A 115,343-nucleotide genomic window follows, 5' to 3' on the forward strand; every position below is an offset into this window, starting at 1 on the left:
CAACGGCAGACTCGAGCATCTACGCGGGTCCGCGCTGGGATTCCGCAACCTCACGCATTACATCGCGAGGTGTCTGCTCGAGTCCGGTGGCTTCAGACCGGTTCTACACTCTCAATTACGATGAGCCGTCAAAGTGCTCGAAGACCGCTCCGACGACGGGTCCTACTACGGGCAGATCGCGATTGCGATCCTCGTCCTCCCGGACCTCGCTGCGGTCGCCTTCATCACGATCGCAGGCGAAGAGCCGCCGAGTCCCTGGGCGTTCGCGCTCGTCCTGATCGTTCCCGTGGTCTGGGTGCTGCGACGGCTCCTCGACCGCGTCGGACGCGGTGAGCTGCTCGTGCTCTTCGGCGTCGTCATGTCCTTGGGGCCCGGCTATGTCGCCTTCGAATCAGTCGGCATCCACGGCGACCTCGGAGCCCTGGTGCTCGGACTTCTCTTCTCCACCCACCCGCGAGCCGTGGAGATGTCGAAGTCGCTGTTCAGCGTCAAAGAGCTCTTCCTCGTCGGGTTCTTCGTCGTCATCGGGCTCCAAGCGGTCCCCACCTGGTCGGATCTCCTCATGGCGCTGGCCCTGTGCGTCGTGCTGCTGCCGTTCAACTTCGCGAGCTTCTACCTCATGGGTCGCCTCTTCGGCCTGCGCAACCGCACCAGCGTGCGCACCAGCCTGGCCCTGAGCAACTTCTCCGAATTCGCACTCATCGTCGTCGCCGTCGGAGTCGACAACGGACTCTTCGAGGACAACTGGCTGACCATCACCGCCCTCGCCGTGGCGTTGGGGATGATCGGCTCCTCCCTGGCGAACGCCTACAGCCTCCAGATCGTCGCGAAGCTCGACGCGATTCTGCCGGACGAGAACGAGAGCCGGCTGCGGGCGAACGATCGGCCGCTCGACACCGGAGATGCGGAGGTCGTCGTCCTCGGCATGGGCCGCATCGGTCGCGGAGCCTACGAGCGCTTCGTCGAACGCGGCGACCGGAGCGTCATCGGCATCGACAACGACCACACAGTCATCGAAGCCCTGCACGCCGACGAGTTCACAGTGCTCGAAGGCGACGCCACAGACCACGAATTCTGGCACCGCCTCGTCGTCGGCGGCAGCGCCCACACCGTCGTCCTCGCCATGGCGCTGCACGACTCGAACACCTTCGCTCTCGAACAGCTGCGCATCGCCGGCTTCCCCGGGACCATCGCCGCGGTCGTCCAACGTCCCGATCAGGCCGAGCACTTCGCCCGTGCCGGGGTCCACGCGGTGATCAACATCTACAGCGGGTCCGGAGCGGCCGTCGCCGATGCCGCGATCGACAGCCACGAAGACGACTGTCGGAAGTGACAGCGGGCTGCCGGCAGTGACAGCGATACTTGCGGATCGGTCGGCCGGCAGGGGCGGACGGTTCGCCTCAGTCGGCAAGATCACAGCGGCGAGGCCGCCGATCGGCTTTGCGACGGGCGGTGTGCACCCGCTAAGATAGACAGCTGTTGTGCCTGCACCCTAAAGGCGGTCGGTGCGAGCGGATCTCGACGCTCAATCCCTCTTTCCCATCCGGGGAAACAACGGTTGCGACTCGGGCGGGAACCGATGGCCGGTCGTGACGAATCATTTTGATGAAAGGTAACCAAGTGCCAGCACCAGCACGTAATCGCCGGATGACGCGCGTCTCGCGCGCCCTCGGCCTTGCTCTGACACCTAAGGCAGAGAAGTATTTCGAGCGTCGCCCCTATCCTCCGGGCGAGCATGGCCGTGCTCGCCGTCGCAACGACAGCGACTACTCGGTCCGTCTCAAGGAGAAGCAGCGTCTGCGCGCGCAGTACGGCATCCGTGAGGCGCAGATGCTCAAGACCTACAAGGAAGCCGCACGTCTGCCGGGTCTGACCGGTGAGACCATGGTCGAGCTCCTCGAAATGCGTCTCGACGCCCTCGTTCTGCGCTCCGGCTTCGCCCGCACCATGGCGCAGGCCCGTCAGTTCGTCGTCCACCGCCACATCACGGTCGACGGACAGCGCGTGGACCGTCCCTCCTTCCGCGTCAAGGAAGGCCAGACCATCCAGGTGCATGAGCGTTCGGCCTCGATGGATCCGTTCCAGGTCGCCGCTGCCGGCGGACACAAGGATGTCCTGCCCGCGGTTCCCGGTTACCTCAACGTCAATCTCGAAGGCCTGCAGGCCACTCTGCTGCGCACTCCGAAGCGCGAAGAGGTGCCCGTGACCTGTGACGTTCAGCTCGTCGTCGAGTTCTACTCGCGCTGATCGGCTGAGCCAGGCCACGAGCCGCCGCGACTGCCCGGGACCGCTGGTTCCGGGCAGTCGTGCATTCACCCGCTGGTGACCACGACCAGTCGAGGCGACGCCCCCGGCGGGGGCGGCTTATCATCTGCGAAGAGTGCAGAGATCCGCTCCCGGTTCCCCGGCACGCCGCTCGACCTCGCATATTGTGGTCGAGCCATTAAACTAGTCCCTGTTAAGTGCGGGTACGCACGAGTAAGTGCGGGTACGCACGAGTAAGTGCGGTCACGCTCGAGCAATACGTGAAAGGCCTTGGATTGAAGACGGCAGAGATCAAGCAACGCTGGTTGGACTACTTCGAAGCGAACGGGCACACCGTGGTCCCCTCGGCGTCGGTGATCAGCTCCGATCCGTCCATCCTGTTCAACATCGCAGGCATGGTCCAATTCATCCCCTACCTCACCGGCCGGGAACCCGCACCGTTCAACCGCGCCACCAGTGTGCAGAAGTGTGTGCGCACCGCCGATATCGAAGAAGTCGGCAAAACGACGCGCCACGGAACGTTCTTCCAGATGAACGGCAACTTCTCCTTCGGCGACTACTTCAAACGCGATGCCATCAAGTTCGCCTGGTCACTGCTGACGAACCCCGTGGCTGAGGGCGGCCTGGGCTTCGAGCCCGAACTGCTGTGGGCGACCGTCCACGAGGACGACACGGAGACCATCGACATGTGGCTGGAGGAGACGTCCATTCCGCGTGCGCGCATCCAGCTGCGCGACAACGAAGACAACTTCTGGCACACCGGCCAGCCCGGCCCCGGCGGCTACTGCTCGGAGATCTACTTCGACCGCGGCCCGGGCTACGGCGTCGAAGGCGGCCCCGTGGCCGATGAGGACCGCTACATCGAGATCTGGAACCTCGTGTTCATGGAGTTCGAACTCTCCGAGGTGCGCTCGAAGGTCGACTTCGACATCGCCGGGGATCTGCCCGCGAAGAACATCGACACCGGTCTGGGACTCGAACGCGTGGCCTTCCTGCTCCAGGGCGTGGAAAACATGTATGAGATCGACGAAGTGTTCCCCGTCATCGAAGTCGCCAGCCGCCTCTCCGGCCGCGAGTACGGAGCCGACGAACACGCCGATGTGCAGATGCGCGTCGTCGCCGACCACGTCCGTTCGGCCCTGATCATCATCGGCGACGGAGTCCGCCCCGGAAACGAAGGCCGCGGCTACATCCTGCGTCGCCTGCTCCGGCGCGCTGTGCGCGCGATGCGGCTGCTCGGCGTCAAGGACGAGGTCCTGCCCGAGCTGCTGCCCGTGTCCATGCAGGCGATGAAGCTGTCCTACCCCGAACTCGAAACCGACTTCGACCGGATCTCCCGGGTCGCCTACGCCGAGGAGAAGGCGTTCCTGCGCACACTGGAATCCGGCACCCAACTGTTCGCGAACGCCGCCGATTCGCTCACCGGATCCGAGAAGACCATCAGCGGCGACATCGCCTTCGCCCTCCACGACACACACGGCTTCCCCATCGACCTCACCATGGAGATGGCCGCCGAGGCGGGACTCAACGTCGACGAGACCGGGTTCCGTGAGCTCATGAGCGAGCAGCGCACCCGGGCGAAGGCCGATGCGAAGGCGAAGAAGGGCGGCGGGCACACCGACCTGTCCGCCTACTCCGCTCTGCTCGACGAAGGCAGCAGCGAATTCGTCGGCTACGACAGGCTCGAAGCCGATTCGCGGGTCCGCGGCATCGTCGCAGACGGGGTCGCCGCCGAGGTGCTCACCGCCGGCCAGAGCGCCGACGTCGTCCTCGACCTCACCCCGTTCTACGCCGAATCCGGCGGCCAGCGCGCCGACGTCGGGCTCATCTCCGGGCACCGTTTCACCGCCCGCGTCACCGATGTGCAGAACCCGGTCAAGGGACTGCCCGCCCACCGTGTCGAGGTCATCGACGGTGAACTCCACGTCGGAGACGAGGTGCTCGCCGCCGTCGACCACGACCACCGGTTCCAGGGCGCCCAGGCGCATACCGCCACCCACCTCGTCCACGCTGCGCTGCGCGAGATCCTCGGCAACCACGCCGTGCAGGCGGGTTCGCTCAACCAGCCCGGCTACATGCGCTTCGACTACTCCTTCCCCGAAGCCCCGAGCACGCAGATGCGGGCCGAGATCGAAGAGGTCGCCAACCTCGCCGTGCGTTCGAACTACGAAGTCGGAACCGAATACATGCCCTTCGACGCGGCGAGGAAGTCCGGCGCCATGGCCCTGTTCGGTGAGAAGTACCCGAACGTGGTGCGCGTCGTCGACATCGGCGGGCCCTTCTCCCGCGAACTCTGCGGCGGCACCCACGTCGGAGCATCGGCCGAGGTCGGACCGATCTCCGTGCTCTCCGAAGCCTCCGTGGGATCGGGAGTCCGCCGCATCGAAGCCGCCGTCGGCATGGATGCCTTCCGCTCGCTGGCCGCCGAACGCACGATCGTGTCCTCACTGTCCGAAATGCTCAAGGTCCCCGGCACCGACGTCACCTCGCGGGTCTCGGACCTCATGAGCCGACTCAAGGACGCGGAGAAGGAGATCGCCCGCCTCAACGCACAGCAGCTGCTCGCCTCGGCCGGGAAGTTCCTCAACGAGGCGCAGACCGTCGGTGACACCCTCTTCGTCGTCGCCGAGCTCGGCGATGTCTCCAACGCCGGTGACATCCGCACCGTCGTCACCGAGCTGCGCGGCCGCGTCAACGATCGGCAGGCCGTGGTCCTCGGGCTGGGTGTGAGCAACGGCAAACCCGTCGTCGTCATCGCCACCACCGAAGAGGCCCGCACCGCCGGTCTGCAGGCGGGCAGGCTCGTCTCCCTGGCCTGCAGCGAACTCGGCGGCGGAGGCGGTGGCCGGCCCGATCTCGCCCAGGGCGGCGGCAGCGACTCCACAGCGATCCCGGCCGCCATTGCGGCCGTCAAGGCGGCCATCCAGTGAGTTTCCGCCGAGGTCGCCGCCTGGGCCTCGATATCGGTTCGGTGCGGATCGGGGTCGCCTCCTGCGACCCCGACGGCATCCTCGCGACTCCGCTCTGCGTCGTCCGTCGCAAGGACGAACCGGCGGCATTGAAGGAGCTGCGCGAACTCGTCGAGGAATACGAACCCATCGAACTCCTCGCCGGTGACCCGAAGTCCCTCGACGGGGCTGCCCGCGCGGCGGCGGCCTCGGCGCTGGAATTCGCCCGCAAGGTCGCCGCCGCCACCGACACACCCGTCCGCCTCATCGACGAACGGTTCACGACCGTCGAAGCCCACCACGCCCTGGCTGCGGCCGGGAAATCCGCGCGTCAGCGGCGCGAGATCGTCGACGCCCAAGCCGCCGTCATCATCCTGCAGAACGCCCTCGAGTTCGAACACAACACCGGTGTCCCCGCCGGACGCGAGATGCCCGACGAGGAGAGTGAGCAATGAACCCGTTCCCTGGCGAGTTCTCAGCAGATGAAGGACTGACCCGTTCGGAGATCAAGGCGAAGGCGCGGCGGCGGATGATGCGCCGGCGGCGGACGACGACGATCATCGTCATCTGCGTCCTCGTCTTCGGCATCGGCGGATTCTTCGGGGTCAAGGCTGCCGGAGGAGTCTTCGACGACCTCTTCGGCCCCAAAGGCGATTACGAAGGACAGGGCACCAACGAGGTGTCCATTGAGATCGCCCCCGGTTCCTCTGCGCGCACCGTGGCCAACCAACTCGTCGAAGAGGGCGTGATCATGAACTCGGGTCCCTTCCTCGACGAAGTCGAACGCCGGGATGCGACCATCCAGGCCGGCACGTGGACGATGCGGGAGAAGATGAGCTCGAAGGCCGCGGTCGAAGCGCTCATCAATCCCATCGCCCCACCGAAGATCACGGTCGCCGAAGGCAAGCAGGTCGAGGAGATCAAGGCGATCATGATCGAATCGGGGATGAATGCCGACGAGGTCGACAAAGCCCTCGACGACAAGACCCCGAAGGACTACGGCCTCGACATCGACGCCGAGGGTCTCGAAGGCTACCTCTATCCGGCGACCTACGAAATGAATAAGACGAAGACCGCCGAGGATGTCGTCCAGGAGATGGTCGACAAGACCGAAGCTGAACTCGACGACCTCGGCATCGAGGCCAAGGACGCCAATCGCATCCTCACCCTGGCCAGCCTCGTGGAGAAGGAATCCCCGGGCGATGAAGAGGTGCGCAGGAAAGTCGCCCGTGTGTTCCTCAACCGGATCTCGGACAAGTCGAAGACCGGCGGGCTGCTGCAGTCCGATGCCACCGTCGCCTACATCCACGGCGCCCGGTCGGACCTGACGACGACGAAGGAAGAGCGTCAGTCGGATTCGCCGTACAACACGTACAAGAAGAAGGGGCTGCCGCCCGGACCGATCAACGCCCCGAGCGAGGGCGCGGTGGAGGCCGCACTCAACCCGGCAGACGGTGATTGGCAGTTCTTCGTGGCCACGAACCCGGACACGGGGGAGACGAAGTTCGCGAACACCTACGACGAACACCAGAAGAACGTCGAGATCTACCGGAAATGGCTCAAAGAGCACAACTCCGACGGCGGCAAGGAATGAGGATTCGCGCCGCGGTGCTGGGATCGCCGATCGCGCATTCGAAGTCACCGCTGCTGCACCGCAGCGCCTTCGCCGCCCTCGGCCTGGGCACGAGCGAGTACTCCCGACACGAACTCGTCGCCGATGAGCTCGAGGCGTTCCTCGACGCTCATCCCGAGCACACGGGATTCTCGCTGACGATGCCGCTCAAGGACCGCCTCGTGACCTTAGCCGCCGAACGAGGCTGGTCGATCGATGACACGGCCGCTCTCACCGGAGCCGGCAACACCCTCGTGCGCACCGGAGACGAGACGGCGGTGGCGAACACGGATGTGCGCGGCATCGTCAGGGCCATCGCCCCGCACCTGAGTGCGGGACGGAACCACGATGTCACCCGGGAGAGCAGCGCGGGAACCGGACGAGCGACGATCCTCGGTGCCGGGGCCACGGCCGCCTCGGCGCTGGTGGCCTGCCGCGATCTCGGCATCGCCCATGTCGACTTCCGCGTCCGCAGACCCGACCGAGCCGGCCGGGTCCTCGACCTCGCCGCTCGGCTCGGTCTGACCGCCTCGGTGGGAGGCCTGGACCGGATCGATCCGTCAGCGGTCGTCATCTCCACTCTGCCCGCCGAGGCGGCCCCCGAACCGGTCTGGGGCGGACCCCGCGCGGATTGGGGTGGGGTGGCTCTCGACGTCGCCTACGCCGCGGATTCGGCGTTCCTCGCCGCAGCCGCAGCCCACGGACTGCACCCGGTCATCGGCACGGCGATGCTCGTCGAACAGGCTGTGGCCCAGTTCGAGATGTTCTTCGACGCCGCCGCGGCGACGGGCACCGACGAAGCCGGCGTGCAGCTGCCGGCGGGACCGGAACTGCTGGAGCGGATCGCGGACGCGATGTACGCTGCCCTGGCGGAGTCTCCCGCCCGGTCCCGGAACTGAGCGGAGGAGACGGTGGAGGCCGGGGTGCTGCACGGAATGGTCACTGGACTCACGGTCCTCACCGCTTTGGCCGTCGGCCTCCTGCTCGCCCGGACCCCGCGATTCTGGCTCCACGATGACAGCCATCTGGCCCGGTGGCGAGCCTTCCGGATCCCGCACGGACCCTGGCCGGTGCTGGTCGGAATCCTCATCGCCGTCGGTGCCGCCGGAGTCTTCCAGCTCACCGTGCTCGCACCGGTCACCGGATGGGCCGCCTCGGCGCCGCTCAGCGCGACAACGCTGACCGCTGTGCATCCGAACTCGGCCGACCTCATCGTCTCGGGCCTGTTCCTCGGACTCGCCGCAGGCGTCACACCATTCCTCATCCTCGCTGATGTCATCGTGCGCCGGCTGCCCGACCGGATCGTCTACCCGACGATGCTGGCCGGTGCGGCCCTGCTCATCGTCGGCTCCGTGAGCGGGCAGATGCGGTTCTGGTTCACCGCATTCTTCGCCGGTCTCCTCGCCCTCGTGCTCTTCGGTCTCCTCCATCTGCTCGGGCGGGTGCTGCGAACCCAGACGATGGGCCTCGGGGACGTCAAACTCGCGTTCCTCGTCTTCGCCGTCGCCGGACTCTATGACCCGTGGGCGCCGCCGCTGGTCCTTGTCGTGATGATGCTCATCGCCGGCGTGTGGGCGCTCATCGGAGCGATTCGAGCCCGGCGTCTGCGCGGGGTGACGATCGCTTTCGGACCGGCGATGCTATCCGGGATGTGGCTGGGGTCGGTGCTCGCTCCAATCCTTTTGTAGAATCGGTGGAATGTTGAGATGGCTGACTGCAGGCGAATCCCACGGCGAGGCGCTGACCGGGATCATTGAGGGGCTTCCGGCCCATGTACCGATCACCAGAGACGATATCCGCGCGAGCCTGGCTCGCCGCCGACTCGGCTACGGCCGCGGCGCTCGGATGAAGTTCGAAGCCGACGAGGTGAGGCTCCTCGGCGGCGTCCGCCACGGCGAGACCCTCGGCTCACCCGTGGCCATCGAGGTCGGGAATACGGAATGGCCGAAATGGGAGTCCGTGATGAGCGCCGGCCCCGTCGACGCAGCCGAACTCGAAGGACTGGCCCGCAACGCACCGCTGACCCGTCCCCGTCCCGGCCACGCCGACATCGTCGGCATGCAGAAGTACGGCTTCGACGAAGCCCGTCCGGTGCTCGAACGCGCGTCCGCCCGCGAAACCGCGATGCGCGTGGCCCTGGGCACCGTGGCCGCGAACTTCCTCGGTGAACTCGGCATCACCCTCGTCTCCCACACCGTGGCCATCGGCGGAGCCGAACACGACTCCGAGGCCGTGCCCGATCTGCCCACCGCCGCCGACGTCGACGACCTCGACGCCGATCCGGTGCGCTGCTTCGATCCCGCACTGTCGGCGGCGATGGTTGCTGAGATCGACACGGCGAAGAAGGCCGGGGACACGCTCGGGGGAGTCGTCGAGGTCCTCGCCTACGACCTGCCGCCGGGGCTCGGCTCCCATGTTCACTGGGACCGCCGGCTCGACTCCCGCCTGGCTGGAGCCCTCATGGGCATCCAGGCGATCAAGGGAGTCGAAGTCGGTGACGGCTTCCTCACCACGAAGCGTCCCGGTTCGCAGGCCCATGACGAACTCGAAGTCGGCCCCGATGGCTTCCGCCGCGGCAGCAACCGTGCCGGAGGCACCGAAGGCGGAATGTCGACCGGCGGGCCGTTGCGGGTGCGTGCCGGAATGAAGCCGATCGCCACGGTGCCGCGTGCCCTGTCGACCGTCGACGTCGAGACCGGCGAGGCGGCGAAGGCGAACCACCAGCGCTCCGATGTCTGCGCGGTCCCCGCCGCCGGAGTCGTCGCCGAAGCGATGGTCGCGCTCGTCCTCGCCGAGGCCGTGGTCGAGAAGTTCGGAGGCGACTCCGTCGCCGAGACGAAGCGGAATCTGGACGCCTACGCAGCGGCGATTCCGGAGAACCTTCGCATCGGGCGATGAACCAGGCCCCGCTCCCGAAACCGGTTCCGCCGTTGGAACCGGTTCCCGCCGCGCTCTCGCGCATCGTGCTCTCCGGACCGCCGGCAGCCGGAAAGTCGACGATCGGTCGGCTGCTGGCCGACCGGCTCGGACTGCCGCTGACGGACACCGATGCGAATATCGTCGAGAAGTACGGGGTCATCTCCGAGATCTTCGTCGAGCGCGGAGAAGACCACTTCCGTCGGATCGAGCGCGAGGTCGTGCGCCGGGCCCTGCGGCGACTGCTCGACCGGCCGGGCATCGTGTCCCTCGGCGGAGGAGCGATCCTCAACTCAGGCACCCGTGCCCAGCTGCTCCACCCGGCGATCAAGGTCGTGCACATCGATATCGATGTCGACACGGTGTCTCAGCGCCTGACCGCCCCGCATCGTCCGCTGCTGCGCGGGGCCGGCACGGCGGTGGAGAACTGGCTGGCCCTAGTCGAGGAACGCGAACCGTATTACGAACAAGTCGCGACCTTTCGCGTCCAGGCCTCGAACTCTCCGCCGTCGACGGTGGTCAACCGTGTCGTCGATGTGCTCACCGGTCTGCAGCGGGCCGAAGAATACGCGAAGTACGCTCACCTCGATGACGACGGCAGCAGCGGGGCGCACGGGGAGTAGGCCGCCGGCGTCGTCGCACCCGCTGAGCGCCCGCGGGATGAGACGTTGCCCACCACGAGCGCGGGACTCCTCGCCCGCACCCGCCCCGCAGGGCTAGGCTGAGACGGGGCCGGTGCCGCATCGGACACCGGACGAAGAAGACGCTGAGAACGATCAGAAAGACGGACGAATGAGCCTCACACGCATCAATGTGGACGCCGGTGGAACCTACCCGGTCCTCGTCGGCCAGGGACTGCTCGGCGAACTGCCCGGGCTGCTGGGCAATCGAGTCGAGAAGGTCCTCGTCATCCACCCGCGTGCCCTGCGCACCACCGGTGAGAGCGTCCGCGACGACCTCGCCGCCGCCGGTCTCGAGGCTGTGGCCGCGGAGATCCCGGATGCCGAAGAAGCCAAGCACGTTCAGGTCGCGGCCTTCTGCTGGCAGGTGCTCGGTCAGTCCGACTTCACTCGCACCGATGCCATCGTCACCGTCGGCGGGGGAGCCGTGAGCGATCTCGGCGGCTTCGTCGCCGCCACCTGGCTGCGCGGCATCCGCGTCGTCCACATCCCCACCACCGTGCTCGGCATGGTCGACGCCGCAGTCGGCGGCAAGACCGGCATCAACACGGCCGAAGGCAAGAACCTCGTCGGGTCATTCCACGCCCCGGCCGGAGTGCTCGTCGACCTCGACACCCTGGGCACCCTGCCGGAGAACGAGCTCTTCACCGGACTCGCCGAGGTGGTCAAGACCGGCTTCATCGCCGACAAGTCCATCCTCGATCTCATCTCCTCCCACTCGAAAGAGGAGATCGGTGATGTGCAGGGTCCGGTGCTGCGTGAACTCATCGAACGCTCCATCCGCGTCAAGGCCGAAGTCGTCTCCGGCGACTTCAAGGAATCCGGCCATCGGGAGATCCTCAACTACGGACACACCCTCGGACACGCGATCGAACACAAAGAGCGCTACCAGTGGCGGCACGGGGCCGCGGTGTCCGTGGGCATGGTCTTCGCCGCCGAGGTCGCCTCGATGGTCAAGAGCCTCCCGTATGAAATCGTCGACCTCCACCGGGAGCTTCTGAGCAAGCTCGGCCTGCCCACCGGCTACCGCTCGGATGTGTGGCCGCAGCTGCTGGACACGATGAAGCGAGACAAGAAGGCCCGCGGAGCAATGCTGCGCATGGTGCTGCTGAGCGGAATCGGAGATCCGAGCACCGTCGAGATCCCCGACGCTTCGATCCTCTTCACCGCCTACCAGGAGGTCGGTGAGAGCGCACCGACGGTCTCGCTGCGCACCGACCTCGGCTGACAGCACAGCCCGGCCCCGGACCGAGCACGGCCTGGGCACTCAACCGAAAGCCTGCGCAACACCCGCTCCGGCCCTCGGATGGAAGCCGCTCTGCGAGCTTGCTAGAATTGCCCAGTGGCGCATTCGTCGACCCTCAGCAGAGGGTCGCGCACGGCGCCGGCCAACTGCGATCACCGCTCGGTGATCTGGACTGAAGCGAAGAAGGACGAATTAGTGGCGACAACGAACGACCTGAAGAACGGCCTCGTGCTCAACCTCGACAACCAGCTGTGGCAGGTGCTGGAGTTCCAGCACGTCAAGCCCGGCAAGGGTCCGGCGTTCGTTCGCACCAAGCTCAAGAGCGTGACCTCCGGCAAGATCATCGACAAGACCTTCAACGCCGGCACCAAGGTCGAGACCGCCAATGTCGACCGCCGCGACATGCAGTACCTCTACCATGACGGCACCGACTACGTCTTCATGGACGCCGAGGACTACGATCAGGTTCCGATCTCGCCCGAGCTCGTCGGCGATGCGGCGAACTACATGCTCGAGAACCAGCAGCTGCAGGTCTCGTTCCACGAAGGCACCCCTCTGTCCGTTGAGCTGCCGCCGTCGGTGGAACTGAGCATCACCCACACCGAACCCGGTCTGCAGGGCGACCGTTCGACCGGTGGTTCGAAGCCCGCGACGCTCGAGACGGGCTACGAGATCCAGGTTCCGCTGTTCCTCGAAGAGGGCACCAAGGTCAAGGTCGACACCCGCACCGGCGATTACCTCGGACGCGTCAAGTAAGTGGCGTCCGCACGAACCCGAGCCCGTCGCAGGGCTCTCGAGCTGCTCTTCGAAGCCGGGCAGCGTCGACTGGCCATGGACGAACTCGTCACGATGCGGTCGAACGACCCCGACTATCCGATGAAGGAATACGCGGTCGAGATCGTTCGAGGCATCACCGAGAAGCAGGCGGAGATCGACGAGATCATCTCCACCCATTCTCAGGGCTGGACGCTGGACCGTATGCCCGCAGTCGACCGATCCCTGCTCGAGATCGGCACCTGGGAGCTGCTGTTCAACGATGACGTCCCCGACAAGGTGGCCATCGACGAAGCCGTGTCCCTGGCACGGCAGTTCTCCACGGATGACTCACCGAACTTCGTCTCGGGTCTGCTCTCACGCATCCTCGACGTCAAACCGACGCTCATCTGAGTCGGCGGGTCCGGACTCCGGACCCGCCCACCAGCGTGAGAAGCGCTGGGTCTACAATCGAATCGAACCACTCCTTTAACCACCGTCCGGAGAGGCGGAGAAGGGGAAGCATGACACAGCGAACAGTGCTGGACGCAGCCGATATATCGCGGGCGATCACGCGGATTGCCCATGAGATCATCGAATCCAACAAGGGCAGCGACGACTTGGTCCTCCTCGGCATCCCACGCCGCGGAGTCCCGCTGGCCCTCCGGCTCGCCGAGGCGATCGCCTCGATCTCGGGACGCCCGGAAGCCGCGACCGAACTCGCCGGCAGCCTCGACATCACGATGTACCGCGATGACCTGCGCGGCGGCTCCTACCGGGCACCCGAACCGACCTCGATCCCGGCATCAGGAATCGATGCGAAGACCGTCGTCCTCGTCGACGATGTGCTCTTCTCCGGCCGCACCATCCGTGCCGGACTCGACGCCCTGGCCGATGTCGGCCGTCCCGCGAAGGTCCGCCTCGCCGTCCTCGTCGACCGCGGCCACCGGGACCTGCCGATCCGCGCCGACCATGTGGGCAAGAACCTGCCGACCTCGAGCAGCGAACGCGTCAACGTCAGCCTGGACGAAATCGACGGATCGGACTCCGTGACCATCTCGGGAGGCCGGGAATGAAGCATCTGCTCGACACCGCCTCCCTGAGCCGTGAGGACGCCATCGGCATCCTCGACATCGCCGAAGAGATGACGCTCGTGTCGGAACGCGAAGTCAAGAAGCTGCCCGTGCTGCGCGGACGCACGGTCGTCAACCTCTTCTTCGAAGACTCCACTCGCACCCGACTGTCCTTCGAGGCCGCCGCCAAACGACTCTCGGCCGATGTGCTCAACTTCTCCGCCAAGGGCTCCTCGGTGTCGAAGGGCGAGAGCCTCCAGGACACCATCCAGACGATCTCCGCGATGGGTGCCGATGCCATCGTCGTCCGCCATGGCGGCGCGGGAACGGCACACCGGCTCGCCCACACCGGATGGATCGACGTGCCCGTCATCAACGCCGGTGACGGCACCCACGAACACCCCACCCAGGCGCTGCTCGACGCATTCACCCTGCGCCGGGCGCTGGCCGGGGTCCCCGCCTCGGGGCCGGTGGCCGGGGGACCGCGGGGGAGAGGCCTCGACGGGGCGAAGGTCGCCATCGTCGGAGACATCCTCCACTCCCGGGTAGCCCGCTCGAACGTCCACCTGTTGGCCCGCCTCGGCGCTGATGTCCACCTCATCGCCCCGCCTACTCTCCTCCCGTGGGGTGTCGAGCACTGGCCGGTGACCGTCCACTTCGACTTCGACGAAGCACTGCGCAGCGAGGACTTCGCGGCCGTGATGATGCTCCGTGTCCAACACGAGCGGATGCACGAATCCTTCTTCCCCAACGAACGCGAATACGCGCGCCTGTGGGGACTGAGCGCCGCGAGGTTCGAGAAGCTGCCCGCCCACACCTTCATCATGCATCCGGGACCGATGAATCGCGGTTTCGAGATCTCCGCTGCCGCAGCGGATTCACCCCGCGCCCTCGTCCTCGACCAAGTCGAGAACGGAGTGAGCGTGCGCATGGCGGTCCTCTACCGTCTGCTGACCGGTCAGGAGGAGACCAATGACTGATTACCTCATCCGCGGAGCCGATGTGCTCGGACGCGGAGTCGCCGACATCGCCGTGTGCGAGGGACGCATCGTCGACCCCGAACTCGTCGCCGGAAGCGATCCCGAGATCGTCGACGCCGCCGGCCTCGTGGCCCTGCCGGGACTCGTCGACATGCACACCCACCTGCGCGAACCCGGCAAAGAAGACGCAGAGACCGTGCTCAGCGGCTCCCGTTCGGCCGCGGCCGGCGGATACACCTGCGTGCACGCCATGGCGAACACCGCACCGGTGGCCGACACGGCCGGCGTCGTCGAACAGGTGCACCGCCTCGGGCGAGCCGCCGGCTTCACCGAAGTCGTGCCCGTCGGCGCCGTCACCACCGGGCTCGAAGGCAAGCAGCTCGCGGAACTCGGCGCGATGGCCCGCTCAGAAGCGCGCGTGCGGATGTTCTCCGACGACGGGATCTGCGTCTCGGACCCGTTGCTCATGCGCCGCGCGCTCGAATACGTCAAGACCTTCGACGGGATCATCGCCCAGCACGCTCAGGAGCCGCGCCTGACCGAAGGTGCGCAGATGAATGAGGGCACCGTCTCCGCCGAGCTCGGACTGCCCGGCTGGCCGGCCGTGGCCGAGGAGTCGATCATCGCCCGCGATGTGCTCCTGGCCGAACACGTCGGCTCGCGCCTGCACATCTGCCATGCCTCGACCGCCGGCAGCGTCGACCTCATCCGCTGGGCCAAGTCGAGGGGAGTGGCGGTCACCGCCGAGGTGACTCCGCACCACCTCATGCTCACCGACGAACTCGTGCGGAGCTTCGACCCCGTCTTCAAGGTCAACCCTCCGCTGCGCACGGATGCCGATGTCCAGGCGCTGCGCGAAGCACTGGCCGACGGCACCATCGACGTCGTCGGCACCGACCACGCCCCGCACACCGCCGAACACAAATGCAGCGAATGGACCGCAGCGGCCATGGGCATGGTCGGCATGGAGACCGCCTTGTCGATCGTCGTCGAAGCCATGCGCGAGCACGACTTCGACTTCGGCGATGTCGCCCGCGTGATGTCGGCGACACCGGCACGCATCACCGGTGCCTCCGGACACGGCAGCCTCGCGATCGGCGCGAGTGCCAACATCGTCCTCGTCGACCCCGACGCTCCGCACCGGATCGAACCGTCCGCTCACGCGACGAAGGGACGCAACAACCCCTTCGACGGTCTCGAAGTCAGGGCACGGATCACCGACACCTTCTTCTACGGCCACCGGGTTCTGGCCGCAGGGGCACTCACCACACCCCACCCGGCAGGAGCAACATGGACCGATCAGTAGGCACCCTCATCGTCGCCGTCGTCATCGTCGTCGTGATCATCGCGATCGCGTGGGGATGGAGCCGACGCAAGCAGTCCCAGTCAGAGGTCGTGACCCCGCCGAAGCCGCACATGGGCATCACCCCCGTGGCCGATCCCGTCGAAGGCTCCTATGTCTCGACGACGAAGGCGGGACATCCCCTCGAACGCGTCGCCGTCCACGGCCTGGGCATCCGCACCACCGGCGAACTCGTCATCACCGACGGGGGAGTGATCATGGACCTGGCCGGCCGCGAGGACTTCCTCATCCCGCGCCGCGACATCGTCTCCGTGGACACCACGTCCGGGATGATCGGGAAGTTCGTCGAACGCGGAGGCATCGTCCGCATCACCTGGCGCCTCGGCGACACCCTCGTCGACACGGGTTTCCGTGCCCGTTACGCCGCATCCACCACTTCCACCGTCGACCGCATCCGCGAAATGATCGAAGAGGCACAATGAGCTTTTCCACCACACCCGCCATCCTCATCCTCGAAGACGGCCGGACCTTCCACGGATCCGCGTACGGAGCCATCGGCGAGACGACCGGCGAAGCCGTGTTCGTCACCGCCATGTCCGGTTACCAGGAGACTCTGACAGACCCGTCCTACCACCGGCAGATCATCATCCAGGCCGCCCCGCACATCGGCAACACCGGCATCAACCGCACCGACGACGAATCCGCTCAGATCTGGGCAGCCGGCTACGTCGTCCGCGACGCCTCACGGATCTCGTCGAGCTGGCGCTCCGAAGGCGACCTCGTCGACTGGCTGACCGAGTCCGGAGTCGTCGGCATCAGCGACGTCGACACCCGTGCCCTGACTCGTCACCTGCGCGACAAGGGCGCCATGCGAGTCGGCATCTTCTCCGGACCCGCCGCCGAGGCGCCCGAGACCGAACTGCTCGCCCGGGTCCAGGCCTCCCCGCAGATGGCCGGGGCCAACCTCGTCGACGAAGTCTCGATCACCGAGCCCACGCTCATCCCCGCCCGCGGACAGAAGAAGTTCAGCGTCGCCGCCGTCGACCTCGGAATCAAGTCGATGACACCGGAGCGCCTGACCGAACGCGGCATCGACGTCCACCTCGTGCCGTCGTCGATCAGCTTCGAGGAGATCCAGGCGATCGGCGTCGACGGAGTCTTCTTCTCCAACGGTCCCGGAGACCCCGCTGCCGCCGATGACCAGGTCGAACTGCTGCGAGCCGTGCTCGATGCCGGCCTGCCGTTCTTCGGCATCTGCTTCGGCAACCAGCTGCTCGGCCGTGCCCTGGGCTTCGGCACCTATAAGCTGCCCTTCGGCCACCGCGGCATCAACGTGCCCGTGATGGACCGTACGACGAACAAGGTCGAGATCACCTCGCAGAACCACGGCTTCGCCGTCGACGCACCGCTTGAAGGCGAGACGATCGCTCCGCACAAGGCCGACTACGGTCGTGTCACCGTCTCCCACGTGTGTCTCAACGACGATGTCGTCGAGGGTCTGGCATGCCTCGACATCCCGGCCTTCTCCGTCCAGTTCCATCCCGAGGCCGCGGCCGGCCCGCACGATTCGAGCTACCTGTTCGATCGCTTCGTCGACCTCATGTCCGCTTCCCCGGCCCACCAGGCTGCACAGGCCTAAGGAGAACCCCATGCCACTGAGACAAGACCTCAAATCCGTCCTCGTCATCGGATCCGGCCCGATCGTCATCGGCCAGGCCTGCGAATTCGACTATTCCGGCACCCAGGCCTGCCGTGTCCTGCGGTCCGAGGGACTGCGCGTCATCCTCATCAACTCCAATCCGGCGACGATCATGACCGACCCGGACATCGCCGATGCCACCTACGTCGAACCGATCGACCCCGAGGTGATCGAGACGATCATCGACAAGGAACGCCCCGATGCGCTCCTGCCGACGCTCGGCGGACAGACCGCCCTCAACGCTGCGATCGCCCTCTACGAATCGGGTGTGCTCGAGAAGTACGGCGTCGAACTGATCGGCGCCGACGTCGACGCCATCCAACGGGGCGAGGATCGGCAGAAGTTCAAGGACATCGCCGTCGACTGCGGCGCCGAGGTGGCCCGTTCGGCCATCTGCCACACCCTCGACGAGGCTCTGGCCGCCGCCGAGGAGCTCAACTACCCCGTCGTCGTCCGTCCCTCCTTCACCATGGGCGGACTCGGTTCGGGCATGGCATACGACGAAACAGACCTGCGCCGCATCGCCGGCGCCGGACTCGCCGACTCCATCACCCACGAGGTGCTGCTCGAGGAGTCGATCCTCGGGTGGAAGGAATACGAGCTCGAGCTCATGCGCGACAACAAGGACAACGTCGTCGTCGTGTGCTCGATCGAGAACGTCGACCCGGTCGGGGTGCACACCGGTGACTCGATCACCGTGGCCCCGGCGCTGACGCTGACCGACCGCGAATACCAGGAGATGCGCGATATCGGCATCGCCATCATCCGTGCCGTGGGTGTCGACACCGGTGGCTGCAACATCCAGTTCGCCGTCGACCCGAAGACCGGGCGGATCATCACCATCGAGATGAACCCACGCGTCTCCCGCTCCTCGGCGCTGGCGTCGAAGGCCACGGGCTTCCCGATCGCGAAGATGGCGGCGAAGCTCGCCGTCGGGTACTCGCTCGATGAGATCCCCAACGACATCACGAAGGTGACCCCGGCCAGCTTCGAACCGACCCTGGACTATGTGGTCGTGAAGATCCCGCGCTTCACCTTCGAGAAGTTCCCGGCCGCGGATCCGACCCTGACGACGACGATGAAATCCGTCGGAGAGGTCATGGCCCTGGGACGCAACTTCACCACCGCTCTGCAGAAGGCGATGCGGTCGCTGGAGCAGAAGGACTCCTCCTTCGGCTGGACCGATCTGCCCGACGTCACCGACGAGGATGTCCGCGAATCCGTGCTCGAAGCGATTTCGCACGCCACCGCCGATCGCATCCACTCCGTCCAGCGGGGCCTGGCCGCCGGACTCACCGCTGCCGAGGTCTTCGACGCCTGCGAGATCGATCCCTGGTACCTCGATCAGATCCAACTCATCAACGAGGTCGCCGCCCATGTCCGCGACGCCGAGGAACTCGACGAGCAGGTGCTGCGGATCGCGAAGAACCACGGCTTCTCCGATGAGCAGATCGCGCAGCTGCGCAGCCTCAGCACCGATGTCGTCACCGGCATCCGTCATGCGCTGCGCGTACGCCCGGTGTTCAAGACCGTCGACACCTGCGCCGGCGAATTCGAAGCGAAGACTCCGTACCACTACTCGTCCTACGACGCCGAGACCGAGGTCATGCCGCGCGACCGACCGGCCGTGATCATCCTCGGTTCGGGCCCGAACCGGATCGGCCAGGGCATCGAATTCGACTACTCGTGCGTGCATGCGACGATGGCGATCTCCTCGGCGGGGTACGAGACGATCATGGTCAACTGCAACCCGGAGACCGTGTCGACCGACTACGACACCGCCGACCGCCTCTACTTCGAACCGCTGACCTTCGAAGACGTCATGGAGATCTACCATGCCGAGCTTGCCGCCGGTGAGGTCCTCGGCGTCGTCTGCACTCTCGGCGGCCAGACTCCGCTCGGGCTGGCCGACCGTCTCAAGGCCGCCGGCGTGCCCGTCCTCGGCACCCAGCCCGAAGCGATCGACCTGGCCGAGGACCGCGGCGAATTCGGTGCGGTGCTCAGCCGTGCCGGACTGACCGCACCGAAGCACGGCACGGCCGTGACCGCTGCAGAGGCCGCGACGATCGCAGAGAACATCGGCTACCCCGTGCTCGTGCGTCCCTCCTACGTCCTCGGCGGGCGGGGGATGCAGATCGTCTACGACCGCACCCAGCTGCTCGACTACATGGCCACGGCCACGGAGATCTCCAGCGACCGTCCCGTGCTCGTCGACCGGTTCCTCGAAGATGCCATCGAAATCGACGTCGATGCGCTCTTCGACGGAGAGCAGGTCTACATCGGCGGCATCATGGAGCACATCGAGGAAGCGGGAATCCACTCCGGTGACTCCGCATGCGTGCTTCCGTCGCTGACTCTGGGCGAGGACGTCCTCGAACGCGTCCGTCAGGGCACGAAGGCCATCGCCGAAGGCGTGGGGGTGCGCGGACTGCTCAACATCCAGTTCGCCATCGCCGCCGACGTCCTCCACGTCATCGAAGCCAACCCCCGCGCCTCACGCACCGTGCCGTTCGTGTCGAAGGCGACCTCGACGCAGCTGGCCAAGGCCGCCGCACTCATCGCGGTGGGACGGACCATCGCGGATCTGCGCGGTGACCTGCTGGCTGCAGAGGGCGATGGGTCCACACTGCCGCTGGACCACCCGATCGCCGTCAAGGAGGCGGTCCTTCCCTTCCGTCGCTTCCGCACCGTCGAAGGCAAGATCGTCGATTCGATCCTCGGCCCGGAGATGCGGTCGACCGGTGAGGTCATGGGCATCGACCACAACTTCCCGACCGCGTTCGCCAAGGGTCTCCTCGGGGCCGGAGTGAAGCTGCCGACCTCGGGAACCGTATTCGTCTCCGTCGCCGACCGCGACAAGCGCGCCATGGTGCTGCCGGTCAAGGAACTCGTCGACATGGGCTTCGACGTCGTCGCGACCACCGGAACCGCGGCCGTGCTCTCGCGCTACGGGATCAAGACCACACAGGTGCACAAGCACTTCGAAGCCGACGCCGAGGACCGCACGGTCATCGACTATCTCACTGCGGGCACCATCGACATGGTCATCAACGTGCCTTCGGGCCGGCAGGAACGCGCCGACGGCTACGAGATCCGTGCCGCCGCGACCGCGAACTCCGTGCCGTTGATCACCACGCTGGCCGAATTCGCCGCCGCGGTGACCTCCCTCGAAGTGGTTCGGGACGAGAAGTTCGACGTCCGCAGCCTGCAGGACTGGAGCGCCTGATGTTCGGCACCCGACTGGCCGCAGCCATGGCGAAGCACGGACCGCTGTGCGTGGGCATCGACCCGCACGAGCATCTGCTTCAGTCCTGGGGGCTGCCGCGCAGCGCGGCCGGTGTGCGGGAGTTCGCTCTGCGCACGATCGAGGAATTGCAGGGAACGGTCGCCGCGGTCAAACCGCAGTCGGCGTTCTTCGAACAGTACGGCTCGGCCGGTGTGGCCGCTCTCGAAGAGACCCTCGCCGCGGCGCGGGAAGCCGGGATACTCACCGTCCTCGACATCAAGCGCGGCGACATCGGGTCGACGATGGGAGCCTATGCGAAGGCGTACCTCGATCCCGCCTCGGCGCTGGCGGCCGATTCGATCACCGTCTCGCCTTACCTCGGATTCGGAGCTCTGGAGCCGGCATTCGAACTCGCCTCCGCCCATGGCAGGGGAGTGTTCGTCCTCGCTCTGACCTCGAACCCGGAAGGCAGAGAGATCCAGCACGCACAGGGACGCGGCGGATCCGTGGCCGGGACGATCGTGACCCAGGTCGCCGAACGCAATGCGCAGGCCCTGGCGGCAGCGGCGGAGCCCGCGGGGCCGGTCGGACCCTTCGGGCTCGTCGTCGGAGCCACCATCGGAGAGGCCGCGCGGAAGCTGGGATTCGACCCGGTCGACTGCGGGGGTCCGATCCTGGCACCCGGCGTCGGCGCGCAGGGAGCGGGCATCGGTGAGCTGCGGGCCGTCTTCGGCGACGAAGCCCTGGCTTCGGGACAGGTGCTCGCCACGGCTTCCCGGGCAGTGCTCGGGGCCGGACCGGAAGGGCTGGCCGATGCTGCACGGGAGCTCAACCGCACGCTCTCAATGCTGAACTGACGCCGCCTGTGTCCGGGCCGCTGCGGCGGCCGCGGACACGGCGGCGGCGGTTCCCGGATGGACGAAAACGAGGCCACGGAGAGTTTAATTCCGTTGGTTGCGCATCTCCGCGGGGATTTTGTCTTAGACTGAGACAACTTCCCTACCTGCCCGTTCATGGTGACAGAGGAGATAATGTGGCACTCGAACCGTTGACCCCGCAACAGCGAACCGCTGCTCTGGACAAGGCGTTCAAGGCACGTCAGGCACGAGCCGAAGTGAAGTCGGCACTGAAGAACGGTGATACCGATCTCGCCGCCGTGCTCAAAAAGGCCGCTGACGACGAGGCTCTCGCGAAGATGCGGGTGCTCGATCTGCTGCGCGCCCTGCCCGGTGTCGGCGACCGCCGCGCCGAAGCAGCGATGGAAGAGGTCGGCATCGCCACCTCACGGAGGATCAAGGGCCTGGGCGTGCACCAGAAGTCCGCCCTGTTGGAGAAATATTCCTGAGTGTGACAACCTCAGATCTGTGAATAATCGACTCACCGTCCTCGCGGGTCCGACCGCCGTCGGAAAAGGCACCATCAGCACGTACATCCGGCAGAATCACCCCGCGGTCTGGTTCTCCGTCTCCGCCACCACACGGCCCAGACGCCCCGGCGAAGTCGACGGTGTCCATTATCACTTCCTCTCCGACGATGACTTCGACGCGCTCATCGCCGCCGGCCAGCTGCTCGAGTACGCGGTCGTGCACGGGCGGCACCGCTACGGGACTCCGTCCGCTCCGGTGCAGGAGAAGCTCGACGCGGGAGTCCCGGCGCTGCTCGAGATCGACCTGCAGGGAGCCCGGCAGGTCAAGGAGAAGATGCCCGACGCCCGGTTCGTCTTCCTCGCCCCGCCCAGCTGGGACGAACTCGTATCCCGGCTCACCGGGCGCGGCACCGAATCCGCGGAGGAGCAGGAGCGCCGATTGGCCACAGCGAAGCGCGAACTCGCCGCCGAATCCGAGTTCGACGTGACCATCATCAACGACCACGTTCGCACTGCGGCCGAAGAACTCCTATCATTGATGGGTATATCCACCTCCGATTAGATGGGAATCTCCTTGCCCGCACAGCCCGAAGGCATCACCAATCCTCCGATCGACGATCTGCTCAGCGTCACCGGATCGAAGTACGAACTCGTCTCGATCGCGGCCAAGCGCGCTCGGCAGATCAACTCCTACTACGCCCAGCTGCAGGAGGGACTGCTCGAAAACGTCGGTCCCCTCGTCACCCCGGGCACCAACGAGAAGCCGCTGTCGATCGCTCTGCGTGAGGTCAACGAGTCGAAGATCGTCGCCCGCGAAGTCTCCGAAGAGGACTTCCTCCAGGCCGTACCGGAGACCGAGACGCCCGCACCCGTGAGCAACGACGGCGCGATCGACTTCAGCGACCAGTGAGAACCGTACTCGGCGTCGCCGGTGGGATCGCCGCCTACAAAGCGGCACACATCATCCGGCGACTCCGGGAACTCGACCACAGCGTCAAGGTCGTGCCCACGGCCAATGCGCTCAACTTCGTCGGTGCCCCCACCTTCGAGGCCCTGTCCGGCCAGACCGTGACCACCGACGTCTTCGATGAGATCGACACCGTCAACCATGTCCGCATCGGGCAGGACGCCGAACTCGTCATCATCGCTCCCGCGACCGCGAACCTCGTCGCGAAGATCGCCGCGGGAATCGCCGACGATCTGCTGACAGCGACCGTCCTGACCACCACCGCCGAGGTCGTCGTGGCACCGGCCATGCACACGGAGATGTGGCAGAACCCCGCCACCGTCGCCAACATCGCGACCCTGCGCTCCAGGGGAGTCCACGTCCTCGAACCGGCCGTCGGCCGACTCACCGGACCCGATTCGGGCCCCGGACGGCTGCCCGAACCCGAGGACATCGTCGCCTACGCCCTGTCCGTCGCCGATGCCGCAGGCTCGGCCGACGCGGCCCCGGGCACCGGACACGCTAGGCAGAGCCTGGACGGCCGCCGCATCGTCATCAGCGCCGGCGGCACCCGTGAGGCCCTCGACCCGGTCCGCTTCCTCGGCAATCGGTCCTCGGGCAAACAGGGCATCGCCTTGGCCCGAGCCGCCCGAGCCGCCGGCGCCGAAGTCGAACTCGTGGCGGCGAACATCGACTCCGGGCTGCTCACCGACCTGCCCGCAGGGATGACCGTCACCCCGGTCGAATCCACCCTGGAGCTGCAGACGGCGATGCGCGCCTCCCAGCCGGACGCCGATGCCCTCATCATGGCCGCGGCTGTCGCCGACTACCGACCGGAGGAGACGACCGAGTCGAAGATGAAGAAGACCGGCGACGATGGTCTGACGCTGCGTCTCGTGCAGAACCCGGACATCCTGCGCGGCCTCGTCGATGACCGAATCGGCACCCAGCTCATCATCGGCTTCGCCGCCGAAACCGGAGACGCACAGACGACAGCACTCGACTACGCCCGCGCGAAATTCGAGCGCAAGGGCGTCGACCTGCTCGTGTTCAACGACGTCTCCGACGACCGTGCCTTCGGCCACGACCACACCGCGGTTCAGATCATCGGCTCCGCCGCCGGTGAGATCACCGTCGGTGAGGAATTCCAGGGTTCGAAAGACGATGTTTCACAAAAGGTCATTGCTACCCTGGCCGAACAGCTCACCCACTTAGAATCGACACCGTGACTCAATCAAATCTTCGCTTCTTCTCATCCGAGTCCGTCACCGAGGGACATCCCGACAAGATCTGCGACCAGATCAGTGATGCGGTGCTCGACGACCTGCTGGCGCAGGACCCCAACGCCAAGGTGGCCGTGGAGACCATGGTAACCACCGGACTCGTCCACGTCGCCGGTGAGGTCAACACCGCCGCCTACGCCGATGTGGCCGGAATCGTTCGCAGCCTCATCACCGGAATCGGCTACGACTCCTCCGACACCGGCTTCGACGGCCGTTCCTGCGGAGTCTCCGTGTCCATCGGCAGCCAGTCCACGGACATCCACTCCGGAGTCACGAACCCGCTGGACTTCCGCGAAGCCGTCGCCTCCGACGACCACGGAACGAGCCTCGGTGCCGGCGACCAGGGGCTGATGTTCGGCTACGCCGACAACTCCACCGATGTGCTCATGCCGCTGCCGATCCACCTGGCCTCCCGGATGGCCGAGCAGCTCTCTGCGGTGCGCAAATCGGGACGCCTCGACTACCTGCGCCCCGACGGGAAGACTCAGCTGACCCTCGGCTACGACGGCGACGAAGCCGTGACGATCGAGAACGTCGTCGTGTCCACCCAGCATTCGGCCGAGACGAACCAGGCTCAGCTGCACTCCGAGATCAGGGAACTGGTCATCGACCCGGTTCTCGCTGGTTCGGGCCTCGACACGAGTGAGGCGAACATCCACATCAACCCGGCGGGGCCCTTCGTCACCGGCGGACCGATGGGCGATGCCGGACTGACAGGGCGGAAGATCATCGTCGACACCTACGGCGGTTTCTCCCGCCACGGCGGCGGCGCCTTCTCCGGCAAAGACCCGTCGAAAGTCGACCGTTCGGCCGCGTATGCGATGCGATGGGTGGCGAAGAACGTCGTCGCCGCCGGACTCGCCGACCGTGCCGAGGTCCAGGTGTCCTACGCCATCGGCCGCGTCGACCCGATGGGCCTCTACGTGGAGACCTTCGGCACCGAGAAGGTCGATCCCCAGAAGATCTCCGCCGCCATCCGTGAGGTCTTCGACCTCCGCCCGGCGATGATCATCGCCGAACTCGACCTGCTCCGCCCGATCTACTCGCAGACCTCGACCTACGGCCACTTCGGTCGTGAGCTGCCGGACTTCACCTGGGAGGTCACGGACCGCGCCGACGACCTGCTGCGCGCCGTGTCCGCCCACTGAGCCTGGCGTTCCAGAGTGGACGAACCCCTTCCGATCGACACCGGCACCTCGGCCGAAGGCCAGGTGCCGCTGGCGTCTGAGAACCCGGTCGCGCGCGTGCTCGTCGACCATCCCGTCCCGCACCTGGCACGGACCTTCGACTATGCCGTGCCCGAAAAGCTCGCCGAGGCGGCCCTGCCCGGAGTACGAGTGCGGGTGAAGTTCGCCGGTCGGCTCCGCGACGGCTACCTCGTCGAACGGGTCGACTCCTCCGACCACCTGGGACCGCTCGCGACGATCCAACGCCTCAGCGGCCCCGTGCAGGTCCTCGGCCCCGACCTGCTCGCCCTGTGCGAAGCCACGGCGCGCCGTTACGGCGGCACCCTGGCCGATGTCCTCCGCTTGGCGATCCCGCCCCGCCACGCGCGAGGCGAGAAGACCGTCCTTCGAGCCGAGACGTCCCAGAACCCGAAACCGGCAGACGCCCCTGACCGGTCGCGGGACGCTTCCCGGGCGGAACCGGAGACCGGTGACGGCACACCGGCCGACGACGAAGCCGGCGGGGGCACGAATCTGCTGGGCCGCCTCGGCGACTGGGTCCTCAACGCCGAGATCGATCCGCCGCCTGCCGATCAGACTCCGCGGCGACGTGTCCTGGCCGCAACCCCCGGTGCGACGCCCGGGATGAGCTGGATCCGGGCGGGACTGGCCGCAGCACGCCAGACTCTGGCGGCCGGGAAGTCCGTGCTGTGGCTCGTGCCCGATCACCGTGAACTCCTGGTCCTGCAGGCGAGCCTGACCGCCGCCGAGATCACCGAGGTGTCCGTGCTCAGCGCCGACCAGTCACCCGAACAGCGGTGGCAGGCCTGGCTGCGCGGCCTCCTCGGCCACACCCGCCTGACCATCGGCACCCGCGCCGCGGCCTTCGCGCCGCTGCGCGATCTCGGCCTCATCATCTGCACCGACGATGCCAACCGCAACTACCTCGACCAGCATGCCCCCTACCCGCACGCCCGCGAGGTCAGCCTGCTGCGTTCGACGATCGAGGACACCGAGCTGTTCTTCGTCTCCACCGACCGCAGCGCCGAGGTGCAGCGCCTCGTCGAGATCGGATGGCTGGCCGACATCACCCCGACCGGGCCGGCACGCCGACACTCCGCCCCCCTCGTCTTCGTCCCCGACGAAGACCGCGACCCCTTCGCCTGGCAGCGCATCCCCAGCCGGGCATGGCAGATCATGCGCACCGCCCTGCGACCGCGACCGCGCGACGGCGGAGTCCCCGGGCCCGTGCTCGTCCAGGTGCCCCGCTCCGGGTACTACCCCGTGTTCGCCTGCGCCCGCTGTCAGGAAGTCGCTCGCTGCCCGCGCTGTCAGGAGACGCTGACCACCCAATCCGAGGTCGGACCCTTCGCCTGCCGTGCCTGCGGATACCATTCGGAGACCTTCAGCTGCGCGCGCTGCCGGTCGAACCAGGTGCGCTCCATCGTGCGCGGGCGGGCCCGCACCGTCGAAGAGCTGCGCCGGGCGCTGCCCGACACCGAGATCATCGAATCCGGGGGAGACGAGATCTCCGCAGTCCTCGACGAGACGCCGCGGCTCGTCGTCGCCACGACCGGCGCCGAACCCTATGTGCTCGGCGGCTATGCGGCGGCGATCCTGCTGGACTCCCTGTGGCCGGGACCGTGGATGCGCTCGATCGACGAGAGCGTGGCCAGGCGGCTGCGCGCCGCCGCGCTCGTGCGCTCGCGCGAACAGGGCGGAACCGTCTATCTCGGTGACGAAGACGAACTCATCCGCTCGACCCTGACCGCCTTCGATCCGGTCACTTTCATGTCCCGTCAACTGGCCGACAGGAAGGTGCTGGGGTTCCCGCCCTACCGGCGCATCCTCGAACTCACCGGAGCCGGCACCGACATCGATGCCGTCCTCACCGAGATCGGTGAGGTGGGCGAGATCGACGAGCTGCTGCGCGATGAAGCCGAGGACGGTCAGCGCAGCGTCTGCGCCTACCCGATTGCGGCGGGAGATCGCATCGGAACCCGAATGGCCGAGATCACCGCATCCCGCTCGGCGAAGAAGCAGCCGCAGGTTCGGGCACGCATCGACGATCCCCGGTCACTGTGACGACTCGGCCACGCAGTAGAATCCGAGGCGTGGATATCGTCTTCGCCGGAACCCCGGATGTCGCAGTTCCCGCCCTCGAGGCCCTCGCCGAATCCGAGCACCGCATCCGTGCGGTGCTCACCCGACCCGATGCCCCGGTCGGGCGCAAGCGGGTGCTCACCCCGTCACCGGTGAAGACCCGGGCGCTCGAACTCGGACTCACCGTCATCGAGGCCGACAGGCTGCGCGGAGAGGTCATCTCCGATTTGCGCGCCCTCGAGGTCGACGCCGTCGCCGTGGTGGCCTTCGGCGCCATCGCCGGACCTGCTGCTCTGAGCACGGCCCGGCTCGGCTGGTACAACCTCCACTTCTCCCTGCTGCCTGCCTACCGCGGGGCGGCCCCGGTGCAGCGGGCCCTCATCGACGGTGCGGCTCGCAGCGGAGTCAGCGTCTTCCGGATCGACGAAGGCATGGACACCGGGCCCGTGCTCCGCCGCCTCGAACTCGACCTCGACCACCCGGATGTCGCAGCGGCCCTCGACGACTACGCCCGCCGCGGAGCGGTCGAACTCGTCACCGCCTTCGACAGCCTGGCCGCCGGCACCGCAGTGGAGACTGCGCAGACCGGTGCGGCCAGCTGTGCAGAGAAGATCACCGTCGCCGACGCCCACCTCGACCTGCGGGCTCCCGCCGACCGTGTCGTCGATCGGGCTCGCGGCACCAGCCCGGCACCGGGCCCCTGGGTGGAACTGAACGGCAAACGCACCAAGCTCTTCGGCCTCGCCCTCGCCCCGGAAGCCACCGAGGAGGCCATGGCAGCCGCACCGGTCGGAACCCTGACGAGTTGGAACAGGACCCCGATTCTGCGCTGCGGGGACGGCTGGGTCACGGTCGCCGGGATCCAACCCTTCGGCAAGCCCCGCATGGACGCCGGTGACTTCCTGCGCGGTCACGGCGACATCACCTTCGATCCGCACACCGAGCAGGAAGCATAAGAGCCATGGCCGAGACTTCAGGCAACAGCGGCGTCCCGGGCGGACGTCGAGGCAACGACCGGGGCCGCGGAAATGACCGCCGAGGCGGCAACCGCCGCAGCGACGACCGGGGCCGCGGGCACGAGCGCCGCAGCGACAATCGCAGAGGCGACCGGGGCCGCCCGGGCCGCGGAGCGCCGCAGGACGAACGCATCGGCAAGAACCTGCCGCGGCGGATTGCCTGGGAGGTCCTGCTCGACGTCGCGACGAAGGACGCCTATGCGAACCTGCTCCTGCCCGCGAAACTCGCCCGCACCCATCTCAACGCCCAGGACGCCGCCTTCACCACCGAACTGACCTACGGGGCGCTGCGGCGGCAGAAGTTCTACGACGCGGTCATCACGATCGCCGCCTCCCGCGCCATCGACGAGATCGACCCCGAACCCCTGGCCGCGATGCGTCTGGGCGCCCACCAGCTGCTGTCGATGCGAGTCCCCGACCATGCGGCCCTGTCCGAGACCGTCGCCGTCGTCAAGCGCTCGGCGGCCAAGACCGCGGGATTCGTCAATGCGGTGCTGCGCCGCATCTCCGAAGCCGATCACGACGAATGGCTCGCGCGGGTCACCGCGAACGTCTCCGAGACCACACGACTGGCGATCGAACACTCCCACCCCGAATGGATCGTGCGGGCACTGACCCAAGCGCTCAAAGGCCACGAATGCGATGCCGACGAGCTCGAAGCTCTGCTCATCGCCGACAACGCTCCCGCCAGGGTCGGACTCAGCGCTCTGCCCGGACTCATCGACCGCTCCGAACTGCCCGGCGACGCGACCGAGCTGTCACCGATCGGCGTGACCATGGACACCGCTGTGCCCCGCGATGTCCGGGCCGTGGCCGATGGTCGGGCGCGCGTCCAGGACGAAGGATCGGCTCTCGTCGCCCTCGCCCTGGCCGAGATCGATGCTCCTGCGGGTCCCTGGGCCGACCTGTGTGCCGGGCCCGGAGGCAAGGCCGCGGTCCTCGGTGCCGCGGCCGCCGCAGAATCGGTCCGGCTCGAAGCCTTCGACTCCAGCGACCACCGCGCCGAACTCGTCCGGGACTCGACTCAGGCCCTCGACAACGTCAGCGTCGAAGTCCGCGACGGCCGCCGGGTGCGCGGACCCTACTCCAAAGTGCTCGTCGACGTGCCCTGCTCCGGTCTCGGCGCCCTGCGTCGGCGGCCCGAAGCCCGCTACCGCAGACAGCCCTCGGACATCACCGCCCTGTCCGGTCTGCAGTCCGAGCTGCTCGGCGCCGCCCTCGACGCCTGCGCGCCCGGGGGTGTGGTGGCGTATTCGACGTGCTCACCGCACTTCGCCGAAACCGTGCTCATCGTCGACGAGGTCCTGCGCCGACGCGCGAAGTCCGGCACCGACGACGTCGAGTTCCTCGATGCTCCGTCCGTGCTCGAGGCGATCACCGGCACACAGGCGCAGTCGTTCGCTTCGGTCTCCCGAGGCGAGGGCCGCTGCGTTCAGCTGTGGCCCCATGTGCACAACACCGATGGAATGTTCCTCGCTCTCCTGCGAAAGGCGAAATGACCCATGGCAATCGACATCAACCCGAGCATCCTGTCCTCGGACTTCTCCGACCTGCGCGGTGAGCTCGACAAGATCAGCACCGCGGACATGGCCCATATCGACGTGATGGACAACCATTTCGTGCCGAACCTCACCTTCGGCCCGCCCGTCGTCGAACGCATCCGCGCGATCTCCCCGATCCCGCTCGACGCCCACCTGATGATCGCCGATGCCGACCGCAACGCTCCCGTGTACGCGGAGATCGGCTGTGCCTCGGTGACCTTCCACGCCGAGGCGGCCGCCGCACCCGTGCGCCTGGCCCGTGAGCTGCGCAAGCTCGGTGCCAAAGCGAGCCTCGCGCTCAAACCGGCGACCCCGATCGAACCGTTCATCGACCTCCTCGGCGAGTTCGACCAGATCCTCATCATGACCGTCGAACCCGGATTCGGCGGACAGAAGTTCCTCGACGTCTGCCTGCCGAAGATCCGCCGCACCCGGCAGGCGATCTCGGCCTCCGGCCTGGAGATCCGTCTGCAGGTCGATGGGGGAGTGTCCGCGTCGACGATCGACCGTGTCGTCGACGCCGGCGCCGACGTCCTCGTCGCCGGTTCCGCCGTCTACGGAGCCGAGGACGCCGCCGCGGCGATCAGCGAACTGCGCACCCTGGCCGAAGCCCACACCCACTGACCGCACCGGGCCGCCCACCCCGGGCCCACCCTCTCAGGAGAGCCGCCGATGGATCTGTTCGACTGGTTGAACACCCCCGCATTCGAGTTGCTGGGCAAGCCCGTGCCCTACTCCGACCTGTTCGGCAACATCTGCGCACTGGCCACGGTCGTGCTCGCTCTGCGACGCAACATCCTGTCCTGGCCGGTGCAGATCCTCGGGTCGATCCTGCTGTTCTCCGCGAGCATCTCCGCCGGACTCGGAGGCAACGCCTCCCGGCAGGTCGTCATCATCGTCGCCGCCGTCTGGGGCTGGACGCAATGGAAGAAGTCGAAAGAGGCCTCCGGCGAGGTCATTGTCAGGTGGGCAAGCTGGAAGGAGCGCGGACTGCTCGTGGCCGGCCTGCTCATCGGCACCGGTGTCTTCGGCTGGGTGCTCGCTCAGGGCGGTTGGTCATGGAATCCGTACCCCGACGCCTACATCTTCATCGGCTCGGTCGTCGCGATGTACGCACAGGGGCGGGCGATCGTCGAGTTCTGGTTCGTGTGGCTGGCCGTCGACCTTGTGGGCATCCCCTTGGCAGTGGCCGGAGGGCTCGTGTTCTCCGGAGCCGTCTACCTCGTCTTCCTCATCATGGTCATCCTCGGCCTCATCGACTGGTCGAAACGCTCGAGGCAGACGATCTCGGCACCGCACCGCTCGGCCACCGACATCGGCCGCGACCCCGAAGCCTGAACTGCGATCGGGAGTTCGCTGCGACGGTGTGCAGGCGCCCGCAGGCTGGTCTTCGCAGACAGCGCCTGCTTGGGCCCGCAGCCAGGACATCGCCGGCAGCGCCCGCCGGTGCGGTTCGCAACGTGAGACCCCGCATGCTTCACCCCGAGACGATGCATTAGGCTGGACGGGTGAAGACCTTTGATTCTCTCTACGCCGAACTCCTGCAGAAATCCCACGATCGTCCAGCCGATTCGAGGACCGTGGCCGAACTCGACGCCGGAGTCCATGCGATCGGCAAGAAGGTCGTGGAAGAGGCCGCCGAGGTGTGGATGGCCGCCGAATACGAATCCGAGGACGAGCTCGCCGAGGAGATCTCGCAGCTGCTCTACCACGTGCAGGTGATGATGATCGCCAAGGGACTCACCCTCGACGACGTCAACGCCCACCTCTGAGACGCTCCTGCGAACTCCACTCCGACCACATCGAACTCCAAAGGGACCCCATGCTGCGTGTAGCCGTGCCCAACAAGGGCGCACTGTCCGAAGCCGCCTCCGAAATGCTCAGTGAAGCCGGATACTCCACTCGACGCGGAACCAAGACGCTGGTCCATCAAGATGAAGTCAACGGGGTCGAACTCTTCTACCTGCGTCCACGCGACATCGCCGTCTACGTCGGCTCCGGCATCCTCGACGCCGGCATCACCGGACGTGACCTGCTGCTGGAATCGAAGGCCGAGGCCCAGGAAGTGCTCGGCCTCGGGTTCGGTGCCTCCCGCTTCTTCTACGCCGGCGCCGTCGGCAGCTTCACCTCCCCGGAGGAGCTGCGAGGGGCACGCATCGCCACGAGCTTCCCGAACCTTGTCTCCGCCGACCTGGCCGAGCGCGGCATCGACGCGACGACCGTGCAGCTCGACGGCGCCATCGAAGTCTCGATCCAGCTCGGCGTCGCCGACGCCGTCGCCGATGTCGTCGAAACCGGCTCGACGCTGCGTGCAGCCGGGCTCGAGACCTTCGGCGAGCCGCTGCTCGAATCCGAAGGCGTGCTCATCCAGCGTGCCGGGGCCGAAGACCGCATCGGGGTGCTCAAACGCCGCCTCGAATCCGTCATGGTCGCCCGCCAGTACGTGCTCGTCGACTACAACATCGAACAGCGTCTCGTGCCCGAGGCGATCTCGCTGACCCCCGGTCTCGAATCCCCGACCGTCTCACCGCTGCAGGAGACCGGCTGGGTCGCCGTGCGCGTCATGGTCGAGGCGAAGGAAGTCAACAACGTGATGGACCGACTCTACGGTGTCGGTGCCCGCGCGATTCTGGTGACGAACATTGGCGCCTGCCGAATCTGATCTGGCCGTCTTCCGGCCCCGACAGGTGCGCATCATCGGCATCGTCGGCGCCATCGCCGTCACGCTCGGATTCCTGATCCTGTCCGTGGCGCTGCTCGTCGTGGACTGGGAGCCCTGGACCGTGCTCGACATGGTGTGGATGAACCTGCTCGGCGTCCTCTTCGGCCTCGCCCTGCTGCGCATCGCGGACATCCAGGCCCGTCCCACCGAGAAGGGGCTCGTGGTCAAGAACATGGTGCGCACCCACCGCTTCGACTGGGGACAGATCCTCGGGGTGGCGTTCTCACCCGAAGGCGACGACCCCTGGCCGCTGCTCGATCTCAGCGACGGCACCACCTGCGCGGTGATGGCGATCCAGCATGCCGATGGACCCCGCGCCCATGCGGAGGTCGCACGATTGCGTATGCTCATCAGCAGAAGCACCCACTTCAAGGAGGAATAGGAATGGCGAATGAGACACCGGAGACCGCGACGGGGCCGCTGACCGGCTATACCGTCGTCGATCTCTCGCGCGCCCTGGCAGGACCGCATGCCGGAATGATGTTCGGCGACCTCGGTGCGCGGGTCATCAAGGTCGAGAACCCGGGAAGGGGAGACGACTCCCGCTCCTGGGGGCCTCCTTTCGTCGGGCCCGAGGACAACCCGCAGGCCACCTACTTCTTCTCCTGCAACCGCAACAAGGAGTCGATCGCCCTCGACCTCAAATCCGAAACGGGCAAGGACACTCTCACCGGGCTCATCGCCCGCGCTGACGTGCTCATCGAGAACTTCCGCTCCGGCGTCCTCGACCGGCTCGGCTTCTCCACCGCCCGGTGCATGGAGATCAACCCGCGCTTGGTCATCCTCTCGATCACCGGGTTCGGCCACGACGGCCCCGAAGCCTCCCGCGCCGGCTACGACCAGATCGCCCAGGGCGAGGCCGGCCTCATGTCGCTGACCGGCTCAGGACCCGACGACATGCAGCGAGTGGGCGTGCCGATCGCCGACCTGCTCGCCGGAATCTACGGCTCCTACGGCGTGCTCGCCGCACTTCTGGAACGCGAACGCACCGGCAAGGGCAAGGTGGTGCGCACCTCGCTCATCGCCGGCATGGTCGGCGTCCACGCCTTCCAGGGCACCCGGGCGACGGTGGCCGGACAGGAACCGCAGCCCGGCGGCAACCACCATCCCTCACTCTCTCCGTACGGACTGTTCACCTGCCGTGACGGTGCAGTGCAGATCTCCGTGGGCAACGAGAACCTGTGGCAGAAGTTCTGCGCGGCCTTCGACATCGACCCCGCCACCGAGGGGCTTGCCGACAACGCCTCCCGCGTGGCCAACCGTCCCGCACTCATCGAGCTCATCGAAGACCGGTTCTCAGCCTTCGACGCCGAGGATCTGCTGGCGAAGCTCACCGAGGCGGGAATCCCCTCGGGCACCGTGCGCACCCTGCCCGAGGTCTACCAGTGGGATCAGGCACTGAGCCAGGGTCTCAAGGTCTCCGTCGATCACCCGGTGCTCGGCGACATCGATCTGCCCGGACCGCCGCTGCGCTTCTTCGATGCCGAGGGTTCCAGCGAGGTCGAGACGACCCGCACCGCCCACGATGCTCCGCCGCTGTTGGACGAAGATGCCGAGTCGATCGCGGCGTGGCTCGCCGGCGGAAACTGAGGGGGTGCGCGAATGCCACGATTGAACGCACACGAACTCGTCGACATCGTCCTCGACGAGGGATCCTTCCGCTCTTGGGACACCACCCCGATCAGCCCGGCCGGCGGGGTCTCCGAGGAATACGCCGCCGAGCTCGCCGCCGCGGCCGAGAAGTCCGGAGTCGACGAAGCGATCATCACCGGTGAGGGCACCATCGAGGGCAGACGGGTCGCCGTCATCGCCGGAGAGTTCCGCTTCCTCGCCGGATCGATCGGCGTGGCCGCCGCCGAGCGTCTCGTCGACGCCATCGAACGCGCCACCCTCGAAGGGCTGCCGCTGCTGGCCGGACCGGCCTCTGGCGGGACGCGGATGCAGGAAGGCACCATCGCGTTCCTGTCGATGGTGAAGATCACGAACGCCGTGGTCGCTCACCGCAGGGCCGGTCTGCCCTACCTCGTCTACCTGCGCCACCCGACCACCGGCGGAGTCTTCGCCTCCTGGGGTTCGCTGGGCCACGTGACGGTGGCCGAACCCGGTTCACTCATCGGCTTCCTCGGCCCCCGAGTGTTCGAAGCCATCTACGGGGAGAAGTTCCCGGACAACGTGCAGACGGGTGAGAACCTCCACAAGATGGGCATCGTCGACGCAGTCATCGGTCCCGAACGCATCGCCGGCACGGTCTCCCGAGTTCTCGACGTGCTCATGGGAGCCAAGGAGATCCCGGCCCGTGTGGCCGACCCGGACACCGCACCGGCGACGGTCGACCCGAACTCCGACGCCTGGGCAGCGATCACGAGTTCCCGCCGTCCCGAACGCCCCGGTGTCCGCGACCTGCTGCGTACCGCCGCGAACACCGTGCTGCCGCTCAACGGCACCGGCGAAGGCGAGAAGGACCCGGGACTGCTGCTGGCGCTGGCGAAGTTCGGCTCCGCCCCGTGCATCGTGCTCGGACAGGACCGGTTCCGGCAGGATTCCCGGGCCCCTCTGGGACCGGCCGCGCTGCGTGAGGCCCGCCGTGGAATGCGTCTGGCCGCAGAGCTGCACCTGCCGCTCGTGACGGTCATCGACACCCCGGGCGCGGCCCTGTCCAAGGACGCCGAAGAGGGCGGCATCGCCGGCGAGATCGCCCGCAGCCTCGCTGACCTCGCCAACCTCGATGCCCCCTCGGTGTCGCTCATCCTCGGTGAGGGATCCGGGGGCGGAGCACTCGCGCTGATCCCGACCGACCGGGTGCTCAGCGCCGAGCACGGGTGGCTCTCACCCCTGCCGCCCGAGGGCGCCTCGGCGATCGTGCATCGGACGACGGAGAGAGCCGCAGAGATGGCGCAGAGCCAGGGTGTGCACGCGCCCATGCTCCAAGCCACCGGTGTCGTCGACCGGATCATCGCCGAGCATCCCGATGCCAGCGACGAACCGCTCGACTTCGTCTCTCGGGTCGGTGCGACACTCGAATTCGAACTCATCTCGCTCATGCGCGAACCATCGGGCCGCCGACTGGCCCGCAGGATGGATCGCTATCGGGGCCTGGGAATCTAGGAGGTCTGCGTGGTAGCTGTCAGAGTCATCCCCTGTCTGGACGTCGACGGCGGTCGCGTCGTCAAGGGCGTGAAGTTCGCCGACCTCAAGGATGCCGGGGACCCCGTGGAGCTGGCCAAGCGCTATGGGATCTCCGGGGCCGACGAACTCACCTTCCTCGACGTCACGGCCAGCAGCGGCGACCGCGAGACCGTCCACGACGTCGTGCGCGCCTGCGCCGAAGAGGTCTTCATCCCGCTCACCGTCGGCGGGGGAGTGCGCAGCGTCCATGACGTCGACCGGCTCCTGCGCGACGGTGCCGACAAGGTCTCTGTCAACACCTCGGCCGTCGCGCACCCGGAACTCATCAGTGAGATCTCACGACACTTCGGCAACCAGGTCCTCGTGCTCTCCCTCGACGCCCGCCGCACGCAGGGAACGAGCACGGCTTCGGGCTTCGAAGTCACCACCCGCGGCGGACGTGAAGGCACCGGCCGCTGCGCGATTGACTGGATCCGTGAGGCCGCCGAACGCGGGGTCGGTGAGATCCTGCTCAACTCCATCGATGCCGACGGCACCCGGGAGGGCTTCGACCTCGAACTCATCGCCGCCGCCCGAGCGGCCGTCGATGTGCCGCTCATCGCCTCCGGCGGGGCCGGTCGGGTCGAACACTTCGCCCCGGCCGTGGCCGCCGGAGCCGATGCGCTGCTGGCCGCCAGCGTCTTCCACTTCGGGACCCTGAGCATTGCCGAGGTCAAGGACGCGCTGCGGGCAGAGGGGATCGAGGTCCGATGAGCAGGGACATCGACGCCACCCCGGAGAACTGGCGCGAACTCATCCGCCCGGACTCCGCCGGTCTCGTGCCCGTCATCGTCCAGGAGGCCACGAGCCGGGAGGTGCTCATGCTCGCCTGGATGGACGTCGAGGCCGTCTCGCGCACATTGGCGACCGGGCGCGCCACCTACTGGTCACGGTCCCGCCGGGAGTACTGGGTGAAGGGGGAGACCTCCGGACATGTGCAGCATGTGCGCTCACTCAGCCTCGACTGCGACGCCGATGCCCTGCTCCTCCTCGTCGACCAGACCGGACCCGCCTGTCACACGAACACACCGACCTGCTTCACCGGAAGGACGATCAGTGCCGACTGAACACGTGTCGAGCGACCGCATGCCGGATCCGCAGCAGCTGCCGATCCGCCCCAGCCTCGAGGAGTTCCGCTCCCTGGGAGCCGAACACCGGCTCGTGCCCGTGCACACGCAGGTGCTCGCCGACTCCGAAACCCCGTTGAGCCTCTATCGCAAACTCACCGACGGTGGTCCCGGCAGCTTCCTGTTCGAATCCGCCGTCGCAGGCTCCTGGGCCCGCTACTCCTTCATCGGATCGGCGCCCGTGGCCACGCTCCTGTCCACCGAGGACGGCTTCCGCTGGACCGGCACCCCGCCGGTGGGCATCCCCACCGACGGCGATGTGCTCGAGGCGGTCACCGCCGCTCTCGAACTGCTCGACGTCGATGCCGGGGAGTCGGACCTGCCGCCGATGGTCTCGAGCTTCGTCGGCTACTTCGGCTGGGACATCATCCGCCGCTTCGAACGTCTCGGACCCCCGCGCCCCAACGAACACCACCTGCCGACCGTGCAGCTGATGATCCCGGGCGACATCGCCGTCTACGACCACTATTCGGGCATGGTCACCCTCGTAGCCAACGTCTTCAACGTCAACGGCGCCGACACCGGCATCGACGAGGCGCACGCGAGCGGAGTCGAGCGGATCGAATCGATGCTCGACCGCCTCCGCGCCCCCAGCCCGGCCGACATCATCGACGTCCGCAGGCCCGACCCCGAGGTGACCCTGCGCACCCCCCGGCAGGTCTACCTCGACGGAGTGGAACAGGCGAAGCGGAAGATCGTCGAGGGGGAGATCTTCCAGGTCGTCGTCGGACAGCGCTTCGATACGCCGTGTGCGGCCGATCCGCTGAGCGTGTACCGGATGCTGCGGCACTCGAACCCGAGCCCGTTCATGTACCTGCTCAACCTCCACGACGACGCGGGAGCCCCGGTGAGCATCATCGGCTCCTCACCCGAAGCCCTCGTCACCGTCCGTTCCGGCGAGGTCGTCACCCATCCGATCGCCGGTTCGCGTCCCCGCGGGGCGACGCCCGAAGCCGACGACGGTCTGGCCCGTGAGCTGCTGGCCGATGAGAAGGAACGCGCCGAGCACCTCATGCTCGTCGACCTCGCACGCAACGACCTGGCGAAGGTGTGCCGGGCCGGGACCATCGACGTCAGCGACTTCATGGACATCGTCCGCTACAGCCACATCATGCACATCTCCTCGACCGTGCGCGGCGAACTCCAGCCGGACACGACCGCCGTGGACGTGCTGCGCGCGACTTTCCCCGCCGGCACTCTCTCGGGTGCGCCGAAGCCGCGTGCCCTGCAGATCATCGACGAACTCGAACCCGTCGGGCGCGGCATCTACGGCGGCGTCGTCGGCTATATGTCCTTCACCGGTGACCTCGATCTCGCCATCGCCATCCGCACCGGAGTCCTGCGCGACGGCACGATGAGCGTCTACGCCGGCGGCGGAATCGTCGCCGACTCTGTGCCCGAAACCGAATATCAGGAATCCGAGAACAAAGCCGCAGCCGTGCTGCGTGCCGCCGCCGCTGCGAACGCGCTGTCTGCGACAGCGAACGCCGGGTCCGGCACGGCCGAAAGCCAGGAGTGATCCCAAGTTGTCGAAGTCACGCGGAGTCCTCATCGTCCTCGTCATCGCCGCCGCCCTGTGGGCGTTGACGATCTCGGCCTGGCAGGCCGGAGTCGGGGGAGACACTCTCGGCCCGGCCGGTGTGGCCACGGCCACCGATGACTCGAGTGCGCAGGCCTCGCCCGTAGCCACCGCCTGTGTGGCGATCATCGCCGTCTGCGGTCTCCTCGCAGCGATGCTCGGTCGCCTCGGGCGCTTCGTCGTCCTCGGGCTCGCCGCGGTTGCCGGAATCGGCTACGGAATCACCGCACTCAGCGCCGCTTCCAGACCGGGGGCGACCTCCTGGCCGATCATCGCCGCCGTGGCAGCAGGCATCGGCATCATCGGCATCATCTGGGTGGCGACCGCCTCGGCGCGGTGGACGAACTCGAACCGCTACGCCCGCACCGCCGAAGCCGACGGCGAAGAATTCGACTCGGCCGCCACCTGGGACGCCCTCTCCCGAGGCGAGGACGTCGAGGACGACCCGGATTCGAAATGACCTTGTGACCGGGTCGGTGCCCGGTCCGCAGAAGAAGCGTGACACAATGGAGGAAAGTTTCCACGCGCGTGCCACGCAGTCACAATAAGGAGCACCATGTCGCAGTCCCTCGCCCGCAACGAGGCCACAGATCTCGACAAGTCCACGATCGACTACGCAACGATCGCCGACCCCGGCCACGGCAACTCGGTGGCGGGATGGACCGGCGTCGTCATCATGCTCATCGGCGTGACCATCGGCTGTGTGGGCTTCACCATCCACAACCCCACGATCACCTACGTCGCCATCGGCGTCGTCGCCCTCGGCATCATCGTCGGGCTCATCCTGCGCGCCGTCGGTCTGGGCAACAAGCCGAAGAGCAAATGACGGTCCTCAACGACATCGTCGCCGGCGTGCATGAAGATCTTCAGGCACGCCGGAACGAGGTTCCGCGCACCGAGATCATCGCGCGCGCCGAGGCGGCGGATCCCGTCCGTCGCTTCGACCTCGACGCAGACTTCGGAGTCATCGCCGAGGTCAAGAGGAAATCGCCCTCGCGCGGCGACCTCGCCCACATCCCGGACCCCGGCACATTGGCCGGGCTCTACGCTGCCGGGGGAGCCCACGCCATCAGCGTGCTCACCGAATCCCGCAGATTCAACGGCAGCCTCGCCGACCTCGACTCCGTGCGTGCTGCCGTCGACATCCCGGTCCTGCGCAAGGACTTCATGGTCGACGAATATCAGTTCTATGAGGCCCGGGCCCACGGAGCCGACCTCGTGCTGCTCATCGTGGCCGCCCTCGACCCGGCCCAGCTGCGCGAGTTCCACGCCCTGGCCACCGAACTGGGCATGACCGTCCTCGTCGAGACCCACAACCGCGAGGAACTCGAGATCGCCGCCGAGCTCGGGGCCGATCTCATCGGCGTCAACACCCGCAACCTCAAGGATCTCAGCGTCGACACGGATCGATTCGCCCCGCTGGCCGAATTCGTTCCCGCCGGCTGCACGCTCGTCGCCGAATCCGGTGTCGCCGGCGGTCGCGAGGTCGCGAAGTACGCCGATGCCGGCGCCGACGTCGTGCTCGTCGGCGAAGCTCTCGTCACCGGGGGGCGTCCGCAGGCCGCGGTCGAGGAATACGCTGCCATCGGCCGCGAACGCCGCGAACTGTCCGCATCCTGAACCCTGCCCGCGTCGGCCGCTCGAGGTGGCCGACGATGGGCGAACACCGCACCCATCCGGCCGGCGTCCGGCCGAGGCTCGGCCTCATCCGGACGCGACCACGAGGAGATCGAGAAGGACCGCAATGACCGATGTGAGCGAGGAGACCGGACCGTATTTCGGCGCGTTCGGAGGCAGGTTCATCCCCGAAGCGCTGATCCCGGCGCTTGATGAGATCGAAGAGACCTGGCGCAAATCCCAAGTCGACCCGGCCTTCACCGACGAACTCCTCGACCTGCAGCGCAACTACATCGGCCGTCCTTCGCTGCTGACCGAGGCCACGCGGTTCGCTCAGCACTGCGGAGGAGCCCGCGTGTTCCTCAAACGTGAGGACCTCAACCATACGGGCAGCCACAAGATCAACAATGCCCTGGCTCAGGCCCTGCTGGCCAAGCGCATGGGCAAGACCCGCCTCATCGCCGAAACCGGTGCCGGACAGCACGGTGTCGCGACCGCGACCGCTGCGGCCCTGCTCGATATGGAGTGCGAGGTCTACATGGGTGAGGAAGACACCCAGCGGCAGGCGCTCAATGTCGCGCGCATGCGCCTGCTCGGAGCCACGGTCAACGCCGTGACCAACGGCACCCGCACGCTCAAAGACGCGATGAACGAGGCCATGCGCGACTGGGTGGCCAATGTGGACGTGACCCACTACGTCATCGGCACCGTCGCGGGTCCCCATCCGTTTCCCGCGATGGTCCGCTCCTTCCAGAACGTCATCGGCATCGAAGCCCGCGACCAGATCGTCGATGCGGCCGGGCGTCTGCCCGACGCCGTGTGCGCCTGCGTGGGCGGCGGGTCGAACGCGATGGGGCTCTTCGCCGCGTTCCTCGGCGACGCCGATGTGAAGATCTACGGCTTCGAAGCCGGCGGCGAAGGCGTCGACACCGGTCATCACGCCGCACGCTTCTCCGGCGGTCGACCCGGCGTCCTCCACGGTTCGGCGACCTACATCCTCCAGGACTCCGACGGCCAGACCCAGGCTTCGCACTCGGTGTCGGCGGGCCTCGATTACCCCTCGGTCGGACCCGAACACTCACATCTGCACGACACCGGGCGCGTGACCTACGAGCCGGTCGTCGACGACGAAGCAATGGAGGCCATGCGGCTGCTCTCACGCACCGAGGGCATCATCCCGGCGATCGAATCCGCTCACGCTCTGGCCGGCGCGATGCGCGTCGGTGAGGAACTCGGGCCGGAAGCGGTCCTGCTCGTCAATCTCTCCGGCCGCGGCGACAAGGACATGACCACGGCCGCGAAATGGTTCGACTACATCGATGAAGGGGCGGTGCAGGTATGACGCACTCCGGTCCACGCACAGGCACGACTCTTGCTTCCGTCGAGGAGTCCGGCCGCAAAGCCGCACTCATCGCCTACCTGCCCGTCGGCTTCCCCAGCGTCGAAGGCTCGATCGACGCGATGGTCGAACTCGTCCGCAACGGCGTCGACATCGTCGAGGTCGGGATGCCGTACTCCGACCCGGGAATGGACGGTCCCGTCATCCAGCGCGCAGCCGAGACGGCACTGGAGTCCGGCGTGCGCACGAAGGACGTCTTCACCGCCGTCGAGGCGATCGCCGAGGCCGGTGGCACCGCCGTGGTCATGAGCTACTGGAACCTCGTCCTCCAATACGGCGTCCGCGACTTCGCCCGCGACCTCGACGCAGCCGGCGGCGGCGGAATCATCACCCCCGATCTCATCCCCGATGAGGCCGGCGACTGGCTGGCGGCCTCCGGCGAGTTCGACCTCGACCGGATCTTCCTCGCCGCCCCGTCCTCGACTCCCGAGCGACTGTCGCGCATCGTGGCAGGCAGCCGCGGATTCGTCTACGCCGCGTCCACGATGGGTGTCACCGGAGTCCGCTCCGAAGTCGACAATCACGCCCGCGATCTCGTCGCTCGCCTCAAAGAAGCCGGCGCCGAACGCGTCTGTGTCGGACTCGGCGTGTCGAACCGCGATCAGGCCGCAGAAGTCGCCGAATACGCCGACGGCGTCATCGTCGGCTCCGCCCTCGTCCGCGCGCTCGACTCCGAGGGCGTGCCCGGACTGGGCCGACTCGCCGCCGAGCTCGCAGAAGGGTGTGCATGAGCTTCACCACGGCATGGCTCGTCTTCACCGTCCTCGGACTCGGACTTGCACTGTGGATGACGCGCATCCAGTGGCGTGCCCGCGGCGGTCACAAGGGCGATCTGTGGGCGATCGCGGTCATCGGTGTGCCCGCCGCCGTCGTCGGCGGACGCATCGGCCATGTGCTGTCCGCACCCGATACCTACTTCGGTCCCGGCCACCGGCCCCTGCAGTTCCTCGAACTCTGGGACGGCGGGCTGAGCTTCTGGGGTGCCACGATCCTCGGGCTGCTCTCCGTGTGGGTGCTCACCCGCTTCCAAGGGATCCGCTTCCTGCCTCTGCTCGATTCCGTCGCCCCCGGGCTCATCCTCGGCCATGTCGCCGGCGCCTTCAGCGAATGCTTCGACGGACGCCTCGAACTGTCCACGGTGGTCGTCGAATCGATCTGGAACCTGCTCGCGTGCATCCTCCTCATCGTCGTGTCCAAACGGCTGAGACTCGGCTACGGGCAGGTTTTTGCGCTCTACCTCGTACTGTTCGGCCTCGGTCGGATCCTGCTCGAAGCCCTGCGCATCGGCACTCCCGCCGCAGAGACCGCGCGGCTGCTGCTCGGCCTGCCCGTCTCCGTCTGGACGGCTGCGGCGACCCTGCTCGTCGGCTTCGTCTGGCTCATCGTCTCCCGGCTGCGGCACCGCACTCAGGAGACCGGCGTCTACACCAGAGGGTCGCGCACTCTGCTGCGCAGACACCGCCGCGGCAAGCACACCTATGAGGTCAACGCGGTCAACATCGCCGACGCCGGGCAGTCTGCTCCTCTCACACACCCCCAGCAGATGCCAGCTGCACCGTCGGCCCATTCGGATCGGGCAGCGGGAGACGCCGCCGGCCCGGACCTCGCTGACCGGTCGAACCGTACCCCCGCGCCTCGCTCGAGAGCCGATAGGAACGACGACGCCGCCGCTGACGGCGTCACCGGAGCGAACCCGGCAGCCGAGGGGACCAACGCCGCCGACGACGAAGCGGGCATCGACCTCAGCGGCCGCCACAGCTTCGGATTCTTCGGAGCAGTCACCTCGGCGATTTCGATCGTGCCCGACGTCCGCGGCGTCTCCGCCCCCGAAACACACGGGGAAGCGGGCCCGAAACGAGACCAGAACGCACCCCGTCCGTCCGAGCACTGAGACGAATTGGTTCGCAGTTCGTTCCTTTTTCCGTTCTTCCATCCCTGCGCCCCCGGTGTAAATTGAAACTCCGGCTGTGAGAGCGATCTCACAATCGGGCACGGAGGGAATGCCTCCGCGCACGTCAAGGCCGCAGAGGACAGCGCCGTCTTTTCGACAGGTCGAACACACCGAGAAGGCAGCATATGAACCCCAGCACGGCAGCGACCCAGAAACGCCCGGCACCGCCGGGCCGAATCGGACTCTACGATCCCGCGCTCGAACACGACGCCTGCGGACTCGCCCTCATCGCCCGCTACCGAGGCGGACCCGATCATCAGGTCATCGACCAGGCTCTCGACGCGCTGCGCCGCTTGGAGCACCGCGGCGGCATCGGCTCCGACGAAGGCACCGGTGACGGCGCCGGCATCACCATCCAGATCCCGCACGACTACTTCGCCGAAGAACTCGCCGCCGCCGGCACCACTCTGCCCGAACCCGGTGAGTACGCGATGGGCATCGGCTTCTTCGCCCAGGACTACTCCGCCGACCTCAACCGGACCACCGCCGCTCTCAACGCCTCGACCGAGACTCCGGTGTCGGCCGAGCCGGCCGCGAGGGACCAGGAGGACCTGCTGCGCACGATCGGCGCCGAAGAGGGCCTGGCGGTGCTCGCTGTCCGGGACGTGCCCGTCGATCCCTCCGTCCTCGGGCAGATCGCCCGTCGAACCATGCCGACGATGCGCCAGGTGTTCTTCGTCAGCAGCCCCGAACACCCGCTGCGCGATGCCTCCGACCTGGCCCGCCGGGCCTATATCGTGCGCAAACGACTCGACAACGCGGGCCTGTACTTCCCGTCACTGTCGCCGACGACGCTGACGATCAAAGGCATGCTCTCGACCGGGCAGCTCGACGCCTTCTACACCGAACTGCGCGATCAGCGCCTGAAGTCGGCCATTGCGCTCGTCCACTCCCGGTTCTCGACGAACACCTTCCCCTCCTGGCAGCTCGCCCAACCCTTCGGCACCATCGCCCACAACGGTGAGATCAACACGGTGCGCGGCAACCGCAACTGGATGCAGGCCCGCGAAGCGGCCCTCGTGAGCGAACTGCTCGAATCCCCGGTGCCCGGCACCGAACGCGGGCTCGAACGGATCCTGCCGATCATTCCGGCCGGTGCCTCGGACTCCGCGTCCTTCAACGCCGTACTCGAACTCATGGTCGCCGCAGGGCGGTCCCTGCCGCAGGCGATGCTCATGATGATCCCCGAGGCCTGGGAGAACAACCCGGGACTGGGCGACGATCGCCGCGCCTTCTACGAATACCACTCCCTGCTCATGGAGCCGTGGGACGGACCGGCCTGTGTGTCCTTCACCGACGGTCGCCTCGCCGGAGCCGTCCTCGACCGCAACGGTCTGCGCCCGGCACGGTACGCGATGACCGACGACACCGTGGTGCTGGCCAGCGAAGCCGGCGTCGTCGATCTGCCCGAAGCAGAGATCACTGCGCGGGGCCGACTGACCCCGGGCCGGATGTTCCTCGTCGACGTCGAAGCCGGACGGATCATCTCCGATACGGAGATCAAGAACCGGCTCGCGACCGAACACCCCTACCGAGACTGGGTGTCCGAATGCTCGACGCATCTGGCCGAACTGCCCACCCGCGTCCACGTCAGCCATCCGCAGTCCTCGGTGCGCCGGCGGCAGCGGACCTTCGGCTACACGGAAGAAGAGCTGCGGGTGCTCATCGCTCCGATGGCCGAGACCGGAGCCGAACCGCTGGGAGCAATGGGCAGCGACACCGCGATCGCGGCCCTGAGCACTCGCCCACGCCTGCTCTTCGACCACTTCCACCAGAATTTCGCCCAAGTGACGAACCCGCCCTTGGACTCGATCCGGGAAGACATCGTCACCAGCATGTCCGCGGGCATCGGCCGCGAAGGCAACCTGCTGTGCTCGACCCGCCCGGACTCGACCCACATCCTGCTGGAACGCCCCGTCATCGACAACGACGAGCTCACAGCGATCGCGCATCTGGACGTCGACCACCTCGGCGCGGACGTCACCACTGCCTCGGTGACACTGTCCGGTCTGTACCCGGTATCCGCCGGAGACGAGGCGATGGCCGACCGGATCGCGGCACTGTGCGAGGAGGCGAGCGCAGCGGTGGCCGCCGGAGCAGTGTTCCTCATCCTCACCGACCGAGAGTCGAACTCCGACTATGCTCCGATCCCGTCGCTGCTGCTGACCTCGGCCCTGCACCACCATCTTGTGCGGGAACGCTCCCGCACCCAGGTGAGCATCGTCGTCGAAGCCGGAGACGTCCGCGAGGTCCATCATGCGGCCGCGCTCGTGTCCTTCGGTGCCTCCGCGGTCAACCCCTACCTGGTGATGGAGACCGCCGAAGATCTCGTCCGCGCCGGTCGGATCCCGGGCATCAGCGAAGAGGCGGCCGTGGCGAACGTGCTCACCGCGCTCAACAAGGGCCTGCTGAAGATCATGTCGAAGATGGGCATCTCGACGGTCCAGTCCTACCACGGGGCGCAGACCTTCGAAGCCCTCGGACTGGCCGCCTCCCTCATCGAGGAGCACTTCACCTCCACGCCGCATCAGTTGGGTGGGAAGACACTGACCGATATCGCGGCCGAGACTTCTGCCCGGCACGCCGAGGCCTACCGCGACGATCATCCGCGTCCGGCCCACAGGAACCTGCTCGTCGGCGGGGAGTACCAGTGGCGCAGGGAGGGCCCGGGGCACCTGTTCGATCCGGAGACCATCTTCCGGCTCCAGCACTCCACCGCCACCGGACGGTTCGACATCTTCAAGCAGTACACCCACGCCGTCGACACGCAGTCCGCGGAACTGATGACCCTGCGCGGACTCTTCGACTTCGTTCCCGTCGAATCCGGACCCATCGACATCGACGAGGTCGAACCCGCCGAGGCGATCATGAAGCGCTTCTCGACCGGAGCGATGAGCTACGGCTCACTGTCGGCAGAAGCGCACGAGACGCTGGCGATCGCCATGAACCGGATCGGCGGGAAGTCGAACACCGGCGAAGGGGGAGAGGACACCGAACGGCTGCTCGACCCCCAGCGGCGCTCAGCGATCAAGCAGATCGCCTCCGGTCGATTCGGGGTCACCAGCCACTACCTCTCGGCCGCCGATGACCTCCAGATCAAGATGGCGCAGGGGGCGAAGCCCGGTGAGGGCGGTCAGCTGCCGGGGGAGAAGGTCTACCCGTGGATCGCGAAGACCAGACACGCCACCGCCGGCGTCGGACTCATCTCCCCGCCGCCGCATCACGACATCTACTCGATCGAGGACCTCGCCCAGCTCATCCACGACCTCGGGCGAGCCAATAAGTCCGCCCGAGTCCACGTCAAACTCGTCTCCGGCATCGGTGTCGGCACCGTCGCCGCGGGCGCAGCGAAGGCCGGCGCCGATGTCGTGCTCATCTCCGGCCACGACGGCGGTACGGGAGCCAGCCCGCTCAACTCGCTCAAACACGCGGGCACCCCATGGGAGCTCGGATTGGCCGAAGCGCAGCAGACGCTCGTGCTCAACGGACTGCGCGACCGCATCAGCGTCCAAGTCGACGGACAGCTCAAGACCGGACGCGATGTCATCATCGCCGCCCTCCTCGGCGCCGAAGAATTCGGGTTCGCGACGACCGCGCTCGTCGTCTCCGGGTGCATCATGATGCGCGTGTGCCACAAGGACACGTGCCCCGTAGGGGTGGCCACGCAGAACCCGAAACTGCGTGAGCGCTTCGCCGGACAGGCCGATCACGTCGTCAACTTCTTCACCTTCATCGCCGAGGAGGTCCGCGCCCACCTCGCCCGACTGGGGCTGCGCAGCCTCGACGAAGCGATCGGAGCGGTCGAGAGACTGCGCATCGACGAGGAGCGAGCGGCCGCCTCGGGGCTGGGCCTCGACCTCGCCCCGATCCTGACCGTGCCCACCGACATCCACGGTGAACCGGCCCGGGTGCGCACCAGCAGGAACCGATCCCCGCGAGACTTCACCGGGGAGCTCGACGTCGACCTGCTGCGGCGGGCCGAGTCCTCGATCGGCGCGAGCACCCAGATCGAGCTCAGCGCGAGCATCGGGAACACGGATCGCTCCGTCGGCACCCTGCTCGGGCACAAGGTGACGATGGCCCACGGCGGGAACGGACTGCCCGCGGGCACCGTGCGCGTGAACCTGCACGGCACCGCCGGACAGTCCCTCGGCGCGTTCCTGCCGCACGGAGTGAGCATCGCTCTGCGCGGAGAGGCCAACGACTATGTCGGCAAGGGTCTGTCCGGCGGGACGATCAGCCTCGCCCCGCACCCGGAGAACCCGAACCGGCCCGAACACAACGTCATCGCCGGCAACGTCATCGGCTACGGGGCGACCGAGGGGTCGCTGTTCCTCTCGGGCCAGGTCGGGGAGCGCTTCCTCGTGCGCAACTCCGGTGCCGAAGCCGTCGTCGAAGGCATCGGCGACCACGGTCTGGAATACATGACCGGGGGCACAGCCGTCATCCTCGGACCGATCGGCCGCAACTTCGCGGCCGGCATGTCCGGAGGCACCGCCTTCGTCCTCGATTTCAACCCGAGCCGACTCAACCCGAAGGAGCGCGCGGCCGGGGTCTTCCGATTCACGGGAATCGGAGTCACCGATGCCGAGGTGCTCGAAAGGCTGCTCGCCGCGCATGTGGAGGCCACGGGATCTCCGCTCGCGCACGAGCTGCTCACCGGGCTGCACCGCGGGCAGGACGTCCTGTCCCGCTTCACGAAGATCATCCCCGCTGCCTATGCACGGGTCAAAGAACTCCAGGACGAGCTTGCGGGCACCGGCGAAGCCGCCGACTCCGATCAGACCTGGCAGACGATTCTGGAGGCCGCTCATGGCTGATCCGCACGGATTCCTCACCTTCACCGAACGCGAACTGCCCGCCCGCAGGCCGGTGCCCATCCGGCTCATGGACTACTCGGAGATCTACGAGTCGGGTGACCCCGCGCAGCTGCGCCGGCAGGCCTCCCGCTGCATGGACTGCGGTGTCCCGTTCTGCCATCAGGGCTGCCCTCTGGGCAACCTCATCCCGGAGTTCAACGATGCGATGTATCGCGGGGAGCTGCCGCGGGCGGTCGAGCTGCTGCATGCGACGAACAACTTCCCCGAATTCACCGGTCGTGTCTGCCCCGCCCCGTGCGAGAGCGCCTGCGTGCTCGGCATCAATCAGCCGGCGGTGACCATCAAACAGGTCGAAGTCTCCATCGTCGACCAAGGCTTCGCCGCCGGGCTCATCACCCCGGTCGTGCCCGACCGGATCACCGGGCAGACCGTTGCCGTGATCGGTTCCGGACCGGCCGGACTCGCCGCTGCCCAGCAGCTGACCCGGGCCGGACACACCGTCGTCGTCTACGAACGGGAGGACCGCCTCGGCGGGCTGCTGCGGTATGGGATTCCCGACTTCAAACTTCAGAAGCACCACATCGACCGCAGGCTGTCCCAGATGCGGGCGGAAGGCACCCGGTTCGAAACCGGAGTCGAGATCGGCCGCGATATCGAACTCTTCGAACTGCGCGCCCGCTTCGACGCCGTCATCGTCGCCACCGGCGCCACCGTGGCTCGGGACATGCCGCTGACCGGACGCGACCTCGACGGCATCGAATTCGCCATGGACTTCCTCGTGCCCTCGAATCGGTCGCAGGCCGGGTCCGCTGCCGAACTGCCCATCGATGCGGCGGGAAAGAACGTCGTCATCATCGGCGGCGGAGACACCGGTGCCGACTGCTTGGGCACGGCGCTGCGGCAGGGGGCCGCTTCGGTGACGACTCTGGCGATCGGGGCGAAGCCGCCGACGGAACGGGGCGCGGACTCGCCGTGGCCGATGGTGCCGCGGATCTTCGAGGTCCAATCCTCTCACGAAGAGGGCGGCACCCGACGCTATCTGGCATCGACGACTCGGTTCGTCGGCGACGGGGCCGGGCGGGTGCGAGGGATCGAAGTCGCCGAGACCCGGTTCGCCGATGGTCGTCGCGTGCCGACGCCGGGCACCGAACATGTCATCGATGCCGATCTCGTGCTGCTGGCCCTCGGGTTCAGCGGCCCGGAAACGAACTCCATCGACCTCGACACCCGAGCCGGGGGAGCGTTCGAACGGGATGAGGACTATGCCTCGATCCCGGGCGTCTTCGTCGCCGGCGATGCCGGTCGGGGACAGTCGCTCATCGTCTGGGCCATCGCCGAGGGGCGAGCCGCGGCCGCCGCGGTCGACCGTTTCCTCACCGGTTCGACACGGTTGGAGTCGCCCGTGCGACCCACGGATGCGGAGTTCAAATGCTAAGATAGTCCATGTCAGACAGTGAGAAGAGACGGTGGAGCGGCACAGCGCAGTGCCGTCGGTCCACCGCTCGTGACCAGCGGTGAGCGGCAACAGCCGCCCGCTGAGACTTTAGGTAGGGTGGAGCGTATGAGGCGTGCAAAGATAGTCGCAACTTTAGGTCCGAACCAGAACTCCTATGAAGAGATCCGCGAGCTCGTCGATGAAGGCGTCGATGTCGCCCGATTCAATCTCAGCCACGGAACACGAGACGAACACGAAGAGAAATTCGCCTGGGTCCGCCAGGCCGCACTCGACACCGGCAAGGCGGTCGCGGTGCTGCTCGACCTGCAGGGTCCGAAGATCCGGGTCGGCACCTTCGCCAACGGCAAGGAGGAACTCGTCGAAGGTGCCACCTTCACGATCACCAGCCGCGACGTCGACGGCACCGCCGAACTCGTGAGCACGACGCTGCCGACCCTGGCCGAAGACGTCTCCGTGGGAGACCCGCTGCTCATCGACGACGGGCGTCTGCGCCTGCGTGCCACCGAGGTCACCGCCACCGATGTGGTCACCGAGGTCGAGATCGGCGGCACCATCTCCAACCACAAGGGCATCAACCTCCCCGGTGTGCCCGTGTCCGTTCCGGCCCTGTCGGAGAAGGACATCGACGACCTCAAATGGGGGCTGCATCTCGGCTTCGACTGGGTGGCCCTGTCCTTCGTCCGCAGTCCCGAGGATATGGATGATGTGCGTGCGGTCATGGACGAGGTCGGAATCACCGCGCCGGTCATCGCGAAGCTCGAGAAGCCGCAGGCCGTCGAGCAGCTCGATGAGATCATCGACGCCTTCGACGGGATCATGGTCGCCCGCGGCGACCTCGGCGTCGAACTGCCGCTGGAACAGGTGCCGATCGTGCAGAAGCGCGCCGTCGAGATCGCCCGCCAGCAGGCCAAGCCCGTCATCGTCGCCACCCAGATGCTCGAGACCATGATCGACGCCCCGCGGCCGACCCGCGCCGAGGCCAGCGACTGCGCGAACGCGGTCCTCGACGGCACCGATGCGCTCATGCTCTCCGGAGAGACTTCGGTGGGTGCGCACTGGGTGGAGGCGATCCGCACGATGAGCCGGATCATCGGCTCCACCGAAGAGCACGGGCTCGAGCGGATTCCCCCGCTGGGCACCGACCCGCACACGAAGGGCGGAGCCGTCACCGCGGCTGCCGTGCAGATTGCTCAGCAGCTCGATATCGATCTGCTGTGCACGTTCTCGCAGACCGGTGACTCGGTGCGCCGGATGTCGCGTCTGCGCCCGGCTTGGCCGATCCTCGGCTTCACCCCGGACCCGCAGGTCCGCCACCAGCTGGCGCTGACCTGGGGAGTGCGCCCCTACCTCGTGAAGACGGTGCGCCACACCGATCAGATGGCACGCCAGGTCGATGCGGTCCTCCTCGCCGACGGCACCGCCCGTGAAGGCGATCAGAGCATCCTCGTGGCCGGGTCCCCTCCGGGAATCCCGGGATCGACGAACGCTCTGCGCATCCACACCATCGGTGATGCGGCCAAGGGCGTCACGGCCGCCTACCAGGACTCGTCGGACTCCGAAGAGGACCCGCTGGCCGGCTACGGGGTGGTGTCCGAATCGCCGATCACCCGCGAGATGCCGATCGTGCGAGACGACCACTCGCCCCGGCACTGACTCTTCGTCGCCCCCGCGATCAGGCGGCGTTCGATCCGCAACCGGATCGGGCGCCGCCTTCGTCGTCTGCGATGCGTGTCACAGGGATTTGCGGAATTTCGTCGATTGCTCAACAGTTGTTCTCCGTGTTGCCATTCCTCCCTTCGGCACCTCGCGGGGAGGGCCAGCTAGGAGAGGAAATCAATGAGACTGCCCGCTTGGAGCAAGTCCTTCGGAGTGCAGGTGACGATCGCACTCATCGCCGGCGTCGTCCTCGGGCTCATCGCCCGGTCCTGGGGTCCGCTCAACGAGAGCGCGGACAACTGGCTGGGACAGACCCTGGACATCATCGGCTCGTCCTACGTCACCCTGCTCAAGGCGGCCGTCGTGCCGCTGGTCATCACCGCGATCATCGCGAGCATCGGCAACCTGCGCAAGGTCACGAATGCCGCGAAGCTCGCGATGTCGACGCTGCTGTGGTTCGCCCTGACCGCGCTCATCGCCGTGGTCCTCGGCCTCATCCTCGGCGTCGTCATCCAGCCCGGAGCCCATGCCGATGCCGCATCGCTCAACGCTGCGGCCCCGGACTCACAGGGCAGCTGGGTCGGCTTCCTCACCGGACTCGTGCCGCAGAACGTCCTCGGGCTCGAGGTCTCCACCGCACCCGATGAGTCCGGTGGCCTCGCCTCCCAGGTCGACTTCAACATCCTCCAGCTCATCATCGTCTCCGGCGCCATCGGCATCGCCGCCGTCAAGGTCGGCAAGGCCGCGGAACCCTTCCTCGAATTCATCGAGGCGGCCCTGGCCGTGGTGCAGAAGGTCGTGTGGTGGATCGTGCGCATCGCTCCGATCGGCACCCTCGGACTCATCGGCAACGCGGTGAACTCCTACGGCTGGTCGACCATGGGCTCCCTGCTGTGGTTCGTCGTCGCCGTCTACATCGGCTTGGCACTCGTCTTCTTCGGCGTCTACCCGGCCCTGGCCCGCGCCAACGGACTGTCTGTGCGCCAGTACTTCTCCGGAGTCTGGCCGGCCGCTCAGATGGGATTCGTCTCGCGGTCCTCGATCGGCACGATGCCCGTGACGCAGAAGGTCGCGACCGACAACTTCGGTGTGCCCCACTCCTATGCCGCCTTCGCCGTGCCCTTCGGCGCGACGACGAAGATGGACGGCTGCGCCGCGATCTACCCGGCCATCGCAGCCGTGTTCGTCGCCCAGTTCTTCGGGATCGACCTCTCCCTCATCCAGTACCTGCTCATCGTGTTCGTCGCCGTCATCGGTTCGGCCGCAACCGCCGGCACGACCGGTGCGACCGTGATGCTCACACTGACCCTCTCGACCCTGGGCCTGCCGCTCGAGGGCGTGGGACTGCTGCTGGCCATCGAGCCGATCGTCGACATGGGACGCACCGCACTCAACGTCTCCGGTCAGGCGCTCATCCCGGCCATCGTGGCCAGACGCCATGACATCCTCGACGTCGACCGCTACGATGCTGAGCGCATCAACGGCTACGTGCCGGTCGCGGAGGATGCCGACGACGATGCACCCAGCACCGAGGCGGTCCGGTAGGCGGATCCGGGTCATCGGTCCGGAAGTGCGCACAGCCGGTGTGCACTGCCTCGGGGACGAGAGAAGGCACTGAGACGAAAGAAGGCACTGTCGAATTCGCATTCGACAGTGCCTTCGTCCGTACCGGATGCGGGACTCGAACCCGCACGTCTTTCGACAATGCATTTTGAGTGCACCGCGTCTACCGATTCCGCCAATCCGGCTCGCGTCCGACTGCCCCGTGGGGCCGCCTCGGCGACGGGGACGATTCTACTGCGCGAGCACACGGATTGCACATTTTCCCGCCGTCGGACCGGATGCGCCGGTGGTCGCCGTCACCGGGGGTGGCCACCCTCACAGAAGAAACTTCACCGCCCGCTGGCATGGACCTCACCGGCCTGGTCTAGACTGGTCTCGTGCTTTCAAACAGCGAAGAGTCAACTGCAGATGAGTCCGTGCCTGTCCGCCGCGTAGTCGTGGCCGAAGACGAGGCCGTGATCCGTCTCGATATCGTAGAAATGCTCCGCGAGGTCGGCTACGACGTCGTCGGTGAAGCCGCGGACGGCGAATCCGCCATCCGCCTGGCCGAGGAGCTGCGCCCCGATCTCGTCGTCATGGACATCAAGATGCCCATCCTCGACGGGATCTCCGCGGCCGAGCGCATCGCCCGCGCCCGCATCGCCCCGGTCGTGCTGCTCACCGCCTTCTCGCAGAAGGAGCTCGTCGAACGTGCCCGTGACGCCGGTGCCATGGCCTATGTCGTCAAGCCGTTCACCTCGGCCGACCTCATCCCGGCCCTGGAGATCGCGCTCTCGCGCCACGCCGAGATCAGCTCGCTCGAATCCGAGATCTCCGATCTCACCGAACGATTCGAGACGCGCAAGCTCGTCGAGCGCGCCAAGAGCCTGCTGCAGACCTCGATGGGCCTGAGCGAACCCGAAGCCTTCCGCTGGATCCAGAAGACGTCGATGGACCGTCGTCTCACAATGCGCGAGGTGGCCGAGACCGTGCTCAAGCAGATCGGCACGAAGAAGTAGAACCGCCGGGCAGCGACCGCCCGAATCCGACACCGAACAGGGGCCGGCGAATCCATCATGGATTCGCCGGCCCCTGCGTTTCGGCGCTCCGAAGTCGTTCGCTCGTTCAGCCCTTCGGTTCTGTCCTGAGGATCATGTTCGTGATCCGCACGATCGACAGCAGGCGCCCCGCCTCGTCGGTCATCTTCACCTCATGGGAGACGATCGTGCGGCCCTGATGAAGCACTTCGGCGCGGCCGGTGACCGACCCATCGCGGGCGGCCCGCAGGTGGGTGGCGTTGAGATCGACGCCGACGACGTTCTTGCCGCCCGAGAGCAGGAACGAATGCATCGAGGCCAAGGACTCGGCGAGGACCACGTGTCCGCCGCCGTGGAAGAGACCCATCGGCTGCCGATTTCCCTCGACCGGCGCCGTGGCGGTGAGATGATCGTGACCGAGCTCGGTGAACTCGATGCCCATCTTCTCGCACAGCTCGCCTCCCGCGCCCGGAGCGCGCAGCGACTCGAGCAGGTCGGTGACCTCCTCGGCGGTGGTGTGTGAGGTCAGGGAATCGTTGGGACGCAGCATCGGATCTCCTTCAAGTCAGGTTCGAACGCTAGGCTATGCCATGTGAGTCACTCAAACGAATCCCTCCTGCTCATCGACGGACACTCCCTGGCCTACCGGGCATTCCACGCCCTGCCAGTCGAGAACTTCTCCACCAGCACCGGTCAGACGACGAACGCCATCTACGGCTTCATCTCCATGCTCATCAACGTCCTCCGCGACGAAGCCCCGAGCCATGTGGCCGTGGCCTTCGACCTGGGACGACAGACCTTCCGGCTCGAGGAGTACCCCGAGTACAAGGCCGGTCGGGCGAAGACTCCGCCGGAGTTCCACCCGCAGATCGACCTCATCAAGGACATCGTCACCGCGATGGGCATCAGAGTCGTGGTCAAAGAGGGCTTCGAAGCCGATGATGCTCTGGCCACCATGACCCGGATGGGCACCGAGGCGGGAGCGGCCGTCGAGGTCATGAGCGGAGACAAGGACTCCTTCCAGCTCGCCTCCGAGGACGTGACGATCCTCTACCCGAAGCGCGGGGTCAGCGACCTCAATCGGATGACGCCCGCCGCGGTCGAGGAGAAGTACGGAGTCAGTCCGGCCAACTATCGCGGTCTGGCCGCGCTCGTCGGCGAGAAGGCCGACAACCTGCCCGGTGTCCCCGGCGTCGGTGACAAGACAGCCGCCAAATGGCTCGCCGCACACGGTGACCTGCCTGGTGTGCTCGAGAATGCGGAGAAGATCGGCGGCAAGGTCGGTGAGAAGCTGCGCGATCACATCGCCGAGGTGGAGCGGAACTACCGACTCAACCGCCTCCTCGACGACGTCGATCTCGGTCTGCGCTTCGACGACCTCGTCTGGGGAGAAGGGGACCCGAGCGAACTGTCGAGCCTGTTCGATCAGCTCGAATTCCAAGCCCTCGGCAAGCGCCTCGCAGCGATCTTCCCCGAGGCCGCCGGCACTGAGTCCGACGCCGCAGCGGCACGGGAGACCACCGTCGAGACCGTCGACATCGATGCGCTGCTCGGTCATATCGCCGACCACGATGTCCTCGCGCTCGATTCCGATGCGCGCTTCGAACTCGGTCACGGAGACGCCCGCATCCTCGCCGTCTCCGCCGAACCCGGGCAGGCCTGGGTCGTCGACCTCGCCGAGGCGGGAGAGACGACTGCGGCCCGGCTCAGCTCGGCTCTGGCTGCCCGATCGCTCATCCTCCACTCGGCGAAGCTCCAGATCAAAGCCTTCGCGTCGATCGGACTCAACGTCACCGACATCAGCGGAGACACGGCGCTGGCCGCCTACCTCCTCGTCCCCGATGCCCGATCCTACGAACTCGGACAGATCGCCTCCGAACGTGCCGGCATCGACCTCAGCGAACCCGAAGCTGACTCCGGACAGCTCGCTCTCGACCTCGACACGGATGCGACGGTGACCACTCACGGTCAGCGCGCCGCAGCCCTGCTCGAAGTCCACGAGGTCCTCGCCGCCGCCGTCGACGAAGCGAACATGACTCAGGTGTATCGCGACATCGAACTGCCGCTCGTGCCCGTGCTCGCTCGGATGGAGGCGACCGGAATCGCCGTCGACGAGGCCGGACTGTCCAACCTCATCGAGGAGTTCACGAAGCAGGCCGAAGCGAGCGCGCAGGAGGCATACGACGCAATCGGCCACGAGGTCAACCTGGGTTCGCCGAAGCAGCTGCAGACCGTGCTCTTCGATGAGCTCGACATGCCGAAGACGAAGCGCACGAAGACCGGGTACACGACCGATGCCGAGGCGCTGGCCGAACTCTTCGTCAAGACCGAGCATCCCTTCCTCCAGCATCTCTTGGCGTACCGGGACTCGACGAAGCTCAAACAGACCGTCGTCGGCCTGCTCAAGACCGTCGCCGATGATGGGCGCATCCACACGACCTACCAGCAGACGGTCGCGGCGACCGGGCGACTGTCCTCTCTCGACCCGAATCTGCAGAACATCCCGGTGCGCACCGAATCCGGTCGCCGCATCCGCGAGATCTTCATCGCCGACCCCGCGGAGCCCGACGGCTGCCTGCTGACCGCCGACTACTCGCAGATCGAGATGCGCATCATGGCGCATCTGTCCGGCGATGCCGCTCTCATCCAGGCGTTCAAGGACGGCGAGGACCTGCACTCCTACGTCGGGTCGAAGGTCTTCAACGTCGGTATCGACGAGGTGGACTCGCAGATGCGCTCGAAGGTCAAGGCGATGTCCTACGGCCTCGTCTACGGTCTCTCCGCCTACGGGCTCTCCCGGCAGCTGGCGATCGGCGTCGACGAGGCCAAAGGGCTTATGGAGCAGTACTTCGAACGTTTCGGCGCCGTCAAGGACTACCTCGACGAGATCGTCGAGCAGGCCCGCGCCAACGGCTACACGGAGACCATCATGGGCCGTCGCCGCTACCTGCCGGCCCTGCACAGCGACCGGCGGCAGCTGCGGGACATGGCCGAACGCGCCGCACTCAACGCTCCGATCCAGGGTTCGGCCGCGGACATCATGAAGATCGCCATGCTCAGGGTCGCCTCCCGCCTCGACGAGCTGCAGTCGCCGATGCTTCTGCAGGTCCACGACGAGATCATCGTCGACGTCCACCCGGGGGAGATCGACGAGGTGACGGCGATCGTCACCGAAGAGATGGGTTCGGCCTTCGAACTCGATGTCCCGCTCGACGTCAACGTCGGCACCGGACGGTCCTGGCACGACGCGGCCCACTGAGCAGCGGTCGGATCGGTCCGGTCCACGCCGTCGTTCAACGCTGAGTCAGGATTTCGCGCGGGCCTCGCATTGAAAAGCTGACTCAGTGTTGAACGAGCCGGAATGCCTGCCTGCGTGAGGACAGAGGCCGGCCGGGCGGGTGCAGCAGCCCCCGTGCGGGTCAGTCCTTGTGCAGGGTCGTCGAGAAGATCACGGTGCCGGGCATGAGCGCGCCACGCAGCGGCGACCATCCGCCCCAAGCCTTCTGATTCTCCTCAGGCCATTCGGGTTCGGTGACCGAGTCGATCGTGAACCCGGCGCCCACCAGCAGCTGCACCCAGTCGCTCATCGTCCGATGGTGCTCGGCGTAAACGGGCTGACCGGACGAGGACAGTTCGACATACGGGGTGCGATCGAAGTACGAGTACTCCACCGTCAGACCGGCCTCACCGGGAACGTCGGGAAACATCCACCGCATCGGGTGAGTGGTCGAGAACACCCACTGCCCGCCCGGACGGACGACGCGGGCCACCTCGGCGAACACCACTTCGGCGTCCTTGACGAAGGGGAGTGCGCCGTAGGAGGAGAAGGCGACGTCGAAGCTGTTCGACGCGAAGGGCAGCTGACGGGCGTCGGCGAGGAGGAAGGTCGGGGGAGTCGCCTCGGCGCTGAGCGGATGGTCGCGCTGCAGACGGGAAGCCTGCTCGAGCATTCCGGCCGAGACGTCGACACCGGTGGTGATGGCTCCCTCTTCGGCGAGCCATCGGGAACACTGTCCCGCGCCGCAGCCGACCTCGAGGACCTGTTTGCGGTCCACCGCGCCGAGGAGGTGGACGTCGGATTCGTGAATTCCCTCGGGACACCAGATGAAATCCGAAGCTCCGAGGAAGGTGCCGTGTTCGGCCAGATACTCCTCCGCGGAGTTGTCCCAGTAGCTGCGATTGGCCCGGACAGACGCCTCTTCGTCGATCGGCAGATAGCCGCCGCTGATGACCTCGGCTCCGTCAGTTCCCTCGCTCATCGTTCCTCCGTCGCCTCGGCTGCTGAAAAATAGAATCCTCGGCGTGCATTCACGCCCGTGTTGGTGCTAGCATTGACAACCGTATGCGCCTGTGCATGCAAGTCCAAATTCGCAATCGAGACCGGATGCGGATCCGCCGGCAACAATTCACGACCTGCCGACAGGGTACCGGATCTGGACCAATATTCCATCGGAGTCCCTACCTATATGACCACCACCACGCCGGAATCGGTGCAGCCGAAGCAGGTCGCTGTCAACGACATCGGAACCGCTGAGGAATTTCTCGCCGCCGTCGATGAGACCATCAAGTACTTCAACGATGGCGACATCGTCGAAGGCGAAGTCGTCAAGGTCGACCGTGACGAAGTCCTCGTTGACATCGGATACAAGACGGAAGGCGTCATCCTCGCACGTGAGCTTTCCATCAAGCACGATGTCGATCCCGGCGAAGTCGTCGAGGTCGGGGACGAGATCGAAGCCCTCGTTCTTCAGAAGGAAGACAAAGAGGGCCGTCTCATGCTCTCGAAGAAGCGGGCTCAGTACGAGCGCGCCTGGGGCGACATCGAGAAGATCAAGGAAGACGACGGCGTTGTCACCGGCACCGTCATCGAGGTCGTCAAGGGCGGCCTGATCGTCGACATCGGACTGCGCGGCTTCCTGCCCGCATCGCTGGTCGAGATGCGTCGTGTCCGCGACCTCGCCCCCTACATCGGCCAGCAGGTCGAAGCCAAGATCATCGAGCTCGACAAGAACCGCAACAACGTGGTCCTGTCGCGTCGCGCCTGGCTCGAGCAGACCCAGTCCGCCGTTCGCCACGACTTCCTGCAGACCCTGCAGAAGGGCCAGGTCCGTCCTGGTGTCGTGTCCTCCATCGTCAACTTCGGTGCGTTCGTCGACCTCGGTGGTGTCGACGGACTCGTCCACGTCTCCGAGCTGTCCTGGAAGCACATCGATCACCCGGGTGAGGTCGTCACCGTGGGTGACGAGGTCACCGTCGAGGTTCTCGACGTCGACATGGACCGTGAGCGCGTCTCGCTCTCGCTCAAGGCCACCCAGGAAGATCCCTGGCAGCACTTCGCCCGCACCCACGTCATCGGACAGATCGTGCCGGGCAAGGTCACGAAGCTCGTTCCCTTCGGTGCATTCGTGCGCGTCGAAGACGGCATCGAGGGCCTCGTCCACATCTCCGAGCTGGCCGTGCGCCACGTGGATCTGCCTGAGCAGGTCGTCTCGGTCGACGAGACCATCTACGTCAAGGTCATCGACATCGACCTCGAACGTCGCCGCATCTCGCTGTCGCTGAAGCAGGCCAACGAGGGCGTCGACCCCGAGGCCGAAGAGTTCCTCGACCCCGCTCTCTACGGCATGCCGCAGGAGTACGACGAGGACGGCAACTACAAGTACCCGGAGGGCTTCGACCCCGAGACCAACGAGTGGGTCGAAGGCTACGAGGCTCAGCGCGAGGCCTGGGAACAGCAGTACGCCGCTGCTCAGGAACGCTGGGAAGAGCACAAGAAGCAGGTCGCCAAGGCCATCGCTGCGGACGCCGAGGCCTCCGCCGCCGATGCCGTCGGTTCTGCCGAAGCCGCTCCGGCCACCGGTTCGTTCTCCTCGGAAGAGGCAAGCGACGAAGGCACGCTGGCCAGCGACGAAGCTCTCGCAGCCCTGCGTGAGAAGCTTGCAGGCAGCTGATAGCAGCCACCACAAGGGCTCCCGGTCGGAAGATCGGGAGCCCTTTGTGTATGCCCCCGCAGCAGCGGCCGCATCTGCGCGGACCGTGATCCGCCCACCGCTGTACCGGCGGCTGCGGCCCTGGCTGTGGTACACGCTGCTGCTGGCTCTGGTCAGCCTCATCGTCTTCGGATCCGTCGCCGCAGACCCCGGCGGTTCGGTCGTCGGCTCCAACGACGACTCCTCCCTGTTCATCTGGTGGCTCGGCCATGGGGCACAGGTCCTCGCCGACGCCCTCGGCTTCGGGTCCGGCGGCAGCGGCGGACTGCTCTACACGGAGTTGATGAACGCCCTCGGTGGGGGAGTCAACGGTGCCTGGAACACCTCGTTGGCCGGTATTGCGCTCCTGCTCGCACCACTGACCTGGGTGGCCGGACCGATTGTCAGCTACAACCTGCTCATCCTGTGCCTCCCCGTCATCAACAGCCTGGCCACCGCGGTGCTCTTCCGCCGCTTCCTGGGCCGCCTCCCCGCGTTCATCGCCGCCGGCGGAGTCGGCTTCTCCAGCTACGTCATCGCCCAGCTCGGCGGCCACCCGAACCTCGCCTTCGCCGTCACTCCGCCCCTGACCGCATGGGCGATCCTTGCGCTGCTCGGCCCCGGCGGCCACCACCGCGGTCACAGATCCGTGTGGACGATCGGCATCGTCTTCGGACTGCTGCTGGGCTTCCAGTTCTACGTCTCGACCGAAGTCCTCGCCGGCACGTTCCTCGCGGCGGTCTGTTTCCTCGTCTGCCTCGCCGCGTTCGGTCGCCGGCAGTTCCCCGCCCGTGCATGGCTGCGACTGGGGCTCGGCTCGCTGCTCGCCGCCGCTGTGGCGCTGCTGTGTGCGATTCCGCTGCTGCTGACCATGGCCGGGCCCAATGCGCCGCAGGGGCCGATCCGTCCGCACGGTGTGTGGAACACCGATCTGCTCGATCCGATCCTGCCGGCCGCGCCCGCCTGGCTGAGCTCCGGTGTCTCTCCGCTGCCACGGGTGATGGACATCGATCCCGCCGAACTCGGTGCCTATGTTGGTGCTCCCGCGCTCCTGGCCGCACTCATCATCGTCCTCGCCTCATCGAGGACGACCACCCGCACCCTGCCGGTGCGCATCGCGGCCGCCACCGGTGTCCTCGTCTTCGCCCTCTCGCTCGGCTCGCCGATCCTCCTCGGCGGGGGAGTGCTCACCGAAACCGGACCGTTCGCGCTCGTCGAATCCGTACCGGTGCTCAACAACATCCTGCCCATGCGCCTCGTCCTGCATTCGACGATCGCGCTCTTCGCGATCCTCGGCGTCGGTCTCGACTGGGCACTGTCCCACCTGAGGCAGCGTCGCGCCCGGCTGCTCACGGGGTTGCTCGCACTCGCTGCCGTGTGCGTCGTCCCCGGCCCTCAGACCGTCCACGAAGTGACCGTCCCCGACTTCTATGAGGATTCGATCGCCGAGGTGGTCCCCGCCGGATCCGTCGTCAAGACCTTCCCCCGCCCGCTGGCATGGGCCGTGCCCCACGCCGATGAGGCAATGGTCTGGCAGTCCGTCAGCGGATTCCGCTATCGCGAGACCGGCGGATACTTCATCGGTTCGAGCCCGGACTCGCCGGTCACCTATTCGGCGCCCGAGGACAGCCTCGATGCGCTGCTGCACGGCTCCGTCTTCGACGGCGAGCCGATGCCGGACCCTGCGAGTCGGGATGTGAACTCGGCGATCGCCGACCTGCGCGCCTCAGGAGTCGACTTCATCGTGCTGGCCCGCGACTCCCCGGTGCTGCCCGGAAGTCAGGAGGAGTATGCGGCATTCCTCGACACTGCCGTCGGAGATCCCGTCTTCACCGATGAGGGGGTGCGGGTCTACCGGCTCGGTCAGTAGGATGAACGCATGCTGAGAATCGGTCTCACCGGCGGAATCGGTGCCGGCAAGTCAACAGTGTCGAGGATGCTCGTCGCGCACGGGGCCGTGCTCGTCGATGCCGACCAGATCGCCCGCGAGGTCGTCGCACCCGGTCAGCCGCTGCTCGAACTCCTCGCAGAGGCCTTCGGCCCGCAGGTGCTCGATGGCTCGGGAGGCCTCGACCGTGCGGCCCTCGCGGCCGCGGCCTTCATCGATGCCGAACACACGGCGAAGCTCAATGCCCTCATGCACCCGGCGATCCGCGACCGCACCGCCGAACACTTCGCCCGGCACGCCGAGGCGCCGATCGTCGTCCACGACGTCCCGCTGCTCGTCGAGAACTCGATGACACCCGCCTACCATCTCAACCTCGTCGTCGATGTTCCCGCTGAAGTGCGCCTGCAGCGGCTCATCGACGCCCGCGGAATGGACCGCGAGGATGCCGCCGCACGGATCACCCGGCAAGCCGATGACGAAACGCGCAGACGGGCCTGCGACGTCAGCATCGACAACACCGGCCCGGTCGCCACGACCGAGGACACGGTGGCCCGGCTCATCTCCTCGCGGATCCGGCCCTTCGCCGAGAACCTCCGCCGAGCACGACGGGCATCACGTGCCGCTCTCGGGCTCAGCGATCCGGAGGATGCGGATTGGGACGGTGACGCGCGGCGCGTCATCGCGAAGCTCGAGCACGGCACCGGCGCCGAATTCGCCATCGAGCACATCGGTTCCACCTCGGTGCCGGGCCTGCCCGCCAAAGACGTCATCGATCTGCAGCTGCTGGTCCCCGACCTCGCGGCAGCCCGGCAACTGGCCCCCCGCCTGACCGAACTCGGGTATCCGGGGGAGGAGATGCATGATCATCTGGGCGAGGCCGGAGGCGAGGCGAAGTGGTTCCACGCGAACACGGACCCCGGCCGGGCGGTGAACCTGCATGTGCGGGTCGCGGATTCCGTGGGCGCCCGCTTCGCTCGCGCATTCCGGGATCTGCTCAGCGCCGATGCCGGGGCGCGGGACGAGTATCTCCGGGTCAAACGCGAGCTCATGGCACTCGCGCAGGAGCAGGGCGGAACAGACTCTCAGATCACTCGGTCCTACGCAGAGTCGAAGGAACCGTACTTCCTGAGCATGCGTCGACGTCTGGTCCCCGACAGCTTCGACTGATGCGGGCCGAAGCGGGAGCCGACTGCCCAATGTCAGGGGCGAGGACTAGGGTGGGACTATGAGCTCAGAACGCCCCCTGCCAGCGATCGGTCACCGTCCCGACGTCACTCGCGAAGTGGCCCCCTTCGAGGTCGTCTCCGAGTACTCGCCCTCCGGCGACCAGCCGACGGCGATCAGGGAGATCTCCGAACGGCTCGATGCGGGGGAGCGGGACATCGTGCTGCTCGGCGCCACCGGCACAGGCAAGTCCGCGACGACCGCGTGGCTCATCGAACAGGTGCAGCGTCCGACTCTGATCATGGCCCCGAACAAGACTCTGGCCGCACAGCTGGCCAACGAGTTCCGGCAGCTGCTGCCGCACAACGCCGTCGAGTACTTCGTGTCCTACTACGACTACTACCAGCCCGAAGCCTATGTGCCGCAGACGGACACGTTCATCGAGAAGGACTCGTCGATCAACGACGAAGTCGAACGGCTCCGGCACTCGGCCACGAACTCGCTGCTGACCCGACGCGATGTCGTCGTGGTCTCGACGGTCTCATGCATCTACGGCCTCGGCACACCCGAGGAATACGTCGACCGCATGGTCACCCTGCACCGGGGCGACGAATGCGATCGCGACGAACTGCTCAAACGGTTCGTGTCCATGCAGTACGCCCGCAACGATATGGCGTTCACCCGCGGCACCTTCCGCGTGCGCGGCGACACCGTCGAGATCATCCCTCAGTACGAAGAGCTCGCGCTGCGCATCGAATTCTTCGGTGACGAGATCGAATCCCTGCAGACCCTCCACCCGCTGACCGGGGAGATCGTACGCGACGAGGATACGATCCACGTCTTCCCCGCCAGCCACTACGTCGCCGGTGAGAGCCGGATGGCCACGGCCATCAGCGGGATCGAAGACGAGCTGCAGAAGCGGCTGAGCGAATTCGAGTCGCAGAACAAGCTCCTCGAAGCGCAGCGGCTGAAGATGCGGACGACCTACGACCTCGAGATGATGGAGTCGATGGGCTTCACCTCCGGCATCGAGAACTATTCGCGGCACATCGACGGCCGTGCTCCCGGATCGGCCCCGAACTGTCTGCTCGACTACTTCCCCGAGGACTTCCTCCTCGTCGTCGACGAATCTCATGTCACCGTTCCGCAGATCGGCGGCATGTACGAAGGCGATATGTCACGCAAACGCACTCTCGTCGAACACGGCTTCCGCCTGCCCAGCGCCATGGACAACCGGCCCCTGAAGTTCGACGAGTTCCGCGAACGCGTCGGGCAGACCGTGTACCTCTCGGCCACGCCCAGCAACTTCGAACTCGGCAACGCCAACGGCTACGTCCAGCAGATCATCCGACCGACCGGACTCGTCGACCCGGAGATCAAGGTCAAACCGACGAAGGGCCAGATCGACGATCTGCTCGACGAGATCAAGACCAGGGTCGACGCGAACGAACGTGTGCTGGTGACCACGCTGACGAAGAAGATGGCCGAAGACCTCACCGACTACCTGCTCGAGCACGAGGTCCGCGTCCAGTACCTCCACTCCGATGTCGACACGCTGCGACGTGTGGAACTGCTCACAGAGCTGCGCGGCGGAGAGTTCGACGTCCTCGTCGGCATCAACCTGCTGCGTGAGGGACTCGACCTGCCCGAAGTCTCCCTCGTCGCGATCCTCGACGCCGACAAGGAAGGGTTCCTCCGGTCCTCGACCTCGCTCATCCAGACGATCGGCCGCGCGGCACGCAACCTGCACGGTCAGGTGCACATGTACGCGGACACGATCACGGACTCGATGCGCACCGCCATCGATGAGACCGACCGCAGGCGGGCGATCCAGGTCGCCTACAACGAGGAACACGGCATCGACCCGACCCCGCTGGTCAAACGGATCGCCGACATCACCGAACGACTGCAGCGCGAGGACGAGGACACTCGCGAGCTGCTCACCGAGTTCGACTACGGCAAGGGCAGGCGCGGCTACAATTCGACGCTCAGCGACGAACAGCGCGAAGCCGCGGGCAAGCCCGGCTCGCTGCGTCCGCCGGCGGCCGACCTCACCGAGCTCATCGAATCGCTGACATCGCAGATGCATTCCGCCGCCGCCGAGCTGCAGTTCGAACTCGCCGCGCGCCTGCGCGACGAACTCTCCGACCTCAAACAGGAGCTGCGGCAGATGAAGGAGGCCGGGCACGCCTGAGCCGCCAGTGTAGACTGGAGCGCCGGAGGGGAGTATCCCATAAGCTCCGAACTCGTCATCACGATCTCTTCGATCCGGGTTCGGACGCGGTTGAACAGCGCCGCGGGAGAGACTTTCGATTTGCCCAGCCGTGTACGGCACGCACGGACAACAGCGAAAGGCTTCCATGACAACCGAATTGCCCTTCTGGTTCGAGACCGGTTCACTCATCGTTCTCGTCCTCATCCTCGTGGCCGATCTCCTGCTGGTGATCAAACGGCCGCACATCCCCTCGATGCGCGAAGCAACCCTCTGGGTGAGCTTCTACGTTTCACTCGCCCTGCTCTTCGCCGTGGCGATGTACTTCTTCGCCGACGGAGAGCACGCGGGACAGTTCCTGGCCGGCTGGCTCACGGAATACAGCCTGAGTATCGACAACCTCTTCGTCTTCGTCATCATCATGACCCGGTTCAAGGTGCCCAGGCAGTATCAGCAGGAAGTGCTGATGGTCGGCATCATCATCGCGCTCGTCTTCCGCGGCGTGTTCATCCTCGCCGGATCGGTCGTCATCAATCTCTTCATCTCCGTCTTCTACCTCTTCGGCGTGTTCCTGCTGTGGACGGCATGGAACCAAGCGTTCGGCAGCGAGGACGAAAGCGATGAGGACAACCGCTTCGTCAGATGGCTCAAGGGTCGGGTGAACATCTCCGACGACTTCGACGGCAACAGACTCAAGACCACGATCGACGGGCAGAAGTTCTTCACCCCGATGCTGCTCGTCTTCATCGCCATCGGCACCACCGATGTCATGTTCGCGCTCGACTCGATCCCCGCGATCTTCGGCATCACCCAGAGTCCATTCATCGTGTTCACGGCGAACCTCTTCGCCCTCATGGGTCTGCGCCAGCTCTACTTCCTCCTCGGCGGGCTGCTCGACCGACTCATCTACCTCAAGTACGGCATCGCCGCGATCCTCGCGTTCATCGGCGTCAAGCTCATCTTGCACGCCGCACACGAGAACAACCTGCCGTTCATCAATGGGGGAGAGAAACTCGAATGGGTTCCCGACATCACCACCGGCGTGTCTCTGGCCGTCATCATCGGCTGCATGGCCGTGGCCACCATCGCCAGCCTCATCGCGATGAAGCGCGGCCACCAGGAAGTCCACTTCGGTCAGGTCGAACACGAACAGCACCACGTCGATGACCCACAGGCCCCGGACTCTGCCGGGCGGGACGGGTCGGACCGCCTCGGCGACGGCGAGGGACGGGCGCAGAAGAAGCCCGGCACCGCTCAGGAACCGAACTCCGAATGATCCACGCCACGCCTGCCCCAGCACTCGGAGGCCGCTGAGCGGCAGGGAAGAGCGCGGGCCGCAGCTGATCCCGAGGATCGGCTGCGGCCCGTGTCATAACTGAGTCCGCAGCCGGCCGGGCTGCGGGCGCTTCGCGGCTCAGTCCGCAGCGAGAGGACCGAAGACCGGGGTCCACTCGCGAATCTGTGTCGACTCGATCACACCGAGCGACGCATAGGGGTCCCGAGCGAGGTGGGTTTCGACCTCCGCCCGGTCGGCGGCGCTGAGGACGAGCAGCCCGCCGGGCTGCGGATCAGCGTCGAGAGGACCCGAAGCGAGGATGGTCCCGGCCTCATTCAACTCCGCCTGCCATTGCCGGTGCGCGGGGCGATGCTCCATCCGCGTGTCTGTATCGGGACCATAGTTGTAGGTGACGGCGAAGACCGGCATGTGTGACTCCTCGGTGTCGAGCAATAGGATGGAACCAGTCTAATCGGAAAGGTCTGTGCATCAGCGTGGCCAGATTGCAGGAGATCCCCGCGGAATTCGCGGACGACGATACGATCTACGAGTCCTTCGGCGAATACTGCTCGGAGATCGGAGTCGAACCGTACCCGGCCCAGGATGAGGCGTTCCTCAGCATCCTCGCCGGCGACAACACGATCATGGCCACCCCGACCGGTTCGGGCAAGTCACTTGTGGCCCTCTTCGCCCTCTACCAGTCGTACACCCGAGGGATCCGCGCCTACTACACCGCTCCTCTCAAGGCCCTGGTGAGTGAAAAGTTCTTCTCGCTCATCGCCGCTTTCGGAGCCGAGAACGTCGGCATGATCACCGGGGACTCGACCGTCAACGGCGATGCCCCTGTCATCTGCGCAACGGCAGAGATCCTCGCCAACCAGGCGCTGCGCGAAGGCGGGATGCTCGACGCGGGCATGGTCGTCATGGACGAATTCCACTATGTCGCCGACCCCTCCCGCGGCTGGGCCTGGCAGGTGCCGCTGCTCGAGATGCCGCAGGCCCAGTTCGTCCTCATGTCCGCCACCCTCGGCGACACCACCGACATCCGCAGAACCATGCGGGAGACGACGGGACGCGATTCCTCCGAAGTGACCTCGGCGGAGAGACCCGTGCCGCTTGAGTACGAATACTCCACGGACACGCTCTCGGACACCCTGCGTGGACTCGTCCGCAACGACAAAGCCCCGGTCTACGTCGTCTCCTACTCCCAGAACGGGGCGATCGACCTCGCCACGAACCTCCTCTCGGTCGACCTCGCCACGAAGGACCAGAGAGCCGCGATCGCCGCGGCGATCAAAGGCTTCTCCTTCGGCAAGGGCTTCGGACAGAGCCTGCGCAAACTCCTCCTCCACGGCGTCGGCGTCCACCACGCGGGCATGCTGCCGAAATACCGGCGCCTCATCGAGCAGCTCGCGCTCAAAGGCCTGCTGCTCGTCATCTCCGGCACCGACACCCTCGGCGTGGGCATCAATGTGCCCATCCGCTCCGTGCTGCTGACGGGGCTGACGAAATTCGACGGCCGGAAGATGCGCAGACTCAGCGTCCGCGAATTCCAGCAGCTGGCCGGCCGTGCCGGCCGCGCCGGATTCGACACCCGCGGCTACGTCGTCGCCCAAGCCCCGGAACACGTCATCGACAATCTCAAAGCCGAAGCGAAGGCCGCGAACGACGACAAGAAGAAAAAGAAGAAGATCAAGAAGAAGGCCGCCCCAGCCGGGTTCGTCGGCTGGTCGGAGGAGACCTTCACCAAACTCATCGAAGGCGAATCCGAGACCCTGCGCCCGCGGATGAAGATCGACCATTCGACGATCCTCAACCTCGTGGCCCGTCCCGGCTCCGACGTGTCGACGATCGGCGACTTCATCGACAAGACGCACGAGACCCGGGACCGCCGACTCGACCTCAAACTCACGGCGATCAGCATCGGACGCTCCCTCCTCGACGCCGGACTCATCGAAATCAGAGGGAACGAACTCTCCGCCACCCAGGACCTCGGCCCCCAGTTCGCGCTCAATCAGCCGCTGGCACCGTTCGTCCTCGCCGCGCTCGACCTCCTCGACGAAGACGACGACACCTATGCCCTCGACATCGTCTCCATCGTCGAATCCACCACTTCGGTGCCGTTCCAGATCCTCAAGGGCCAACTCGACCGGATCAAGGGCGACACCCTGGCCGAACTCAAAGCCGAAGGGGTCGACTACGCCGAACGGATGGCCATCCTCGACGAGGTCGAAGGACCCGCACCCCTGGCCGAGATGCTCGAACCCGCCTTCGACCACTTCGTCGAGACCCACCCGTGGCTGCGCGGCGGCAGCTTCGAACCGAAATCCGTCGTCCGCGACATGATCGAACAGTCCATGGGCTTCACACAGTTCGTCGGCTACTATTCCCTGGCCCGCGCCGAAGGCAGCCTGCTGCGGTACCTCACCGACGTCTACCGGGCGCTGCTGCACAACGTGCCGGCGGAGAACCGGACCGAGGAGCTGGCCGACATCATCGAATGGCTCGGTGAGACCATCGCCCGCACGGACTCCTCCCTGCTCGACGAATGGCGGACCCTGCAGGGTCTCGATCCGACTCAGCACGCCGATGAGCTGCCGGCGCTGGATCGCCGGTTCTCCGAGAACACGAAGGTCTTCACCGCCGAGATCCGCAACGCCCTGTTCCACCGGGTGCTCCTCGCCGAACGTGCCGACTACACCGAACTCGGCCGCCTCGACGCGGAATCCGGCTTCGACGCCCGTGCCTGGGAAGACGCGATCGAAGACTTCTACGATGTCTACGGCGACCTGCTCACGGACCAGAAGGCCCGCGGTCGGGAATATATCGACATCGAACCCGGTTCTTCCACCTGGAACGTCCGCCAGATCCTGGCCGACCCCGAAGGGAACCGGGACTGGGCCATCGACGCCGAGGTGGACGTGGAAGCCAGCGACGAAGCCGGAGACATCGTTCTCCGCATCGTCTCGGTCGGCGAGATCGGCGCCGCCAGATGAACCCCACGGCCGGGCCGCGGCCGGTGCGAAGAGCCGAGAATGAAGCAATGTCAGTGCCGAGGAATACAGTGGTCAGGTGATGAAAACCAATAACGTTGAGCAAGTCAGCGGCGTCTCCCATCTCGACACGCTGTGGGTCAAGGGCGCGCGGGCACACAATCTCAAGAACGTCGAGATCGCCCTGCCGCGTGACTCCATGGTCGTCTTCACCGGACTGTCCGGATCCGGCAAGTCGTCCCTGGCCTTCGACACGATCTTTGCCGAGGGGCAGCGACGCTACGTCGAATCCCTGTCCTCCTACGCCCGCATGTTCCTCGGTCAGATGGACAAACCCGATGTCGACTTCATCGAAGGGCTGTCCCCGGCGGTGTCGATCGACCAGAAGTCGACATCGCGCAACCCGCGCTCGACCGTCGGCACGATCACGGAGGTCTACGACTTCCTGCGCCTGCTGTGGGCACGCATCGGCACCCCGCACTGTCCGGTCTGCGGTGAGGTGATCACGAAGCAGACTCCGCAGCAGATCGTCGACCAGCTGCTCGAGCTCGAGGAGCGCACGAAGTTCCTCGTCCTCGCCCCAGTCGTCCGTTCCCGCAAGGGCGAGTTCGTCGACCTCTTCACCGAACTGCAGGCCAAGGGCTTCTCGCGTGCCATCGTCGACGGCGAGCAGATCACCCTGAGTGAACCCCCGACCTTGGAGAAGCAGTACAAGCACACGATCTCCGTCGTCGTCGACCGCCTCGTGGCGAAGCCCGGAATGCGTCCGCGCCTGACCGACTCGGTCGAGACCGCACTCGGCCTGGCCGATGGCCGCATCGACATCGACCTCGTCGACGAAGGCACGACCCGCACCTTCTCCGAACATATGTCGTGCCCGAACGAACACCCGCTGACGGTCGACGAGATCGAGCCGCGGTCCTTCTCCTTCAACTCGCCCTTCGGCGCCTGCCCGACCTGTGACGGCATCGGCACGCGCCTGCAGGTCGACGAGGACCTCGTCGTGCCGGATGAGGACCTCAGCCTCGGTGCCGGAGCGATCGCCCCCTGGTCCGGCGGCAAGCAGGTCGCGAAGTACTTCAACCGGCTGCTCAAGGGCCTCGGCGACGAACTCGGCTTCGATATGAAGACACCGTGGAAGAAGCTGCCGAAGACCGCGAAGACCGCGATCCTCACCGGCAAGGACTACAAGGTCCACGTCAAGTACAAGAACCGCTTCGGCCGCGAACGCACCTACTCGACCGGTTTCGAGGGCGTCTACCAGTACATCCAGCGCAAACACGAAGAGACCGAATCCGATTGGTCGCGCGAGCGCTACGAGTCGTATATGCGGGAGATCCCCTGCGCCAGCTGCCAGGGGACCCGCCTCAAGCCCGAGATCCTCGCGGTCAAGGTCGGCGACAGATCCATCGCCGAAGTCTCCGAACTCGCTCTCGACGAAGCCGCGGAGTTCCTCGGCTCACTCGAACTCAGCGACCGGGATGCGGCGGTGGCGGCTCAGGTGATGAAGGAGATCAACGCCCGACTCGGCTTCCTCCTCGACGTCGGACTCGACTACCTCAGCCTCAATCGTGCCGCGGGCACCCTGTCCGGCGGCGAAGCCCAGCGCATCCGCTTGGCCACGCAGATCGGTTCGGGACTCGTCGGCGTCCTCTACGTCCTCGACGAGCCCTCGATCGGTCTGCACCAGCGTGACAACCGCAGACTCATCGAGACGCTCAACAAGCTCAAGGAGCTGGGCAACACCCTCATCGTCGTCGAACACGATGAGGACACCATCGAATCCGCCGACTGGATCGTCGACATCGGTCCCGGCGCCGGCGAGCACGGGGGAGAGGTCGTCTACTCGGGCCCCGTGCCCGGGCTCAGGGACGCCCCGGGCTCGATCACCGGCGACTACCTCTCCGGTCGTCGCGAGATCCAGATCCCAGCAGCCCGTCGCCCCGTCGACAGGGAGCGGATGGTCACCGTCGAGAAGGCGGTGGAGAACAACCTGCGCGATGTCACGGTGTCCTTCCCGCTCGGCGTGCTCACGGCCGTCACCGGTGTGTCCGGTTCGGGCAAGTCGACCCTGGTCAACGAGATCCTCTACACGCAGATGGCCAATGTCCTCAACGGCGCCTCTCGCGTGCCCGGACGCCACAAACGGGTGACCGGACTGGACAACCTCGACAAGGTCGTCCACGTCGACCAGTCGCCGATCGGTCGGACCCCACGGTCGAACCCCGCCACCTACACCGGCGTGTTCGACCATGTGCGCAGGCTGTTCGCCGAAACGGAGTCGGCGAAGGTCCGCGGCTACCTGCCGGGACGGTTCTCCTTCAACGTCAAGGGCGGCCGCTGCGAGAACTGCAGCGGCGACGGCACCATCAAGATCGAGATGAACTTCCTGCCCGACGTCTACGTGCCCTGCGAAGTCTGCCAAGGGGCCCGGTACAACCGGGAGACACTCGAAGTGACGTTCAAGGGCAAGAGCATCGCCGAAGTCCTCGACATGCCCATCGAAGAGGCCAACGACTTCTTCGCGGCGATCCCTGCGATCTCCCGTCACCTGAAGACCCTCGTCGAGGTCGGGCTCGGCTATGTCCGCCTCGGTCAGCCGGCGACGACGCTGTCCGGTGGCGAGGCACAGCGGGTCAAACTCGCCGCCGAACTGCAGAAGCGCTCGCGCGGACGGACCGTCTACGTGCTCGACGAACCGACGACGGGCCTGCACTTCGAGGACATCTCGAAGCTGCTGCTCGTCCTCCAGGGGCTCGTCGACAAAGGCAACACGGTCATCGTCATCGAACACAACCTCGATGTGATCGGCAACGCCGACCACGTCATCGATCTCGGACCCGAAGGCGGTCGCGGCGGCGGTCAGATCATCGCCGACGGCACTCCGGAGGAAGTCGCCGAGGTGGCCGCGTCCCACACCGGACGGTTCCTCAAACCGATGCTCGACGCCTGATCCGAATGCCCGATCCATCCAGCTACCGTCCGGCCACGGGGTCGATCCCGACCTCGGCCGGCGTGTACAAATTCCGGGACCCCGACCGCCGAGTGATCTACGTGGGGAAGGCGAAGAACCTCCGCAACCGCCTCAATTCGTACTTCGCGAACCCCGTCGCACTGCATCCGCGGACGTCGACGATGGTCCACACCGCGAATTCCGTGGAATGGACCGTCGTCGACACCGAGGTCGAAGCCCTGCAGCTCGAGTGGACGTGGATCAACGAGTTCAATCCGCGGTTCAACGTCATGTTCCGCGACGACAAGTCCTACCCCTACCTCGCGATCACCATGAACGAAGAGGTGCCGCGAGCCTTCATCACCCGCGGCAAACGCCGCAAGGGCGTGAAGTACTTCGGTCCCTTCGCCCAGGTGTGGGCGATCAAGGACACCCTCGACCTGCTGCTCAGGGCCTTCCCGATGCGCACCTGCACCCCCGGGGTCTACCGGCGTGCAGAACGCAGCGGCCGTCCCTGCCTGCTCGGCTACATCGACAAATGCGCGGCCCCCTGCGTCGACCACATCAGCAAGGACGAGCACCGGGAGCTCGCCCGCAGCATCACCGACTTCATGTCCGGCAACACCGGGCGGTTCATCAGCTACCGCAAGAAGGAGATGGCACAGGCCGCCGAGGAGCTCGATTACGAACGGGCCGCCCGTCTGCGGGATGAGATCACCGCCCTGCAGAAGGTGCTCGACAAGTCCGCCGTGGTCCTCTCGGTCAGCGCCGACTGCGATATCTTCGCCCTCGTCACCGAGGAGCTCGAAGCCTCCGTACAGGTATTCCATGTGAGACAGGGCCGGATCCGCGGTCAACGCGGCTGGATCATCGAACGCTCCGATGACCACACTCCGGCGGAACTGACCACCGACTACCTGCGGCAGGCGTATTCCGGTCTCGACGCCGAGGCGATCCCGAAGGAGATCCTCGTCGACACCCTGCCGGCCGATCAGGAGTCCCTCGAAGCCTGGCTGAGCCAGCAGCGGGGGGCGCGAGTGACGGTCCGTGTGCCCGAACGCGGTGAGAAGAGGGCCGCGCTGGAGACGGTGGACAAGAACGCGAAGGAAGCGCTGGTCCAGCACAAACTCAAACGCTCCTCCGACCTGACCACCCGCAGTCAGGCGCTCAAAGAGATCCAAGAGCATCTCGGCCTGCCCGAAGCCCCGCTGCGGATCGAATGCATCGACATCTCCCACACCCAGGGATCGAACGTCGTGGCCTCCCTCGTCGTGTTCGAAGACGGAATGGCGAAGAAGCGCGATTACCGACACTTCGCCATTCACGGCGAAGCCGCCGCCGACGACACGGCCTCGATGTACGATGTCGTCTCCCGCCGGTTCAGCCGCTACCTCGAACAGATGGGCTCCGACGAACCCGACGAACGCTTCGGCTACCGACCGGGCCTCCTCGTCGTCGACGGTGCCGGTCCACAGGTCGCTGCCGCCACGAAGGCGCTGACGGACCTCGGGATCGTCGACATCTCCGTGGTCGGTCTGGCCAAACGACTCGAAGAGATCTGGGTGCCCGAGGACCCGTTCCCGGTGATCCTCCCGCGCAACTCCGAAGGTCTCTTCCTCATGCAGCGGCTGCGCGACGAAGCCCACCGCTTCGCGATCTCCTACCACCGGTCGAAGCGCGCGAAGGCGATGACCAGCTCGGTCCTCGACGACATCGCGGGACTCGGAGAATCCAAACGCACCGCTCTGCTGCGTCATTTCGGGTCGGTGAAGAAGGTCCGTGCCGCCACCGCCGAGGAGATCTGCGAGGTCAAGGGAATCGGTCCCTCGCTCGCGGCCAAGATCGTCGCGGCACTGGCCGACTGAGCACGACGAAACTGCCCTAGAGTAGTGCCCAGAGACCCCGTGCCCGGGCACCGATCGGGCACCGACAGAGGAGGACGTGTGAGTACGCAGGCCGAACCGAACGGTTCCGACCATCCCATCGAGGTCGTTCTCGTCACCGGCATGTCCGGGGCGGGCAGGACGACCGTGGCCAATGTGCTCGAAGACATGGACTGGTACGTCGTGGACAATCTGCCGCCGCAGATGATGCGTCCGCTGGTCGAACTCGTCGCCCGCGCCGACGGTGCTCTGCCCAAGATCGCGATCGTCATCGACGCCAAGGGACGGACGAAGTACACGGAGCTGCAGGAGACGATCGGCGACTTCGTCGATCAGGGACTGTCACTGCGCATCCTCTACCTCGAAGCCTCGGACGAAGTCCTCGTGCGCCGTTTCGAATCGACGAGGCGTCCCCACCCGCTGCAGGGCGAAGGGACCCTCCTCGACGGCATCGAAGCCGAGCGTGCCCAACTCGAGACTCTCAAGCACCGTGCCGACATCATCGTCGACACCTCCGATCTCAACGTCCATCAGCTCTCCGCTGAGGTGCGCAAACGCTTCAGCGACGACGACACTCCGCCGCTGCGCCTGACCTTGATGAGCTTCGGCTTCAAATACGGGCTGCCCAAGGACGCCGACCACATCGCCGACGTCCGCTTCCTGCCCAACCCGTATTGGATTCCCCACCTGCGCGGACACAATGGGCTCGACTCCGATGTCGCGTCCTTCGTGCTCGAGCAGAACGGTGCCGAGGAGTTCATCGAACGCTATGCTGCAACCCTGTCGACCGTGGCCGAAGGCTACCTCCGCGAAGGGCGCGGCTACGCGATGATCGGCATCGGCTGCACCGGAGGCAAACACCGGTCCGTGGCCATCAGCGAACGCGTCGGCAAGCTCCTGTCCGCGCAGACGGGCATTCCCGTGACCGTGCGCCACCGCGACTTGGGAAGAGAATGACATGGAGACCGAAGACCTGCCCGTGATCACCTCGGGGACGCAGAACGACGGTCCGAGCATCGTCTCTTTCGGCGGCGGCCACGGACTCTATGCGGCCCTGCGGGCGTTCCGCCTGCTCACCGAGGACCTCACCGCTGTGGTCACCGTCGCCGATGACGGGGGATCGTCCGGTCGCCTCCGCGACGAGCTCGGGGGACTGCCGCCCGGCGATCTGCGGATGGCGCTGGCCGCGCTGTGCGATGACGGCACCTGGGGGCAGACCTGGCGCGACGTCATCCAGCACCGCTTCGAATCCGACGGCGAACTCTCGGGCCATGCCGTGGGCAATCTGCTCATCGCCGCTCTGTGGCAGATCCACGGCGACCATGTCGCCGGGCTCGACTGGATGGCCCGGCTGCTGCGCGCCCACGGTCGCGTGCTGCCGATGTCCTCGGTGCCACTGACGATCGAGGCCGATGTGAAGTTCCCCGGATCGTTCCAAGTCGTGCGCGGACAATCCGTGCTCGCCTCCACCCTCGGCCATGTCGAGACCGTGCGCCTCGACCCTGCGGCACCGCCGGCCCGATACGAAACCGTCGAAGTCGTGCACGAAGCCGATGTGCTCAATCTCGGTCCCGGATCCTGGTACACCTCGGTGATGCCGCATCTGCTCGTCCCCTCGCTCGCCGAGGCGATCGTGGCCTCCGACGCGGTGAAATCCCTCACGCTCAATCTCAGTTCGACCGATGGGGAGACGAAGGACCTGAGCCTCGGCGAACACCTCGCCTCCCTGCATCGGCACGCGGCCGAGCTGAGGCTGGACTATGTCCTCGTCGACGAGGCGGCGACCGAGCTCGAACCCGACCTGCCGCGGCAGGCAGAGGATCTCTTCGGCGCCAAACTGTGGGAACGTCCGCTGCGCTCACGCAGGCAGGGACAGCATGACAGTCTCAAACTCGCAGCGTGCTACCGTGACATGTTGGTAGACGCAGGGATCGGCGTTGCCGAGCAGTGGTAGGACATCTGGTTCAGGAGGACGAGCAATGGCACTGACCGCTCAGGTCAAGGATGAATTGGCGCGAGTGAGGATCACCCGCACCTCCGCCCGCAAGGCCGAGGTGTCCTCGATCTTCCGGTTCTCCTCCGCCCTCCATCTCGTCAACGGTTCGATCGTGCTCGAAGCCGAACTCGACACCGCCCAAGCGGCGAAGCGTCTGCGCGCCGAGGTCAAGGACCTCTACGGCCAGCATGCCGATATCGTCGTCATCAACGCCGCTGGAATCCGCCGTTCCAACCGCTACCTGCTTCGTGTCACCCGCGACGGCGGAGCCCTGGCGCGCCAGACCGGTCTCGTCGACAACCGGGGACGACCCGTGCGCGGTCTGCCCTCGGCGATCGTCAACGGATCCGTCGCCGATGCCGAGTCCGCCTGGCGCGGTGCCTTCCTCGCCCACGGCTCCCTGACCGAACCCGGACGTTCCTCCGCCCTCGAAGTCACCTGCCCCGGCCCGGAAGCGGCACTGGCGCTCGTCGGAGCCGCCCGCCGACTCGGACTGAGCGCGAAGGCCCGCGAAGTCCGCGGAGTCGACCGGGTCGTCATCCGCGACGGCGACGATATCGCCGCCCTGCTCACCCGGATGGGATCCCACAGCGCGGTGCTCGTGTGGGAGGAGCGCCGGATGCGTCGCGAGGTCCGCGCCACAGCGAATCGTCTGGCGAACTTCGACGATGCGAACCTGCGCCGTTCGGCACGCGCGGCGGTTGCCGCCGGAGCCCGCGTCGAACGAGCCCTGGAGATCCTCGGAGACGAGGTCCCCGAACACCTCCGGTACGCCGGGCAGCTGCGTGTCACCCACAAACAGGCCTCCTTGGAGGAACTCGGACAGCTCGCCGACCCGCCGATGACGAAGGACGCGGTCGCCGGGCGCATCCGCCGACTGCTGTCGACGGCGGACAAGCATGCGGAAGAACTGGGAATTCCCGGCACCGAAGCCAGCCTGACCCCGGAAATGCTCGAGGATCGCTAAGATCGAGGCATGAGACGAATCGCCATCAACGGCTTCGGCCGTATCGGCCGTGCCCTGTTCCGTCTGTCCCTCGAACCCGGCACCGACTTCGAAGTCGTCGCCGTCAACGACCTCACCGACACCGCCACCCTGGCACACCTGCTGACCCATGATTCCGTGTGGCCCCGCTTCGACCACGCTGTCGAAGCCAGCGCTGATGCGCTGACCGTCGACGGCCGTGAGATTGCGGTGTTCAGCGAATCCGACCCCGCCGCCATCGACTGGTCGGGGCACGGAGTCGAACTCGTCGTCGAATCCACCGGTCACTTCACACGCCGGGATCAGGCCGAGGCCCACCTCGGCGGAACCGTGTCCACAGTCGTGCTCTCCGCCCCCGGCAAAGATGTCGACGCAACCTTCGTCATGGGCGTCAACGAGTCCGACTTCGATCCGGACACGCACCCCGTGGTCTCGAACGCCTCATGCACGACGAACTGCATGGCCACCGTCGTCAAGGCCCTCGACGACGCGCTCGGCGTCGAATCCGGGCTGCTCAACACCGTCCACGCCTACACCGGCGACCAGATGCTCGTCGACGGGCCCCACCGGGACCTGCGCCGCGCCCGCGCCGCCGCGGTCAACATCGTGCCCACCACGACCGGTGCGGCACGCACCGTCGGCCGCGTCATGCCCCACCTCGAAGGCAGACTCGACGGACTCGCCGTGCGTGTGCCGGTGCCTGCCGGATCGATCATCGACTTCACATTCACTCCGTCCCGCGGCGCCGACCGCGACGAGGTCAACGCAATCCTCGCCGCCGCGGCGGAGGACTCCGCCTATCTCGAATACTCCACCGACGAACTCGTCTCCACCGATATCGTCGGCACCACCGCCTCGGCGATCGTGGACTCCAAGCTCACGATGGTGCTGGGAGATCAGATCAAGGTCGTGGCCTGGTACGACAACGAGTGGGGCTACACGAACCGGCTCAAAGACATGGTCAGCTACATTCTCAGCGAAAGGGACTCATGAGGACATTCGACGATGCGGGCATCTTCGCCGGCCACGCGGTGCTCGTCCGCAGCGATCTCAACGTGCCGATGGACAACGGCACCATCACCGACCGCGGACGCATCGCCGCCTCGGCGGCAACGATCACAGACCTCGCCGAGGCGGGGGCCAAGGTCATCGTGATGTCGCACCTGGGCCGGCCGAAGGGCGCCCCGGACCCGCAGTACTCGCTGGCTCCCATCGCGGTCGAACTCGCCGAGGCGATCGGTCGTCCCGTCGCCTTCGCCGCTGACACCGTCGGTGAGGAGGCGAAGGCCAAGGCCGCCGCGCTGAGCGACGGTGAGGTCCTGCTGCTGGAGAACCTGCGCTTCAACCCGGGGGAGACGTCGAAGGACGAAGCCGAACGCCGCGAATTCGCCGCACAGCTGGCCGAGCTGGCCGATGACTTCGTCTCCGACGGCTTCGGGGTCGTCCACCGCAAACAGGCCTCCGTGTACGACATCGCCGAGCTGCTCCCACACTTCGCCGGGTCTCTCGTCCGTGCGGAAGTCGAAGTCAGCGACCGACTGCTCACCGACCCGGCCCGGCCCTTCACCGTCGTCCTCGGCGGTTCGAAGGTCTCGGACAAACTCGGTGTCATCGACAACCTCCTCGACCGTGCCGACAATCTGCTCATCGGCGGGGGAATGGTCTTCACCTTCCTCGCCGCGATGGGCCACCCCATCGGATCGAGCCTCGTGGAGACCGACCGCATCGACGACGTCAAGGCCTACCTGGAGCGTTCGTCGGCCGGAGACGGGGCGGCACGGATCGTCCTGCCCCAGGACATCGTCATGGCCGAGAAGTTCTCCGCAGACGCCGAGCACTGGGTGCGCGAGTTCACCGAACTCGAATCCACCCCGGCCGGCGCCTCGGCGCTCGGGCTCGATATCGGTCCCAAGACGGCACGGACCTATGCACAGATCATCGCGAGTTCGGCGACCGTGTTCTGGAACGGTCCCATGGGAGTCTTCGAATTCGAGGCGTTCTCCGCCGGCACCAAGGCCGTGGCCACTGCACTGACCGATGAGGCGCGATCCGCTGACATCGATCCCGCCGAAAGACTCACCGTCGTCGGCGGCGGAGACTCCGCAGCCGCCGTACGCAGCCTCGGATTCTCCGATGACGCTTTCGGCCACATCTCCACCGGCGGCGGCGCCAGCCTCGAATACCTCGAAGGCAAGACCCTGCCCGGACTCGACGCACTCGGATGAGGAAGAAGACGAACATGAGCGACCGCACCCTGCTGCTGGCAGGCAACTGGAAGATGAACCACGACCACCTCGAAGCGATCTCCAGCGTCCAGAAACTCGCCTGGGCCCTCGAAGACGCGAAGCTCGATGAGAGCCGCTGCGAAGTCGTCGTGATCCCACCCTTCACCGACATCCGCTCCGTGCAGACCCTCGTCCAGGGTGACAAGCTGTGGCTGAAGTACGGTGCCCAAGATGTGTCCCAGCATGCTCCCGGTGCTCACACCGGTGAGATCGCGGCGACCTTCCTCACCCGGCTCGGCTGCAGCTACGTCGTCATCGGGCACAGTGAACGTCGGGCGGACAACCATGAGACCAATGAGGTCGTGGCCGCGAAGGTCCGGGCGGCACTGTCGGCCGAACTCACGCCGATCCTGTGCGTGGGGGAGTCGCTGCAGCAGCGGCAGGAGAAGACCCACGTCGACTTCACCCTCGACCAGCTCGAGGAGTCGCTGGCCGGATTCGACGCCTCCGCGCTCGAAGGTCTCGTCATCGCCTACGAACCCGTGTGGGCGATCGGCACCGGTGAGACCGCCACAGCCGCCGATGCGGCAGAGATGGCCGCGGCGATCCGGGCCCGATTGGCCGAGAAGTACGGCAACGGCATGGCGGAGTCGACCCGCATCCTCTACGGCGGATCGGTCAAGGCCGACAATGTGGCCGAGATCGTCGCCGACGCAGACGTCGACGGAGCCCTGGTCGGAGGCGCCAGCCTCAGCGGCCCGGACTTCGCCGCTTTGTGTAAGGCCGCGGTCGCGAAGTAGACTGACGAACGCATCACTCGACGACATTCTCAACGAAACATAGGTTGAATCCGACGTGGAAATCCTCAACATCATTCTCATCGTGCTGCTCGTCCTCACGAGCATCTTCCTCACCCTGCTGATCCTCATGCACAAGGGCAAGGGCGGTGGCATGTCCGACATGTTCGGCGGTGGAATGTCCTCCTCGCTGGGTTCGTCGGGAGTCGCCGAACGCAACCTCAACCGTTTCACCACGCTCTTGGCGATCGTGTGGGCCGCCTGCATCGTCCTGCTGGGCATCCTCACCCGCTTCAACGCCTGAGGCACGATCGGCCCCGAGCCGAGAACTCCGCCCGGATGGGCAGATGACAAAGAGAAGGACCCCGACCGCATCGGTCGGGGTCCTTCTCATCCGTCACATGGTCAGTCGACGCCGAAGTGGTGGCGGGGGCTGATCCGGCCGATCGCCTCGCGCAGCTGTGCCAGACCACGGCGACGATCGAGCAGGTGGACCCTGAGTACCGGACGGCCGCTGTCCCGCAGCACTGCCGCATCGCCTGCGGCCTGTGCACGCTGGAGCTGTGCAAAGCCGTAGGCGCGGCCGGGCACCAGCAGGTCGGTGCGTGCCTCGCCGGTGATCTGAAGGAACACGCCGTTGGGGTGTCCGCCCTTGTGATACTGACCGGTCGAATGGAGATACCGGGGACCGAAACCGAACGTCGTCTGCACCCCGGCATGCGTCGAGACGAGCGACCGCAGCGTGGCCGCATCGGCGTCGGCGATCCGATCGAGATAGGCCTGAATGCCGATGTAACCGTATTCGTCGACCTGCGCGAAGAGCTCCTCCAACGCACCCACAAGGTCCGTGGCGCCGTCGACGACCTCGATCACGTCGACGTCCCCGGAACGGAAGACCGGCTCCTCGGCACGGCCGGAGTCCGGTCCGTCGAGCAGATGTCGGGCCTGTTCCTTCGCGGCCTCCACATCGGGCTGGTCGAAGGGATTGACACCGATGCTGTAGCCTGCGATCGCCGTCGCATACTCCCAGAACAGGAACTGCTCGCCGAGGCTGCCGTCGACGGTGGCTTCGAAACCGGAGGGGGCACCCAGGCCCGATGGATCCGCCGCGGGCCCGAGCAGGCACAGCAGCGCATCCGCACGAGCATCGCTGAAACCGATGTCGTCGGGGGAATCGACGACGACGGGCAGGATTCCCTGTCCGTCCTTGCCCAGCGATTCGGCGATGAGCTGTTCGACCCAGGCCGCCAGTCCCCGCAGGCGCGGGGAGGTCTCGGCAAGCACGAGCTTCTCCGTCGCCCGGGCATGGCCGATGCTCAGCCACGTGCCGAAGGCCACAGCCGGATTGTCGGTCGCGTCGGTGCTCAATTCGGCGGCCGCGGCCGCCGCTTCGGCGACGATGGATCGCACATCTGCCCCGGCCAGACCGGCGGGGACGAGCCCGAACGCCGAGAGCGCACTGAAACGGCCCCCGACCTGCGGATCGGCGTGGAAGGTCGCGAGGAACCCGAGGTCGCTGGCGAGTCGATCGAGTTCGGTGCCCGGATCGGTGATCGCGATCATCCGGGAAGCCGGATCGATGCCCACAGACTCGAAAGCCGCGGCGAAGCTGCGGCGCACGGAATCCGTCTCCACCGTCGACCCCGATTTGGAGGCGACGATGAGGACGGTGTGTTCGAGATCGGTGCCGATCGCCTCGGCGACCTGATCCGGATCCGTCGAATCGATGACCTCGAGACGGACACCCGCGACCGCGGTCATCACCTCCGGTGCGAGCGAGGACCCGCCCATCCCGGCGAGGCTGATGGTGCGCAGACCCCGATCGACGAGTTCGGCGTGCAGGGTCTCGACCCGGGTGAGCAGCTCTTCGGCCCGGTCGGGCAGATCGACCCAGCCGAGACGGTCCGCGGCGTCCTGCGCTCCGGCGAAGTGCGAAGCGTCCTGGCGGCTGAGAGCCGAAGCCAGGCCGGCTTCGACGAGACGTGCCGACTCGGCGTCGAACTCGTCCTGGACCGGAACTTCGAGTGCGAGTCTCATGACCGGTCCAGTGCCGTACGGATCGTATCCTGCAGCTCGGCCCAACTGACGTCGAACTTCTCCAGTCCCTGCTCTTCGAGCACGGTCATCACCTCGGCATAGTCGATCCCCAGGCGGGCCAGAGCGTCGAAGAGCTCATCGGCGGCCCGGTAGTCCTCGGGCGTGATCTCGTCGGCGATTTCACCATGGTCGGCGAAGGCCTCCATCGTCGGTTCGGGCATCGTGTTCACTGTGTTCGCGGCGACGAGCCCGGTGACGTACATGGTGTCCGCATAGTCGGGGTTCTTCACCCCCGTCGAAGCCCACAGCAGACGCTGCGGACGAGCTCCGGCGAGTTCGAGGACCTTGAACCGTTCGGAGGTGAACAGCTGCGAGTGGATCTCGTGGGCGAGCACGCAGTTCGCGATCCCGGCGCGGCCCTTGAGCTCCGTCGCCGCCGGATCATCGAGGGCGTCGAGGCGGGAATCGATCTCCGCCTCGACGCGGGAGACGAACACCGAGGCGACCGACCGGATCGTCGACAGATCGTGTCCGGCCGCGCGCGCCTTCTCCAGGCCCTGGAGGAAGGCCTCGACGACGTGGCGGTAGCGCGACAGAGAGAACACGAGGGTGACATTGACGCTGATCCCCGCGGCGATCGTCTCGGAGATCGCGCGCAGCCCCTCCTCGGTGGCGGGGATCTTGATCATCGCGTTCGGTTCGCCCACGCGCTGCCACAGGGCCTTCGCGGACTCGATGGTGCCCGCGGCATCGTGGGCCAGCGGGGGAGCGACCTCGATGGACACACGACCGTCATCTCCGTCGGTGGAGTCGAAGACGGGCCGGAACAGACGGGCCGCCTCAGCGACATCCGCTGTGGTCAGGGATTCGATGGCCGAATCTACATCGACCCCCTGCGCACCGAGCTCGGCGACCGCGGAATCATAGGCCTGCGAGGCGGAGATCGCGTTCGCGAAGATCGTCGGATTCGTTGTGACCCCGGTGACCGAGGCCTCGTCGATGAGTCGGGCGAGATCGCCGGACTCGAGCCGTGTGCGGGACAGGTCGTCGAGCCAGATCGACACGCCCGCCTGGCTCAGCTCATGCAGTCGTCCACTCATGCTTCCGCCTTCGCTGCGCTGATGGATTCCTTCGCGGCATCGACGACGGCCGCCGAAGTGATGCCGAACTTCTCGTACAGGGTCGCGTAGTCCGCCGAGGCGCCGAAGTGCTCGATCGACACGGCACGTCCGGCATCGCCGAGGTACTTGTGCCAGCTCATCGCCGAAGCGGCTTCGATGCTCACGCGTGCCTTGAGTCCGCGCGGCAGGACCGTGCTGCGGTAGTCCTCGGGCTGCGCATCGAACCATTCCTGGCAGGGCATGGAGATCACACGTGCCGCGGTTCCGGCTTCGGCCAGGGCCGAAGCCGCTTCGAGGGCGATGGCGACCTCGGAGCCGCTGGCGAGGATCGCGACCTCGGGCTGGTCTCCGGTGTCGGTGAGCACATAGCCGCCGCGGGCGGCCTCGGAGGCCGGGGCGTACTTCTCACGGTCGAGGACCGGCACGGCCTGACGGGTGAGGACGAGGCCGCTGGGCCCATCGGTGCGGTCGAGGATCCTGCGCCACACGACGGCGGTCTCGTTCGCATCCGCGGGCCGGACGACGTCGAGGCCGGGAATGGCACGCAGAGCCGAAAGGTGCTCGATCGGCTGGTGGGTCGGCCCGTCTTCGCCGAGACCGATCGAATCATGGGTCCACACGAAGAGGTTCGGCAGCTGCTGGAGGGCGGCCAGACGCACGGCCGGACGCTGGTAGTCGCTGAAGACGAGGAAGGTGCCGTTGTAAGGACGGGTTCCACCGTGCAGGGCGATGCCGTTGCCGATGAGACCGGCGGAGAACTCACGGACGCCGAAGTGGATGTTGCGTCCGTATTCGTTGCCGCTGAAGGCACCGGTCGACCGGTGGGCGGGCAGGAAGCTCGACTCGCCCTTGATGAGCGTGTTGTTCGAACCGGCGAGATCCGCCGATCCGCCCCACAGCTCAGGCATGACCTCGGCGATCGCGTTGAGGACCTGACCCGAGGCCGCACGGGTGGCGATGCCCTTCTCACTGGCTTCGAAGACCGGGAAGGCGGCATCGAGACCGGCCGGAAGCTCACGTGTGGAGAGGCGATCGAAGAGTTCGGCGCGCTTCGGGTTCGCGCTGCGCCACTGAGCAAAGGACTCATCCCACTTCAGGTGTGCCTTCCGACCGCGATCGAGAGCCGAACGAGTGTGGGCCAGCACCTCGTCGGCGACGGCGAACTCCGCCTCCGGATCGAAGCCGAGGATCTCCTTGGTCGCGCGAATCTCGTCCTCACCGAGAGCGGCTCCGTGCGAACCGCCGGTATTCTGGGCGTTCGGGGCCGGCCAGGCGATGATCGTCGAGAGACGGATGAATGAAGGCCGGGAGTCGGCACGTGCGGCTTCGACGGCAGCGTGGAAGGCGTCCATGTCCTCGTTGTAGTCCCCGCCGGAGGTGAAGTCGACGTGCTGGACATGCCAGCCGTAGGCGGCATAGCGGGCAGCGGTGTCCTCGCCGAAGGCGATGGCCGTGTCGTCCTCGATGGAGATCCTGTTGTCATCCCAGATCACCAGCAGGTTCGACAGCTCCTGCGTGCCGGCCAGAGACGAGGCTTCACCGGACACGCCCTCTTCGAGGTCACCGTCGGAGGCGAGCACGACGATCGAGTGATCGAACGGTGAGGTGCCGGGTGCCGCTTCGGGGTCGAAGAGTCCGCGTTCGCGACGGGACGCCATGGCCATACCCACCGCCGAGGCGAGCCCCGAACCGAGCGGGCCGGTGGTGATCTCGACGCCAGCGGTGTGTCCGACCTCCGGGTGGCCCGGAGTCAGCGAACCCCACGTCCGCAGCGCCTTGAGGTCGTCGAGTTCGAGACCGAACCCGGCCAGATAGAGCTGAATGTACTGAGTCAGCGAACTGTGCCCGCAGGAGAGGACGAAACGGTCACGGCCGACCCACGTCGGGTCGGCCGGATCGTGGGTGAGCCCCTGCTGGTAGAGGTAGTGGGCGATGGGAGCCAGGCTCATCGCGGTGCCCGGGTGTCCGTTCCCTGCCTTCTGGACCGCATCGGCGGCGAGGAGGCGGGCAGTGTCGACTGCGCGGTTGTCGAGTTCAGTCCAGGACAGAGTTGTCATGTCTTCGAGCGATCCTTCGTTCGTCTGAGAGCGTGCACTCAAACTCTACCGCGCCGGCCCTCGGATAGCCCGACCCTGTTCACACACAGGCTTCCACGAGGTCTTCGCCGAGGTGCGAGACATTCCGGCTACCGGCGGGTAGAGTGTGGTCTCGCGCACAGCTGTGGTTGGCGATCCAACCACTGCCGGTAGGCGAAGAGTGAAGGTCGAGAGAAGAGGGAGCACGGTGAGCGAAGGGGCGAAGCCGGTGGTCGACGTCGCGGTTCCGGCCGACTCGGAGCGTTCTCGAAAGTGGCCACAGGGTCTGCGGCCCGACCTCGCCGAGGTCGCCGCCCACACCGTGAGCGCCCGCCGTTTCATCTCGCGCATCGGACTCGCACTGCCGGTCCTGTTCATCCTCTCCACCGTCGCCGTGTCCTCGGCACTCGGTCAGCCGCTGCGCGGCCGCGTCGACCTCGGCGAGCTGGGACTGTGGGCGCTGGGGACCGCGCTTCTGCTGACACCGTTCCTCGCCGCCCTGACCGTCATGCTCAACGCCCGACACGGCGGACTGGTCTGGACCACGGCGCTCGTGTACTCGGGACTGAGCGGGATGCTCGGTCTTGGCGTCGGGATCACTGTGCTGAGATCCGAGGCCGCGACCGCTTCTCTCGACCTCATCTCCGCTCTTGTCGTGGAGGTCATCGTGCTGGCGCCGGTCTGCGCCGCGGTTGCCTTCCTCGTCTCCATCGTCCGCGACTCGACCCGCCGCTGAGGCCCTCCGCGGACGGTCCCAACGGGGTTCTGATTCAGCCGGACACGGGTCGCTGTCGCGACTGGCAAAATATTCGACAGCAGGTAGAATCGTGGGCGTGAGCAAACTTCGTCAGAACCGGGAAGCGCAGAGTGAACGGCCTCTGCAGAGGGCCATCGACGAGCAGAATCTCTCCACCCGACCGCGATCGATCATCAGCGCCTATATTGCGCTGACCAAACCGCGTGTCATCGAGCTGCTCCTCGTCACGACCGCCCCTGTGATGTTCCTGGCCGCTCATGGAATGCCCAATGTCTGGCTGGTCATCAACACGCTCATCGGCGGAGCCGCGGCTGCCGCCTCGGCGTCGGTGTTCAACTGCTTCGTCGATCGTGACATCGACGCGAAGATGGAGCGGACGAAGGACCGTCCGCTCGTCACCGGTGAGATCAGTCCCCGCGCTGCGCTGATCTTCGCATTCGCGCTGGGCATCGGCTCGATCTTCTGGCTCGGCGGATTCACGAACTGGGTTGCGGCGGGACTGACCGCCTCTGCGATCCTCCTCTATGCCGTCTTCTACACCCTCGTGCTCAAGCGCCGCACCACGCAGAACATCGTGTGGGGAGGCGCGGCCGGCTGCATGCCCGTGCTCATCGGCTGGTCGTCGGTGACGGGCAGCCTCGCCTGGGAGCCCGTGCTGCTGTTCCTCGTCGTCTTCTTCTGGACGCCGCCGCACTATTGGCCGCTGGCGATCAAGTACAAGGCCGACTACGATGCCGTCGATGTGCCGATGCTGCCGTCGAAGGTTCCGCCGACCTCGGTCGGTCGCCAGATGATCCTCTACACGTGGGCGATGATCGCCTGCTCGCTGGCGCTCATCCCCGTGGCCCCGATGGGACCGGTCTATACGATCGTCGCCGTCGGTGCCGGAGCCTGGTTCCTGTGGTCGTGCTACTCGCTGGTCTCGCGCGCCAAGAAGGGCAAGGACGGAACCTCGCTCAAGGCGATGAAGGTCTTCCACGGCTCGATCACCTACCTCTCGCTGCTGTTCCTCGCAGTGGCCATCGATCCCTTCGTCGACACCCTCATCCCCGGCATCTGGTAAGGCGCTCCGAACATACACATGAAGGCTCGTCACCCGATCGGGTGACGAGCCTTCTGCATGTGGTGGAGGGCTTGAACTGTCCGAGAGGAAGGGCACGAGAGGAAAGGCAAGCACTCGGGTTTCGAGACCTCACTCATTGCACCGCCGGATGCCTGCTCGAGCCAGGTGGTTTCAGACCGGTTCTGCGGTCTCGTTGACGATGGGGCCGAACACCTCATCGAGGGATTCGTCGGGTCAGCGTTCGAAGAAGCCGAGTCAGCGCTCGGCGAAGGGGATCTGCGAGTTCGGGGACCTGGAGAAGGAGGTCTCCTTCGCCGTCCCGGCGTGGTCAGGGGATCGCAGATAGAGAACGGTCGGTGGTGGCCTCGGTGCTTCTCGGGTGGGCGCTGTCCACGACAGCGACGCTCGCCGCAATCGTCGCCGAGAGTCCGAGCATGTGCAGGGCCACAAGCAGCTCGGGGACGCCGAGGAAATACTGCACATAGCCGATGACTCCCTGGGCGAGCTCGACGATGAGGAGCACGCTCAGCGGGGCGATCATTGCGGTCTCAGCCTTCCGCTTCGCCAGGACGAGCCCGACGACGGTGGTGATGACGAGCAGCCAGACGGGGAACGCGTGGGCCCGGGTGACCCAGATGTTGTCGAGTCCGTTGCGGGTGGACATCGTCGATCCGGAGTGCGGTCCGGCGCCGGTGGTGAGCACTCCGAAGACGACGATGATCGCGGTGAGACCGAGCATGATCCAGCTCAGCGTCGGCAGGGGAGAAGCGGCCCGCGTCGGCAGGCGCACGCCTGTGTCGTAGGTGCGACGGACGAAGTACGCGGCGACGCCGACGGCGATCGCCGAGGGGACGAAGTGGCCGGCCACCACCCAGGGATTGAGCTTCGTCCACACGGTGATGCCGCCGACGACGGCCTGGACCGGCACGATGGCGAGCAGACCGATGTTGAGCCAGAAGAGATCGGGACGCTTCTTGCGGTGCTTCCACAGCAGGAGCGCGATGCACACACCGAGGATCGCCAGCGCAACCGCGATGAGTCGGTTGCCGAATTCGATGTAGCTGTGAATGCCCATTTCGCTGGTGGCCACGAGCGAATCGGGGGTGCACTTCGGCCAGTCCGAGCAGCCGAGCCCCGAACCGGTGAGGCGGACGATGCCGCCGCTCAGTATGATTCCACCCTGGGCGATGAGCATGGCCCAAGCGGCGATGCGGATCTTCTTCGTGACCACTTCACTCCTCATTCGAATCGGAACCACCTGCGTGCCGCAAGAGTTCCCACCAGCCCCCAAGCGAGGAGCACGATGATTGCTTTGATGTCGATGCCGCCGTCGCCGATGGCCGCGCGCATGGCGTCTCCGAGCGCACCGGAGGGCAGATAGCCCACGACCGTGCCCCATTCTCCCGGATGCGCGACGATGAGGCCACCGACGCCGGCCATGAGAACCCAGATGAGGTTCGTCGCCGCCAGAGTCGCCTCGGCCCGCAGTGTCCCGGCCATGAGCAGACCGAGCGAGAGCAGTGCTGCAGTGCCGAAGAGCGTGGCCAGGATGAGCGCGAAGACGTCGACGGGCCCGCGGAAACCGAGGGCGCATGCCACGGCGAAGACCAGCGCGTATTGGATGAGCACGACGGCGATGACTGCCCCGAGCTTGCCGAGGACGAGCCCGTTCGTGCCCAGCGGGGTCGTGGCCAGCTGCCTGAGCACTCCGTATCGGCGGTCGAAAGCGGTCGCGATCGACTGTCCGGTGAAGGCGCTCGAGGCCAGACTCAGCCCCAGAGCACCGGGCAGGGCGATCGTCAGCGGATCGGCTGTGGGCTCGATGATGCCGATGCCTCGCAGCAGGGGAGTCTGGGAGAGGAAGATGAGCAGCCCGAGCGGGAACACCAGCGACAGCAGCAGCTGTTCGCCGTTGCGCAGCACGGACACGGTCTCGAACTTCGTCTGCGACACGATGCGCTTCATCCTCACCGCAGCGGCCTCCCCGTGAGCTCGAAGAAGACATCGGCCAGCGACTGAGAGTGCATGCCGATGTCGATGATCTGCACATCCGCCTCGGCCACGGCGGTGCAGACAGCTGCGATCCGTGCCGAATCCGGCGCGCCCTCGACGGTGATGGTCGAGCCCTGCGCCGAGGCGGGGGCGATGGCGGCGATCCGGTCGATGAGTCGGTCCGAAACGGGCGAGTCGAGATCGATGGTGAGCGACCGGGCGGCGGCGGAGGCATTGCGCAGCTCCTCCGGGGCGCCTTGGGCGATGATGCGACCGCGGTCGATGACGACGACTTCGTCGGAGAGCTCCTCCGCCTCGACGAGGTCGTGCGTGGTGAGGACGACCGCGACGCCGCGGTCGGCGAGCTCGCGGATGAAGGTGTGGACGACTTCCCGCGCCTGCGGATCGAGGCCCGCGCAGGGTTCGTCGAGGAAGACCAGCTGCGGGCGGCCGATGAGGGCGGCGGCCAGGGCCACTCGCTGCTTCTGTCCGCCCGAGAGGCGGCGCATGGTGCGCCCGGCGAAGTCGTTGAGACCCAGGGGGTCGGCCAGTTCCTGCACCGGCAGCGGGTTCTCATAGAGAGAAGCGAGGTGGCGAAGAACCTGCAGCGGTTTCGAACTCATCGGCAACCCGCCGTCCTGGAGCATCACACCGGCCAGCTGAGAAGTCGTGAGGTGGTCGCGGACCGGGTCATGGCCGAAGATCTCGACGGTGCCGGCGTCGGGGCGTCGGGTGCCCACCGCCAGGGAGATGGTCGTCGACTTGCCAGCGCCATTGGGTCCGAGGACTCCGAGGACGGCCCCGGTCTCTGCTGTGAGGTCGATGCCGTCGACGACGCGGTGCGCGCCGTAGGAGTAGTGGAGACCGCGAATGGTCAGGGCCGAAGATGACACCAGACCATTCTACGACGTGTCGAAAGTGGTGTCGAAATGGCTGGTGGTTAGGTTCACCTAGTTTTACGAAACAAATTACGCAACAATATTGTTGTGTTAGTCAAGGAGGTGGATTATGGCTGCAAACGACACGGAGGATCGCCGAACCCGGCAGAAGGTCTTCCAGTCGGTGCTCGACGAAGGGCCGATCACCGCTTCATCTTTGGCCAAAGCTCTGGAACTGACCCCGGCGGCGATCCGTCGCCACCTGGATGCGCTCGAGAGCGAGGGCCTCATCGAGGTCCGCGAGCTCGCCGGCAAACAGGCAGGCAGGGGACGACCGGCACGACACTACGTGGTCACGACGGCCGGGCACGACTCGGTCAGTCATTCCTATGACGAGTTGGCCGTCAACATCCTGCGGTTCATGGAGGACCGGCACGGGAAGTGGGCCGTCGAGGACTTCACCGAAGACCTCGTGGCTCGGCTGCGGGACCGTCTCGGTGCCGAACTCGACAAACGCGGCGGGACCACGGTGGCTTCACGCTCCAGGGCGTTGGCGGCTGCGCTGACACGGGAGGGGTACGCCGCCTCGGCGACACCGGTTGCGGCCGGAACCCCCCTCGAGGCGATGCAGCTGTGCCAGGGGCACTGCCCGATCCAGGCCGTGGCCGCGGAGTTCCCCGAAGTCTGCGAAGCAGAGCTCGCGATGTTCTCCGACTACCTCGGCGTGGACGTCAGACGGCTGTCCTCGCTGGCTCAGGGCGACCACGTGTGCACCACCCACATTCCGACCTCGGAACTGACCAGACCACTCATCCACAGCAATGATCGACCTCAAGGAGGTTCACGATGACTGACACAGGCAATCGGATCATCGATGCGAATCCCGAGCTCAAAGACCTCGGGCAGTACGCATACGGTTGGCGTGACGAAGACGATAAGGGACTGACCGCCGAGCGCGGGCTCTCCGAAGACGTCGTCCGCAACATCTCGAAGCTCAAGGACGAACCGGAGTGGATGCTCAAGCGTCGGCTCAAGGCTCTGCGCCTCTACGACAAGAAGCCGCTGCCCCACTGGGGTGCGGATCTGTCGACGCTGCCGTTCGACGACATCAAGTACTTCGTGCGTTCGACCGAGGGACAGGCCCAGACCTGGGAAGACCTGCCCGAGGACATCCGCAACACCTACGACCGTCTGGGCATCCCCGAGGCGGAGAAGCAGCGTCTCGTCGCCGGTGTCGCCGCTCAGTACGAGTCCGAGGTCGTCTACCACAAGATCAACGAGGAGCTCGAAGCTCAGGGCGTGATCTTCCTCGACACCGACACCGGTCTGCGTGAGCACCCCGAACTGTTCGAAGAGTACTTCGGTTCGGTGATCCCGGCCGGCGACAACAAGTTCGCCGCGCTGAACACCGCCGTGTGGTCGGGCGGGTCCTTCATCTACGTCCCCAAGGGCGTCCACGTCGAGATCCCGCTGCAGGCCTACTTCCGCATCAACACGGAGAACATGGGCCAGTTCGAGCGCACGCTCATCATCGCCGACGAGGGCTCCTACGTCCACTACGTCGAGGGCTGCACCGCCCCGATCTACAACACGGACTCCCTGCACTCGGCTGTCGTCGAGATCATCGTGAAGAAGGACGCCCACGTCCGCTACACGACGATCCAGAACTGGTCGACCAACGTCTACAACCTCGTCACTCAGCGCGCGATCGCCGAAGAGGGCTCCCAGATGGAATGGGTCGATGGCAATATCGGCTCGAAGGTGACCATGAAGTACCCCGGTGTGTGGATGACCGGCGAGCATGCTCGCGGTGAGACCCTGGCCGTGGCCTTCGCGGGCGAGGGACAGCACCAGGACACCGGTGCCAAGATGGTCCACGCCGCGCCGAACACGCACTCGTCGATCGTGTCGAAGTCCGTGGCCCGCAGCGGCGGACGTGCCGGCTACCGCGGACTCGTCCACGTGCACCCGGGCGCCGAAGGTTCGTCGAACAACGTCCTCTGCGATGCCCTGCTCGTCGACAACATCTCGCGTTCGGACACGTACCCCTACATCGACATCCGTGAAGACGACGTCACCCTCGGCCACGAGGCGACCGTGTCGAAGGTCAGTGAGGATCAGCTCTTCTACCTCATGTCCCGCGGCATGGAGGAGACCGAAGCGATGGCGATGATCGTGCGCGGCTTCGTCGAGCCGATCGCACGTGAGCTGCCGATGGAGTATGCCCTCGAGCTCAACCGCCTCATCGAACTGCAGATGGAAGGTGCAGTGGGCTGACCTTCAGCTTCCACCACCGACCTGCCTGACAAGGAGTTTTCACGTGACAGATACCACCAACCCACTCGGAGTCTCGGAGCATTCGCACGGCGGCGACGTCCACGTCCCTGACTCGAAGCGCGACGATCGCACCCGCAGCTTCAGCCCAGCCGACTTCCCGGTCCCGACCGGGCGGGAAGAGGAATGGCGCTTCTCCCCAGTGCGCAAGCTCAGCGACTTCTTCACCGATGAAGCCACGGATGCGCGTCTGCGCATCGACGCGGATCTGCCGACCGGCCTGTCGGTCGAGGAGATCTCGCTCGAGGCCGCCCAGGAGCTCGGCATCCTCGAACCCGAGGACCGCCCCTCCGTCGTCGCCGCCAAGCACGCCCCCGTCGTCACCCACTACTCGGTGCCGGCGGACACGGAGCTCGACGGCGCCGCGATCATCCACGCCGACGGTCAGGGCGACCAGCTCACCCATGGGCACACCGTCGTCTCGATCGGCGCGAACGCGAAGGCGACCATCGTCGTCGAACACGAGGGCCTGAGTCGCTACTCGGAGCTCGTCTCCCTCGTGATCGGCGACGGCGCAGACGTCACCTTCGTGTCCCTGCAGCTGTGGGACGACGGATCCCAGCACATGGGTCAGCACGATGCGATCGTGGGCAAGGACGCGAAGTTCAAGCACATCCACGTCACCCTCGGCGGCGATATCGTGCGTCTGAACACGAATGTGCGCTACTCGGCTCCCGGCGGAGAGGCCGAACTGCTCGGTCTCTACTTCGCCGATGCCGGCCAGCACCTCGAGCACCGCACCTACATCGACCACAACTCGCCGAAGGCGACGTCGAACGTCCACTACAAGGGTGCCCTGCAGGGCAAGGACGCACGCAGCGTCTGGATCGGCGATGTGCTCATCCGCCCCGAGGCGCTCGACATCGACACCTACGAGCTCAACCGGAACCTCATCCTCTCCGATGGGGCCCGCGCCGACTCCGTGCCGAACCTCGAGATCGAGACCGGCGACATCGCCGGTGCCGGTCACGCTTCGTCGACGGGACGCTTCGATGAGGAGCACCTGTTCTACCTCATGTCCCGCGGCATCCCCGAGGAAGTCGCCCGCCGACTCGTCGTCCGCGGATTCTTCAACGAAGTCATCCAGAAGATCCAGGTGCCCGAGATCGAGGATGTGCTCAACGAGCGCATCGAGGAAGAACTGTCCCGGAGCGTTCTGTGACCATGATCGACGTGGCCTCCACCGCCGAGGTGGGGCCGGGCGAAACCATGCGCATCGAGATCGGCGAGTTCGAAGTCTGCATCGCTCGTGATTCCGACGGCACCATCCACGCCATCGACGACCTGTGCACCCACGGTGAGGTCTCGCTGGCCGAGGGCGATGTCGAGGACTGCACGATCGAGTGCTGGCTGCACGGATCCCAGTTCGATCTCAACACGGGTCAGCCGGTGAATCCGCCGGCTTTCGAACCCGTCGCGGTCTATGACTGCAAGGAGATCGCCGGGCGCATCCTCGTCGACACGAACACCATTCTCAACTGACCACGACCTAGACAAAGGATCATTATGTCCACTCTCAAGATCGAAGACCTCCACGTCGGTGTCAACACCGAGACCGGGCTCAAGCCCATCCTCAATGGCATCAACCTCGTCATCAACTCGAACGAGACCCACGCCATCATGGGCCCCAACGGCTCCGGGAAGTCGACGCTGGCCTACGCTCTGGCCGGCCACCCGAAGTACGAAGTGACCTCCGGCTCGGTCACCCTCGACGGTGAAGACGTGCTCGACATGGCCGTGGACGAGCGTGCCAAGGCCGGTCTGTTCCTGGCCATGCAGTACCCCGTCGAGGTTCCCGGTGTGACCGTGACGAACTTCCTCCGCTCGGCCAAGACCGCCATCGACGGTGAAGCGCCGAAGCTGCGCAACTGGACGAAGGACCTCAAGCAGGCCATGGAGAACCTGCGCGTGGATCCCGCATTCGCCTCGCGCAATGTCAACGAAGGCTTCTCCGGCGGCGAGAAGAAGCGTCACGAGATCCTCCAGATGGAGATGCTCAAGCCGAAGTTCGCCGTCCTCGACGAGACCGACTCCGGCCTCGACGTCGACGCGCTGCGCATCGTGTCCGAAGGCGTCAACCGCGTCAAGGGCGTCACCGATGTCGGCGTTCTGCTCATCACCCACTACACCCGCATCCTCAACTACATCACGCCCGATCACGTCCACGTGATCATCGAGGGCAAGGTGGCCGAGGAAGGCGGGCCGGAACTGGCCGAACGCCTCGAAAACGAAGGCTACGACCGCTTCTTCACCGCCGGCGTCTGATGTTCTCACGTCTGAGGGGCGACTTCCCGATCCTCGATGTGAGGGTCGGGGAGTCGCCGCTGTCGTATCTCGACTCGGGGGCGACCTCGCAGAAGCCGCAATGCGTCATCGACACCTTCGTCGAGTACTACGCACAGCGCAACGCCGCGGTCCACCGGGGTGCACACTCTCTTGCCGTCGAGGCCACGGACGCCTTCGAGAACGGACGCATCGCCGTCGCCGGCCTCGTCGGCGGCACACCGGAACAGGTGTGCTGGACGAAGAACGCCACCGAAGCGCTCAACATCGTGGCCATGGGCATCGACCGGGCCAGCCGTGGCTTTGGGGGAGAGGCCGCGCAGCGATTCGCCCTCGGCCCCGAGGATTCGATCGTCATCACCGAGATGGAGCACCACGCGAACCTCGTGCCGTGGCAGCAGCTGGCGGCATCGACCGGGGCGCAGCTGCGGTGGCTGCCGGTGACCGACTCTGGTGAGCTCGACCTCTCCGAGCTCGAGTCGATCGTCGACGAGACGACGAAGGTGCTGGCGTTCACGCATGTCTCCAACGTCCTCGGCACGATCAACCCGGTCGAGACGCTCGTGGCTCGGGCACGCGCCGTCGGTGCCTATGTTGTGCTCGACGCCTGCCAGTCCGTGCCGCACATGCCCGTGGACTTCACCGTCCTCGACGTCGACTTCGCGGCTTTCTCCGCTCATAAGGCTCTCGGTCCCACGGGGCTCGGTGTGCTGTGGGGGAAGTCCGAACTGCTCGACGCGCTGCCCCCGGTGCTCACCGGCGGTTCGATGATCACCACGGTGACCATGGAGGATTCGGAGTTCATGCCCGCCCCGCAGCGCTTCGAGGCCGGCACCCAGCCGGTGGCCGAGGTTGCGGCCTTCGCCACCGCCGTCGGCTATCTCGCCGAGGTGGGGCTGCAGGACGTCTTCGACCACGAACGCGAACTCGGCCGGCTCCTCCTTGACGGAATCGCCGAGATCCCCGGAATCCGGGTGCTCGGCGATGCCGCAGAACGGATCGGGACCGTGGCATTCGACGTCGACGGCGTCCACGCCCATGACGTCGGACAGTACCTCGACTCCCAAGGTGTGGCCGTGCGCGTGGGACACCACTGCGCGCAACCGCTGCACCGCCGGTTCGGGGTCACCGCCTCGACGCGGGCGAGCACCTACCTGTACAACACAGCCGAGGACTGCCGGCGCTTCCTGACCGCTCTGGCCGAGGTGCGTCCCTTCTTCGGGGTCGCGTGAGAAGGGGAGTGACGCGATGAGCACACAGATGCAGCAGCTCTACCAGCAGGTCATCCTCGACCAGTCGCGGGCGCGGACCGGCAACACCGCTCTGCTCCGCGACGAGGCGACCGGCCGCCACGGCTGTTCGCACCAGGTGAATCCGACCTGCGGCGATGAGATCGAACTCGAGATCGAGCTTCTCGACGACGGTCGCATTGCCGTGCGGTGGAGCGGGGACGGCTGTTCGATCTCGATGGCATCGGCCTCGGTGCTGTCCGAACTGGCCGCAGACGCCTCGGTCGATCAGATGCTGCAGATCGAATCGGCGTTCCACGAACTCATGCATTCTCGTGGGACAATGGAAGCGGATGAGACCATCCTCGGCGACGCCGCGGCGTTCACGGGGGTGTCCAAGTTCCCGGCCAGGATCAAATGCGCTCTCCTGGCCTGGATGGCGTTCAAGGACGCACTCAACCAAGCACAAGCAGCTCGTGAGGAGAAACACCATGCCTGAAGTCATAGACGCTCCGCAGAATGCCAGCGTCGACGAAGTGCGCGAAGCGATGATGGACGTCGTTGACCCCGAGCTCGGTGTCAACATCGTCGACCTCGGCCTCGTCTACGGACTCTCGGTCGAAGACGACGGCACCGCCGTGATCGAGATGACGCTGACCTCGGCGGCCTGCCCGCTGACCGACGTCATCGAGGATCAGACCGCCCAGTCGCTGGAGGGCATCGTGCCCGCCTACCGCATCAACTGGGTCTGGATGCCGCCATGGGGTCCGGAGAAGATCACCGAGGACGGCCGCGAACAGATGCGCGCCCTCGGCTTCAACATCTGAAGCCGCCGTCGACGGAGTCGACGAAGGACGCGTCCCCGCGGGGACGCCGACGATCACATCGCCGAGGTGGGGCCACCCGAAAGGGGCAGCCCCACCTCGGCGATCTGTGTGATCGAACCGATCCGGCGGTGAGCGCACCGATTGCCGAACCGCGGGCGCCGGCGTGGTCATGGAGATCACCGACCCGCGCACGTCGAGGTCGGCCGCGGCGTGAAAGAATGGAACCTGACTTTCCAAGGAGAACCTTTGACGATCATCGCTGCCGCCGACGGCTCCGCCCTCGGCAACCCCGGACCCGCCGGCTGGGCCTGGTACGTCGACGACGGCTGCTGGCACGCCGGCGGATGGAAGAACGCGACGAACAACCGCGGTGAGCTCATGGCCGTGCTCGACCTCCTCGATTCCACGGCTGACGCCGATGAAGATCTCAAGATCTTCTGCGACTCGCAGTACGTCATCAACGCCCTGACCAAATGGATGCCGGGCTGGAAGCGCAAGGGCTGGAAGAAAGCTGACGGCAAAGAGGTCCTCAATCGGGACCTGCTCGAACTCCTCGACTCTGCGCTCAAGGGCCGCGACGTCGAATTCGAATGGGTCAAGGGACACAACAACCACGCGATGAACGAGGCGGCCGACGATCGTGCCAGGGCGGCGGCCACGGCCTATCAGAAGGGCACGAAGGTCCCCGAGGGGCCCGGTTACGTCCCCGCGGGGACGCCGTCGTCAAGCGCGGCCCCCGCAACAGATTCGGGGCTCACGACGGAACCGGCGGCAGATTCGGGGACAGATTCGGGGCCGACAGCCGCCTCGGCGCCGGTTTCCGAAGCGGCACCCGGCGCTGGGTCACAGGAGCCCACGACCGTCGTGTCGTGCCGTGTCCCAGTATCGGTCGCCGACGAACTCGTCGCCCGGGCGCAGGCCCGCGACATCCACCCCCAGGAATTTCTGGCCGAACTCATCGGCCGCAGTTTGGAGACAGAATGATTCAGGCCTCCGGCCTCGAAGTCGCCGTCGGCGCCCGCACCCTCATGTCCGAAGTCTCGTTCCGCGTGGACAAGGGAGACCGTGTCGGTCTCGTCGGCCGCAACGGCGCCGGCAAGACGACTCTGACCAAGGTGATCATGGGCAGGCACCCGGCCTCCGCCGGGTCCGTGTCGGTCTCCGGCACCGTCGGCTACCTGCCTCAGGACCCGCGCAGCGGTGACCTTACGGCCACCGGGATGGAGCGGATCCTCTCGGCCCGTGAGCTCGACGTCCTCGTGAAGCGACTGCGCAAGGCCGAACGCCAGATGGCTTCGCCCGATGAGAAGGTGGCGACGAAGGCCATCGACCGCTATCCGCGCATCGAAGCCGAGTTCATGGCCGCCGGCGGATACGCCGCCGAATCCGAGGCCTTCGCGATCGCAGCGAACCTCGGTCTCGACGAGACGCTGATCAACCAGGAGATCGGTACGCTCTCGGGCGGACAGCGACGTCGTGTCGAACTCGCCCGGATCCTGTTCTCGGCTCCGGACACGATGATCCTCGACGAACCGACGAACCACCTCGACGCCGAGTCCGTGCTGTGGCTGCGCGATCACCTCAAGGCCTATTCCGGTGGGCTCGTCATCATCAGCCACGATCTCGATCTCATCGACGAAGTCGTCAACAAGGTGTTCTTCCTCGACGCGACCCGGCAGACCATCGACATCTATGCGATGGGCTACCGGCTCTACCTCAAGCAGCGTGAGGACGATGAGCGTCGCCGCCGGCGCGAGCGCGCGAACGCGGAGAAGAAGGCCGCAGCGCTCAACGCTCAGGCGAACAAGATGATGGCCAAGGCGACGAAGACCGTGGCCGCCCAGCAGATGGCCAAACGCGCCGAACGTCTGCTCTCCGGGCTCGAGGACGAACGCGCCACGGAGAAGGTCGCGAACCTGCGCTTCCCGGCTCCGGCCGACTGCGGACGTGTCCCGCTCACCGCTGAAGGACTGTCGCGCATCTACGGTTCGACCGAGGTGTTCACCGGCGTCGACCTCGCCATCGACAAGGGCACCCGCGTCGTCGTCCTCGGCTACAACGGTGCCGGCAAGACGACGCTGCTGCGGCTGCTCGCCGGCCTCGACGAGCCGGATTCGGGGGAGGTCGTGCCCGGTCACGGGCTCAAGCTCGGCTACTACGCGCAGGAGCACGAGACCCTCGATCTCGAGCGCACCGTGTTGGAGAACATGGCGCGGAACTCCCCGCACCTCGATGACACGGCCGTGCGCAATGTGCTCGGGTCATTCCTGTTCAGCGGCGATGATGTGCACAAACCCGCCGGGGTGCTCTCCGGCGGTGAGAAGACGCGTCTGGCTCTGGCCACGCTCGTCGTCTCGAGTGCGAACGTGCTGCTGCTCGATGAGCCGACGAACAACCTCGATCCGGCTTCAAGGGAGGAGATCCTCTCGGCGATCCGCCGCTACGAAGGCGCTATCGTGCTCGTGACACACGATGAGGGAGCGGTTTCCGCGCTCGATCCCGATCGGGTGCTTCTGCTGCCCGACGGCGACGAGGACCTGTGGAACGAGTCCTACCTCGACCTCGTCACCTTGGCCTGAGGCGGTTCACTCCGAACGGAACCGCTGTTCGAACATCGCGTCCTCTTCGGCCTCTGCCTGACCGTGGACTCCGGGGGAGGCGAAGCGGTTGCGTCCGTACCGGCTTCCCGGCTGGCTGATCTTCGCCCCGGCGTCGAGGGCGGCCTTGTCGATGACGACGAATTCGCTGCTGCTGTCACCGCGACGTTCGTCCGCCTCGGCGGCGGCTCTGCGTTCCCTGCGGGCGGAGATCGCGACAGCGATGATGATCATGATTCCGAAAGCGAACCACTGGAGCATGTAGGACAGGTGGTTGCCCGGATCGAGTTCGGGCATCGGCAGCGGGGTCAGCCCGTCTTCCACGTCTCCTCCGGTGCCGACGGCTGAGGCTTCGCCGTAGACATGGGAGTAGGCGTCGTCCATTCCGGGGATGCGAGCCGGGTCGATGGCTTTGATCATGCCCTGCGGGTTGTCGTCATCGGCCCCGTCCTGTGCCGGCCGCAGGTGCGCGACGACGGTCTGCTCACCGCGAGGAGCCGCCGGTACGGATTCCTTCTCGGAGGTGAAGCCCCTGACCACGGCGATCCTGGTGCCATCATCGAGTTCGAACGGGGTCACGACGTAGAAGCCGGGAGTGTCCTCGACGGTGCGGTTGCGGGCGAGGACGGTGTCGTCGTCGGAGAACGTCCCGCGCATCTCCACCTGCGTCCACTCCTCGGTGGTCGCCAACGTCGACTCCGGGGTCGGCAGCACCGATTCGAGGGCGACCGGGTCGGCGGAGTAGTTCGCGGTGATCGTGGCGATCTCCTGTTCCCGCTGGTCGCGGCGGTCCTTCTGCCACAGGGCGAGGAAGACGCAGGCGATGATGACGATGATCGCCATGGCGATGTATTTGAGCCAGCGTGCGGTGAAGAGGAAGGAATAGCGGCTCAACCGGCGTCCTCCGGAATGTCGTCGATGGATACGTCACTGAGATAGAAGTCGCGCAGGGTGAGGAAGTCGCGCAGGTACTCAAGATGGTCGGCACAGGCCAGCCAGGTCTTCTTCCGTTCCGGAGCGTGCAGACGCGGATTGTTCCACAGGATCGCCCGCGTCGCCGACGCCCGGCAGCCCTTGGCCGAACACTGCAATTCCTCGCTCATGCCTGCTCACCCTCGTCCTTGCCCTCATCGACGGTTTCACCCGGAATGGTCTCGTGTGCGTCATCGCTCGTCTCGCCGGGCACTGTGTCCTCGGAGTCCGAGGTCGTGCCGTCTTCGCTGATCGTCTCTCCCCGCGCGGGAGGCAGTTCCGCCAACGGGGCCTGGTCGAGCAGCGCCGAGGCGTCGTCACTCGTGCGTTCGCGGCCGGCATTGGCGAAGATCACGGCGGGATAGGGCAGAATCACGGCGCCGGCCACGCAGATCCACATGAGGACGTGGAGGTCGGCGACGAAAGCGAAATAGGCGGCCACGAAGCAGACCGTCCTGATGCCCATGGTGATCGAATACTTGATGATCCGAGACCTCATATCGTCATCAAGGGCGGTATCTGCCGTTGTGATCTGCTGCGAGTGCCTGACCATATCCTTCTTCGATCGATGACTGCTAAAGATGATACTCGTCCTTTGTGAGAGACGTATCCACGGGCCGGGGGACAGGATAGGTTTGTCCACGATAGGTTTGAAGAAGACAGTCGATCAACAGGAGTCAAACGTGTCAGAACCACGCACAGTCCTCGTCACCGGCGGCAACCGCGGCATCGGCCGCACCATCGCCGAGGAGTTCATCGCTCAGGGTGACAATGTGGCCGTCACCTCCCGGAACGGTCAGGCGCCCGAAGGCGCCCTGGCCGTGTCCGCCGATGTCACCGACACCGAGTCCATCGACCGGGCGTTCGCCGAGATCGAAGACAAGCTCGGACCCGTCGAGGTCGTCGTCGCCAACGCCGGCATCACCGCGGACAACCTGCTCATGCGGATGAACGACGAGGAATTCGAATCCGTCCTCGACACGAACCTCACCGGTGCGTTCCGCACCGTCAAACGCGCCATCACCGGCATGATCCGCGCGAAGCGCGGCCGCATCGTCCTCATCTCCTCGGTCTCGGGCCTCTACGGCGTGCCCGGCCAGGCCAACTACTCGGCGTCGAAGGCCGGACTCGTCGGCCTCGCCCGCTCCATCACCCGTGAGCTCGGCTCCCGCGGAATCACCGCCAACGTCGTCGCCCCCGGCTTCATCCGCACCGACATGACCGACGAGCTCAGCGAGAAGCAGCGCACCGAGTACCTCTCGACCATTCCGGCCAAGCGCTTCGCCGAACCGGCCGAAGTCGCGAAGGTCGTCCGCTGGGTGTCCTCCGACGAGGCCGCCTACATCTCCGGTGCCGTCATCCCCGTCGACGGCGGCCTCGGCATGGGCCACTGATCCCGGACTCCCTCCGATGCGGCCGTGCCGCTTCACAGCCCGTAGACTTCAGCACAGAGACCCCGCTCCATGCGGCGTCACCCACACGCAATCACCCCTTCTGAGAAAGGACCACCATGGGAATTCTTGACGGAAAGCGCATCCTCGTCACCGGCGTGCTCACCGAGGCCTCGATCGCCTTCGCCGCCGCCCGCATCGCACAGGAGCAGGGAGCCGAGGTCATCCTCTCGAGCTTCGGTCGGCAGATGAAGATCACCCAGGTCATCGCCGAGCGTCTGCCCGAGACCCCGAAGGTCATCGAACTCGACGCCACCAATGACGACGACCTCGCGGCTCTGCCCGAGCGCCTCGGCGGCAACATCGACGGCATCGTCCACGCCATCGCCTTCGCCCCGAAGGACGCTCTCGGCGGCGTGTTCCTCGACACCCCGTGGGAGTCGGTCTCCGCTGCCATCCACGTCTCCGCCTACTCGCTCAAGGCGATCACCGTGGCCGCCAAGCCCGTGCTCAACAAGGGCGCCGGTGTCGTCGGTCTCACCTTCGACGCGACCATCTCCTGGCCCGTCTACGACTGGATGGGCGTGGCCAAGGCCGCCTTCGAATCCACCGCCCGGTACCTCGCGAAGTACGTTGGAGACGACGGTGTGCGCGTCAACCTCGTCTCGGCCGGACCGCTCAAGACCACCGCTGCCACGTCGATCCCCGGCTTCGGAACCCTCGAAGACATGTGGGGCGACCGTGCACCGCTGGGCTGGGATCAGACGGACACCACCCCCGCCGGCAGGGCCATCGTCGCCCTGCTCTCGGACTGGTTCCCCGCCACCACGGGCGAAATGGTCCACGTCGACGGCGGCTTCCACTCCACCGGAGCCTGAGAGACCGCTCATGCCAGTGCTCATCCTCGCCCGCCATGCGAAGGCGGAGGCGCAAGGTGCCACGGACTTCGAACGGTCCTTGGACTCCAAAGGTCTGGCCCAAGCGGTCGAGGCCGGCGCAGAGATCGCCGAACGATGGTCACCCGATGTCGCCATCGCCTCGGCGGCCAGACGCACCGTGCAGACCGGTCAGGCCGTCGTCGAAGCCGTCAATCGGGCCCACGGCGGTTCGCTCGACGACCCGGGCGTGCTGAGCCTGCGTGAGGACGAGTCCCTCTACGCCGGTGAGGTCGCGGACTGGATCGATGCGATCAATTCGATCCCCGCCGACGCGGCGTGCGCCTATATCGTCGGACACCAGCCCACCGTCGCCGAGGTGATCGGCCACCTCAACCCGGCCGGCGGAGTCCCGGATCCGTTCCGTCCCTCCTCGATCGCGGTCTTCGACCTCGAAAGCTGGGACGTCGAGCCGGGGACCTGCCCGGCACCGCAGATCCGAGTCTTCCACGGCGTGTGATCCGTGCCGGCAAACGTTTCCGGCATGATCTGATCGTGACATCCCTGAGGCCCTCCGATTCGTTCGGAGGGCCTCAGTCGTCTGTGTCGGGGCCACCTGCGACGGGGCCGTCTCTGCCGGGTCTGATGCCGAAGCTGACGGTCGGCGGTTTTCAGTCGTGTGCGCGGCTGCTGACGATCGTGAGCACCTCGCGCAGGTTCCTGGTCGACACCGAGACATCGGCGGCGGCGACGAGGGCCGGCTTCGCGCAGAACGCCACCCCGACGCCCGCGGCCTCGATCATCCCGATGTCATTGGCGCCGTCGCCGATCGCCACACTCTCGGCACGGTCGTACTCACCAGCGGCGAGCAGATCCTCGAAGATCTCTGCCTTCGCGCTCGGATCGATGACGCGACCGCTGGTGCGACCGGTGAGATGGCCCTCGACGACCTCCAGCCCGTTGGCGAAGACATCGGTGATGCCGAGCTCGGCGGCCACAGGTGCGATGATCGCGGTGAAGCCTCCGGACACGAGGGCGACCCGGCCTCCCGCGTCATGGACCGCGGCGACGAGCTGACGGGCCCCCTCGGTGAGGGTGATCTGCTCCCGCACCTCGTCGAGCACGGTCTCCGGCAGTCCGGCCAGCAGTGCGACCCGCTCGGCCAGGGACGCGGCGAAATCGAGTTCACCGGCCATCGCCCGTTCGGTGATTGCGGCGACCTGGTCGCCGACCCCGGCGTGAGCGGCGATGAGGTCGATGACCTCCTCGTTGATGAACGTCGAGTCGACGTCCATGACGAGCAGTCGGACGGGGAGATGGGCGGCTGCGGCCTCTGCGGTCTCGTTCATCCCTTCATCGTAGCCACAGCCATGATGTAGTCGGCGGCCGCGGGATGCAGCTGAGACAGCAGCGCCCCGAACTGCGGCGGAGCCACCGTGGCCGGAGCGAGCACAGCGGCTAAGCGGTGATGGATGTCGAGGGCTGCGTAGATCGCCCGGGAATCGGCCTCGGTGGGGATGAGCCGGGAGATCGGATGCATCGTCGACAGTTCCTCCTGCCAATCCCGCCACGGGCCCTGCCGCCACTCCTCGGGGACGTCGAGGGTCTCGATGAGGTTGAGACCCTCGATCACGAGCAGTCGCAGCCGTCGCAGCGCCTCCGCGGACGTGCCGACGGTCACCGGTCGGAAGGGAGTGGGCCGACAGGCGATGATCTCGACGTTCGCCTCGGCCCCGATGAGCGCGATGGCCGCCTGTTCATCACCTCGGTGGAGGACGACGGGGGCACTGTGGCGGCCGACCTGCGTGCGCGCATCCCGGTCGACCGGGGGAGTCGTGTGCGGCAGCGATGGGTGGTGCAGCGCCAGCCGCGCGTGCGTGATTCCGGCGGCGGCCGCCTCGGCGATGAAGAGCAGCAGGCCCGTCGGAGCGGAGGTCCCGAACACCTCGTCGGAGACAATGAGAGGAACATCACGATCATCGTCGAGAAACGCGGAGGTGACCTCGTCAGGGGGCAGGGTCGAGCGCAGGCGGTGATTGATCGCCAGGGTCAGCAGCAGGGAGTCGGTCGTCAGGTCCATGTCGAACCAGAATAGACGGCTCGCCTGCGATAGAGTCTGAGGATATGAGTGATGTCCTGACTTTGGATTCCGTGTCCGTGCGCCGGGGGTCGAATTTCCTCCTCGACGATTTCTCGCTGACCGTCGCCGAGGGCGAGCACTGGGCTGTGCTCGGACCCAACGGCGCGGGCAAAACGACCCTGCTCGAACTCGCCGCCGGACGTATGCACCCGACGACGGGCACGGTCGGCATCCTCGAGGAGCAGCTCGGGCGTGTCGACGTGTTCGAACTGCGCCCGCGCATCGGCTATGCCTCGACCGCGCTGGCCAACCGCATCCCCGGCTCCGAAGCGGTCCTCGACACCGTGCTCACCGCTGCCTACGGCGTCACCGGACGCTGGGTCGAAGAGTACGAACGCGACGACATCGATCGCGCCCACGACCTGCTTGCGGCCTTCCGCATCACCCATCTGGCCGAACGCACCTTCGGCACCCTGTCCGAAGGCGAACGCAAGCGGGTGCAGATCGCTCGCGCGCTCATGACCGATCCCGAGCTGCTGCTGCTCGACGAACCGGCCTCCGGGCTCGACTTCGGCGGACGTGAAGAGCTGCTCGGTGCGCTCTCGGAGATCCTGTCGTCGAAGTGGGCGCCGGCCACGATCATGGTCACTCACCACGTCGAGGAGATCCCGGAGGGGATCACCCACGTGCTGCTGCTCTCCGAAGGCACCGATCTGGCCTCAGGTCCGATCGAGGAGACCCTGACTGCCGATAACCTCGCCGCGACCTTCGGCATCGACGTCAAGCTCACCCGCGACGGTCAGCGCTACCACGCTCGTTCCGCCCGCTGAGCATGGAGCTGTGGCAGAGTCTCAGCCTCGAACCGTGGCAGATCGCCCTGATCGTCCTGGCCGGAGTCGCGGCCGGCGGCATCAACGCCGTCGTCGGATCCGGCACCCTGATCACGTTTCCCGCGCTCGTGGCCTTCGGCGTCGCGCCCGTCGTGTCGACGATGAGCAACGCCGTCGGCCTCATCCCCGGCAACATCGCCTCCTCCTTCGGCTACCGTGAGGAGCTGCGCGGTCAGTGGAGACGCATCCTCGGCTTCGTTCCCGCCTCGCTGCTGGGTTCACTGACCGGGGCGTATCTGCTTCTGCACCTGCCCGAGGACGCGTTCGAGACGATCGTGCCCGTCCTCCTCGTGGTCGCACTCATCATGGTCGTCGGACAGCCGTACCTGTCCCGGTACCTGAAGAGCCGGTCGCTGCGCCGCGCCGAGGCAGCCGGGATCGAGCACAGAGCCGCCTCGGCGGGGGACCAGCTCTCGACCGGTCGGTATCTGGCCGTGCTCCTCGTCGTCTTCCTCACCGCGATCTACGGCGGGTACTTCGCCGCTGCGCAGGGCATCATCCTCATCGCGCTCCTCGGTCTGCTGCTGCCCGACGATCTGCAGCGCCTCAACGGTCTGAAGAACGTCCTCGTCCTCGTCGTCAACACGGTCTCGGCGAGCACGTACATCATCGTCGGCCACGACCGCATCAACTGGATCGCCGTCATCTGCATCGCCGTCGGCTCGCTCATCGGCGGGTACTTCGGAGCTCGGGTCGGCCGTCGCTTCTCCCCGGTGCTGCTGCGCACGGTCATCGTCGCCCTCGGCCTCGTTGCGATCTGGAGGATCCTCACCCTGTGAACACCCCGGCCAAGGCTCCTCTCACCCGGCAGCAGGTCATCGACCGGGCCGCCGAGCTGGGCATCGCCGCCGCACGTCTGCGTTTCTTCGACGAGGCGGATCTGGCCGCGGGCGGTCTTACCGAGATGCACGACTACACGCAGCTGACCGATGTGGCGCTGCGCAGCGTGCGGGAACCTGCCGAGGGTCTCTTCATCGCCGAGTCCTCGAAGATCATCCGCCGGGCCCATGCCGCCGGCATGAGGGCCCGGTCCTACCTCACGAGTCCGAAGTGGCTGTTCGACCTCGCGGATCTCATCGCCGCCGATGATGTGCCGATCTTCATCGGCACCGACGCCGCCGTGGAGTCGCTCACCGGCTTCCACCTCCACCGAGGCGCTCTGTCCGCCATGGGCCGACCCGCATTGCCCGAGGTCGCCTCCGTGGTCGCCGGGGCCCGGCGCCTCGTCGTCATCGAGGACATCGTCGACCACACGAACGTCGGCGCGATCTTCCGATCCGCTGCGGCCTTCGGCGTCGACGCCGTACTCGTGACTCCACGCTGCGCCGACCCGCTCTACCGTCGGTCGATCCGCGTGTCCATGGGCACGGTGTTCCAGGTGCCGTGGACACGCATCGAGCGCTGGCCCGCCGGAATCGGATCGTTGCAGGACCTGGGCTTCCACGTTGCGGCACTGGCGCTCGACGAGAATTCGGTGGGTCTGCGCGACTTCGCCGCATCCGCCCCAGAACGCACCGCCGTCGTCTTCGGCACCGAGGGTGAGGGTCTGAAGAGATCGACGATCGCCGCCTGCGATTCGACCGTGATGATCCCCATGAGCGGGGGAGTCGATTCGCTCAACGTCGCGGCCGCCTCGGCGGTGACCTGCTTCGCTCTGCAGAGCGACTGAGCTCTGCGACCAGAGGAACCGACGGCCGACCCATCAGCACCCGAACCCGAAAGGATCTTCAGTGGACCGCAGCAGACTGGCCCAAGCCCTTGAAACCGGTCGCATCACCGGGGAAGTCGCGACCCCCAGGGAGAACAACCTCTCCCATATCCGCCGTTTCCTTGACCAGGAAAGGCAGTTCGACTTCGGTGTCGAACTCACCCGCGACTGGGACTATGAGTCGGTGTTCGCGCTCATGGTCGAACGTGCCGGGCTGCGTCCCGACCCCGCCTTCGTCGAAGGCGTGGATACGATCTCCACGCAGGCGTGCATCGACGCAACGGAGAAGCTCGCCGAGGCGGTCGGCCACGTCAGTCGCGAGGGCGGCCGGATCCTCTTCGCCACCGGCCATCCGGCAGGACTGCTGCCCGTGCACATGGCGATCGCCGCGGCGGCGAAATCCGCCGGTGCCCTCATCGATGTCTGTGACCATTTCATCCCGGTCCCGGAGATCGGCGGAGACGTCCGCCAGATCAACGATGTGTGGACCTGGCACCAGCACGGCGGCAGTCCCCACACGCATCTGGCCGAACCCATGCACGCGCTCCTCGATGACTTCGCCGCCCGCGGTGCCGGGGCCCCTGACCTCGTCGTCGCCGACCACGGTTGGGCCGGTGCCGCCTCGAGCCGGGGACTGCGCACCATCGGCTACGCCGACTGCAATGATCCGGCTCTCTTCGTCGCCGAGGCACAGGGGCAGATCGAGGCGACCATCCCGCTCGATGACGATGTCGTGCCGAACCTCTATGCCCCGCTCATCGACTTCGTCATCGACCGCGCGGGCCTCAACTGACCCGGCGACTGCCGATGCTCATCCGGCGGAACCGGCCCGGGGGTGATGGTCTGACCGAGCGACACGCTCAGTCGATGTCGTTGGCCAGCCCCTCGACCACCTCGGCGCCGGGCAGCGACGCGAGCGCAGAACCGGACAGGAGCAGCTTCGAGCCGCGGATTCCGGAGCCGATGATGAGCTCCTCGGCTTCGGCGACGCGGGAATCGATGAGCACCCGGTAGCTCTCCGGCAGGCCGATCGGGCCGATTCCGCCGTACTCCATCCCGGATTCGGCGACCGCCCGTTCCAAGGGGAGGAACGAGGCTTTGCGCACGTCGAGGAGTTTCTTCACCCGTTTGTTGACATCGGCTCGGGTGTTCGCGAGCACCATGCACGCCGCGATGCGCTCCTCCCCGGACCGTGAACCCGCCACGAGGACGCAGTTCGCGGAGGTGGCCGGCGGCAGATCGGTGGCGTCAAGCAGCGCCGCGGTGTCTGCGATCTGCGGGTCGATGGCGAAGACCTCGACGTCACCGGTGATCGCCGGCAGCGCCTCGGAGGTGGATCCGGCCATGAGCTCGGGCGCGGTGGCCGCGGGTCGGAGGGTGAACTGAGTGGAGAGTCGTTCCTTCGTGGTCATGGCCACAGTGTAGGAGATGAGTGTCGAATCGCTTTGTTCTCACCCATCGGTTAGACTGGGCTGTCGCTTCGTGTCCGGTTCCTACGGTTCGAGGCGTGTCCAGCAGACGAATTCGGGCACTGGCAGATGGGTCGGACCCATATCAGGCGCCTGAAAGAATTCAGCAGAGGTAAGAATATGAAGAAGGACATCCACCCGGAATACGCGCCGATCGTGTTCAACGATCTGGCCTCCGGCACCAAGTTCCTCACCCGCTCCACCGCCACGAGCGATAAGACCATCGAGTGGGAAGACGGCAGCACCTACCCCGTGATCGACGTCGAGATCTCGAGCGCATCGCACCCGTTCTACACGGGCAAGCAGCGCATCCTCGACTCCGCCGGCCGCGTGGAGAAGTTCAAGGACCGCTACAAGGGCTTCGGCAAGCGCTGATCCCGAGCGGTTCCGCTCAGCTTCATACGAACTGCCCCGCACACCGATCATGGTGTGCGGGGCAGTTCGCTGTCTGCAGACCATCTGGGTCAGGGATGAAGTCCCCGCGGGGACGAGGCAGGTTGCGTCCCCGCGGGGACACAACCCGGCTGAGCAGTGCTCAGTCGACGACGACGGAGACTTCGGGCGAAGGGCTCACTCGAGCCGCCGGGTGGTAGAGCGAAGCGACGCCGGTGGCGTTGTCGAGGCAGTTCGCGATTCCGTGAGCAACCTTCTCCTTGGCGGAGACAACCGCGTCCTTGATGTCGAGACCGGTGGCGATGCCCGCCGCGATCGAGGAGGCGAAGGAGCAGCCTGCCCCGTTGACGAGCTTGTTGTTGACCTTGCGCGAACGCAGAGTCGTCACGGACTCACCGTCGAAGAGGATATCGACGGCATCGTCACCGGCGAGGCGGGCTCCGCCTTTGACGACGACGTTCTTCGCACCCTGGCCGTGGATGATCTTCGCGGCCTCGATCATGCCCTCGACAGAATCGATGGGGTCGACGTCGGCCAGGGTAGCGGCCTCCTCGAGGTTCGGGGTGACGACGGTGGCCAAGGGCACGAGGTTCTCGACGAAGAGATCCTTCAGATCGACCATGGTGCCCGCGCCCTTGCATACGAGCACAGGGTCGAAGACGTAGGGCAGCTCGTTGGTCTTCAGCTCTTCGGCGAGGACCAGAGCCGAGTCGACGGAGCCGAGCATTCCGGACTTGATGGCGGTGAATTCGTGCACGGCCAGCGTCGACTCGAGCTGGCGGTTGACGACCTCGGGTTCGATGAATTCGAGGACGTGGCCGAATGCGTCGTTGGGGTCGAAAGTGACGATGCAGGTGACGACGGCAGTGCCGAAAGCACCGTATTCGTCGAACATCTTCAAGTCGGCTTCGAGTCCGGCTCCTCCGGAGACGTCGGATCCTGCGACGGTGAGCACTTTGGCGGTCATAGTGGTCCTTTCAGGTAAAGCGTCCGCGAAGAAGTCTACGCGGGTTCAAGCCCCCGCGTAGCCGTGCTGGCGCCAGGCTTCGTAGATGGCGATCGATGCCGAATTCGCCAGGTTGAGCGAGCGGCGAGCCGGCAGCATCGGGATCCGGACGGCCATGTCGACGTGCTCGTCGTCGGTGACCTCGTCGGGCAGGCCCGTCGATTCCCGCCCGAAGAGGAGGACATCACCGTCTCGGTACTCGACCTCGGCGAAGGAATTGTCCGTGTGCGTGCTGAACGCGATCACTCGACGCTCACCGAGGTGGCCCCACAGGTCGGCAAGCGATGGGTGAACGGTGACATGGGCGAGGTCGTGATAGTCGAGACCGGCTCGGCGCAGCTTTGCGTCGGAGAGGTCGAAGCCGAGGGGCTCGACAAGATGAAGATGGGCCCCGGTGACCGCGGCGAGCCGGATGGCATTGCCGGTGTTGCCGGGGATCTCGGGAGTGTGGAAGACGATGTCGATATTCATATCCCTCTCATCTTCTCACCCTGTGGCCCGCTGGTCCGACAGCGCGATCGCACGTGTGCCGCTGCCGTTCTTCCGGTGCGGTGACCATGGTCACCGCACCGCCCTGCGGACGAGCAGGTATCCCTGCCGACTCGCCTCCGGATAGCGGCCCACTCGGTCGGGTTCGCGTTCGAGACGGACGGCCGGAGTGAAACCGTGCGGCTCGAGGGCGGCGAGGACCTGATCGTTCGAGCGGCGGTGGAAATCGAGATCGACAGGGAAACCGGCGAGATCGGCGATGTGATCGACCCCGTCACCGAGCTGGAACGCCAGTTGGAACCAACCGCCCGGGCGGAGGACACGGGCCGCCTCGGCGAAGGCGAGCGCAAGCGCATCATCGGGGACGTGGATGGTCGAGTACCAGGCGACGAGGCCGGCGAAGGATTCATCGGCATAGGGCAGGGCGGTCATCGACCCGATGTCGAATCCGAGCGTCGGATAGAGGCCCTGGGCGAGACCGATCATGGCAGGGGAGAGGTCGAGACCGCGTGGGGTGAGCCCGAGCGCGGCGAGGAATGCGGTGATGCGACCGGGACCGCAGCCGATGTCGAGGACTTCGGCCGACCCGGTACCGAGGACGAGCTCGGAGAAGGCCCCGAGGATGGCCCGATCATGCGGTTTCGCAGTGAGCTCATCAGCGATCCAGTCCGTGTAGGTCTGCGAGATCGCATCATAGGAGTCACGCGTGGACACCTCACGGGTGCGCGTTTCGACCGGGGTCGGTGTCTGTGACTGTGCGGTGTCCGAGCCGTGGCCGCCGTCGTCTGCGCTGTCGTTGCTGCCTTCGGTCATGGAGTCACCCTACCCGTCGGTGCTGACATGACCGGGGCTGAGAGTTCGGCAATCCGCGGGGCCGGCGTGATTCAGCGCGGTCACCTGCAGAAACGAAACTCAATCGAATCTGGAATGCGTTCGAAGTCGCCGGTCTGCGTTCGATTGAGTTCTCGTGTCAGTGCCGACTTCTAGAGTGATGGCACGGTTGGCGGTCGTGGGGATTGCCGAACCGGAGGACCGAAGGGTCGCGGAAGGGCAGAACCATGAGAGACGACAAGCCGATTGATGTGGAGACCGCAGAGCTCGACGGGCTGAGTGTCGACCCGGGGGAATTTGGAGGGGCCGCGGCCGACGTGGATCTCAGCACCCTCACCTGCGCACAGATCGTGACCGATATCCGGCGCAACATCTCGTGCATCTCCTTCTGTCACGCTCGCGTCATCGCCCTCATCGATGAGGTTGAGCGGCGGGGGCTGTGGGCGGAATGGGTCGGAGTGAGGACTCTGGCCGAATGGGTGATGCATGTGGCATCGGTGAGCATGCACACTGCACGCGAATACGTCCGTGTGATGACAGCGCTGCGAGAGATGCCGAAGGTGAAGAGGAGCCTGGCAGACGGGGACATCAGCTTCTCCAAGGTGCGGGAAGTCACCCGATTGGGCGAGCGGATCGGCGACGATGAGGCGCTGCGCCTGGCCACTCTTGCCACGGGCAGCCAGATCAGCCGGATCTCCCAGAACTACCAGCAGCTGGCCGACAAGATCGACAACGGACCGTTCCCGCTGTTCCTGGCTCAAGACAGTGTGAGCATGCGTCAGGTGGCGCCTGGTCGGACCCGGATCACGATCGACCTCGAGGAAGACGAAGCCGCGGAGATCGCCACGATGCTCGATGCCGCCCGTCAGGTTCTCGAGCGTCCCGTTCGCGACGGCGCTTCCGACGAGCTCCGATCTGTGGCCGAGGACGGCACTGCGGTGGACGAGGCGCCTGATGAGCCGATCTCCCAAGTGATGTGCCTGATGGAGATCATCCATGCCTTCCCTCGCGCCGAGCCGGCGGGTTCGGTCGATGCCGATCGTGCTCGGCTGCTCGTCCACGCCTCCGCCGAGGTGATCACCCGCAGCGGCGCTGCCGTGGAAGCCGCCCCCGGACTTGAGCCCCCTCTTCTCAGCATCCCGGCAAGGACAGGAACTGAAGTCTGCGTCCCCGCGGGGACGCAGGCCGAACCGGAGGCGCCTGTAGGGCGAGCGGACACAACCTGTCGGATCGAAGGGTTCGGCGGCATCACCGCAGCGACGGCGGAGCGCCTGAGCTGTGAGGCGCTGATCAACGGGGTGGTCAAGGACGGCGGAGGCGATGTTCTGATGCTCGGGCGCTCGCGGCGACTGGTGAGCAGGCGACAGCGAATGGCCTTGAGCGTGCGCGATGTCTGCTGTCAATTCCCCGGCTGCCGCGCCCGCAGACGGTGCGATGCCCACCATATTCGTCCCTGGTCGCAGGGAGGGGCGACCGATATGGACAACCTCATCCTGCTCTGCCGCAGACACCACACCGTGGTGCACAAGTACCAGCTGCGCATCGAACGCACCGGAGCAGACTTCGCCGGAGCGATGCGCGGTCCCGCGGCCTTCGCCTTCTATCTGCCCGATGGCTCTCAGCTGCTTCCCCTGGAGAGTCGGGAGAGGGGACGGATGATGTTCAACACAGCGGTTCGCGTTGCAGAGGTCAGGAAGGCCACTGAGGCGGCCGATCCCGGCACTGTCGGCGGTGGCTACGGCTTTGACCTCGGCCTCTGCATCGCGTGGATGTTCGAAGCCGAATGGCGACACGCCCGGGAGCGCAGAGCTGGTGTCTGAATCTTGCCAATTTCGAACACCAGTTCGATAATAGATGTCATGTCAGCAGCACCGGTCGTCGAACAGCTCAGCCGGGAGATGGGGATCTCCACGGCTGCGGCTCTGTTCGATCAGATCCCACCCCATCCGGTGGATCCTGTGCTCTCTCCGCTGTTTCGCCGCGGTGGTCTGCCGCGTGGTGAACTCGTCACCGTCAGCGGTGAGCTGTCGTTGAGCTGCGGCTTGGCGACGATCGCTGCGGCGACCCGGGAACAGAAGTGGTGTGCCGGCATCGGACTCGGCGAACCGGCCGTGTCCTCGATTGCCGACCTCGGTGTCGACCTCGACCATTTCGTCAACCTCGCGACCCCCGGTGAGGACTGGCTGCGGGTGGCTTCGATCCTCATCGAATCCTTCGACATCATCCTCGTCGACCCCGGCTTCGCCCCGAGTGCTTCGGAACGGGCTCGGCTCCTGGCGAAGATCCGTGAACGACGGATGAGTCTCATCAGTCTCCGTCCCCTGTCCGGCAGCACGGAGCAGATCGAGATCACCGATACCCGCTGGTCGGGTGCCGAACACGGTCGCGGGCGTCTGCAGTCCTGCCTCGTCCGTGCTCGTTCACAGACGGGAGCCCATCGGTTCTTGCTGCCCGGCCCGTCCGGGACTCCCACGAGCGTCCCCGCGGGGACGCTCGACGTTCCCGCCGAAACCTCCGATGCAGCTGCCGGAGTGTCCACCACCCAGACAGGGACAGGGGATGCGGAGACCGCCGACGATCCTCGCTGGTCGACGATCACACAGCTGCGGCAGGTGATCAGCCATGTCGGATGAGTTCAGCCGCACCCTCGTCCTGACGGTGCCCGACTGGCCGGCCGTGGCCGCAGCGGTCGAACACGGCATCGGACCGGGCCGCCCGGTCGCAGTCCTCCACGGAGGCAAGGTCATCGCCGCCAATGCTCCCGCCCGTGCGGCCGGAATCACCGCCGGCAACAACAGGCGTGCCGTGGGATACCGCTGCCCGGAAGCCCATGTCGCCGTCTGGGATGAAGAGGCAGACAACCGACACTTCAGTGCCGGAGTCGCCGCCCTCGAAGACCTCGTCGCCCGGTTCACTCTGCTCAGCCCGGGAACCTTGGCGATCCCTCTCGATTCGCTCAGACACAGCTGCGCAGACGAAGCCGGCGCTGTCGAAACCCTGGTCTCCGCTCTCGTCGACGACACCGGATGGGAATTCTTCCCCGGAATCGCCGACACCGTCTTCGCCGCCGTCCTCGCCGCAGGTCAAGCGCGTCGGGTCGAGCCCGGGCAGACCGTGGACTTCCTCTCGGCCCAGCCGATCACCACCCTGGAATACGCCGGCACCGAGGCGACCGGGCTGATCGAGGTCTTCCTGCAGTTGGGGCTGCGCACCCTCGGCGACTTCGCTCGCCTTGCGGCCGAAGACGTGAGCGCACGCTTCGGTGCCTTCGGCCGGCATGTGCACGACCTGGCCTCCGGTCGGGAAACGGTCCCGCTTGCCGACCACGTCCGCGGCGAACAGCTCGAAGTCGAACTCGACCTCGATGCCCCGACGACCCGCAGCGACACCCTCGGATTCCTCGCCCGCCAGCTCGGTGCAGATCTGCTGGCCAAGGTGCGCAGGCAGGGGCTGGTCTGCACGCAGATCACGATCGAACTCGATGCCGCAGCCGGTCGATCCTCATCCCGAAC

105 protein-coding genes and 1 tRNA gene (1 of these 106 running past the window's edge) are annotated in these 115,343 nt (G+C 66.3%); 87 read left to right on the forward strand and 19 right to left on the reverse strand.

Annotation, left to right across the window (positions count from 1 at the left end; translation table 11 throughout):
• Positions 1 to 133 precede the first annotated feature (133 nt).
• The 47 genes from ACPUD7_RS05230 to ACPUD7_RS05460 all read left to right on the forward strand — a co-directional run bounded on the left by ACPUD7_RS05230 (position 134) and on the right by ACPUD7_RS05460 (position 53,159).
• Positions 134 to 1,333: a cation:proton antiporter family protein gene (locus ACPUD7_RS05230; RefSeq protein ID WP_240689957.1), complete on the forward strand. Its 1,200-nt coding sequence runs from the start codon at positions 134 to 136 to the stop codon at positions 1,331 to 1,333.
• A gap of 272 nt (positions 1,334 to 1,605) precedes the next feature.
• Entirely contained in the window at positions 1,606 to 2,247 is a 642-nt protein-coding gene (gene rpsD / locus ACPUD7_RS05235; RefSeq protein WP_425119349.1) for a 30S ribosomal protein S4, read from the forward strand.
• Positions 2,248 to 2,540: 293 nt separating this feature from the next.
• On the forward strand, positions 2,541 to 5,195 hold the full coding sequence (alaS, locus tag ACPUD7_RS05240; protein WP_425119350.1) for an alanine--tRNA ligase: 2,655 nt from the start codon (positions 2,541 to 2,543) through the stop codon (positions 5,193 to 5,195).
• The gene (gene ruvX / locus ACPUD7_RS05245) at positions 5,192 to 5,668 is read left to right on the forward strand and encodes a Holliday junction resolvase RuvX (protein ID WP_425119351.1); all 477 of its coding nucleotides are present in this window, start codon (positions 5,192 to 5,194) and stop codon (positions 5,666 to 5,668) included. Before alaS ends, ruvX begins: the two co-directional genes overlap by 4 nt.
• The gene (gene mltG / locus ACPUD7_RS05250) at positions 5,665 to 6,807 is read left to right on the forward strand and encodes an endolytic transglycosylase MltG (protein WP_425119352.1); all 1,143 of its coding nucleotides are present in this window, start codon (positions 5,665 to 5,667) and stop codon (positions 6,805 to 6,807) included. Before ruvX ends, mltG begins: the two co-directional genes overlap by 4 nt.
• Positions 6,804 to 7,724 carry a shikimate dehydrogenase family protein gene (locus ACPUD7_RS05255; protein ID WP_135541105.1) on the forward strand — a complete coding sequence of 307 codons (921 nt, stop codon included), beginning with the start codon at positions 6,804 to 6,806 and terminating at the stop codon, positions 7,722 to 7,724. The genes mltG and ACPUD7_RS05255 overlap by 4 nt, the downstream gene beginning before the upstream one ends.
• Before the next feature lie 36 nt (positions 7,725 to 7,760).
• Complete coding sequence (locus ACPUD7_RS05260; protein ID WP_135541103.1) at positions 7,761 to 8,513, forward strand: prepilin peptidase; 753 nt, start codon at positions 7,761 to 7,763, stop codon at positions 8,511 to 8,513.
• A gap of 10 nt (positions 8,514 to 8,523) precedes the next feature.
• Entirely contained in the window at positions 8,524 to 9,723 is a 1,200-nt protein-coding gene (gene aroC, locus ACPUD7_RS05265; RefSeq protein WP_135541102.1) for a chorismate synthase, read from the forward strand.
• On the forward strand, positions 9,720 to 10,364 hold the full coding sequence (locus ACPUD7_RS05270) for a shikimate kinase (RefSeq protein ID WP_425119353.1): 645 nt from the start codon (positions 9,720 to 9,722) through the stop codon (positions 10,362 to 10,364). Before aroC ends, ACPUD7_RS05270 begins: the two co-directional genes overlap by 4 nt.
• A gap of 169 nt (positions 10,365 to 10,533) precedes the next feature.
• The gene (gene aroB, locus ACPUD7_RS05275; RefSeq protein WP_135541098.1) at positions 10,534 to 11,649 is read left to right on the forward strand and encodes a 3-dehydroquinate synthase; all 1,116 of its coding nucleotides are present in this window, start codon (positions 10,534 to 10,536) and stop codon (positions 11,647 to 11,649) included.
• 213 nt (positions 11,650 to 11,862) lie between these two features.
• On the forward strand, positions 11,863 to 12,423 hold the full coding sequence (efp, locus tag ACPUD7_RS05280) for an elongation factor P (protein ID WP_135541096.1): 561 nt from the start codon (positions 11,863 to 11,865) through the stop codon (positions 12,421 to 12,423).
• Positions 12,424 to 12,834 carry a transcription antitermination factor NusB gene (gene nusB, locus ACPUD7_RS05285; RefSeq protein ID WP_135541095.1) on the forward strand — a complete coding sequence of 137 codons (411 nt, stop codon included), beginning with the start codon at positions 12,424 to 12,426 and terminating at the stop codon, positions 12,832 to 12,834.
• Between the two features lie 110 nt (positions 12,835 to 12,944).
• Positions 12,945 to 13,496, forward strand: coding sequence for a bifunctional pyr operon transcriptional regulator/uracil phosphoribosyltransferase PyrR (gene pyrR / locus ACPUD7_RS05290; protein ID WP_135541093.1), 552 nt, complete (start codon positions 12,945 to 12,947; stop codon positions 13,494 to 13,496).
• Positions 13,493 to 14,473 (forward strand): aspartate carbamoyltransferase catalytic subunit, encoded by a 981-nt coding sequence (locus ACPUD7_RS05295; protein ID WP_425119354.1) that lies wholly within the window; start codon positions 13,493 to 13,495, stop codon positions 14,471 to 14,473. The genes pyrR and ACPUD7_RS05295 overlap by 4 nt, the downstream gene beginning before the upstream one ends.
• Positions 14,466 to 15,779, forward strand: a complete 1,314-nt coding sequence (locus ACPUD7_RS05300; RefSeq protein ID WP_135541090.1) for a dihydroorotase — start codon at positions 14,466 to 14,468, stop codon at positions 15,777 to 15,779. The genes ACPUD7_RS05295 and ACPUD7_RS05300 overlap by 8 nt, the downstream gene beginning before the upstream one ends.
• Positions 15,764 to 16,258, forward strand: coding sequence for a hypothetical protein (locus ACPUD7_RS05305; RefSeq protein ID WP_135541088.1), 495 nt, complete (start codon positions 15,764 to 15,766; stop codon positions 16,256 to 16,258). The genes ACPUD7_RS05300 and ACPUD7_RS05305 overlap by 16 nt, the downstream gene beginning before the upstream one ends.
• Positions 16,255 to 17,415 carry a glutamine-hydrolyzing carbamoyl-phosphate synthase small subunit gene (gene carA / locus ACPUD7_RS05310; RefSeq protein WP_425119355.1) on the forward strand — a complete coding sequence of 387 codons (1,161 nt, stop codon included), beginning with the start codon at positions 16,255 to 16,257 and terminating at the stop codon, positions 17,413 to 17,415. Before ACPUD7_RS05305 ends, carA begins: the two co-directional genes overlap by 4 nt.
• 10 nt (positions 17,416 to 17,425) lie before the next feature.
• A complete protein-coding gene (gene carB, locus ACPUD7_RS05315) occupies positions 17,426 to 20,701 on the forward strand; it encodes a carbamoyl-phosphate synthase large subunit (RefSeq protein WP_425119356.1) in 3,276 nt (1,091 codons plus the stop codon).
• Positions 20,701 to 21,558 carry an orotidine-5'-phosphate decarboxylase gene (pyrF, locus tag ACPUD7_RS05320; RefSeq protein ID WP_135541082.1) on the forward strand — a complete coding sequence of 286 codons (858 nt, stop codon included), beginning with the start codon at positions 20,701 to 20,703 and terminating at the stop codon, positions 21,556 to 21,558. Before carB ends, pyrF begins: the two co-directional genes overlap by 1 nt.
• A 176-nt stretch (positions 21,559 to 21,734) precedes the next feature.
• Positions 21,735 to 22,046: an integration host factor, actinobacterial type gene (gene mihF / locus ACPUD7_RS05325; RefSeq protein ID WP_135541080.1), complete on the forward strand. Its 312-nt coding sequence runs from the start codon at positions 21,735 to 21,737 to the stop codon at positions 22,044 to 22,046.
• Positions 22,047 to 22,065: 19 nt separating this feature from the next.
• The gene (gene gmk / locus ACPUD7_RS05330; RefSeq protein ID WP_135541078.1) at positions 22,066 to 22,629 is read left to right on the forward strand and encodes a guanylate kinase; all 564 of its coding nucleotides are present in this window, start codon (positions 22,066 to 22,068) and stop codon (positions 22,627 to 22,629) included.
• Between the two features lie 12 nt (positions 22,630 to 22,641).
• Positions 22,642 to 22,977 (forward strand): DNA-directed RNA polymerase subunit omega, encoded by a 336-nt coding sequence (rpoZ, locus tag ACPUD7_RS05335; RefSeq protein ID WP_240689955.1) that lies wholly within the window; start codon positions 22,642 to 22,644, stop codon positions 22,975 to 22,977.
• A complete protein-coding gene (coaBC, locus tag ACPUD7_RS05340) occupies positions 22,974 to 24,242 on the forward strand; it encodes a bifunctional phosphopantothenoylcysteine decarboxylase/phosphopantothenate--cysteine ligase CoaBC (protein ID WP_425119357.1) in 1,269 nt (422 codons plus the stop codon). Before rpoZ ends, coaBC begins: the two co-directional genes overlap by 4 nt.
• Positions 24,239 to 25,444, forward strand: coding sequence for a methionine adenosyltransferase (metK, locus tag ACPUD7_RS05345; protein WP_135541073.1), 1,206 nt, complete (start codon positions 24,239 to 24,241; stop codon positions 25,442 to 25,444). The genes coaBC and metK overlap by 4 nt, the downstream gene beginning before the upstream one ends.
• 15 nt (positions 25,445 to 25,459) lie before the next feature.
• Positions 25,460 to 27,547: a primosomal protein N' gene (locus tag ACPUD7_RS05350; RefSeq protein ID WP_135541071.1), complete on the forward strand. Its 2,088-nt coding sequence runs from the start codon at positions 25,460 to 25,462 to the stop codon at positions 27,545 to 27,547.
• A gap of 29 nt (positions 27,548 to 27,576) precedes the next feature.
• The gene (locus ACPUD7_RS05355) at positions 27,577 to 28,521 is read left to right on the forward strand and encodes a methionyl-tRNA formyltransferase (RefSeq protein WP_425119358.1); all 945 of its coding nucleotides are present in this window, start codon (positions 27,577 to 27,579) and stop codon (positions 28,519 to 28,521) included.
• A gap of 5 nt (positions 28,522 to 28,526) precedes the next feature.
• The gene (locus ACPUD7_RS05360; protein ID WP_425119359.1) at positions 28,527 to 30,080 is read left to right on the forward strand and encodes an RsmB/NOP family class I SAM-dependent RNA methyltransferase; all 1,554 of its coding nucleotides are present in this window, start codon (positions 28,527 to 28,529) and stop codon (positions 30,078 to 30,080) included.
• Positions 30,081 to 30,083: 3 nt separating this feature from the next.
• Positions 30,084 to 30,746: a ribulose-phosphate 3-epimerase gene (gene rpe, locus ACPUD7_RS05365; RefSeq protein WP_425119360.1), complete on the forward strand. Its 663-nt coding sequence runs from the start codon at positions 30,084 to 30,086 to the stop codon at positions 30,744 to 30,746.
• Between the two features lie 48 nt (positions 30,747 to 30,794).
• Positions 30,795 to 31,460: a nicotinamide mononucleotide transporter family protein gene (locus ACPUD7_RS05370; protein WP_135541064.1), complete on the forward strand. Its 666-nt coding sequence runs from the start codon at positions 30,795 to 30,797 to the stop codon at positions 31,458 to 31,460.
• A gap of 170 nt (positions 31,461 to 31,630) precedes the next feature.
• Positions 31,631 to 31,894, forward strand: coding sequence for a phosphoribosyl-ATP diphosphatase (locus ACPUD7_RS05375; protein ID WP_425119361.1), 264 nt, complete (start codon positions 31,631 to 31,633; stop codon positions 31,892 to 31,894).
• Between the two features lie 50 nt (positions 31,895 to 31,944).
• Positions 31,945 to 32,784 (forward strand): ATP phosphoribosyltransferase, encoded by an 840-nt coding sequence (gene hisG, locus ACPUD7_RS05380; protein WP_135541060.1) that lies wholly within the window; start codon positions 31,945 to 31,947, stop codon positions 32,782 to 32,784.
• Positions 32,765 to 33,226 (forward strand): PH domain-containing protein, encoded by a 462-nt coding sequence (locus ACPUD7_RS05385; protein WP_135541059.1) that lies wholly within the window; start codon positions 32,765 to 32,767, stop codon positions 33,224 to 33,226. Before hisG ends, ACPUD7_RS05385 begins: the two co-directional genes overlap by 20 nt.
• A gap of 2 nt (positions 33,227 to 33,228) precedes the next feature.
• Entirely contained in the window at positions 33,229 to 34,434 is a 1,206-nt protein-coding gene (locus ACPUD7_RS05390) for a CaiB/BaiF CoA transferase family protein (RefSeq protein ID WP_425119362.1), read from the forward strand.
• A gap of 12 nt (positions 34,435 to 34,446) precedes the next feature.
• Positions 34,447 to 35,949: a carboxyl transferase domain-containing protein gene (locus ACPUD7_RS05395; RefSeq protein WP_135541055.1), complete on the forward strand. Its 1,503-nt coding sequence runs from the start codon at positions 34,447 to 34,449 to the stop codon at positions 35,947 to 35,949.
• A 9-nt stretch (positions 35,950 to 35,958) separates the two neighbouring features.
• Positions 35,959 to 36,723, forward strand: coding sequence for an imidazole glycerol phosphate synthase subunit HisF (gene hisF, locus ACPUD7_RS05400; RefSeq protein WP_135541053.1), 765 nt, complete (start codon positions 35,959 to 35,961; stop codon positions 36,721 to 36,723).
• On the forward strand, positions 36,720 to 37,076 hold the full coding sequence (gene hisI, locus ACPUD7_RS05405) for a phosphoribosyl-AMP cyclohydrolase (protein WP_135541051.1): 357 nt from the start codon (positions 36,720 to 36,722) through the stop codon (positions 37,074 to 37,076). Before hisF ends, hisI begins: the two co-directional genes overlap by 4 nt.
• A gap of 19 nt (positions 37,077 to 37,095) precedes the next feature.
• Positions 37,096 to 38,655 (forward strand): anthranilate synthase component I, encoded by a 1,560-nt coding sequence (gene trpE / locus ACPUD7_RS05410; protein ID WP_135541136.1) that lies wholly within the window; start codon positions 37,096 to 37,098, stop codon positions 38,653 to 38,655.
• Positions 38,656 to 38,662: 7 nt separating this feature from the next.
• On the forward strand, positions 38,663 to 39,175 hold the full coding sequence (locus tag ACPUD7_RS05415; RefSeq protein WP_135541049.1) for a Trp biosynthesis-associated membrane protein: 513 nt from the start codon (positions 38,663 to 38,665) through the stop codon (positions 39,173 to 39,175).
• Between the two features lie 96 nt (positions 39,176 to 39,271).
• A complete protein-coding gene (locus ACPUD7_RS05420) occupies positions 39,272 to 39,541 on the forward strand; it encodes an HGxxPAAW family protein (protein WP_135541047.1) in 270 nt (89 codons plus the stop codon).
• Positions 39,538 to 40,335: an indole-3-glycerol phosphate synthase TrpC gene (gene trpC / locus ACPUD7_RS05425; RefSeq protein ID WP_135541045.1), complete on the forward strand. Its 798-nt coding sequence runs from the start codon at positions 39,538 to 39,540 to the stop codon at positions 40,333 to 40,335. Before ACPUD7_RS05420 ends, trpC begins: the two co-directional genes overlap by 4 nt.
• Positions 40,336 to 40,459: 124 nt before the next feature.
• A complete protein-coding gene (gene trpB / locus ACPUD7_RS05430) occupies positions 40,460 to 41,674 on the forward strand; it encodes a tryptophan synthase subunit beta (protein ID WP_425119363.1) in 1,215 nt (404 codons plus the stop codon).
• Complete coding sequence (trpA, locus tag ACPUD7_RS05435) at positions 41,671 to 42,462, forward strand: tryptophan synthase subunit alpha (RefSeq protein WP_425119364.1); 792 nt, start codon at positions 41,671 to 41,673, stop codon at positions 42,460 to 42,462. Before trpB ends, trpA begins: the two co-directional genes overlap by 4 nt.
• A complete protein-coding gene (locus tag ACPUD7_RS05440; RefSeq protein WP_425119365.1) occupies positions 42,459 to 43,622 on the forward strand; it encodes a prolipoprotein diacylglyceryl transferase in 1,164 nt (387 codons plus the stop codon). The genes trpA and ACPUD7_RS05440 overlap by 4 nt, the downstream gene beginning before the upstream one ends.
• Positions 43,623 to 43,807: 185 nt before the next feature.
• Positions 43,808 to 48,502, forward strand: a complete 4,695-nt coding sequence (gene gltB / locus ACPUD7_RS05445) for a glutamate synthase large subunit (RefSeq protein ID WP_425119366.1) — start codon at positions 43,808 to 43,810, stop codon at positions 48,500 to 48,502.
• Entirely contained in the window at positions 48,495 to 49,937 is a 1,443-nt protein-coding gene (locus tag ACPUD7_RS05450; RefSeq protein WP_425119367.1) for a glutamate synthase subunit beta, read from the forward strand. The genes gltB and ACPUD7_RS05450 overlap by 8 nt, the downstream gene beginning before the upstream one ends.
• Positions 49,938 to 50,063: 126 nt before the next feature.
• The gene (gene pyk / locus ACPUD7_RS05455; protein ID WP_425119368.1) at positions 50,064 to 51,611 is read left to right on the forward strand and encodes a pyruvate kinase; all 1,548 of its coding nucleotides are present in this window, start codon (positions 50,064 to 50,066) and stop codon (positions 51,609 to 51,611) included.
• Between the two features lie 183 nt (positions 51,612 to 51,794).
• On the forward strand, positions 51,795 to 53,159 hold the full coding sequence (locus ACPUD7_RS05460; RefSeq protein ID WP_425119369.1) for a dicarboxylate/amino acid:cation symporter: 1,365 nt from the start codon (positions 51,795 to 51,797) through the stop codon (positions 53,157 to 53,159).
• Positions 53,160 to 53,280: 121 nt separating this feature from the next.
• Here the strand turns inward: ACPUD7_RS05460 and ACPUD7_RS05465 are convergent.
• Positions 53,281 to 53,362 (reverse strand) — tRNA-Leu (locus tag ACPUD7_RS05465).
• Positions 53,363 to 53,554: 192 nt separating this feature from the next.
• Here ACPUD7_RS05465 and ACPUD7_RS05470 point away from each other — a divergent pair.
• Positions 53,555 to 54,175: an ANTAR domain-containing response regulator gene (locus ACPUD7_RS05470; RefSeq protein ID WP_425119370.1), complete on the forward strand. Its 621-nt coding sequence runs from the start codon at positions 53,555 to 53,557 to the stop codon at positions 54,173 to 54,175.
• A 106-nt stretch (positions 54,176 to 54,281) separates the two neighbouring features.
• Here ACPUD7_RS05470 and ACPUD7_RS05475 read toward each other — a convergent pair whose 3' ends face one another.
• A complete protein-coding gene (locus ACPUD7_RS05475; protein WP_425119371.1) occupies positions 54,282 to 54,743 on the reverse strand; it encodes a PaaI family thioesterase in 462 nt (153 codons plus the stop codon).
• A 42-nt stretch (positions 54,744 to 54,785) separates the two neighbouring features.
• Between ACPUD7_RS05475 and polA the strand changes: the two genes are divergently transcribed.
• The gene (gene polA, locus ACPUD7_RS05480) at positions 54,786 to 57,452 is read left to right on the forward strand and encodes a DNA polymerase I (RefSeq protein WP_425119372.1); all 2,667 of its coding nucleotides are present in this window, start codon (positions 54,786 to 54,788) and stop codon (positions 57,450 to 57,452) included.
• A 160-nt stretch (positions 57,453 to 57,612) separates the two neighbouring features.
• Here polA and ACPUD7_RS05485 read toward each other — a convergent pair whose 3' ends face one another.
• The gene (locus ACPUD7_RS05485) at positions 57,613 to 58,452 is read right to left on the reverse strand and encodes a class I SAM-dependent methyltransferase (RefSeq protein ID WP_135541025.1); all 840 of its coding nucleotides are present in this window, start codon (positions 58,450 to 58,452) and stop codon (positions 57,613 to 57,615) included.
• A 207-nt stretch (positions 58,453 to 58,659) separates the two neighbouring features.
• Between ACPUD7_RS05485 and rpsA the strand changes: the two genes are divergently transcribed.
• The 5 genes from rpsA (at position 58,660) to ACPUD7_RS05510 (ending at position 66,702) form a co-directional block, all read left to right on the forward strand.
• The gene (gene rpsA / locus ACPUD7_RS05490; RefSeq protein WP_425119373.1) at positions 58,660 to 60,144 is read left to right on the forward strand and encodes a 30S ribosomal protein S1; all 1,485 of its coding nucleotides are present in this window, start codon (positions 58,660 to 58,662) and stop codon (positions 60,142 to 60,144) included.
• A 46-nt stretch (positions 60,145 to 60,190) separates the two neighbouring features.
• On the forward strand, positions 60,191 to 62,032 hold the full coding sequence (locus tag ACPUD7_RS05495) for a hypothetical protein (RefSeq protein ID WP_425119374.1): 1,842 nt from the start codon (positions 60,191 to 60,193) through the stop codon (positions 62,030 to 62,032).
• 9 nt (positions 62,033 to 62,041) lie between these two features.
• Positions 62,042 to 63,217 carry a dephospho-CoA kinase gene (coaE, locus tag ACPUD7_RS05500; protein WP_135541021.1) on the forward strand — a complete coding sequence of 392 codons (1,176 nt, stop codon included), beginning with the start codon at positions 62,042 to 62,044 and terminating at the stop codon, positions 63,215 to 63,217.
• 58 nt (positions 63,218 to 63,275) lie between these two features.
• Complete coding sequence (uvrB, locus tag ACPUD7_RS05505) at positions 63,276 to 65,408, forward strand: excinuclease ABC subunit UvrB (protein WP_135541019.1); 2,133 nt, start codon at positions 63,276 to 63,278, stop codon at positions 65,406 to 65,408.
• Between the two features lie 166 nt (positions 65,409 to 65,574).
• Positions 65,575 to 66,702, forward strand: coding sequence for a TerC family protein (locus tag ACPUD7_RS05510; protein WP_135541017.1), 1,128 nt, complete (start codon positions 65,575 to 65,577; stop codon positions 66,700 to 66,702).
• Between the two features lie 138 nt (positions 66,703 to 66,840).
• Here ACPUD7_RS05510 and ACPUD7_RS05515 read toward each other — a convergent pair whose 3' ends face one another.
• The gene (locus tag ACPUD7_RS05515) at positions 66,841 to 67,131 is read right to left on the reverse strand and encodes a YciI family protein (protein WP_135541015.1); all 291 of its coding nucleotides are present in this window, start codon (positions 67,129 to 67,131) and stop codon (positions 66,841 to 66,843) included.
• 65 nt (positions 67,132 to 67,196) lie between these two features.
• Between ACPUD7_RS05515 and ACPUD7_RS05520 the strand changes: the two genes are divergently transcribed.
• From ACPUD7_RS05520 to secG, 10 genes are all read left to right on the forward strand, one after another.
• Positions 67,197 to 69,698 carry a DEAD/DEAH box helicase gene (locus ACPUD7_RS05520; RefSeq protein WP_425119375.1) on the forward strand — a complete coding sequence of 834 codons (2,502 nt, stop codon included), beginning with the start codon at positions 67,197 to 67,199 and terminating at the stop codon, positions 69,696 to 69,698.
• Positions 69,699 to 69,777: 79 nt separating this feature from the next.
• Positions 69,778 to 72,648: an excinuclease ABC subunit UvrA gene (uvrA, locus tag ACPUD7_RS05525; protein ID WP_425119426.1), complete on the forward strand. Its 2,871-nt coding sequence runs from the start codon at positions 69,778 to 69,780 to the stop codon at positions 72,646 to 72,648.
• A 5-nt stretch (positions 72,649 to 72,653) separates the two neighbouring features.
• Entirely contained in the window at positions 72,654 to 74,513 is a 1,860-nt protein-coding gene (gene uvrC / locus ACPUD7_RS05530; protein WP_135541011.1) for an excinuclease ABC subunit UvrC, read from the forward strand.
• A gap of 78 nt (positions 74,514 to 74,591) precedes the next feature.
• On the forward strand, positions 74,592 to 75,488 hold the full coding sequence (gene rapZ / locus ACPUD7_RS05535) for an RNase adapter RapZ (RefSeq protein ID WP_135541009.1): 897 nt from the start codon (positions 74,592 to 74,594) through the stop codon (positions 75,486 to 75,488).
• A 1-nt stretch (position 75,489) separates the two neighbouring features.
• On the forward strand, positions 75,490 to 76,485 hold the full coding sequence (locus tag ACPUD7_RS05540) for a gluconeogenesis factor YvcK family protein (protein WP_425119376.1): 996 nt from the start codon (positions 75,490 to 75,492) through the stop codon (positions 76,483 to 76,485).
• Between the two features lie 25 nt (positions 76,486 to 76,510).
• Complete coding sequence (gene whiA / locus ACPUD7_RS05545) at positions 76,511 to 77,494, forward strand: DNA-binding protein WhiA (protein ID WP_425119377.1); 984 nt, start codon at positions 76,511 to 76,513, stop codon at positions 77,492 to 77,494.
• A gap of 9 nt (positions 77,495 to 77,503) precedes the next feature.
• On the forward strand, positions 77,504 to 78,505 hold the full coding sequence (gene gap / locus ACPUD7_RS05550) for a type I glyceraldehyde-3-phosphate dehydrogenase (RefSeq protein ID WP_425119378.1): 1,002 nt from the start codon (positions 77,504 to 77,506) through the stop codon (positions 78,503 to 78,505).
• Positions 78,502 to 79,737 carry a phosphoglycerate kinase gene (locus ACPUD7_RS05555; RefSeq protein WP_425119379.1) on the forward strand — a complete coding sequence of 412 codons (1,236 nt, stop codon included), beginning with the start codon at positions 78,502 to 78,504 and terminating at the stop codon, positions 79,735 to 79,737. The genes gap and ACPUD7_RS05555 overlap by 4 nt, the downstream gene beginning before the upstream one ends.
• Before the next feature lie 14 nt (positions 79,738 to 79,751).
• The gene (gene tpiA / locus ACPUD7_RS05560; protein WP_205683365.1) at positions 79,752 to 80,537 is read left to right on the forward strand and encodes a triose-phosphate isomerase; all 786 of its coding nucleotides are present in this window, start codon (positions 79,752 to 79,754) and stop codon (positions 80,535 to 80,537) included.
• Positions 80,538 to 80,592: 55 nt separating this feature from the next.
• Positions 80,593 to 80,838, forward strand: a complete 246-nt coding sequence (secG, locus tag ACPUD7_RS05565; RefSeq protein ID WP_135540998.1) for a preprotein translocase subunit SecG — start codon at positions 80,593 to 80,595, stop codon at positions 80,836 to 80,838.
• A 101-nt stretch (positions 80,839 to 80,939) separates the two neighbouring features.
• Here secG and ACPUD7_RS05570 read toward each other — a convergent pair whose 3' ends face one another.
• The 3 genes from ACPUD7_RS05570 to tkt are packed head-to-tail and all read right to left on the reverse strand — an operon-like array spanning position 80,940 to position 85,749.
• Positions 80,940 to 82,571, reverse strand: coding sequence for a glucose-6-phosphate isomerase (locus ACPUD7_RS05570; RefSeq protein WP_135540996.1), 1,632 nt, complete (start codon positions 82,569 to 82,571; stop codon positions 80,940 to 80,942).
• Positions 82,568 to 83,671: a transaldolase gene (tal, locus tag ACPUD7_RS05575; RefSeq protein ID WP_425119380.1), complete on the reverse strand. Its 1,104-nt coding sequence runs from the start codon at positions 83,669 to 83,671 to the stop codon at positions 82,568 to 82,570. The genes ACPUD7_RS05570 and tal overlap by 4 nt, the downstream gene beginning before the upstream one ends.
• On the reverse strand, positions 83,668 to 85,749 hold the full coding sequence (gene tkt, locus ACPUD7_RS05580) for a transketolase (RefSeq protein ID WP_135540992.1): 2,082 nt from the start codon (positions 85,747 to 85,749) through the stop codon (positions 83,668 to 83,670). Before tkt ends, tal begins: the two co-directional genes overlap by 4 nt.
• Before the next feature lie 226 nt (positions 85,750 to 85,975).
• Between tkt and ACPUD7_RS05585 the strand changes: the two genes are divergently transcribed.
• Together ACPUD7_RS05585 and ACPUD7_RS05590 are read left to right on the forward strand one after the other, a co-directional pair.
• Positions 85,976 to 86,503: a hypothetical protein gene (locus tag ACPUD7_RS05585; RefSeq protein ID WP_135540990.1), complete on the forward strand. Its 528-nt coding sequence runs from the start codon at positions 85,976 to 85,978 to the stop codon at positions 86,501 to 86,503.
• Between the two features lie 97 nt (positions 86,504 to 86,600).
• The gene (locus tag ACPUD7_RS05590; RefSeq protein ID WP_425119382.1) at positions 86,601 to 87,587 is read left to right on the forward strand and encodes a heme o synthase; all 987 of its coding nucleotides are present in this window, start codon (positions 86,601 to 86,603) and stop codon (positions 87,585 to 87,587) included.
• Between the two features lie 328 nt (positions 87,588 to 87,915).
• On the opposite strand, the gene ACPUD7_RS05595 is transcribed toward ACPUD7_RS05590, so the two are convergent.
• Genes ACPUD7_RS05595 through ACPUD7_RS05605 form a run of 3 tightly spaced genes read right to left on the reverse strand, consistent with a single transcriptional unit; the run spans position 87,916 to position 90,472 of the window.
• Complete coding sequence (locus ACPUD7_RS05595) at positions 87,916 to 88,818, reverse strand: COX15/CtaA family protein (protein WP_135540986.1); 903 nt, start codon at positions 88,816 to 88,818, stop codon at positions 87,916 to 87,918.
• An 8-nt stretch (positions 88,819 to 88,826) separates the two neighbouring features.
• Positions 88,827 to 89,552, reverse strand: coding sequence for an ABC transporter permease (locus ACPUD7_RS05600; protein WP_425119383.1), 726 nt, complete (start codon positions 89,550 to 89,552; stop codon positions 88,827 to 88,829).
• A gap of 2 nt (positions 89,553 to 89,554) precedes the next feature.
• Positions 89,555 to 90,472: an ABC transporter ATP-binding protein gene (locus tag ACPUD7_RS05605; RefSeq protein ID WP_135540982.1), complete on the reverse strand. Its 918-nt coding sequence runs from the start codon at positions 90,470 to 90,472 to the stop codon at positions 89,555 to 89,557.
• 115 nt (positions 90,473 to 90,587) lie between these two features.
• On the opposite strand from ACPUD7_RS05605, the gene ACPUD7_RS05610 reads away from it, so the two are divergent.
• The 10 genes from ACPUD7_RS05610 (at position 90,588) to ACPUD7_RS05655 (ending at position 99,709) form a co-directional block, all read left to right on the forward strand.
• Positions 90,588 to 91,307: a helix-turn-helix transcriptional regulator gene (locus ACPUD7_RS05610; protein ID WP_425119384.1), complete on the forward strand. Its 720-nt coding sequence runs from the start codon at positions 90,588 to 90,590 to the stop codon at positions 91,305 to 91,307.
• Positions 91,304 to 92,734 (forward strand): Fe-S cluster assembly protein SufB, encoded by a 1,431-nt coding sequence (gene sufB / locus ACPUD7_RS05615; protein ID WP_135540978.1) that lies wholly within the window; start codon positions 91,304 to 91,306, stop codon positions 92,732 to 92,734. The genes ACPUD7_RS05610 and sufB overlap by 4 nt, the downstream gene beginning before the upstream one ends.
• Positions 92,735 to 92,777: 43 nt before the next feature.
• Positions 92,778 to 93,953 (forward strand): Fe-S cluster assembly protein SufD, encoded by a 1,176-nt coding sequence (sufD, locus tag ACPUD7_RS05620; protein ID WP_135540977.1) that lies wholly within the window; start codon positions 92,778 to 92,780, stop codon positions 93,951 to 93,953.
• A 2-nt stretch (positions 93,954 to 93,955) separates the two neighbouring features.
• Entirely contained in the window at positions 93,956 to 94,273 is a 318-nt protein-coding gene (locus ACPUD7_RS05625; protein ID WP_167854455.1) for a non-heme iron oxygenase ferredoxin subunit, read from the forward strand.
• Positions 94,274 to 94,297: 24 nt separating this feature from the next.
• On the forward strand, positions 94,298 to 95,056 hold the full coding sequence (gene sufC, locus ACPUD7_RS05630; protein ID WP_135540973.1) for a Fe-S cluster assembly ATPase SufC: 759 nt from the start codon (positions 94,298 to 94,300) through the stop codon (positions 95,054 to 95,056).
• On the forward strand, positions 95,056 to 96,306 hold the full coding sequence (locus tag ACPUD7_RS05635; protein ID WP_425119385.1) for a SufS family cysteine desulfurase: 1,251 nt from the start codon (positions 95,056 to 95,058) through the stop codon (positions 96,304 to 96,306). Before sufC ends, ACPUD7_RS05635 begins: the two co-directional genes overlap by 1 nt.
• Positions 96,307 to 96,322: 16 nt before the next feature.
• A complete protein-coding gene (gene sufU / locus ACPUD7_RS05640; protein ID WP_425119386.1) occupies positions 96,323 to 96,802 on the forward strand; it encodes a Fe-S cluster assembly sulfur transfer protein SufU in 480 nt (159 codons plus the stop codon).
• A complete protein-coding gene (locus ACPUD7_RS05645) occupies positions 96,795 to 97,130 on the forward strand; it encodes a metal-sulfur cluster assembly factor (protein WP_025778421.1) in 336 nt (111 codons plus the stop codon). The genes sufU and ACPUD7_RS05645 overlap by 8 nt, the downstream gene beginning before the upstream one ends.
• Positions 97,131 to 97,376: 246 nt before the next feature.
• Positions 97,377 to 98,114, forward strand: a complete 738-nt coding sequence (locus ACPUD7_RS05650; protein ID WP_425119387.1) for an RNase H family protein — start codon at positions 97,377 to 97,379, stop codon at positions 98,112 to 98,114.
• Entirely contained in the window at positions 98,111 to 99,709 is a 1,599-nt protein-coding gene (locus tag ACPUD7_RS05655) for an ABC-F family ATP-binding cassette domain-containing protein (protein WP_425119388.1), read from the forward strand. Before ACPUD7_RS05650 ends, ACPUD7_RS05655 begins: the two co-directional genes overlap by 4 nt.
• A gap of 6 nt (positions 99,710 to 99,715) precedes the next feature.
• On the opposite strand, the gene ACPUD7_RS05660 is transcribed toward ACPUD7_RS05655, so the two are convergent.
• The 3 genes from ACPUD7_RS05660 to ACPUD7_RS05670 are packed head-to-tail and all read right to left on the reverse strand — an operon-like array spanning position 99,716 to position 101,252.
• Positions 99,716 to 100,621 carry an SURF1 family protein gene (locus tag ACPUD7_RS05660; protein ID WP_425119389.1) on the reverse strand — a complete coding sequence of 302 codons (906 nt, stop codon included), beginning with the start codon at positions 100,619 to 100,621 and terminating at the stop codon, positions 99,716 to 99,718.
• Positions 100,618 to 100,830, reverse strand: coding sequence for a hypothetical protein (locus tag ACPUD7_RS05665; RefSeq protein WP_135540963.1), 213 nt, complete (start codon positions 100,828 to 100,830; stop codon positions 100,618 to 100,620). The genes ACPUD7_RS05660 and ACPUD7_RS05665 overlap by 4 nt, the downstream gene beginning before the upstream one ends.
• Positions 100,827 to 101,252, reverse strand: coding sequence for a DUF3099 domain-containing protein (locus tag ACPUD7_RS05670; protein WP_425119390.1), 426 nt, complete (start codon positions 101,250 to 101,252; stop codon positions 100,827 to 100,829). Before ACPUD7_RS05670 ends, ACPUD7_RS05665 begins: the two co-directional genes overlap by 4 nt.
• Before the next feature lie 130 nt (positions 101,253 to 101,382).
• Between ACPUD7_RS05670 and ACPUD7_RS05675 the strand changes: the two genes are divergently transcribed.
• The 3 genes from ACPUD7_RS05675 to ACPUD7_RS05685 all read left to right on the forward strand — a co-directional run bounded on the left by ACPUD7_RS05675 (position 101,383) and on the right by ACPUD7_RS05685 (position 103,485).
• The gene (locus ACPUD7_RS05675; protein ID WP_135540959.1) at positions 101,383 to 102,093 is read left to right on the forward strand and encodes a beta-ketoacyl-ACP reductase; all 711 of its coding nucleotides are present in this window, start codon (positions 101,383 to 101,385) and stop codon (positions 102,091 to 102,093) included.
• A 116-nt stretch (positions 102,094 to 102,209) separates the two neighbouring features.
• Positions 102,210 to 102,968: an enoyl-ACP reductase FabI gene (fabI, locus tag ACPUD7_RS05680; RefSeq protein WP_425119391.1), complete on the forward strand. Its 759-nt coding sequence runs from the start codon at positions 102,210 to 102,212 to the stop codon at positions 102,966 to 102,968.
• Positions 102,969 to 102,978: 10 nt separating this feature from the next.
• Entirely contained in the window at positions 102,979 to 103,485 is a 507-nt protein-coding gene (locus ACPUD7_RS05685; RefSeq protein WP_425119392.1) for a SixA phosphatase family protein, read from the forward strand.
• Positions 103,486 to 103,636: 151 nt separating this feature from the next.
• Here ACPUD7_RS05685 and serB read toward each other — a convergent pair whose 3' ends face one another.
• Together serB and ACPUD7_RS05695 are read right to left on the reverse strand one after the other, a co-directional pair.
• On the reverse strand, positions 103,637 to 104,314 hold the full coding sequence (serB, locus tag ACPUD7_RS05690; protein ID WP_135540954.1) for a phosphoserine phosphatase SerB: 678 nt from the start codon (positions 104,312 to 104,314) through the stop codon (positions 103,637 to 103,639).
• Positions 104,311 to 105,045, reverse strand: a complete 735-nt coding sequence (locus tag ACPUD7_RS05695) for a hypothetical protein (RefSeq protein ID WP_135540952.1) — start codon at positions 105,043 to 105,045, stop codon at positions 104,311 to 104,313. The genes serB and ACPUD7_RS05695 overlap by 4 nt, the downstream gene beginning before the upstream one ends.
• Before the next feature lie 44 nt (positions 105,046 to 105,089).
• Here ACPUD7_RS05695 and ACPUD7_RS05700 point away from each other — a divergent pair, with 44 nt between their 5' ends.
• The 4 genes from ACPUD7_RS05700 (at position 105,090) to ACPUD7_RS05715 (ending at position 108,436) form a co-directional block, all read left to right on the forward strand.
• Positions 105,090 to 105,875 (forward strand): ABC transporter ATP-binding protein, encoded by a 786-nt coding sequence (locus ACPUD7_RS05700; protein WP_135540950.1) that lies wholly within the window; start codon positions 105,090 to 105,092, stop codon positions 105,873 to 105,875.
• Positions 105,876 to 105,877: 2 nt separating this feature from the next.
• On the forward strand, positions 105,878 to 106,714 hold the full coding sequence (locus ACPUD7_RS05705) for a sulfite exporter TauE/SafE family protein (RefSeq protein ID WP_135540948.1): 837 nt from the start codon (positions 105,878 to 105,880) through the stop codon (positions 106,712 to 106,714).
• Complete coding sequence (locus ACPUD7_RS05710) at positions 106,711 to 107,604, forward strand: TrmH family RNA methyltransferase (RefSeq protein WP_135540947.1); 894 nt, start codon at positions 106,711 to 106,713, stop codon at positions 107,602 to 107,604. Before ACPUD7_RS05705 ends, ACPUD7_RS05710 begins: the two co-directional genes overlap by 4 nt.
• 61 nt (positions 107,605 to 107,665) lie before the next feature.
• On the forward strand, positions 107,666 to 108,436 hold the full coding sequence (locus tag ACPUD7_RS05715) for a phosphatase (RefSeq protein WP_135540945.1): 771 nt from the start codon (positions 107,666 to 107,668) through the stop codon (positions 108,434 to 108,436).
• A gap of 67 nt (positions 108,437 to 108,503) precedes the next feature.
• Here the strand turns inward: ACPUD7_RS05715 and ACPUD7_RS05720 are convergent, their stop codons facing one another.
• The gene (locus ACPUD7_RS05720; protein WP_135540943.1) at positions 108,504 to 109,055 is read right to left on the reverse strand and encodes a YbaK/EbsC family protein; all 552 of its coding nucleotides are present in this window, start codon (positions 109,053 to 109,055) and stop codon (positions 108,504 to 108,506) included.
• Positions 109,056 to 109,232: 177 nt separating this feature from the next.
• Between ACPUD7_RS05720 and ACPUD7_RS05725 the strand changes: the two genes are divergently transcribed.
• Complete coding sequence (locus ACPUD7_RS05725) at positions 109,233 to 109,487, forward strand: type B 50S ribosomal protein L31 (RefSeq protein ID WP_135540941.1); 255 nt, start codon at positions 109,233 to 109,235, stop codon at positions 109,485 to 109,487.
• Positions 109,488 to 109,647: 160 nt separating this feature from the next.
• On the opposite strand, the gene ACPUD7_RS05730 is transcribed toward ACPUD7_RS05725, so the two are convergent.
• From ACPUD7_RS05730 to ACPUD7_RS05740, 3 genes are all read right to left on the reverse strand, one after another.
• Positions 109,648 to 110,472: a PfkB family carbohydrate kinase gene (locus ACPUD7_RS05730; RefSeq protein ID WP_135540939.1), complete on the reverse strand. Its 825-nt coding sequence runs from the start codon at positions 110,470 to 110,472 to the stop codon at positions 109,648 to 109,650.
• Positions 110,473 to 110,517: 45 nt separating this feature from the next.
• Entirely contained in the window at positions 110,518 to 110,982 is a 465-nt protein-coding gene (locus ACPUD7_RS05735) for a tRNA (cytidine(34)-2'-O)-methyltransferase (RefSeq protein WP_135540937.1), read from the reverse strand.
• A gap of 90 nt (positions 110,983 to 111,072) precedes the next feature.
• On the reverse strand, positions 111,073 to 111,813 hold the full coding sequence (locus ACPUD7_RS05740) for a class I SAM-dependent methyltransferase (protein ID WP_425119393.1): 741 nt from the start codon (positions 111,811 to 111,813) through the stop codon (positions 111,073 to 111,075).
• A 245-nt stretch (positions 111,814 to 112,058) separates the two neighbouring features.
• Between ACPUD7_RS05740 and ACPUD7_RS05745 the strand changes: the two genes are divergently transcribed.
• The 3 genes in view from ACPUD7_RS05745 to ACPUD7_RS05755 are tightly spaced (at most 39 nt apart) and all read left to right on the forward strand, a layout consistent with a single transcriptional unit that may run on beyond the window.
• The gene (locus tag ACPUD7_RS05745; RefSeq protein ID WP_135540933.1) at positions 112,059 to 113,651 is read left to right on the forward strand and encodes an HNH endonuclease signature motif containing protein; all 1,593 of its coding nucleotides are present in this window, start codon (positions 112,059 to 112,061) and stop codon (positions 113,649 to 113,651) included.
• A gap of 39 nt (positions 113,652 to 113,690) precedes the next feature.
• Complete coding sequence (locus tag ACPUD7_RS05750; protein WP_240689951.1) at positions 113,691 to 114,464, forward strand: DNA recombination/repair protein RecA; 774 nt, start codon at positions 113,691 to 113,693, stop codon at positions 114,462 to 114,464.
• Positions 114,454 to 115,343, forward strand: the 5' portion of a protein-coding gene (locus tag ACPUD7_RS05755; protein WP_135540931.1) for a Y-family DNA polymerase. Its footprint extends 709 nt past the window's final position; 890 of the gene's 1,599 nt are visible here — the first part of the coding sequence; it begins with the start codon at positions 114,454 to 114,456; its stop codon lies off the right edge, out of view. Before ACPUD7_RS05750 ends, ACPUD7_RS05755 begins: the two co-directional genes overlap by 11 nt.

Source organism: Brevibacterium sp. FAM 24630, from assembly GCF_049804075.1.
In the GTDB taxonomy this organism is placed as follows: Bacteria; Actinomycetota; Actinomycetes; order Actinomycetales; family Brevibacteriaceae; genus Brevibacterium.

Coding starts and splice junctions, on each gene's coding strand:
- rpsD (WP_425119349.1), top strand. CDS start 1,606: ATGAAAGGTAACCAAGTGCCAGCACCAGCACGTAATCGCCGGATGACG.
- mltG (WP_425119352.1), top strand. CDS start 5,665: ATGAACCCGTTCCCTGGCGAGTTCTCAGCAGATGAAGGACTGACCCGT.
- ACPUD7_RS05255 (WP_135541105.1), top strand. CDS start 6,804: ATGAGGATTCGCGCCGCGGTGCTGGGATCGCCGATCGCGCATTCGAAG.
- ACPUD7_RS05260 (WP_135541103.1), top strand. CDS start 7,761: ATGGTCACTGGACTCACGGTCCTCACCGCTTTGGCCGTCGGCCTCCTG.
- aroC (WP_135541102.1), top strand. CDS start 8,524: ATGTTGAGATGGCTGACTGCAGGCGAATCCCACGGCGAGGCGCTGACC.
- ACPUD7_RS05270 (WP_425119353.1), top strand. CDS start 9,720: ATGAACCAGGCCCCGCTCCCGAAACCGGTTCCGCCGTTGGAACCGGTT.
- aroB (WP_135541098.1), top strand. CDS start 10,534: ATGAGCCTCACACGCATCAATGTGGACGCCGGTGGAACCTACCCGGTC.
- pyrR (WP_135541093.1), top strand. CDS start 12,945: ATGACACAGCGAACAGTGCTGGACGCAGCCGATATATCGCGGGCGATC.
- ACPUD7_RS05295 (WP_425119354.1), top strand. CDS start 13,493: ATGAAGCATCTGCTCGACACCGCCTCCCTGAGCCGTGAGGACGCCATC.
- ACPUD7_RS05300 (WP_135541090.1), top strand. CDS start 14,466: ATGACTGATTACCTCATCCGCGGAGCCGATGTGCTCGGACGCGGAGTC.
- ACPUD7_RS05305 (WP_135541088.1), top strand. CDS start 15,764: ATGGACCGATCAGTAGGCACCCTCATCGTCGCCGTCGTCATCGTCGTC.
- carA (WP_425119355.1), top strand. CDS start 16,255: ATGAGCTTTTCCACCACACCCGCCATCCTCATCCTCGAAGACGGCCGG.
- carB (WP_425119356.1), top strand. CDS start 17,426: ATGCCACTGAGACAAGACCTCAAATCCGTCCTCGTCATCGGATCCGGC.
- pyrF (WP_135541082.1), top strand. CDS start 20,701: ATGTTCGGCACCCGACTGGCCGCAGCCATGGCGAAGCACGGACCGCTG.
- ACPUD7_RS05360 (WP_425119359.1), top strand. CDS start 28,527: ATGGCCGAGACTTCAGGCAACAGCGGCGTCCCGGGCGGACGTCGAGGC.
- rpe (WP_425119360.1), top strand. CDS start 30,084: ATGGCAATCGACATCAACCCGAGCATCCTGTCCTCGGACTTCTCCGAC.
- ACPUD7_RS05370 (WP_135541064.1), top strand. CDS start 30,795: ATGGATCTGTTCGACTGGTTGAACACCCCCGCATTCGAGTTGCTGGGC.
- hisG (WP_135541060.1), top strand. CDS start 31,945: ATGCTGCGTGTAGCCGTGCCCAACAAGGGCGCACTGTCCGAAGCCGCC.
- ACPUD7_RS05390 (WP_425119362.1), top strand. CDS start 33,229: ATGGCGAATGAGACACCGGAGACCGCGACGGGGCCGCTGACCGGCTAT.
- ACPUD7_RS05395 (WP_135541055.1), top strand. CDS start 34,447: ATGCCACGATTGAACGCACACGAACTCGTCGACATCGTCCTCGACGAG.
- hisI (WP_135541051.1), top strand. CDS start 36,720: ATGAGCAGGGACATCGACGCCACCCCGGAGAACTGGCGCGAACTCATC.
- trpE (WP_135541136.1), top strand. CDS start 37,096: ATGCCGGATCCGCAGCAGCTGCCGATCCGCCCCAGCCTCGAGGAGTTC.
- ACPUD7_RS05420 (WP_135541047.1), top strand. CDS start 39,272: ATGTCGCAGTCCCTCGCCCGCAACGAGGCCACAGATCTCGACAAGTCC.
- trpC (WP_135541045.1), top strand. CDS start 39,538: ATGACGGTCCTCAACGACATCGTCGCCGGCGTGCATGAAGATCTTCAG.
- trpB (WP_425119363.1), top strand. CDS start 40,460: ATGACCGATGTGAGCGAGGAGACCGGACCGTATTTCGGCGCGTTCGGA.
- trpA (WP_425119364.1), top strand. CDS start 41,671: ATGACGCACTCCGGTCCACGCACAGGCACGACTCTTGCTTCCGTCGAG.
- ACPUD7_RS05440 (WP_425119365.1), top strand. CDS start 42,459: ATGAGCTTCACCACGGCATGGCTCGTCTTCACCGTCCTCGGACTCGGA.
- gltB (WP_425119366.1), top strand. CDS start 43,808: ATGAACCCCAGCACGGCAGCGACCCAGAAACGCCCGGCACCGCCGGGC.
- ACPUD7_RS05450 (WP_425119367.1), top strand. CDS start 48,495: ATGGCTGATCCGCACGGATTCCTCACCTTCACCGAACGCGAACTGCCC.
- pyk (WP_425119368.1), top strand. CDS start 50,064: ATGAGGCGTGCAAAGATAGTCGCAACTTTAGGTCCGAACCAGAACTCC.
- ACPUD7_RS05460 (WP_425119369.1), top strand. CDS start 51,795: ATGAGACTGCCCGCTTGGAGCAAGTCCTTCGGAGTGCAGGTGACGATC.
- ACPUD7_RS05475 (WP_425119371.1), bottom strand. CDS start 54,743: ATGCTGCGTCCCAACGATTCCCTGACCTCACACACCACCGCCGAGGAG.
- ACPUD7_RS05485 (WP_135541025.1), bottom strand. CDS start 58,452: ATGAGCGAGGGAACTGACGGAGCCGAGGTCATCAGCGGCGGCTATCTG.
- rpsA (WP_425119373.1), top strand. CDS start 58,660: ATGACCACCACCACGCCGGAATCGGTGCAGCCGAAGCAGGTCGCTGTC.
- coaE (WP_135541021.1), top strand. CDS start 62,042: ATGCTGAGAATCGGTCTCACCGGCGGAATCGGTGCCGGCAAGTCAACA.
- uvrB (WP_135541019.1), top strand. CDS start 63,276: ATGAGCTCAGAACGCCCCCTGCCAGCGATCGGTCACCGTCCCGACGTC.
- ACPUD7_RS05510 (WP_135541017.1), top strand. CDS start 65,575: ATGACAACCGAATTGCCCTTCTGGTTCGAGACCGGTTCACTCATCGTT.
- ACPUD7_RS05515 (WP_135541015.1), bottom strand. CDS start 67,131: ATGCCGGTCTTCGCCGTCACCTACAACTATGGTCCCGATACAGACACG.
- uvrA (WP_425119426.1), top strand. CDS start 69,778: ATGAAAACCAATAACGTTGAGCAAGTCAGCGGCGTCTCCCATCTCGAC.
- uvrC (WP_135541011.1), top strand. CDS start 72,654: ATGCCCGATCCATCCAGCTACCGTCCGGCCACGGGGTCGATCCCGACC.
- ACPUD7_RS05540 (WP_425119376.1), top strand. CDS start 75,490: ATGGAGACCGAAGACCTGCCCGTGATCACCTCGGGGACGCAGAACGAC.
- whiA (WP_425119377.1), top strand. CDS start 76,511: ATGGCACTGACCGCTCAGGTCAAGGATGAATTGGCGCGAGTGAGGATC.
- gap (WP_425119378.1), top strand. CDS start 77,504: ATGAGACGAATCGCCATCAACGGCTTCGGCCGTATCGGCCGTGCCCTG.
- ACPUD7_RS05555 (WP_425119379.1), top strand. CDS start 78,502: ATGAGGACATTCGACGATGCGGGCATCTTCGCCGGCCACGCGGTGCTC.
- tpiA (WP_205683365.1), top strand. CDS start 79,752: ATGAGCGACCGCACCCTGCTGCTGGCAGGCAACTGGAAGATGAACCAC.
- ACPUD7_RS05570 (WP_135540996.1), bottom strand. CDS start 82,571: ATGAGACTCGCACTCGAAGTTCCGGTCCAGGACGAGTTCGACGCCGAG.
- tal (WP_425119380.1), bottom strand. CDS start 83,671: ATGAGTGGACGACTGCATGAGCTGAGCCAGGCGGGCGTGTCGATCTGG.
- tkt (WP_135540992.1), bottom strand. CDS start 85,749: ATGACAACTCTGTCCTGGACTGAACTCGACAACCGCGCAGTCGACACT.
- ACPUD7_RS05600 (WP_425119383.1), bottom strand. CDS start 89,552: ATGAAGCGCATCGTGTCGCAGACGAAGTTCGAGACCGTGTCCGTGCTG.
- ACPUD7_RS05610 (WP_425119384.1), top strand. CDS start 90,588: ATGGCTGCAAACGACACGGAGGATCGCCGAACCCGGCAGAAGGTCTTC.
- sufB (WP_135540978.1), top strand. CDS start 91,304: ATGACTGACACAGGCAATCGGATCATCGATGCGAATCCCGAGCTCAAA.
- ACPUD7_RS05625 (WP_167854455.1), top strand. CDS start 93,956: ATGATCGACGTGGCCTCCACCGCCGAGGTGGGGCCGGGCGAAACCATG.
- sufC (WP_135540973.1), top strand. CDS start 94,298: ATGTCCACTCTCAAGATCGAAGACCTCCACGTCGGTGTCAACACCGAG.
- ACPUD7_RS05635 (WP_425119385.1), top strand. CDS start 95,056: ATGTTCTCACGTCTGAGGGGCGACTTCCCGATCCTCGATGTGAGGGTC.
- sufU (WP_425119386.1), top strand. CDS start 96,323: ATGAGCACACAGATGCAGCAGCTCTACCAGCAGGTCATCCTCGACCAG.
- ACPUD7_RS05645 (WP_025778421.1), top strand. CDS start 96,795: ATGCCTGAAGTCATAGACGCTCCGCAGAATGCCAGCGTCGACGAAGTG.
- ACPUD7_RS05655 (WP_425119388.1), top strand. CDS start 98,111: ATGATTCAGGCCTCCGGCCTCGAAGTCGCCGTCGGCGCCCGCACCCTC.
- ACPUD7_RS05665 (WP_135540963.1), bottom strand. CDS start 100,830: ATGAGCGAGGAATTGCAGTGTTCGGCCAAGGGCTGCCGGGCGTCGGCG.
- ACPUD7_RS05670 (WP_425119390.1), bottom strand. CDS start 101,252: ATGGTCAGGCACTCGCAGCAGATCACAACGGCAGATACCGCCCTTGAT.
- fabI (WP_425119391.1), top strand. CDS start 102,210: ATGGGAATTCTTGACGGAAAGCGCATCCTCGTCACCGGCGTGCTCACC.
- ACPUD7_RS05685 (WP_425119392.1), top strand. CDS start 102,979: ATGCCAGTGCTCATCCTCGCCCGCCATGCGAAGGCGGAGGCGCAAGGT.
- serB (WP_135540954.1), bottom strand. CDS start 104,314: ATGAACGAGACCGCAGAGGCCGCAGCCGCCCATCTCCCCGTCCGACTG.
- ACPUD7_RS05695 (WP_135540952.1), bottom strand. CDS start 105,045: ATGGACCTGACGACCGACTCCCTGCTGCTGACCCTGGCGATCAATCAC.
- ACPUD7_RS05700 (WP_135540950.1), top strand. CDS start 105,090: ATGAGTGATGTCCTGACTTTGGATTCCGTGTCCGTGCGCCGGGGGTCG.
- ACPUD7_RS05705 (WP_135540948.1), top strand. CDS start 105,878: ATGGAGCTGTGGCAGAGTCTCAGCCTCGAACCGTGGCAGATCGCCCTG.
- ACPUD7_RS05720 (WP_135540943.1), bottom strand. CDS start 109,055: ATGACCACGAAGGAACGACTCTCCACTCAGTTCACCCTCCGACCCGCG.
- ACPUD7_RS05725 (WP_135540941.1), top strand. CDS start 109,233: ATGAAGAAGGACATCCACCCGGAATACGCGCCGATCGTGTTCAACGAT.
- ACPUD7_RS05730 (WP_135540939.1), bottom strand. CDS start 110,472: ATGACCGCCAAAGTGCTCACCGTCGCAGGATCCGACGTCTCCGGAGGA.
- ACPUD7_RS05735 (WP_135540937.1), bottom strand. CDS start 110,982: ATGAATATCGACATCGTCTTCCACACTCCCGAGATCCCCGGCAACACC.
- ACPUD7_RS05740 (WP_425119393.1), bottom strand. CDS start 111,813: ATGACCGAAGGCAGCAACGACAGCGCAGACGACGGCGGCCACGGCTCG.
- ACPUD7_RS05745 (WP_135540933.1), top strand. CDS start 112,059: ATGAGAGACGACAAGCCGATTGATGTGGAGACCGCAGAGCTCGACGGG.
- ACPUD7_RS05750 (WP_240689951.1), top strand. CDS start 113,691: ATGTCAGCAGCACCGGTCGTCGAACAGCTCAGCCGGGAGATGGGGATC.